This window comes from Lysobacter sp. CFH 32150 (genome assembly GCF_022758295.1).
Lineage (GTDB): Bacteria > Pseudomonadota > Gammaproteobacteria > Xanthomonadales > Xanthomonadaceae > CFH-32150.
In genome coordinates this window covers 1-115343 of the sequence record NZ_JALDWJ010000007.1, presented here as the reverse complement: position 1 = coordinate 115343, position 115343 = coordinate 1, and the positions used below count along the sequence as shown (strand labels likewise).

The 115343-nt window shown below is 65.7% G+C and carries 100 protein-coding genes, 1 pseudogene and 1 riboswitch (1 of these 102 running past the window's edge); of the genes and pseudogenes, 45 read left to right on the top strand and 56 right to left on the bottom strand.

Translation table 11 applies throughout. The features are described from left to right. From MO486_RS10395 to MO486_RS10385, 3 genes are all read right to left on the bottom strand, one after another. A protein-coding gene (locus MO486_RS10395) for a hybrid sensor histidine kinase/response regulator (RefSeq protein WP_242907162.1) crosses the window boundary here: on the bottom strand, positions 1 to 1966 show its 5' portion. Its footprint begins 410 nt before the window's first position; only the first 1966 of its 2376 coding nucleotides appear in the window; it begins with the start codon at positions 1964 to 1966; its stop codon lies off the left edge, out of view. Continuing rightward, the gene (locus MO486_RS10390) at positions 1966 to 4092 is read right to left on the bottom strand and encodes an EAL domain-containing protein (RefSeq protein ID WP_242907160.1); all 2127 of its coding nucleotides are present in this window, start codon (positions 4090 to 4092) and stop codon (positions 1966 to 1968) included. Before MO486_RS10390 ends, MO486_RS10395 begins: the two co-directional genes overlap by 1 nt. Positions 4093 to 4169: 77 nt before the next feature. Continuing rightward, positions 4170 to 4766: a DUF4126 domain-containing protein gene (locus MO486_RS10385; RefSeq protein ID WP_242907157.1), complete on the bottom strand. Its 597-nt coding sequence runs from the start codon at positions 4764 to 4766 to the stop codon at positions 4170 to 4172. A 75-nt stretch (positions 4767 to 4841) separates the two neighbouring features. On the opposite strand from MO486_RS10385, the gene MO486_RS10380 reads away from it, so the two are divergent. From MO486_RS10380 to ampE, 5 genes and pseudogenes are all read left to right on the top strand, one after another. After that, on the top strand, positions 4842 to 5567 hold the full coding sequence (locus MO486_RS10380; protein ID WP_242907155.1) for a DUF6776 family protein: 726 nt from the start codon (positions 4842 to 4844) through the stop codon (positions 5565 to 5567). Further along, positions 5567 to 5920: pseudogene (locus MO486_RS10375) on the top strand (polymer-forming cytoskeletal protein); the annotation flags it as partial. The gene MO486_RS10380 and the pseudogene MO486_RS10375, both read left to right, overlap by 1 nt. A gap of 108 nt (positions 5921 to 6028) precedes the next feature. Further along, positions 6029 to 6385, top strand: a complete 357-nt coding sequence (gene erpA / locus MO486_RS10370) for an iron-sulfur cluster insertion protein ErpA (RefSeq protein WP_242907153.1) — start codon at positions 6029 to 6031, stop codon at positions 6383 to 6385. After that, a complete protein-coding gene (nudC, locus tag MO486_RS10365) occupies positions 6382 to 7293 on the top strand; it encodes an NAD(+) diphosphatase (protein ID WP_242907151.1) in 912 nt (303 codons plus the stop codon). The genes erpA and nudC overlap by 4 nt, the downstream gene beginning before the upstream one ends. Positions 7294 to 7332: 39 nt before the next feature. Further along, entirely contained in the window at positions 7333 to 8253 is a 921-nt protein-coding gene (gene ampE / locus MO486_RS10360) for a regulatory signaling modulator protein AmpE (RefSeq protein WP_242907148.1), read from the top strand. A 15-nt stretch (positions 8254 to 8268) separates the two neighbouring features. Here the strand turns inward: ampE and MO486_RS10355 are convergent, their stop codons facing one another. The 14 genes from MO486_RS10355 to MO486_RS10290 all read right to left on the bottom strand — a co-directional run bounded on the left by MO486_RS10355 (position 8269) and on the right by MO486_RS10290 (position 23157). Continuing rightward, positions 8269 to 10155: an MFS transporter gene (locus MO486_RS10355; protein ID WP_242907146.1), complete on the bottom strand. Its 1887-nt coding sequence runs from the start codon at positions 10153 to 10155 to the stop codon at positions 8269 to 8271. Between the two features lie 127 nt (positions 10156 to 10282). Further along, the gene (gene purD / locus MO486_RS10350; protein ID WP_242907144.1) at positions 10283 to 11569 is read right to left on the bottom strand and encodes a phosphoribosylamine--glycine ligase; all 1287 of its coding nucleotides are present in this window, start codon (positions 11567 to 11569) and stop codon (positions 10283 to 10285) included. A gap of 12 nt (positions 11570 to 11581) precedes the next feature. After that, positions 11582 to 13168 carry a bifunctional phosphoribosylaminoimidazolecarboxamide formyltransferase/IMP cyclohydrolase gene (gene purH, locus MO486_RS10345; protein ID WP_242907142.1) on the bottom strand — a complete coding sequence of 529 codons (1587 nt, stop codon included), beginning with the start codon at positions 13166 to 13168 and terminating at the stop codon, positions 11582 to 11584. 146 nt (positions 13169 to 13314) lie between these two features. Beyond that, positions 13315 to 13590: a DNA-binding transcriptional regulator Fis gene (gene fis / locus MO486_RS10340; RefSeq protein WP_242907140.1), complete on the bottom strand. Its 276-nt coding sequence runs from the start codon at positions 13588 to 13590 to the stop codon at positions 13315 to 13317. 101 nt (positions 13591 to 13691) lie between these two features. Then, positions 13692 to 15113: a DUF3426 domain-containing protein gene (locus MO486_RS10335; protein WP_242907137.1), complete on the bottom strand. Its 1422-nt coding sequence runs from the start codon at positions 15111 to 15113 to the stop codon at positions 13692 to 13694. 90 nt (positions 15114 to 15203) lie between these two features. Next, entirely contained in the window at positions 15204 to 16121 is a 918-nt protein-coding gene (gene prmA / locus MO486_RS10330) for a 50S ribosomal protein L11 methyltransferase (RefSeq protein ID WP_242907130.1), read from the bottom strand. Beyond that, entirely contained in the window at positions 16121 to 16813 is a 693-nt protein-coding gene (locus MO486_RS10325; RefSeq protein ID WP_242907128.1) for a hypothetical protein, read from the bottom strand. Before MO486_RS10325 ends, prmA begins: the two co-directional genes overlap by 1 nt. A gap of 61 nt (positions 16814 to 16874) precedes the next feature. Then, entirely contained in the window at positions 16875 to 18242 is a 1368-nt protein-coding gene (accC, locus tag MO486_RS10320) for an acetyl-CoA carboxylase biotin carboxylase subunit (RefSeq protein ID WP_242907126.1), read from the bottom strand. A gap of 10 nt (positions 18243 to 18252) precedes the next feature. Next, positions 18253 to 18732, bottom strand: a complete 480-nt coding sequence (gene accB / locus MO486_RS10315; protein ID WP_242907124.1) for an acetyl-CoA carboxylase biotin carboxyl carrier protein — start codon at positions 18730 to 18732, stop codon at positions 18253 to 18255. Between the two features lie 49 nt (positions 18733 to 18781). After that, entirely contained in the window at positions 18782 to 19228 is a 447-nt protein-coding gene (aroQ, locus tag MO486_RS10310) for a type II 3-dehydroquinate dehydratase (RefSeq protein WP_242907121.1), read from the bottom strand. A gap of 103 nt (positions 19229 to 19331) precedes the next feature. Continuing rightward, the gene (locus MO486_RS10305; protein WP_242907119.1) at positions 19332 to 19925 is read right to left on the bottom strand and encodes a TlpA disulfide reductase family protein; all 594 of its coding nucleotides are present in this window, start codon (positions 19923 to 19925) and stop codon (positions 19332 to 19334) included. A gap of 3 nt (positions 19926 to 19928) precedes the next feature. After that, positions 19929 to 22286 (bottom strand): protein-disulfide reductase DsbD, encoded by a 2358-nt coding sequence (gene dsbD / locus MO486_RS10300; protein ID WP_242907117.1) that lies wholly within the window; start codon positions 22284 to 22286, stop codon positions 19929 to 19931. 27 nt (positions 22287 to 22313) lie between these two features. Then, positions 22314 to 22646, bottom strand: coding sequence for a divalent-cation tolerance protein CutA (gene cutA, locus MO486_RS10295; protein ID WP_242907115.1), 333 nt, complete (start codon positions 22644 to 22646; stop codon positions 22314 to 22316). A gap of 79 nt (positions 22647 to 22725) precedes the next feature. Beyond that, positions 22726 to 23157, bottom strand: coding sequence for a helix-turn-helix transcriptional regulator (locus MO486_RS10290; RefSeq protein ID WP_255746670.1), 432 nt, complete (start codon positions 23155 to 23157; stop codon positions 22726 to 22728). A 498-nt stretch (positions 23158 to 23655) separates the two neighbouring features. Here MO486_RS10290 and groES point away from each other — a divergent pair, with 498 nt between their 5' ends. Next, the gene (groES, locus tag MO486_RS10285) at positions 23656 to 23943 is read left to right on the top strand and encodes a co-chaperone GroES (protein WP_242907110.1); all 288 of its coding nucleotides are present in this window, start codon (positions 23656 to 23658) and stop codon (positions 23941 to 23943) included. Between the two features lie 52 nt (positions 23944 to 23995). Beyond that, on the top strand, positions 23996 to 25636 hold the full coding sequence (gene groL / locus MO486_RS10280; RefSeq protein WP_242907108.1) for a chaperonin GroEL: 1641 nt from the start codon (positions 23996 to 23998) through the stop codon (positions 25634 to 25636). A 149-nt stretch (positions 25637 to 25785) separates the two neighbouring features. Here the strand turns inward: groL and MO486_RS10275 are convergent, their stop codons facing one another. After that, complete coding sequence (locus tag MO486_RS10275; RefSeq protein WP_242907106.1) at positions 25786 to 26085, bottom strand: TIGR03118 family protein; 300 nt, start codon at positions 26083 to 26085, stop codon at positions 25786 to 25788. A gap of 298 nt (positions 26086 to 26383) precedes the next feature. On the opposite strand from MO486_RS10275, the gene MO486_RS10270 reads away from it, so the two are divergent. The 11 genes from MO486_RS10270 (at position 26384) to MO486_RS10220 (ending at position 44374) form a co-directional block, all read left to right on the top strand. Continuing rightward, on the top strand, positions 26384 to 26983 hold the full coding sequence (locus tag MO486_RS10270) for an RNA polymerase sigma factor (protein WP_242907104.1): 600 nt from the start codon (positions 26384 to 26386) through the stop codon (positions 26981 to 26983). Continuing rightward, entirely contained in the window at positions 26980 to 27639 is a 660-nt protein-coding gene (locus MO486_RS10265) for a zf-HC2 domain-containing protein (RefSeq protein WP_242907102.1), read from the top strand. Before MO486_RS10270 ends, MO486_RS10265 begins: the two co-directional genes overlap by 4 nt. Positions 27640 to 27641: 2 nt before the next feature. Next, complete coding sequence (locus tag MO486_RS10260; RefSeq protein ID WP_242907100.1) at positions 27642 to 28883, top strand: S8 family serine peptidase; 1242 nt, start codon at positions 27642 to 27644, stop codon at positions 28881 to 28883. 9 nt (positions 28884 to 28892) lie between these two features. Continuing rightward, the gene (locus tag MO486_RS10255) at positions 28893 to 29597 is read left to right on the top strand and encodes a TorF family putative porin (RefSeq protein ID WP_242907098.1); all 705 of its coding nucleotides are present in this window, start codon (positions 28893 to 28895) and stop codon (positions 29595 to 29597) included. 60 nt (positions 29598 to 29657) lie between these two features. After that, positions 29658 to 31280: an NAD(P)/FAD-dependent oxidoreductase gene (locus tag MO486_RS10250; RefSeq protein ID WP_242907096.1), complete on the top strand. Its 1623-nt coding sequence runs from the start codon at positions 29658 to 29660 to the stop codon at positions 31278 to 31280. Between the two features lie 236 nt (positions 31281 to 31516). Further along, positions 31517 to 34294 (top strand): bifunctional [glutamate--ammonia ligase]-adenylyl-L-tyrosine phosphorylase/[glutamate--ammonia-ligase] adenylyltransferase, encoded by a 2778-nt coding sequence (glnE, locus tag MO486_RS10245; protein WP_242907094.1) that lies wholly within the window; start codon positions 31517 to 31519, stop codon positions 34292 to 34294. 260 nt (positions 34295 to 34554) lie between these two features. Continuing rightward, positions 34555 to 36105 carry a M4 family metallopeptidase gene (locus tag MO486_RS10240; protein ID WP_242907091.1) on the top strand — a complete coding sequence of 517 codons (1551 nt, stop codon included), beginning with the start codon at positions 34555 to 34557 and terminating at the stop codon, positions 36103 to 36105. A 98-nt stretch (positions 36106 to 36203) separates the two neighbouring features. After that, on the top strand, positions 36204 to 42062 hold the full coding sequence (locus tag MO486_RS10235) for a hypothetical protein (RefSeq protein WP_242907089.1): 5859 nt from the start codon (positions 36204 to 36206) through the stop codon (positions 42060 to 42062). A gap of 67 nt (positions 42063 to 42129) precedes the next feature. Beyond that, positions 42130 to 43338: a TIGR03032 family protein gene (locus MO486_RS10230; RefSeq protein ID WP_242907087.1), complete on the top strand. Its 1209-nt coding sequence runs from the start codon at positions 42130 to 42132 to the stop codon at positions 43336 to 43338. Further along, the gene (locus MO486_RS10225) at positions 43335 to 43796 is read left to right on the top strand and encodes a hypothetical protein (protein ID WP_242907085.1); all 462 of its coding nucleotides are present in this window, start codon (positions 43335 to 43337) and stop codon (positions 43794 to 43796) included. The genes MO486_RS10230 and MO486_RS10225 overlap by 4 nt, the downstream gene beginning before the upstream one ends. 41 nt (positions 43797 to 43837) lie before the next feature. Next, positions 43838 to 44374, top strand: coding sequence for a hypothetical protein (locus tag MO486_RS10220; RefSeq protein WP_242907083.1), 537 nt, complete (start codon positions 43838 to 43840; stop codon positions 44372 to 44374). Positions 44375 to 44418: 44 nt separating this feature from the next. Here the strand turns inward: MO486_RS10220 and MO486_RS10215 are convergent, their stop codons facing one another. Continuing rightward, positions 44419 to 45405, bottom strand: a complete 987-nt coding sequence (locus MO486_RS10215; protein ID WP_242907081.1) for a mitochondrial fission ELM1 family protein — start codon at positions 45403 to 45405, stop codon at positions 44419 to 44421. A gap of 109 nt (positions 45406 to 45514) precedes the next feature. On the opposite strand from MO486_RS10215, the gene MO486_RS10210 reads away from it, so the two are divergent. From MO486_RS10210 to MO486_RS10180, 7 genes are all read left to right on the top strand, one after another. Beyond that, positions 45515 to 46120, top strand: a complete 606-nt coding sequence (locus tag MO486_RS10210) for a malonic semialdehyde reductase (RefSeq protein WP_242907079.1) — start codon at positions 45515 to 45517, stop codon at positions 46118 to 46120. 68 nt (positions 46121 to 46188) lie between these two features. Next, positions 46189 to 46809, top strand: coding sequence for a YceI family protein (locus MO486_RS10205; RefSeq protein ID WP_242907077.1), 621 nt, complete (start codon positions 46189 to 46191; stop codon positions 46807 to 46809). Between the two features lie 18 nt (positions 46810 to 46827). After that, on the top strand, positions 46828 to 47535 hold the full coding sequence (locus tag MO486_RS16490) for a pirin family protein (protein WP_242907075.1): 708 nt from the start codon (positions 46828 to 46830) through the stop codon (positions 47533 to 47535). 72 nt (positions 47536 to 47607) lie between these two features. Beyond that, entirely contained in the window at positions 47608 to 47814 is a 207-nt protein-coding gene (locus MO486_RS10195) for a zinc-finger domain-containing protein (RefSeq protein ID WP_242907073.1), read from the top strand. Between the two features lie 34 nt (positions 47815 to 47848). Continuing rightward, on the top strand, positions 47849 to 48970 hold the full coding sequence (locus tag MO486_RS10190; protein ID WP_242907071.1) for a glycosyltransferase: 1122 nt from the start codon (positions 47849 to 47851) through the stop codon (positions 48968 to 48970). Beyond that, positions 48960 to 50249 carry an O-antigen ligase gene (locus MO486_RS10185; RefSeq protein ID WP_242907069.1) on the top strand — a complete coding sequence of 430 codons (1290 nt, stop codon included), beginning with the start codon at positions 48960 to 48962 and terminating at the stop codon, positions 50247 to 50249. The genes MO486_RS10190 and MO486_RS10185 overlap by 11 nt, the downstream gene beginning before the upstream one ends. Positions 50250 to 50262: 13 nt before the next feature. After that, complete coding sequence (locus MO486_RS10180; RefSeq protein ID WP_242907067.1) at positions 50263 to 51021, top strand: glycosyltransferase family 2 protein; 759 nt, start codon at positions 50263 to 50265, stop codon at positions 51019 to 51021. A gap of 76 nt (positions 51022 to 51097) precedes the next feature. On the opposite strand, the gene lpxL is transcribed toward MO486_RS10180, so the two are convergent. Further along, positions 51098 to 52021 (bottom strand): LpxL/LpxP family Kdo(2)-lipid IV(A) lauroyl/palmitoleoyl acyltransferase, encoded by a 924-nt coding sequence (gene lpxL, locus MO486_RS10175; RefSeq protein WP_242907065.1) that lies wholly within the window; start codon positions 52019 to 52021, stop codon positions 51098 to 51100. Positions 52022 to 52097: 76 nt separating this feature from the next. Between lpxL and waaA the strand changes: the two genes are divergently transcribed. Then, positions 52098 to 53393, top strand: a complete 1296-nt coding sequence (waaA, locus tag MO486_RS10170) for a lipid IV(A) 3-deoxy-D-manno-octulosonic acid transferase (RefSeq protein WP_242907063.1) — start codon at positions 52098 to 52100, stop codon at positions 53391 to 53393. 3 nt (positions 53394 to 53396) lie between these two features. Here the strand turns inward: waaA and MO486_RS10165 are convergent, their stop codons facing one another. From MO486_RS10165 to MO486_RS10155, 3 genes are all read right to left on the bottom strand, one after another. After that, entirely contained in the window at positions 53397 to 54824 is a 1428-nt protein-coding gene (locus tag MO486_RS10165; protein ID WP_242907057.1) for a TolC family outer membrane protein, read from the bottom strand. A 16-nt stretch (positions 54825 to 54840) separates the two neighbouring features. Beyond that, positions 54841 to 55536, bottom strand: coding sequence for a protein-L-isoaspartate O-methyltransferase (locus MO486_RS10160; RefSeq protein WP_242907055.1), 696 nt, complete (start codon positions 55534 to 55536; stop codon positions 54841 to 54843). A 120-nt stretch (positions 55537 to 55656) separates the two neighbouring features. Further along, positions 55657 to 56331, bottom strand: a complete 675-nt coding sequence (locus MO486_RS10155) for a TetR/AcrR family transcriptional regulator (RefSeq protein ID WP_242907053.1) — start codon at positions 56329 to 56331, stop codon at positions 55657 to 55659. Between the two features lie 81 nt (positions 56332 to 56412). Between MO486_RS10155 and MO486_RS10150 the strand changes: the two genes are divergently transcribed. The 5 genes from MO486_RS10150 to MO486_RS10130 all read left to right on the top strand — a co-directional run bounded on the left by MO486_RS10150 (position 56413) and on the right by MO486_RS10130 (position 65858). Continuing rightward, a complete protein-coding gene (locus MO486_RS10150) occupies positions 56413 to 57543 on the top strand; it encodes an efflux RND transporter periplasmic adaptor subunit (protein WP_242907051.1) in 1131 nt (376 codons plus the stop codon). Between the two features lie 6 nt (positions 57544 to 57549). Then, complete coding sequence (locus tag MO486_RS10145; protein ID WP_242907048.1) at positions 57550 to 60759, top strand: efflux RND transporter permease subunit; 3210 nt, start codon at positions 57550 to 57552, stop codon at positions 60757 to 60759. A 208-nt stretch (positions 60760 to 60967) separates the two neighbouring features. After that, positions 60968 to 62806: an FAD-dependent oxidoreductase gene (locus tag MO486_RS10140; RefSeq protein ID WP_242907046.1), complete on the top strand. Its 1839-nt coding sequence runs from the start codon at positions 60968 to 60970 to the stop codon at positions 62804 to 62806. Between the two features lie 154 nt (positions 62807 to 62960). Further along, on the top strand, positions 62961 to 64799 hold the full coding sequence (locus MO486_RS10135) for a 2-oxoacid:acceptor oxidoreductase subunit alpha (RefSeq protein WP_242907044.1): 1839 nt from the start codon (positions 62961 to 62963) through the stop codon (positions 64797 to 64799). Positions 64800 to 64802: 3 nt separating this feature from the next. Next, complete coding sequence (locus MO486_RS10130) at positions 64803 to 65858, top strand: 2-oxoacid:ferredoxin oxidoreductase subunit beta (protein ID WP_242907042.1); 1056 nt, start codon at positions 64803 to 64805, stop codon at positions 65856 to 65858. Between the two features lie 348 nt (positions 65859 to 66206). Here the strand turns inward: MO486_RS10130 and leuB are convergent, their stop codons facing one another. The 18 genes from leuB to MO486_RS10040 all read right to left on the bottom strand — a co-directional run bounded on the left by leuB (position 66207) and on the right by MO486_RS10040 (position 88052). Next, positions 66207 to 67295: a 3-isopropylmalate dehydrogenase gene (leuB, locus tag MO486_RS10125; protein WP_242907040.1), complete on the bottom strand. Its 1089-nt coding sequence runs from the start codon at positions 67293 to 67295 to the stop codon at positions 66207 to 66209. Beyond that, positions 67285 to 67866, bottom strand: a complete 582-nt coding sequence (gene leuD, locus MO486_RS10120) for a 3-isopropylmalate dehydratase small subunit (RefSeq protein WP_242907038.1) — start codon at positions 67864 to 67866, stop codon at positions 67285 to 67287. Before leuD ends, leuB begins: the two co-directional genes overlap by 11 nt. A gap of 142 nt (positions 67867 to 68008) precedes the next feature. Beyond that, on the bottom strand, positions 68009 to 69421 hold the full coding sequence (gene leuC / locus MO486_RS10115) for a 3-isopropylmalate dehydratase large subunit (protein WP_242907036.1): 1413 nt from the start codon (positions 69419 to 69421) through the stop codon (positions 68009 to 68011). 42 nt (positions 69422 to 69463) lie between these two features. Beyond that, positions 69464 to 71014: a 2-isopropylmalate synthase gene (locus MO486_RS10110; RefSeq protein WP_242907671.1), complete on the bottom strand. Its 1551-nt coding sequence runs from the start codon at positions 71012 to 71014 to the stop codon at positions 69464 to 69466. A gap of 11 nt (positions 71015 to 71025) precedes the next feature. Then, a complete protein-coding gene (locus MO486_RS10105) occupies positions 71026 to 72147 on the bottom strand; it encodes a threonine dehydratase (RefSeq protein WP_242907034.1) in 1122 nt (373 codons plus the stop codon). A 1-nt stretch (position 72148) separates the two neighbouring features. Continuing rightward, positions 72149 to 73072 carry an aminotransferase class IV gene (locus MO486_RS10100; RefSeq protein WP_242907031.1) on the bottom strand — a complete coding sequence of 308 codons (924 nt, stop codon included), beginning with the start codon at positions 73070 to 73072 and terminating at the stop codon, positions 72149 to 72151. Continuing rightward, a complete protein-coding gene (locus tag MO486_RS10095) occupies positions 73069 to 73305 on the bottom strand; it encodes an ACT domain-containing protein (RefSeq protein WP_242907029.1) in 237 nt (78 codons plus the stop codon). Before MO486_RS10095 ends, MO486_RS10100 begins: the two co-directional genes overlap by 4 nt. Further along, positions 73289 to 75019: an acetolactate synthase 2 catalytic subunit gene (gene ilvG / locus MO486_RS10090; RefSeq protein WP_242907027.1), complete on the bottom strand. Its 1731-nt coding sequence runs from the start codon at positions 75017 to 75019 to the stop codon at positions 73289 to 73291. The genes MO486_RS10095 and ilvG overlap by 17 nt, the downstream gene beginning before the upstream one ends. Then, entirely contained in the window at positions 75016 to 76029 is a 1014-nt protein-coding gene (gene ilvC / locus MO486_RS10085; RefSeq protein WP_242907023.1) for a ketol-acid reductoisomerase, read from the bottom strand. Before ilvC ends, ilvG begins: the two co-directional genes overlap by 4 nt. 116 nt (positions 76030 to 76145) lie before the next feature. Further along, positions 76146 to 77894: a dihydroxy-acid dehydratase gene (locus tag MO486_RS10080; protein WP_345779207.1), complete on the bottom strand. Its 1749-nt coding sequence runs from the start codon at positions 77892 to 77894 to the stop codon at positions 76146 to 76148. Between the two features lie 102 nt (positions 77895 to 77996). Next, entirely contained in the window at positions 77997 to 78134 is a 138-nt protein-coding gene (locus MO486_RS10075) for a hypothetical protein (protein WP_242907019.1), read from the bottom strand. Between the two features lie 77 nt (positions 78135 to 78211). After that, positions 78212 to 79498, bottom strand: coding sequence for a threonine synthase (gene thrC, locus MO486_RS10070; protein WP_242907017.1), 1287 nt, complete (start codon positions 79496 to 79498; stop codon positions 78212 to 78214). Between the two features lie 138 nt (positions 79499 to 79636). Further along, positions 79637 to 80575 (bottom strand): homoserine kinase, encoded by a 939-nt coding sequence (locus MO486_RS10065; protein WP_242907015.1) that lies wholly within the window; start codon positions 80573 to 80575, stop codon positions 79637 to 79639. After that, entirely contained in the window at positions 80572 to 83061 is a 2490-nt protein-coding gene (gene thrA / locus MO486_RS10060; RefSeq protein WP_242907013.1) for a bifunctional aspartate kinase/homoserine dehydrogenase I, read from the bottom strand. The genes MO486_RS10065 and thrA overlap by 4 nt, the downstream gene beginning before the upstream one ends. A 307-nt stretch (positions 83062 to 83368) precedes the next feature. Further along, positions 83369 to 84376, bottom strand: coding sequence for an alpha/beta fold hydrolase (locus MO486_RS10055; RefSeq protein WP_242907011.1), 1008 nt, complete (start codon positions 84374 to 84376; stop codon positions 83369 to 83371). Next, positions 84360 to 85406 (bottom strand): hypothetical protein, encoded by a 1047-nt coding sequence (locus MO486_RS10050; protein WP_242907009.1) that lies wholly within the window; start codon positions 85404 to 85406, stop codon positions 84360 to 84362. The genes MO486_RS10055 and MO486_RS10050 overlap by 17 nt, the downstream gene beginning before the upstream one ends. After that, a complete protein-coding gene (locus tag MO486_RS10045) occupies positions 85403 to 87646 on the bottom strand; it encodes an FAD-binding protein (protein ID WP_242906986.1) in 2244 nt (747 codons plus the stop codon). Before MO486_RS10045 ends, MO486_RS10050 begins: the two co-directional genes overlap by 4 nt. Continuing rightward, positions 87633 to 88052: a DUF805 domain-containing protein gene (locus tag MO486_RS10040; protein ID WP_255746646.1), complete on the bottom strand. Its 420-nt coding sequence runs from the start codon at positions 88050 to 88052 to the stop codon at positions 87633 to 87635. The genes MO486_RS10045 and MO486_RS10040 overlap by 14 nt, the downstream gene beginning before the upstream one ends. A 38-nt stretch (positions 88053 to 88090) precedes the next feature. Then, positions 88091 to 88204, top strand: a riboswitch (TPP riboswitch). 67 nt (positions 88205 to 88271) lie between these two features. On the opposite strand from MO486_RS10040, the gene thiC reads away from it, so the two are divergent. The 3 genes from thiC to MO486_RS10025 are packed head-to-tail and all read left to right on the top strand — an operon-like array spanning position 88272 to position 91445. Continuing rightward, positions 88272 to 90149: a phosphomethylpyrimidine synthase ThiC gene (gene thiC / locus MO486_RS10035; protein ID WP_242906982.1), complete on the top strand. Its 1878-nt coding sequence runs from the start codon at positions 88272 to 88274 to the stop codon at positions 90147 to 90149. Positions 90150 to 90157: 8 nt separating this feature from the next. Further along, the gene (locus tag MO486_RS10030; protein ID WP_242906980.1) at positions 90158 to 91270 is read left to right on the top strand and encodes a sensor domain-containing diguanylate cyclase; all 1113 of its coding nucleotides are present in this window, start codon (positions 90158 to 90160) and stop codon (positions 91268 to 91270) included. A gap of 1 nt (position 91271) precedes the next feature. Next, entirely contained in the window at positions 91272 to 91445 is a 174-nt protein-coding gene (locus MO486_RS10025) for a hypothetical protein (protein WP_242906978.1), read from the top strand. A 140-nt stretch (positions 91446 to 91585) separates the two neighbouring features. Here MO486_RS10025 and ppa read toward each other — a convergent pair whose 3' ends face one another. Both ppa and MO486_RS10015 read right to left on the bottom strand, forming a co-directional pair. Further along, positions 91586 to 92134: an inorganic diphosphatase gene (gene ppa / locus MO486_RS10020; RefSeq protein ID WP_242906976.1), complete on the bottom strand. Its 549-nt coding sequence runs from the start codon at positions 92132 to 92134 to the stop codon at positions 91586 to 91588. A gap of 272 nt (positions 92135 to 92406) precedes the next feature. After that, the gene (locus tag MO486_RS10015; protein WP_242906974.1) at positions 92407 to 94437 is read right to left on the bottom strand and encodes a sodium-translocating pyrophosphatase; all 2031 of its coding nucleotides are present in this window, start codon (positions 94435 to 94437) and stop codon (positions 92407 to 92409) included. Between the two features lie 220 nt (positions 94438 to 94657). Between MO486_RS10015 and MO486_RS10010 the strand changes: the two genes are divergently transcribed. Further along, complete coding sequence (locus tag MO486_RS10010) at positions 94658 to 95176, top strand: hypothetical protein (protein WP_242906972.1); 519 nt, start codon at positions 94658 to 94660, stop codon at positions 95174 to 95176. 14 nt (positions 95177 to 95190) lie between these two features. On the opposite strand, the gene MO486_RS10005 is transcribed toward MO486_RS10010, so the two are convergent. From MO486_RS10005 to MO486_RS09970, 8 genes are all read right to left on the bottom strand, one after another. Continuing rightward, positions 95191 to 95643, bottom strand: a complete 453-nt coding sequence (locus MO486_RS10005) for a DUF2846 domain-containing protein (RefSeq protein WP_242906970.1) — start codon at positions 95641 to 95643, stop codon at positions 95191 to 95193. 119 nt (positions 95644 to 95762) lie between these two features. After that, on the bottom strand, positions 95763 to 96248 hold the full coding sequence (locus MO486_RS10000) for a hypothetical protein (RefSeq protein ID WP_242906968.1): 486 nt from the start codon (positions 96246 to 96248) through the stop codon (positions 95763 to 95765). Positions 96249 to 96535: 287 nt separating this feature from the next. Then, positions 96536 to 97330 carry a hypothetical protein gene (locus MO486_RS09995; protein ID WP_242906966.1) on the bottom strand — a complete coding sequence of 265 codons (795 nt, stop codon included), beginning with the start codon at positions 97328 to 97330 and terminating at the stop codon, positions 96536 to 96538. Positions 97331 to 97385: 55 nt separating this feature from the next. Next, positions 97386 to 97946, bottom strand: coding sequence for a DUF2846 domain-containing protein (locus MO486_RS09990; RefSeq protein ID WP_242906964.1), 561 nt, complete (start codon positions 97944 to 97946; stop codon positions 97386 to 97388). 3 nt (positions 97947 to 97949) lie between these two features. Next, positions 97950 to 98588, bottom strand: coding sequence for a hypothetical protein (locus tag MO486_RS09985; protein WP_242906961.1), 639 nt, complete (start codon positions 98586 to 98588; stop codon positions 97950 to 97952). Positions 98589 to 98746: 158 nt separating this feature from the next. Further along, entirely contained in the window at positions 98747 to 99190 is a 444-nt protein-coding gene (locus tag MO486_RS09980; RefSeq protein ID WP_242906959.1) for a VOC family protein, read from the bottom strand. A gap of 77 nt (positions 99191 to 99267) precedes the next feature. Continuing rightward, positions 99268 to 100101: a helix-turn-helix domain-containing protein gene (locus tag MO486_RS09975; RefSeq protein WP_242906957.1), complete on the bottom strand. Its 834-nt coding sequence runs from the start codon at positions 100099 to 100101 to the stop codon at positions 99268 to 99270. Between the two features lie 37 nt (positions 100102 to 100138). Further along, positions 100139 to 101395 (bottom strand): 6-phosphofructokinase, encoded by a 1257-nt coding sequence (locus MO486_RS09970; protein WP_242906954.1) that lies wholly within the window; start codon positions 101393 to 101395, stop codon positions 100139 to 100141. A gap of 121 nt (positions 101396 to 101516) precedes the next feature. Here MO486_RS09970 and MO486_RS09965 point away from each other — a divergent pair, with 121 nt between their 5' ends. From MO486_RS09965 to MO486_RS09955, 3 genes are read left to right on the top strand one after another with little or no spacing between them, the layout of a single operon-like run. Next, positions 101517 to 102095, top strand: a complete 579-nt coding sequence (locus MO486_RS09965) for an adenylate kinase (protein ID WP_242906952.1) — start codon at positions 101517 to 101519, stop codon at positions 102093 to 102095. 10 nt (positions 102096 to 102105) lie between these two features. Beyond that, positions 102106 to 103539: a UDP-N-acetylmuramate:L-alanyl-gamma-D-glutamyl-meso-diaminopimelate ligase gene (mpl, locus tag MO486_RS09960; RefSeq protein WP_242906950.1), complete on the top strand. Its 1434-nt coding sequence runs from the start codon at positions 102106 to 102108 to the stop codon at positions 103537 to 103539. A gap of 19 nt (positions 103540 to 103558) precedes the next feature. Next, on the top strand, positions 103559 to 104149 hold the full coding sequence (locus tag MO486_RS09955; protein ID WP_242906936.1) for an LON peptidase substrate-binding domain-containing protein: 591 nt from the start codon (positions 103559 to 103561) through the stop codon (positions 104147 to 104149). Position 104150: 1 nt separating this feature from the next. Here the strand turns inward: MO486_RS09955 and MO486_RS09950 are convergent, their stop codons facing one another. Continuing rightward, positions 104151 to 106148, bottom strand: a complete 1998-nt coding sequence (locus MO486_RS09950) for a bifunctional DedA family/phosphatase PAP2 family protein (protein WP_242906934.1) — start codon at positions 106146 to 106148, stop codon at positions 104151 to 104153. A gap of 139 nt (positions 106149 to 106287) precedes the next feature. Here MO486_RS09950 and MO486_RS09945 point away from each other — a divergent pair, with 139 nt between their 5' ends. The 6 genes from MO486_RS09945 (at position 106288) to MO486_RS09920 (ending at position 111352) form a co-directional block, all read left to right on the top strand. Then, positions 106288 to 107133, top strand: a complete 846-nt coding sequence (locus MO486_RS09945; protein WP_242906932.1) for an NAD(P)-dependent oxidoreductase — start codon at positions 106288 to 106290, stop codon at positions 107131 to 107133. A gap of 11 nt (positions 107134 to 107144) precedes the next feature. Beyond that, positions 107145 to 107579 carry a VOC family protein gene (locus MO486_RS09940; RefSeq protein ID WP_242906930.1) on the top strand — a complete coding sequence of 145 codons (435 nt, stop codon included), beginning with the start codon at positions 107145 to 107147 and terminating at the stop codon, positions 107577 to 107579. 53 nt (positions 107580 to 107632) lie between these two features. Next, complete coding sequence (locus MO486_RS09935; RefSeq protein ID WP_242906928.1) at positions 107633 to 108859, top strand: acetylornithine/succinyldiaminopimelate transaminase; 1227 nt, start codon at positions 107633 to 107635, stop codon at positions 108857 to 108859. Positions 108860 to 108940: 81 nt separating this feature from the next. Beyond that, positions 108941 to 109480, top strand: a complete 540-nt coding sequence (locus tag MO486_RS09930) for a sigma-70 family RNA polymerase sigma factor (protein ID WP_242906926.1) — start codon at positions 108941 to 108943, stop codon at positions 109478 to 109480. After that, the gene (locus MO486_RS09925; protein ID WP_242906924.1) at positions 109477 to 110565 is read left to right on the top strand and encodes a hypothetical protein; all 1089 of its coding nucleotides are present in this window, start codon (positions 109477 to 109479) and stop codon (positions 110563 to 110565) included. Before MO486_RS09930 ends, MO486_RS09925 begins: the two co-directional genes overlap by 4 nt. Before the next feature lie 115 nt (positions 110566 to 110680). Next, positions 110681 to 111352 (top strand): hypothetical protein, encoded by a 672-nt coding sequence (locus MO486_RS09920; protein ID WP_242906921.1) that lies wholly within the window; start codon positions 110681 to 110683, stop codon positions 111350 to 111352. 50 nt (positions 111353 to 111402) lie between these two features. Here MO486_RS09920 and hemL read toward each other — a convergent pair whose 3' ends face one another. Further along, the gene (gene hemL / locus MO486_RS09915; protein ID WP_242906919.1) at positions 111403 to 112692 is read right to left on the bottom strand and encodes a glutamate-1-semialdehyde 2,1-aminomutase; all 1290 of its coding nucleotides are present in this window, start codon (positions 112690 to 112692) and stop codon (positions 111403 to 111405) included. Between the two features lie 19 nt (positions 112693 to 112711). Further along, a complete protein-coding gene (gene thiE, locus MO486_RS09910; protein ID WP_242906913.1) occupies positions 112712 to 113329 on the bottom strand; it encodes a thiamine phosphate synthase in 618 nt (205 codons plus the stop codon). Between the two features lie 81 nt (positions 113330 to 113410). On the opposite strand from thiE, the gene MO486_RS09905 reads away from it, so the two are divergent. Next, positions 113411 to 113602: a rubredoxin gene (locus MO486_RS09905; protein ID WP_242906911.1), complete on the top strand. Its 192-nt coding sequence runs from the start codon at positions 113411 to 113413 to the stop codon at positions 113600 to 113602. A gap of 3 nt (positions 113603 to 113605) precedes the next feature. Here the strand turns inward: MO486_RS09905 and MO486_RS09900 are convergent, their stop codons facing one another. Then, on the bottom strand, positions 113606 to 114451 hold the full coding sequence (locus MO486_RS09900; RefSeq protein WP_242906909.1) for a SirB1 family protein: 846 nt from the start codon (positions 114449 to 114451) through the stop codon (positions 113606 to 113608). Positions 114452 to 114491: 40 nt separating this feature from the next. Then, positions 114492 to 114938: a DUF192 domain-containing protein gene (locus tag MO486_RS09895; protein WP_242906907.1), complete on the bottom strand. Its 447-nt coding sequence runs from the start codon at positions 114936 to 114938 to the stop codon at positions 114492 to 114494. Positions 114939 to 115343: the final 405 nt, after the last annotated feature.

Sequence of the window (115343 nt, the reverse complement as noted above, 5' to 3'; positions counted from 1 at the left end):
TTGAGACGGCCGGCGTCATCATGGCCGGAGTGGTGGTGATCGGCTCCGGGGTACCTGGAATCTCGCGACTGAGCGGCGTGGTGCGCGCGTGCATACGCTCGCCTGGTTTCGGCAGCCAGCGGTTGAGGCACTGTTCGAGCTGGCCACGGGTGACCGGCTTGGCCAGATAATCGTCCATGCCGGCATCGAGGCAGCGTTGGCGATCGCCCGCCATGGCGTTGGCCGTCATGGCGACGATCGGCAGGCGTGGGCCTGTCGGGTCGGCCGATTCGTGGTCGCGCCAGCGACGCGTGGCGCTGTAGCCGTCGAGCACCGGCATCTGGCAGTCCATCAACACCAGATCGTAATTGCCATCACGTATGCGCAGCAGCGCGGCCTCGCCGTTGGTAGCAGTGTCGCAATCCAGTCCGAGCACGCCGAGCAGGCGCTGCGCCACCAGCAGGTTGACCGGGTTGTCTTCGACCAGCAGCACCCGCGCCTGCCAATGTGCCGGACTGCTGCCCGTGCCCGTTGCTGGCGAGGGAGTAACGGGTGCGGTGCGGGGCGAAGGCCGGGTCAGTGCGATCCGCAAATCTGCGTCCGGCGGCTGTCGCGGCAGCACAGTCGCGCCGTTGAAAAGCTCCTGCGGAACCTCGTCGTCGCCGCTGAGGTACACCAATCGCACGTCGCCGAAGGCCGCCTGCCGACCGACATTGCGATGCAGTGCCAGCGCCGTGTTGCGCATGCCGGAGAGATCGGCGAGTACCGCGCCGTAACGCCACGGTGGTCCTTGCGTCGCCGCCGCGCGCAGGCGATCGAGTGCTTCCTGCGTGGTTTCGACTGCGGTCACCCGCAGGCCCCAGTTAGGCAACAGCATGCTCAGTCGGCTGCGCAGGCGCGCATCGGCGGTGAGCAGCAGCAAGCGGCTGCCGCTGACATCGGCTTCGCGCGTGGGCATGTCGCCGTGAACTTTCAGGAGCGGCACTTCGAAGTGGAAGATGGCGCCGTGGCCTGGTTCGGATTCCACGCCGATGCGTCCGCCCATCAAGTCCACGATGCGCTTGCAGATCGCCAGACCCAGGCCAGTGCCGCCGTACAGCCGGGTGGTCGATGCGTCGGCTTGAGAAAACGCACGGAACAGCCGTGCCTGCGCATCCGACGAGATGCCGATACCGGTGTCGCGGACTTCGAAGCGCAACTGGTGCTGGGTCGCGGTTTCGCCGATACGCCGCACGTTCAGCGCGATCGAGCCGCGTTCGGTGAATTTGACCGCATTGCTGATCAGGTTGGTCAACACCTGGCGCAAGCGCACCGGGTCGCCGCGTACCGGCAGGCGCACGGCGGGGTCCAGGTGCAGGTGCAGGCGCAAGCCCTTGGCCTCGGCCGGGCGCTCCATCAGTTGCATCACCGCTTCCAGCAACTCGCGCAGGTTGTAGCTGGTGGTTTCCAGTTCGAGTTTGTCGGCTTCGAGCTTGGAGTAGTCGAGGATATCGTCGACGATGCGCAGCAACTGCTGCGATGAAGTAAACGCGGTGCGCACCAGTTCGTGTTGGTCGGGCAGCAGGCGCGCGTGCATCAACAGGTCGAGCATCGGCACGATGCCGTTGAGCGGGGTGCGGATCTCATGGCTCATCGTGGCGAGGAATTCGCCCTTGGCCAGCACCGCCGATTCCGCTGCCTGCTTTGCCTGGGTGAGTTGCTGTTCCAACTCATGGTGGCGGTGGATTTCCTTCTGCAGCGCGTCGACCTCAGCCTGGCCGCGCTGCGCGCGCTCGGCGACAACGTCGAACTGTGCTTCGCGCCGGCGCATCACCACCATCACCACGACCATTGCGAGCAGTGCCATCAGGACCAGCAGCAGCGCGGCGCTCTGCCACGGACCACGCAGGCCGAGGCCCTCCAGCGCCAAGGCCAGCGCGGCACCGCCGGCAGTGCCCAGGGCCAGCCAGCGCACCATCAGCCAACGGCTAGCGCTACGTTCGGTCACTACAGCACCGCGTGATGGAAGTCGAAGTCGAGTTCGCTGACCGCCTGCTGCACCAGGTTGCCCTGGATGAAGTCGATGCCACCCATCCACAAGGTCGCGGCCGCCTGCGGGTCTTCGACGCGATGGCCGATGACCTGCAGGCCGAGGCGATGCGCGCGTTCGATCGCCACCCGCATTTCATCGCGCAGTGGACCGTCGCTCTGACCATTGGCGTAGCGCGCCGACAACCGCACGTAACCCAGCGGCAATTGCGTGAGCAATGCGTCGGCATCAGCGCCATGCTCGTACTGGCTGAGGCAGAACTGCACGCCTACCGGCACCATCTGTTCGCAGAACTGGCGCAGCGTGACCGAATGGATCAATGCGTCGGCGAGGCGCAGATCGATCACAAGCGACGGGCCTTCGAGTTCACGTGCCGTCATCGCCTGCGTCAGCCAGTCCGCATAGCCATCGCGTGCGAGCGTACGCGGCGATTGCGGTACGAACAGCCGTACCGGCCGGCTTTGCGCGCGGCGTTGATGCAACACGCCGAGCGCGTGTTCGAGCACCCAGCGGTCGATGTCGGGAATCAGCCCAGCGGCTTCCGCAGCGGGAACGAAATCGGCAGCGTTGTGCAGTACGCCGTCGCTGTCGCGCAGGCGTAACAGGGTCTGGTATTGCGCCTCATCGCCGCCTGCGACAGCGACGATGGGCTGGAAGATCATTTCGAACCGGTTTTCGGCGAGGGCGCTGTTGAGCTGGTCGGACAGATCGCGATCGGCGGCGCCGTCGCGCTGCGGCGGCATGTAGGCGACCAGCCCGATCGGGGTATTGCGCGCTTGGCGCGCGGCTTGTTCGGCCGCTTCCAGCGCGTCGCCGGCATCGGTGAAACCGTGCCGCAATGCAGTGAACCCAACTGAAGTGCGCAGCCGCAACGCGTCGCCGCCATCGACGGTGAACGGATGATGGCCAAGGCCGTCGCGCAAGGCGCGCGCCTGCGCTTCCAGTTGTGCTTCAGCCGCATCCGGGGCGAATACCAGGAAGGCGTTGTCGTTGAGGCGGGTCGCAGGGTTCGTCCCGGCGAGCGTGCCGATCTGGCGCCCGGCTTCGGTCATCAGCCGCTCCAGCGTGGCATAGCCGTAACGCTCGCGCAGGCTGGCGGTGTGTGCGATTTCCAGGAAGAACACGCCACCGCGGGTGTTCGGCAGATGAGCGCTGAGCTGTTGCAGCAGGATCGGACGAGTCAGCAGTCCGGTTGCCGGGTGCCGGCTGCCGTCGCCACTGCGTTGCTTTCCGAGTGCGCGTGCGCGCTTGACGCGGCTTTCCACCGCCGCGACCAGGTGCCGGGGACGGATGGGCTTTTGCAGGAAATCGTCAGCGCCGCATTCGAGCACTTCAAATTGCTTTTCCGGATCGGGATCACCGGTGAGGAACACGATCGGGGTATGCAGGAAAGCCTCGTGCTGGCGGATCAGCGAGGTCAGCTCGGTACCGCTGAGCCCCGGCATATGCAGGTCCATCAGCACCAGGTCGGGCCGTACGCGCGCCATGGTTTCCAGCACGTCATGCGGCTCGGACGCAACCAGGGCTTCGATACCGGCGCCGTTGAGCACGCCTTCGGCGAACAGCGCTTGGGCGCGGTCGTCTTCGACGATCAATACCCTGTATGGCGGTTCGCCGCCATCGCCGGCAACGGTGTGCGTCGTGGCGGTTGCAATCGTCGTTGTCACAGGCGGTGGTGCGTCGCCGCTCCAACGCTGCCAATACTGCGGCGGTGGGGTTTCGGCGCGGCTGATCGACTCGGGCTGCGTTGCTTCGGACAGTGGCAATTGCAGCAACAGGTTTTCAACAATGGCGATCAGGTTGGCGGTCGCGGCCGCATCGGGCAGGCGCTGTGCCTGGCGGGCGGCCGAGAGCGGTCCGCGCAGCTGCGCCAGCGAACTTGTCCACAGCGGGTCAAGCGTGCCGGCCGTGCTGTAGAGGCGTTCGACTTCATGTGCGACTTGTTCCAGTGCACTGATGTCCCAGCTCTGTCCGCGGCGGCTGCGCAACTGCGCAGCAAGCCCCTCGACGCTGGCGCGGAACTGCGACGAAGGATCGCCCGCTTTCGCTTTCTTGTTGCGACTGTTGGATTTGGTGGCGGACATCGGCCCTCCCGGCGGCTGCCGCCAATATTACGTGGTCATCAATATTTCACGGAATTTCCGCGCTGGACCGGCCAGCACTACGAACGCTGCACTTGGCCGGTTGGCACTTGCGGCGCGCGTCGGAACAGCTTGCGCCACAACCACCACACGCCCAGCGCAAACAGCACGCTGACTGCGATCACCAGCGTCAGCGCGATCCACGGGTGCGCGAACGCCAGCGCCAACCCGCCGACCACGGCGACATCCTCGGTGACCGAAGCGGTCCAATTGCTGACCGGTTCCGGCGAAGTGTTGAGCAGGGCGCGCGAGCCCGACTTCAATAGATGACTGGTCAGCGCCACACCGGCGCCGGTGGCGAGCATGCCGGCGCCGAGTTCGCCGTTAGGCGACAGCGTCGCGGCCGCGAGGAAGGCCCCTGCCGGCACCCGCAGCAAGGTGTGCAGCAGGTCCCAACCAGAATCGACCCCCGGGATCTTATCGGCGAAGAACTCGGCCACGGCCAGCGTACCGGCGGTGCCTATGACCCATGGTGACTGGGTGACCTGCAGTGCTTCCGGCAGGTCCAGCCAGCCGAAGGCACCGGCCACGCCGACGCCGAACACGGTGAGATACACGCGGATCCCGGCCAGCCACGCCAGCAACACACCAATCGCGAACAGATGGGCTTCGGACATGACGACCCCCGGTAGACTAGCGGCGCCGCGAGTATAGGCACAGCAAACTGTCCCCCGAGTGAGCGTCCTGCGCCGATGAGTGTCCCGCCGCCCCCGCGTTTCGAAATCGTCCCCCAAGACCAGTCGCGGTTCCCGCGCTGGTTGCTGGCATTGCTGGTGTTCCTGCTCGGCCTCGCCATCGGCGGCGGAACGCTGTGGTGGTGGCACAAGCCCGAGCCAGGCTCGCCGACCGCGCGCCTGGCCGCCAGCGAACAGCGCGTCCGCGAGCAGGCGGAGGAAATAGCTGAATTGCGGCAGCGCGAGGCAACCCTGTCGCGCTCGGAACAGATCAGTCGCGACGCCAACCGCGATGTGGAGGACACGCTGGCGGAAAAGGACGAGGAAATCGCCAGTCTGCGCGCAGATGTCGCCTTCTACGAACGCTTCGTCGGCAGCAGTGGCCCGCGCAAGGGCCTGAGCGTCCATTCGGCCGAATTCGCTCCGGAGGCCGGCGGCAGCTGGCGCTACGAGGTGGTCCTGACCCAGAGCATCAACCGTGGCGGCCTGACCCAGGGGGAGCTGCGTTTTGCCGTTGAAGGCGTGCGCGACGGCAAGCTGACCACCGTAAATTGGGACGAACTGCAACAAAAACCGGACGCGCCCGCGCAACACTATTCATTCCGCTATTTCCAGCGGCTGGGCGGCAGCGTGATCCTGCCGCCGGGGTTTACCGCGCAGAGGGTGAAACTGTCACTGCGCGGCAGCGGCGCGAACGTCGACCAGGCGCTCGCGTGGACACTGAAGTCATCCGGGGAAAACTGATGCTGAAGAAGAAACCGACGCCGCATGACGGCAACGTCGACACGTTGATCGGGGCGCAAGTCGTGATCCGCGGCGATATCCAGTTCAGCGGGGGGCTGTACGTCGAAGGCCGCATCATCGGCAAGGTCCAGGCCGACGAGGGCGAGCGCGCCGTACTGATCCTGGCCGAGAGTGGCAGCATCGAGGGCGAGGTGCGGGTACCGGTGGTGATACTCAACGGCCAGCTCAACGGCGACGTCCATGCCGCCGAGCGGGTCGAGCTGGCGTCGAAGGCGCGCGTATACGGCAACGTCCACTACAAGGTGGTCGAGATGAATGCCGGCGCGCAGCTCACCGGGCGCCTGGTCCACGCCGACTCAGTGGTGACTGCGCTGCCGCTGGAAGGCCTGCGCGCGGTCGAAGCGGCCTGAATGGTCCGCTTTTGACTTGATCTGGACGCCGCGCGGCCGCACATTGGCAGGATGGATACCGTCACCTACCAACAACTCGACAGCCCGCTGCAGTTCAGCCATGCCGCCGCCGCCAAGGTCAGCGAACTGATCGCAGAGGAAGGCAATGCCGGGCTGAAGCTGCGTGTCTACATCCAGGGCGGTGGCTGTTCCGGCTTCCAGTACGGCTTCGAATTCGACGAACAGCAAGGCGAGGACGACGTCGCGGTGCAGACCGACGGTGTCACACTGCTGGTCGATCCGCTCAGCCTGCAGTACCTGATGGGCGCCGAAGTCGACTACAGCGAGAGCCTGCACGGTGCGCAGTTCGTGATCCGCAATCCGAACGCGAAGACCACCTGCGGTTGCGGCTCGTCGTTCACGGTGTGAATTCACCGAGCGCGCCATTCGCGTTCGTCGAGGGCGCGCTCGACCGCGCCGACCACCTGCGTGATGATCCGGATGCGCTGGCGGCGCTGTGGATGCGGGCGCACATCGTGCTGCTCGACGACGACGGTCGTGCGTTCGCCGATGATTCCAAACGCTTGTTCGCCCCCACTGGCGCCGAACTCGGCGGCGGCCCCGGTGCCGCAATCTTCCTCGGCCTGCATGACGACGTGGCCTGGTTCGCGCAACGCTCCGCCACTGTCGAACTCAACGCGCCACAACGCGTCGACCTGCGCGCAGCCGGGACCCATTGGACGGCATTCGACGCCACTGTGTTCGCGCAGGCGCGCGCGGTGCTGCACTGGCACGCGCGCCATCGCTATTGCGGTGCATGCGGCGGTGAACTCGACTTCGTCCGCGCCGGCTGGCTCGGCCGTTGTCGCCAATGCGGCAGCGAGCACTACCCGCGCACCGACCAGGCCATCATCGTCGCGGTCAGCGATGGTGAACGCCTCCTGCTAGGTCGCCAGACAGGATGGCCGGCGCGGCGTTGGTCGGTGATCGCCGGCTTCGTCGAACCCGGCGAATCGCTGGAGCAGACGGTCGCGCGCGAAGTACTGGAAGAAACCGGCGTCCGCGTGCGCAGCAGCCGCTACGCCGGCTCGCAGCCGTGGCCGTTCCCGGGCTCGCTGATGCTTGGCTTCCTCGCTGACGCTGAACCCGATGCGCCTACCGCCGGCGAAGAGCTCGAAGACGTACGCTGGTTCGACGCCGCCACGATCCGCGCCGGTCTGGCCCGCGACTGGAAGGAAACGCCAGCCGAGGATGAAGACGGAATCGCGCTGTCGCCGCCGATCTCGATTTCGCGCTGGCTGATCGAGCAGTGGTTGCAGGCCGTCGATCGCCGCTGATTCCGTACAATCGAAGGAAGTCGTCCGCTTGAGCCGCCGATGTCCCTGACCCTGATCGCTGTCGTCATCGCCCTGATCGTCGGCCACACCATGCCGACGCTGGCTGCGTTGCGCCGCTACGACTGGTTCATCGGCTGGCTGGACTGGTTGCGCATCCAGGCCGGCGACAACGAGGCGGGGCGTACCCGCTGGGCGCTGGTGCTGGCCCTGCTTCCGCCCCTGCTGCTGGTGCTGCTGCTGCAGCTGGGCCTGCGCGACGGTCTTTACGGCCTGCCTTACTTCGTCTTCGCGCTGGTCACGCTGTTCTACGCCTGGGGCCCACGCGACCTCGACCACGATGTCGAAGCCGTCGTCGACGCGCGCGACTCCGAATCGCGCCGTACTGCGGCCACCCGCCTGTTCCCGGAGCGCGTGCAGCCGTCGCTGGAAGGTCCGGCATTGGTCGAAGCGGTCTTCCGTTGCGCGCTTTGGCGCTGGTTCGGCGTGCTGTTCTGGTTCCTGTTGCTGGGCCCGGTCGGGGCGCTGCTGTACCGTCTGGTCGCGCTGTGCGCGCAGGGCGAGGCTCGCAAGCGATTGCCGGACGATGCCGCGCAAGCCGCAAGCACGCTGCTGACCCTGCTCGACTGGCCGGTGGCGCAGTTGATGACCTTGGCGCTGGCGTTGGTTGGCAACTTCGATTCAGTGCTCAGCGCGTGGAAGGACGCCGGTGGCGCTGCGTTCAAGCGCGACACCAGCTTCCTCGGCGCCGCCGCACGCGCGAGCGTCAAGTCCGAACTCGCCGAGGAGGCGATGGATTACGTCGATACCGAAACCGAGTCGGGCATTCCGAATACGAGCGCCGTAGTGATGCAGCTGGGCGAGCTGCCGGAACTGCGCGACGCGATGAGCCTGGCCTGGCGCATCCTGCTGCTGTGGCTGGCCGTGCTGGCGTTGTTCGTGATCGCGGGCTGGGTGGCCTGACCGCGCCGCATCAAGTCACGCCGCGTCACCGCGCAGCTCGCGCACCTTCGCCTCCAGTAATTCCGCCGTCACCTCGTGGCCGTCGATAGGCGCATCGGCGACGACTTCCACGTGCGCGCGGAAGCGTCGCGGGACGCGCATGCGGCGCATGTGCCCATCGCGATGGCTCCACATGCTGGTCCACATGCCTTTCAATGCCATGGGAACCACCGGTACCGGACGGTTCTCGAGCACCCGTTCGACGCCCGATTTGAACTTGGCGATCTCGCCGTCCTTGGTCAGCGCGCCCTCGGGGAAGATGCCGACGATCTGACCGTCGGCAAGCGCGGCATCGATCTCGGCGAACGCGCGCTGCATCAATTCTGGGTTCTCCTTCGCACCAGCGATCGGGATCGCCTTGGCGGTGCGGAAGATCCAGCTCAGCACCGGGATGTTGAAGATCTTGTAATACATCACGAAGCGAACCGGGCGTGGGATGCTCGCGCTCAGGATCAGCGCATCCATGTAGCTGACGTGGTTGCACACGAGCAGCGCCGGGCCTTCGTCCGGAACGTGCCGTTCGATGCCGTGCAGGCGCAACCGGTACAGGCTGCGCACCAGCAGCCAGCTGAGGAAGCGCATCAGGAATTCGGGCACGATCGTGAAGATCCAGATCGCAACCAGCACGTTGGCGATCGCCAGCGCGAGGAACACCTGCGGGATTGACCAGCCCAGGTAGCGCTGCACCACGATGCCCAGCACCGCGGCCAGCACGATCAACGCCGCGTTCTGGATGTTCATGCCGGCGATCACGCGCGACATTTCGTGCTTCGGCGTACGGCTCTGGATCAGCGCGAACAGCGGCACGACGAAGAAACCGGCGAACAGGCCGATGCCGGTGAGGTCCATCACGATGCGCCAGCTGCCGGGCTGGCGCATGAATCCGCCAACGTCCAGGCCCATGACCGGCGCTGCCCCACTGCGCGCGAAATGCAGGTCGAGCATGAAGGCGCTGATGCCGAACGCGCCCAGCGGCACCAGGCCGATTTCGACCGTGCGCGCCGACAGCTTTTCGCACAGCATCGAGCCGATGCCGGTGCCGATCGAGAACAGCGCCAGTGCGAACACGTACAGCGTCGGCGCACCACCCAGGTTCACTTCGGCATAGGTCGGCAGCTGCGACGTCAGTACCGTGCCGATGAACCAGAACCACGACACGCCGAGCACCGCGTTGCGCACCGCGAGTTGCTTGCGCGCGAGCCGCAGCACGTTGATCGATTCGGGGATCGGATTCCAGTTGATCCTGAGTTCGGGAGCGCCGGCTTCCGCGCGCGGGATCGCGCGGCTGACCAGGTTGCCGGTGACCGCCAGCACCACGATGGCGGTCGCCGCCACCACCGGCCCGTGCGTGCCGGCGAGCGTGAAGATCATGCCGCCGAAGATCATGCCGATCAGGATCGAGATCGAAGTACCCATCTCGACCAGGCCATTGCCGCCGGTGAGTTCTTCCGGTTTCAGCACCGACGGCAGGATCGAATACTTCACCGGCCCGAACAGCGTCGACTGCACGCCGGTGCAAAACAGCGCCACCAGCAGCACGACCATGTTCTGCGTCAGGAATCCGATCGCCGCCAGCGACATGATCGCAATCTCCATCATCGTGGTGATGCGGATCAGTTTCGACTTCTCGAGTTTCTCGGCGATCTGCCCAGCGGTGGCCGAGAACAGGAAGTAGGGCAGGATGAACAACGCCGGCGCGATGTTCGTGTAAAGCGTGCGGTCCGCAGGGCTGACGCCGAGCCAGAACAGCAGCCCGATGATCGCCTGCCGATAGACGTTGTCGTTGAACGCACCCAGCGCCTGGGTCAGGAAGAACGGCAGGAAGCGCCGTTGCTTGAGTAGTTCAAACTGGTTGTGCGCCATGCGGCCCCCGCGAGTTCACGGGAGCCTAGCAGACGAGGCTGCCCCTTTTCCTTTCTGTGGGAGCGACGTCAGTCGCGATCGGAGACCCCAATCGCGACTGACGTCGCTCCCACAAGTGCGATGCGAATTAGCTGCGCTCGCGCTCGATCGCGCGCCAGCCGATGTCGTGGCGATGGAATTCGCCCGGCCAGGAAATCCCGGCGACTTCGGCATACGCGCGCTGTTGCGCCTTCGCCACCGTCTCGCCCAGCGCGCACACGCACAACACGCGGCCGCCGGAGGTGACGACATGCTCGCCTTCGACCTTGGTGCCGGCGTGGAAGACCTTGGTGTCCTCGACATCCGGCGCATCCCAGGTGTTGATGACATCACCGAGGCGCGGCGTGCCGGGATAATTCGCTGCCGCCATCACCACGCCCAACGATGGGCGCGGGTCCCACTGCGCCTGCACTTCATGCAGACGCTGGTCGAGGGCCGCCTCCACGAGCTCCAGCAGGTCCGACTGCAGCCGCAGCATCACCGGCTGCGTTTCCGGATCGCCGAAGCGCACGTTGAATTCGATGACTTTCGGCGCGCCGCTCTTGTCGATCATCAACCCGGCGTAAAGAAAACCGGTAAACGGAACGCCATCGGCGATCATGCCCTGCACGGTCGGGTTCACCACCTCGCGCATGATGCGTGCGTGCACTTCAGGCGTGACTACCGGCGCAGGCGAGTACGCACCCATGCCGCCAGTGTTGGGCCCGGTGTCGCCATCGCCGACGCGTTTGTGATCCTGCGAAGTCGCCATGGGCAGCGCGGTCTTGCCATCGACCATCGAGATGAAGCTGGCTTCCTCGCCTTCCAGGAACTCTTCGATCACCACGCGCGCGCCCGCGGCGCCGAAGGCGTAATCAGCCAACATGTCGGTGATCGCGGCTTCGGCCTCGGCCAGCGTCATCGCCACGATCACGCCCTTGCCCGCGGCGAGGCCGTCGGCCTTGATCACGATCGGCGCACCCTTCTCACGCACGTATTCGAGCGCTTCGTCGACGTGGGTATGCACCGCGTAATACGCGGTCGGGATGCCATGCCGCGCGAGAAAATCCTTGGCGAAGGCCTTGCTGCCTTCCAGCTGTGCCGCAGCGGCAGTCGGCCCGAAGATGCGATGGCCCTTGGCACGGAATGCGTCGACGACGCCCGCAACCAACGGGCCTTCTGGACCGACGACGGTCACCGCGACGCCTTCGCGTTCCACCAGCGCCAGCAGTCCTTCGATGTCGGCCGTGTTGACCGTGGCGTTGCGGCATTTGTCCTCGATCGCAGTGCCGGCATTGCCGGGTGCGACGAGGACTTCGGTGATGCGCGGCGATTGCGCGAGCTTCCACGCCAACGCATGCTCGCGACCGCCGGAACCGATGACAAGAACCTTCATCGCGGACTCTCCTTAGTGCCGGAAGTGACGGATCCCAGTAAACACCATCGCCAATCCGTGTTCATCCGCTGCGGCGATCACTTCCGCATCGCGCATGGAACCGCCCGGCTGGATCACCGCCTGGATGCCTGCAGCCGCTGCGGCATCGATGCCGTCGCGGAACGGGAAAAAGGCATCGGAGGCCATCACCGAACCCGGCACCACCAGCCCGGCTTCCTCAGCCTTGAGCGCGGCGATCTTCGCACTGATGACGCGGCTCATCTGCCCGGCGCCGATGCCGATGCTGCGGTGGTCCCTGGCGTAGACGATCGCGTTGGACTTGACGTACTTGGCGATGCGCCAGGCGAACAACAAGTCGTCGAGTTCGGCCGGTGTCGGCGCGCGCCTGGTCACGACCTTCAATTCGTCGCGCGTGACTTCGCGGATGTCGCTGGTCTGCATCAGCAGGCCGGAACCGACGCGCTTGACGTCGAAATTGTTGCGGCCTTCGCCGTGTGGAATGCGCAGCACGCGCACGTTGGCCTTCTTGGTGCAATAGTCGAGCGCACCTTGCTCGTAATCCGGCGCGATCAGCACTTCGACGAATTGCCGGTCGAGGATCGCCTTCGCAGTAGCCGCATCGAGCGTGCGGTTGAAGGCGATGATGCCGCCGAAGGCCGAAGTCGGATCGGTGGCGTAGGCGAGTTCATAAGTATCGGCGCAGGCCATCCCTTCGGCCACGCCGCAGGGATTGGCGTGCTTGACGATCACGCAGGCAGCGCGTTCGAACTGGCGCACGCATTCCCATGCAGCATCGGCATCGGCGAGGTTGTTGTAGCTCAGCTCCTTGCCCTGCAGCTGGGTGAACGTCGCCAGCGTGCCCGGCACGGGCCACAGGTCGCGATAGAACGCGCCGTGCTGGTGCGGGTTCTCGCCGTAGCGCAAGTCCATGACCTTGACGAAGTTGCTGTTCTGTTGCGCGGGGAACAGCGCACGGTTGCCGTCCTCCTGGACCGACGACAGGTAATCGCTGATGCAGGCGTCGTACTGGGCGACGCGGTTGAACGCGGCGACCGACAATGCGAATCGCGTCTTCGCCGACAACGTGCCGTCATTGGCATTCAATTCCTCGACGATGCCTGCGTACTGCGCGGGGTCGGTCGCCACCGCGACGCGGGCGAAGTTTTTCGCCGCCGAACGCAACATCGCCGGCCCGCCGATGTCGATGTTCTCGACGATGTCCTCCATCGAACTGCCCGGGTCCGCCGACACTTTCTCGAACGGATACAGGTTGAGCACCAGCAGGTCGATGGATGCAATCCCGTGCTGCGCCATCACCGCATCATCGATGCCGGCGCGGCCGAGCAGGCCGCCATGCACGATCGGATGCAGCGTCTTGACGCGGCCATCCATCATCTCGGGAAAACCGGTCACGTCGCTCACGTCTTGCACCGGCAGGCCCGCATCGCGGATCGCCTTGGCGGTGCCGCCGGTGGAAAGCAGTTCGACATCGCGCGCGGCCAGTGCCCGGGCAAGCTCGACCAGCCCGGTCTTGTCGGAAACGGAAAGTAGCGCGCGTTTGATTTTGACTGCCGGGGCGGGCAGGGAGTCAGCGGTCATGCGGGGATGGGGGTTACGGCAGGAGGCGCGAATTATACCGGTCGGCCCAGCTGGTATCCCCGCGCATGCGTGGGCCGCAATCCAGCTTCGAAAACCGGTGGCGCGCGCAGACCAAAGGCAGCGCATGCGGATGGCACAGGCCAGGCTCAGCCTATCCCGTAATCCTTCAGCTTCTTGCGCAACGTCGCCCGGTGGATCCCCAGCATCGTCGCGGCCCGGCTCTGGTTGCCATCGCAATGATTCAACACTTCCGCGAACAACGGAATCTCGAGTTCACGCAGTGCGATGTTGTACAGATCCTGCGTCTCGCAACCATCGAGATCGCGCAGGTAACGACGCACCGAATTGGCAACATGGTCGCGCAATGGGGGGCGGTTACCGGTGCGTGATGCGGCGTCTTGACGGTCGGCTGCGGCGTTCAAACGGGTCCCCTGAAACGTGTGGCGTCCGCCGATGCAGTGCCGACGGGAGGGCGAGTCTAGCGCGCACTTTACCGGCACGCCATCGAAATAAAGTGCGCGTGCTAGCGGAAGTCAAATGTGAAGGCAACGACGTTCGGTGCTGGTTCCACGACCGCCAATGTAACGGCGGCACTCTGGCCGGGGGCGAGTTCTTTTTGCGTTGGCGCGGCACCCAGGTATTCATGGGCGGCGAACGCGCGCGCGCCGACCATGCGGCCGTCGATGTCGGACAGTGTCAACTGCAGGCTTGGCCACGGCTGCGGCCAGCGCGCGTCGTTGCGGAAACTGGCGTTGATCAGCAAGGTCCCAGGCGTACCCGGATGCGGGCGCACATCACGACTGAGCATCGTGAATGCGGCCGGCTCGCGCCATGGCGGCAAACTGCAACGCAACACGCCGCACAGCGCGCCGACGAGCGGACGCCAGCGCGGATTGGCCGCTAATTCGTTGCGCTGCGCCAGCAGCAGTTGCAGCGTCAGTAGCAACACCAGCGCCGACACAGCGGCGATCGCGCGCAGGTTGGTGCGCGTGCCGATGGGTGCGCGTTCGCGACGATGGAAACTGGGCGCGGCACCATCGCTGCGGCGACGCATCGGGGTGGGCGCGGGCGGCAGGATTTCGGCGACCGCTGCGGTGAAGGCGTCCGGTGCATCCGGATCGTCGTCGTCGTCGGCGATGACGCGGGGCTGCGTCTGTGCCTGCGTTTCGTCGATCGTACTCGCGACTTCAACAGTCGCTGCGATCGTCGCGGCTTCCGTCGCGACTTCTGCAGTGGCGTCGCCCGGAGCGACATCGCCGATGGCTTCGACGACGGCTTCCAAGGGTGCTTCGGCCTCGGCGATGCCGATAGCGACGGCGGATTCGGCCACTTCTTCGCTGGCCGCGTCGATCGATGCCTCGATCGGCGCCGCAACGACATCTGCGGCCAGCACCGCGGGCGGCAATGTATCGACCTCGACTTCGACCGGTTCGATGATCGTCGCGGGTTCGACCGGCAAGGGCGGTGGCGCGACAGCTTTCTTCTTCGTCGCCGGCTTCCGCCTCATCAGTGCGGCGATCATCGCGTCGGCGCGGTGCGTGGTCGGCTCGGCGGTTGCCTGGGGCGGCGTCTCGGCGATCGGCGCTGGCGTGGCCTCCTGCGCGTCCTTGCGCTTGAACCAGGTACGCGGCTTCCGTACTGGCTTGGCGGGCTTTGGCGCAGGTACTGGCGTGGCTTCGGGTTCGAGTGCGGCTGGTTCCGGTGCGGCTTCAGGTTCGGATGCGACTTCCGGTTCCGGCAATGGCAACGCAGTCTGCGCGAGCGATGGCAGTTCGATCTGTGCGAACGGGTCGAGCGGCGTCGCGATTGGCGACGCAGCGTCCTCGCTCGGCTCCGGCACCGGTTCGATGACGACTTCGCCGCACTTGGGACAATGCGCCGGCGGCTTGCCGGTGCGCGGGTCGACGCCGACCAGGAAGTGACAGTGCGGGCAGAGGACGAACATGCGTCCTATTCAAACATGTCGCGCAGGACTTTCGCCTGCGGCAAACGTGACCGCTTTCAAAGCGCCGGACCTTCTCCGCACGCCCCGGCCCTAGGCCCGGATGCCATCGATGCGCACCCAGTCGCCTTCCTGCGCGACGGCGAGCGCGTCGAACCAGGCGCCGTAACGTTCCAGCAAGGCGTCTTCCTGCCCGGCGAGGATGCCGGACAGAGCGATGCGGCCACCCGGTGCGACGCGCGCGGCCAACGTCTCGGCCAGTGCGTCGAGCGCGGAGGCGAGGATGTTGGCGACGACGATGGGATAGGTGGCGACCGGTTCGTCCTGGGGTAGGAACACATCGAGCTTGTCGGCGACACCGTTGCGCTCGGCGTTGTCGTGCGTGGCGATAACGGCCTGCGGATCGTTATCGACGCCGACCGCATGCGCAGCGCCGAGCTTGAGCGCGCCCAATGCGAGGATGCCGCTACCGCAGCCGAAGTCGAGCACGGTCACGCCCTGCAATACGCCTTCCGTCGCCAGCGCATCGAGCCATTGCAGGCACAGCGAGGTGGTCGGATGCGTGCCGGAGCCGAAGGCGAGGCCTGGGTCGAGCCTCACCACCGCCGCCTCGGGCGTATCCGCTTCCGCGGGCAAGTCGTGATTCCACGGCACGATCCAGGTGCGTGCGCCGAAGCGCAGCGGTTCGTACTGGTCCATCCACGCGCGTTCCCAGTCCTGGTCCTCGACCTTGCGGAACGCCGCGTTCGACCAGTCCAGGCCCGGGTCGAAACTTTCAAGCGCTGCCAGCAGCACCAGGGCGTCTGCGTCGAACGGGAACAGCGCCGTCAACGCGATCTCGCCCCACAGCGGCGTCTCGCCGACGCCGGGTTCGAGGATGGCGTGTTCGTTCGGGGTGTCGACGTCGGCGTCGAGCAGCGTCACCGCCAGGGCGCCGACGTCTTCGAGCGCGTTTTCGTAACGCGGTTGCTCGGATTCGCGGCAGCGGAGGGTCAGTTCGAGGTAGGGCATCAGGACTCCGCGCGCTCCTGCGCATTGCGTTCCACGATCCAGTCGCGTCGGCGACGCAGGAGGCGCACGCCGTCGTACAGGTAATTCAGGCTCAGCAACAACGAGAGCAGGATCGGCAGGAGGTGCCACTGCCGTTGCAGCATGAGGTCAGGATACGCGTGGATCAGCCACCACACGCCGGCTTGCAGCGCGATGGTCGCGGGCATCAGGACGCGGATGTTCGCCTGCTGGTCACGGAGGATGTCCGCAAACAGCGCCTGCTCGCCTGCAGTGCGGAAGTCATCGGCATGGCGCCGCACCACTTGGAGGTCGTAGGCGTACAACCCCCACACTGCGACGGCATACAGCGCATTCAACGCGAACCACCGTTCCGGATGCGCGACCTGGCTCAGCGCCACCGCCTCGATCAGCGTCGCGCCGAAGTAGATGAAGGTGTGGCCGAATTCCAATGGCCAACCGATGAATGACAACGTGTGGATCAGCGAGCGCGACCAGAAGATCAGGATCGCGACCAGGCCGGTCGCGATGTACGGCCAGACCTGCCATTGCCATTCGACCAGCGGTTGCACCGAACTCGCCGCGAGCACGCCCAGCGCCAGGCCCTGGATGATGCTGATCAGTGTCAGCTCGATCCCAACGACGGTATGGTCGAGCTGCAGCTTGGCTTCGCGGCGGCGGTGCGGGTCGGTCATGTCACGTCGCTGGATCGAGATGATGATCTCAAGCCTGTCAGTCCTGCCGAAGCAAGCATCGTCAAACGATCGACAGCGCCTTTTCCTTCCGCTCCGCCAACCGCTTCTCGAGATAGTGGATGTTCTGCCCGCCCTGCTGGAAGCCGCCGTCGGCGAGGATGCGCTGCTGCAGCGGGATGTTGGTCTTGATGCCGTCGACGACCATCTCGCTCAGGGCCACGCGCATGCGCGCGATCGCGGTGGCGCGGTCGGGACCATGGACGATCAGCTTGCCGATCATCGAGTCGTAGTTGGCCGGGACGCGATAGCCTTCGTAGATGTGCGAATCCACGCGCACGCCGGGGCCGCCGGGGGCGTGGAAGTGCTGGATCAGGCCGGGGCACGGCATGAAGGTGTCCGGATCCTCGGCGTTGATGCGGCACTCGATCGCGTGGCCATCCAGCACGATGTCGCTCTGCTTGAGCGACAGCTTGTGGCCCGCGGCGATCATCAGCTGCTCGCGCACCAGGTCGATGCCGGTGACCATTTCGGTCACGGGATGTTCGACCTGGATGCGGGTGTTCATTTCGATGAAGTAGAAGCGGCCGTCTTCGTACAGGAACTCGAAGGTGCCGGCGCCGCGATAGCCGATGCGGATGCAGGCTTCGACGCAGACCTTGCCGATCTCGGCGCGCTTCTCCGGGGTGATGCCGGGCGCGGGCGCTTCCTCGACGACCTTCTGGTGACGACGCTGCATCGAGCAGTCGCGCTCGCCGAGGTGGATGGCGTTGCCCTGGCCGTCGGCGAGGACCTGGATCTCGACGTGGCGCGGGTTCTCGAGGAACTTCTCCATGTACACCATGTCGTTGCCGAACGCGGCCTTGGCTTCCGACTTGGTGGTGGCGATGGCATTGCCCAGCGCCGCCTCAGTGTGCACCACGCGCATGCCGCGGCCGCCGCCGCCGCCCGCCGCCTTGACGATCACCGGGTAACCGATCTCGCGCGCGATCTTGAGGTTGACCGCATTGTCGTCGCCGAGCGGCCCACCGCTGCCGGGGACGCAGGGCACGCCCGCGGCCTTCATCGCCTTGATCGCTTCGACCTTGTCGCCCATCAGGCGGATGGTGTCGGCCTTGGGTCCGATGAAGATGAAGCCGGATTGCTCGACGCGTTCGGCGAAGTCGGCGTTCTCGCTGAGGAAGCCATAGCCGGGGTGGATCGCCTGTGCGTCGGTGACTTCCGCTGCGGCAATCAGCGACGCCATGTTGAGGTAGCTCTCGCTCGATGGCGCCGGGCCGATGCACACCGACTCGTCGGCCATCGCCACGTGCTTGAGGTTGCGGTCGACGGTGGAGTGCACGGCGACCGTGCGGATGCCGAGTGCATGGCAGGCACGCAATATCCGGAGCGCGATCTCGCCGCGGTTGGCGATGACGACTTTATCCAGCATCACGCCCGCCTCAGCCGATCACGAACAGCGGTTCATCGAACTCGATCGGCTGGCCGCTCTCGACCATCACCTTGAGCACGGTGCCGGAGACGTCGGCTTCGATCGGGTTGAACATCTTCATCGCCTCGATGATGCCGAGGGTGTCGCCGGCCTTGACGGCCTGGCCGATGGTGACGAAGGCCGGTTTGTCAGGCGAGGGCGAGGCGTAGAAGGTGCCGACCATCGGTGCGCGGACGACGTGGCCTTCCGGCAGGTCGGAATGCGGCTTGGCATGGCCACCGGTGGCGGCCTCGGTCGGCGACTGCATCGGCATCGGGGCGGGGGCGCGGTGCTCGACGTGCAGCGGCGCGTGTGCTGGCGCGGCGACAGCGACGCCGCCGCGTGGCATGCGCGCCAAGCGCACGGATTCCTCGCCTTCCTTGATTTCGATTTCAGCCAGGTTCGACTCTTCCAGCAGGTCGATCAGCTTCTTGATTTTGCGCAGGTCCATGGCGGGCCTCTGGGTCGGGCCTTCGGTTAAGAAGGCGGGTCAATTGGAATCAGGTTTTGGCGTCGAGCCGGTGCACCGCCGCGGCCAGGGCGAGGCCGTAGCTGAGCGGGCCGAAGCCCGCGACCACGCCCACGGCGAGGTCGCTGAAATAGCTGTGGTGGCGGAACGGTTCGCGCGCGTGCGGGTTGGACAGGTGCACTTCGATGAAGGGCAATGCCACCGCCGCCAGCGCATCGCGCAGCGCCACCGAGGTATGGGTGAAGGCAGCGGGATTGATCAGGATGAAGGCGGTGCCGTCGCTGCGGGCGGCCTGCACGCGTTCGACCAGCTCATGCTCGGCGTTGCTCTGGAAGCTTTCCAGCGTATGGCCGGCGGTTTCGGCGCGGCGGGCGAGATCGGCGTCGATCTGGACCAGGGTCGCGTGGCCATAGATCTCCGGCTCGCGCGTGCCGAGCAGGTTGAGGTTGGGGCCATGCAGGACCAGCAGCTTCGCCATGCGCGAACAGGACCGGGAGCGGAGGCGCAGTCTGCGCGAACCTGTGGATGGTGTCCAGTTCGCAGAAGTTCGCTGGATTTAAGGAGTTGTTTGAGTGAGCGCTCTAATTCCTTGCCCAGCCTGCGATTTCGCCCGTGGCGAACGGCCCGATCCGTTGCTTGAGCAGCCGACCATCGGCCGAAACCAGGACCGAATAAGGCAGCACGCCCTTTGGGTTGCCAAGACGCACTCCGGCATCGCCTGCACCGGGCGTGTCGAGCAGGATCGGATAGGTGACTGTGGTCTGCCCCAGGAAGGCCCTCACGGCATCGACGTCATCCAAGGCGATGCCGACCACTTGCATGCTGTTCCCGGATTGTTCGGCGAAGTGCTGCAATTCGGGCATTTCCTTCAGGCAGGGCCCACACCAAGTCGCCCAGACGTTGATCAGCAATGGTCGACCAGCGTATGCGCCGGGGATCTGGACGACGTCCCGCGCCAGATTGCGGAGCCCGAAGGCGGGAATCGGCTCGCCGCGCCTGGCGACCGCAAGGCCGGTCGGTGGCTCCGGAGCCGAGCGCGATAGCCACGCGTTGAGAGCACGTTGGCCGAACTCAGTGCGCAACAGTGGCCCGGGGCCGGTCGTGGCGAGGCCCGCGACAGCCCCCAGCGCTCCGGCTGCCAGCGCGACTAGGACGACCTTGGTGATCCCGCGCATCGATCAATCCTGTGCGCGTTGTGTGCGCGCGACGAACTCGTCCGTCTTTTCGAAGCCGATCAGCCGCAGTTCGCGGCGTTCGGCGCCATCGACGAAGAACAAGGTTGCGGGCGGGCCGATGATGCCGAAGCGCTGCATCAACGCCTGGTCGACGGCATCGTTGGCGGTCACATCGGCTTTCAGCAGCACGAAGCCGGCGAGCGCGGCATGCACGCTGGCTTCGGTGAAGGTGTATTTCTCCATTTCCTTGCAGGCCACGCACCAGTCGGCATAGAAGTCGAACAGCAATGGCTTGCCCGCTGCGCGCGCGGCGTCGATCTCGCGGTCGAGGTCGGCGCTGGACTTGATCAGTTTGAACTCGAGTTCGCGCGCGGGTTGCGCGCCGAGCACCCCGGCCAGCGGCTGCAATGGATCGCGTCCGCCGGCAAGCGCGCCGACCAATTGCGCCGCGCCGATGACACCCAGCACCACGGCGGCGAAACGCGCTGCCATCCGCGTACGTGGCGTGGTGGCGGCGGAGTTGGTGCTATTTGAGAGCAGCCACGTCGCCATCGCCAATGCCAGCAGCCCCCATAGCGCCAGCACCCACGACGCTGGCAGGATCCGCGACAACATCCAGATCGCCAGCCCGATGAAGACGAAGCCGAACACGCGCTGCACCGCGATCATCCACGGCCCGCTGGTCGGCAGCCCGCGGCCGGCCGCGACGCCGAACGCCAACAGTGGCGCACCCATGCCCATCGCCAACAGGAACAGCGCCGCGCCGCCGAGGACCGGATCCTGGGTCTTGCTGATGTAGAGGACCGCGGCCGCCAGTGGCGGTGCCACGCATGGGCCGACGATCAATGCCGACAACGCGCCCATGGTGGCCACGCCCGCCCACGAGCCGCCACGCTGATGGTCGCTGAGCTCGCCGAGTCGTGCGCGCCAGCTCGCCGGCAGTTGCAGCTCGTAGAGGCCGAACATCGATAGCGACAGCGCAACGAACAACCCGGCGAAGGCGACCAGCACCCATGGTGTCTGGAAGGCAGCTTGCAGATTCGCGCCCACCAGGCCGGCGACAACACCGGCGACGGTGAACACCAGCGCATTCGCCAGCACGTAGACGAACGACAGCGTGAACGCACGCTGCGCGCCGATGCGTTCGCCGCGGCCGGCGATGAGGCCGGAGAGGATCGGGATCATCGGATACACGCAGGGCGTAAACGAAAGCAGCAAGCCGCCGCCAAAGAAGAGGAGCAGGGCCCATAGCTTGTTTGGGCCAGCCAAGGCAGCAGCAAGGCGGGAGTCTTCCGCTTGGGTCGGCAAGGCATCGCTGCCGCCAGCGACAAACGGCGAGTTGGCAACATCGGCTTCGCCAGCATCGGCCGCGGCGATCTCGGTCACCGTACCGGCAGGCATTTCGCCGGGTTTTGGTTTTGGCGTGACCGTGCCAGCCGGCAGCGACAACGCCAGCGTGCGCGTCATCGGCGGATAGCAGATGCCGTCGGTCTGGCAGCCCTGGAAGCCGACGGTCAGCGTGGCTTCGGCCGCGTCGGCATGTTCGCGGCGCAGCGGCACCGGGACTTCGACCTGGTCGAAATAGACGATGACGTTGCCGAAGTGCTCATCGCGGTGCGACACGCCCTTGGGCCAGCGCGGGCGATCGAGCGAGATCCCGGCAAGCGCGCTTCCGTCATTGGCGTCGAGCTTCAGTCGCGTCTTGTCGCGATACAGGTAATACCCCGGCGCCGGCGTGAAGCGCAGCAGCACGGTGTTGCCGTCGAAGGCGATCGCTTCGACCCCGAACGCCTGTTCCGGTGGTAACGGCAGTGCATCGGTGCCACCCGTTGGCGCGGTGCCGAGCAGCGGTGCGGCGCTGCCGCCAGCAAGGCTGCGTCCGAGCGCGGAGAGGCCGTCATCGCCGCTTGCAACGTTGGCGTCGGCCGGCAATGCGACTGTCAGCGTCCGCGTCTGCGGCGGATAGCACACGCCGGCCTCTGCGCAGCCCTGGTATTTCACTTTCAACGTGATCGCGTCGACGCCGGTCGCGGATGCTCCGGTCAGTACCGCCGTCAACGCGCCGTGATAAGTCTCGACGTCGCCGAAGAATTCGTCGTGCTTCGGCTTGCCGGCAGGCAGCTGCAGTGGATTGAACTTGAAACTCGAATCGGTCGGTTGCGCGCCGATGCGGTGCTTGTACAAGTAATAACCGTCGGCGATCTTCCAGCTGATCTCGATGCGCTCGCGCGACGGCGCGGTCGCGCTGAGCACGAAGGCTTGGTCGACCGGCAGCAAGTCGTCCTCGTCGACCGCATGCGCGGGTACGATGGCGAGCAGCAGGGCAGTGGCCGCCAGGGTGCAGCGCAGTAATCGGGTCATCAATCGCATCAGTCAGGATCGCATCGTTCAGGGCTGGGGGTGATCCGGACGAGTCTGTTCGACGACCCAGTCGAGGTAGGTGGATAGGCCGCCGGCGACTTCGACCGCGACCACCTCCGGCAGTTCATAGGGATGCAGGTCGCGCACCCGCGCGGTGAGCGTCTCGAGGCGATCGCGGCTGGTCTTGATCAGCAGCAGGCTCTCGTCGCTGCGCTCGATCGCGCCCTGCCAGCGATACACCGACCGCAATCCGGGCACGACGCTGACGCAAGCGGCCAGACGCTCCCCGACCAGCGCATCGGCGAGGCGGGCGGCGGAATCGGCGTCGGGACAGGTGCAGAAGCAGACCAGAACAGTCACAGCGTGGCGTCAGACCGCGGAACGAGGCGCATAGCGTAACCGCAGCGGCTTGGGGCACGCTCCGTATGCGCTGACGGACTCAGCTCAAAGAGTCGTATTCCCGTCCGACCCGGGGCGCGCCGGTACGTATGCGGCTGCGTCCGGTGCGTTGTGCCGCCAGCTCTTCCACCACTTCCACCAAGGCCAGCCGCGCCCGGGTCGGCGCCTCGCGGAAGGCCAGTAGCAGGCGTTGCTCGAGCGGGTCGTCGATCAGTAGCGCGTCTACCGCAGCGACCGAGTCCAGCACCGCATCACGCGACGGTGTCATCTCGCCGCGGCCAGTCACCAGCCATTCGAACTGCACGCCGGTGACCAGCGCGACTTCGCGCAGGTGTTTGACGCTGGGGTTCTTGCCCTGCGGCGCTTCCCAATGGCTGACCGCACTGCGCTGCACGCCCACGGCTTGCGCCAACTGAGTCTGGGACATGTTGGCGTGGCGGCGGGCGAGGCGGATCCTGTGTTGAGAGGTCATGGAGGTACCGAGACGGGCAGGTGGTACGACGTTACACAGGGTTTTCACCTAGCAATAGCGAAAAAGTTACCAATAGTCACAGAGTGAATGATAATCGCATGAGGATGTCCGCTTTTGGTGCCTAATTGGAGCCCCCTACAAGGTGCAGGCTTGGCTGTACGCCGTTCGCCTACCAATGCTGGCGTTATTTTCCGTCCAGACCCCCTTCACAGTTTTATAGGACGTGCGCAAGCTGGGGCCGTCGACAAGAAGTCGGCTCTGCAGGGGAGCCGCGGAAGGATCCGCAGCCAGGATGGCCCTCCCCCTTTTTCCCGAGCGCGCACAGCAATGTGCGCGCTTTTTTTATTCCCGGTCGCTTGAAAGCGCGTCCCCAGGCCGCATCTCTGCACAGTCCCGGTTTGCCGGGCTTTTTCTGCGCCGGGGTTTGGCAGTCGTCACGGGCGACTGCTAGAATCGCCGACCGTTTCCCAGACCAATCAACCACTTAAGAGGGTTGCAATGAATATCAAGCCGCTCTACGACCGCGTGGTCATCAAGCGCATGGAAGAAGAAAAGGTGTCCGCCGGCGGCATCGTCATCCCGGATTCCGCTACCGAGAAGCCGATCAAGGGCGAAGTCGTCGCCGTCGGCGAAGGCAAGGCCTTCGACAACGGCACCATCCGCGCACCAAAGGTGAAGGTTGGCGACAAAGTGTTGTTCGGCAAGTACAGCGGCACCGAAGTGAAGCTCGACGGCACCGACTACCTGGTGGTGAAGGAAGACGACATTTTCGCCGTGCTCGGCTGATCGTCGCTTCCACCAAATTTTCTATTTCGAAATTCTCTTGAGGTAATCCGCAATGGCTGCCAAGGAAATCCGTTTCGGTGAGGACGCGCGCGCGAAGATGGTGCGCGGCGTCAACATTCTCGCCAATGCCGTCAAGGCAACGCTCGGCCCGAAGGGCCGCAATGTCGTGCTCGAGAAGAGCTACGGCGCGCCGACGATCACCAAGGACGGCGTGTCCGTCGCCAAGGAAATCGAGCTGGCTGACAAGTTCGAGAACATGGGCGCGCAGATGGTGAAGGAAGTCGCTTCCAAGACTTCCGACAATGCCGGCGACGGCACCACCACCGCGACCGTGCTGGCGCAGGCGCTGATCCGCGAAGGCATGAAGGCGGTCGCCGCCGGCATGAACCCGATGGACCTCAAGCGCGGCATCGACAAGGCGGTGCACGCCGCCGTCGCCGAGCTGAAGAACATCAGCAAGCCGACCGCCGACGACAAGGCGATCGCCCAGGTCGGCACGATCTCGGCGAACAGCGATGAGTCGATCGGCAACATCATCGCCGACGCGATGAAGAAGGTCGGCAAGGAAGGCGTGATCACGGTTGAAGAAGGCTCCGGTCTCGAGAACGAACTCGACGTCGTCGAGGGCATGCAGTTCGACCGCGGCTACCTGTCGCCGTACTTCATCAACAACCAGCAGTCGATGTCGGCCGAACTGGAAGATCCGTTCGTGCTGCTGTACGACAAGAAGATCTCCAACGTGCGCGACCTGCTGCCCGTCCTCGAAGGCGTGGCCAAGGCCGGCAAGCCGCTGCTGATCGTCGCCGAGGAAGTCGAAGGCGAAGCGCTGGCGACCCTCGTCGTCAACACCATCCGCGGCATCGTCAAGGTCTGCGCAGTGAAGGCCCCGGGCTTCGGCGATCGTCGCAAGGCGATGCTGGAAGACATGGCCACCCTCACCGGCGGCACCGTGATCTCCGAGGAAGTCGGCCTGTCGCTGGAGAAGGCCACGATCAAGGACCTCGGCCGTGCCAAGAAGGTGCAGGTCACCAAGGAAAACACCACCATCATCGACGGCGCCGGCGAAACCTCCGCCATCGAAGGCCGCATCAAGCAGATCAAGGCGCAGATCGAGGAGACCTCCTCCGACTACGACCGCGAGAAGCTGCAGGAACGCGTGGCCAAGCTGGCCGGCGGCGTGGCGGTGATCAAGGTCGGTGCTTCGACCGAGATCGAGATGAAGGAAAAGAAGGCGCGCGTCGAAGATGCCCTGCACGCCACCCGCGCGGCAGTGGAAGAGGGCGTGGTCCCGGGCGGCGGCGTCGCCCTGATCCGCGCGCTGGCGACCATCGGCGGCCTGAAGGGCGTCAACGAAGACCAGAACCACGGCATCCAGATCGCGTTGCGTGCGATGGAAGCGCCGCTGCGCGAGATCGTTGCCAACGCCGGCGAAGAGCCGTCGGTCGTGCTCAACAAGGTCAAGGACGGTAGCGGCAACTTCGGCTACAACGCCCAGACCGGCGAGTACGGCGACATGGTTGCGTTCGGCATCCTCGATCCGACCAAGGTCACCCGCACCGCGCTGCAGAACGCCGCGTCGATTGCCGGACTGATGATCACCACCGAAGCGATGGTGGCCGAAGCGCCGAAGAAGGACGAACCGGCGATGCCGGGCGGCGGTGGCATGGGTGGCATGGGCGGCATGGATTTCTAAGTACCCGTTATCCGGGCGCCTACGACGCCGGATAACTCGCCGTGTTCGAACGGCCTTTGGCCGCTCAACACGGCGGACGTCCAAGGCACACGAAAAACCCCGCCGCGAGGCGGGGTTTTTCTTTGGGCAAGCAGCGAACCTTCCAAGCCTCAGTTCGTAATCAGACCCAGGCGTCCGTACAGTCCATGCTCCTCGTGATCCGGCCCCGCGGCAAAGAACAGCGTGTTGACCGGTTGATTCTGGAACCCGTTGCCGAATGCGATCCCCCATAGGCCATCGATCTGGATCGGGCGGAAATGGCGATCGCGCAGCGGACCCATCGGGATATTGAACACAGGCTCGTAGGCGTTGATGCGGCCGTCGCCGAAGTTGCCGATCAGCAACGCATTGCTGAACACACCGAATCCCGCCGGCGCCTGCGCCACGCCCCACGGTGCGTTGAGCCCCACGCGATGATGCGATGCGCCGGGGCATAGGTGACGTAGATGTTGCCGTTGAGGGCCTGGATGCCGAACGGGGCGAAGCCCGCGGGAATCGCCGGATCGGTGAATGCACCTGCCGGCAAGGCGACCGGAGCGGGGGAAGGGCCGCGGCGTCACTGCATGGGAGCTGCGGCACCTTGTGTATGCCCGAGCGGCGGAGCCAGTTCACCCTCACGCTGTCGCAACATTTCGAGATGGATGCACGCCCAGAATTGAACCGCAGCGGCTTGTTCTGGCATTCACCGGTAAACGAGGATCAAGGTGCATGGCGCGACCGTCGGGCCGGGGGGATGGACGCGGTGCAACGGATAACGTTGCGCCGGTGGATGAAGTCGGCCTGATGGGCCGGATTGCTGCCGAAGACATGGGCTCTTTCGAAACGTTGTATCGCTTGTATCACCCGCGACTGATGCGTTTCCTCGCGGGCATGACTCGGCGCCCGGCGCTGGCCGAGGAGATTCTCGACGACACGATGCTGGTGGTGTGGCGCAAAGCGCACACCTACTACCCGAACGCGAAAGTCTCGACCTGGATCTTCGCGATCGCATACCGCCAGGCGCTGCAGGCCTTGCGCAAGGTCGATGATGCCGTCGAAGCGGAGGCCGAACCGCACACCGAATCCATGCAGGCCGGACCCGATATCGAGTTGCAGCAGCACGAAGTGCGTGCACGCCTGGTCCAGGCGCTGATGGCGCTGTCGGCCGAGCAACGGGCCGTGATCGAACTGACCTATTACCTCGGTTACGCCTGTCGTGAGATCGCGCAGATCATGGATTGCCCGGTCGACACGGTGAAGACGCGGATGTTCTACGCACGTCGACGACTCAAGACCCTGCTCGGCACGAATCTCGAGGAGGCGATATGAGCGGGCATGTGCTGCGGTTCGAAGGTTCGGCGCACAGCGAAACGGAGCGGTTGCTGCCGTGGTTCGTCAACGGCACGCTGGAGCAGGACGAACGCGTGTTGGTGGAGGGCCACCTGGCTGAGTGCGCGCACTGTCGCGGCGAAATCGCCGTGCTGCAACAACTGCAGGACCTGCATGCGGATGCCGCGCCTGCGGTCGATGCCAGCGCGTCGTTCCAACGCCTGCGTGGCCGCTTGTCGGTGCATGGCACGACGCCGCGCGCATCGCGTTGGCAGTCGCTGCGCCGCGGCTGGATGCTGACGCCCCAATGGCTGCGCGGCACTGTCGCGGTGCAGGCGTTGGTCGTGCTGGTACTGACGGTGGTGCTGATCGGTCCGGATCGTCCCGGCGCGCGCTATCGCACGCTGGGTGATGCGGCCCCTGCTGCCGCGTCGCAAGAAGACGTGCGCCAGCTGGTCGTTGTGTTCGATCCACACATCAGCCAGGCGCAGATGCGCCAACTGCTCCGCGCGAGCCAGGCGCGCATCATCGACGGTCCGAGCGATGCCGGTGCGTACGTGCTTGCCGTGCCCGCCACGCGTGCGTCGAGCGTCCGCGATGCGTTGCGCGCCGCGCCTGGCGTGACGATGGTCGAACGCCTGGACCCGGTCGAGTGACCATGCGTGCGCTCTTCGCCTTCGTGTTGCTGGTCCTGTTTGCAGCGACAAGCGCCGCGGCAGACCAGCCCATGGAAGATCGCCAACTGCTGCTGATGCTCCGCGTGCCGCCGTCGCATTTCCGTCCCGATGCCTATGCCGCCGGCAACTACGAGTCCGCGCCCGGTCGCGAAGCCCGTCGGCGCATCGCGCGCACACTTGCCAGTACCCATGGCCTGCGCTTGGTCGACGACTGGCCGATGCCGGCGCTGGGGCTGGATTGTTTCGTGCTCGAGGCCGCGACCGGCGATACCAGCAGGCGCGCCGTGGAGTTGCTCGCAGCCGACCCGCGCGTGGAATCCGTGCAGCCTATGCAACGCTTCCACACGCTCGGCGCGGGCGATCCGCTATCCGCGGCGCAGCCTGCCATCGCCAACTGGAATTTGCGCGAACTGCACAGGTTGGCAACCGGCCGCAGTGTCACCGTGGCCGTGCTGGACACCGGGGTGGACACGGCGCATCCGGATCTGCGCGGACAAGTGGCGTTGACGCGCAACTTCGTCGATGCCGGTGCCATGCCGGCGGAAACCCATGGCACCCAAATCGCGGGCATCCTGGTAGCGCGTGCCGACAATGGCATCGGCATCGCCGGCATCGCGCCGAGGGCACGTTTATTGGCGCTGCGCGCGTGCTGGCAGCCTGCGCGCGGAGACAACGCCGCCATCTGCAGCAGTTTCACTCTGGCCAAGGCCCTGCAATTCGCACTGACGCAACGCGCGGACGTGTTCAACCTGAGCTTGACCGGCCCGCCGGATCGCCTGCTTGCACGTTTGCTCGACGCGGCGTTGCGGCAAGGCGTGATCGTGATCGGCGCCGTCGATGCGCACGCGGCGGATGGTGGCTTTCCGGCCGCACACCCCGGCGTGTTCGCCGTCGCCGATGCGCGCGATGGCCACCACCGGACGGATGCGCTGCTGGCGCCCGCGCATGGCATCCCGACCACCACCTCCGGCGGTGGCTGGACATTGGTGTCGGGTGCCTCCTTCGCTGCCGCGCAGGTCAGCGGCCTCGCCGCACTGCTGCGCCAGCTCTCGCCGCGGTTGCACGCCGCCGGCCTGCGCAGCGCCCTCGCAACGGATGCAGTAGGCTCCGCGCCAAGGCGGCCTGCGTTGATCGACGCCTGTGCCGCAGTCGAAAGCGTGGCCCAGCGTTGCGCTTGCGACTGCGCTGCAGGACAGACAGCGAATTCGATGCCGCGCCGATGAGGCGTTCCCGTGTTCTATCGCGCGGTTGTGTTGTGCGCATGGTTGTTCGTATGCGATGCCCGCGCCCAGGTCTCGGGCAGCGTTGCGCTGGTTTCGGACTACCGGCTCCGTGGCGTGTCGCTCAGTGATCGTGGTCCCGCCGTGCAGTTCGGCCTGGCCTACGACCGCAGCAATGGCTGGTATGCCGGTGCGTTCGCTTCGAGCCTGAAGTTCGGACGCGCTCAGCAGCTGCGTGCGCAATTGCTGTCCTACGCCGGATATGCATGGCGTCTGCGCGACGGTCTCGATGCGGAAGCAGGCGTCAGTTATTCGGCCTTCTTCGGTGGTACCTCTGGCTATGACTATCCCGAGCTGTATGTCGGCCTGAGCGCGGAACGACTCAGTGGCAGGCTCTATTACGCGCCGCGTTATTTCCGCGAAGAAACCCCCGTCGTCTATGCCGAACTCAACTTCGCGCAGCCGTTGTCCGAGCATGTCCGCCTGCTGGCGCACCTGGGCCGCCTGCAGCGTGGCAGATCGGAAGAAACCGACTACGGCCTGGAACGCCATCGCCTCGATGCCCGCCTCGGCCTCGGTACGACGCTGCACGACTTCGACCTGCAGCTGGCATGGGTCCACAGCGAAGGCGAGCGTGGGCACTACCCGTCCTACCCCGTCTGTCGCGACTGCGTCCATCGCGGTACTTGGGTCTTGAGCGTGTCGCGCAGCTGGTAGCCGTTGGCCGTGCGGCTGCCGGGATCACGTTTGCTGGAAGACCAACCGTAGGGACACGACATGGCACGCACGCCACTCTTCACCTTGCTGCAACGTGCCGCGCGCATCGCGCGTGCAAGCACGCACACACACGAATCTTTGGACGAATTCTACGAGCGCGGACGCGCATTGCGTGTCGACACAACGCGTCGACGTTTTCTGCAGGGTGCAGGCGCTGGCTTGCTGCTCACGGGTTGCGCACCGGTATCGAAACTCATGCCAGCAGCCGCCGGCGACGAGGTCGTCATCGTCGGTGCCGGCATCGCGGGGCTGACTGCGGCGTGGCGCTTGCGCCAGGGCGGCGTGCCGGTGCGCGTGTTCGAAGCGCAGAACCGCATCGGTGGACGCATGTTGAGCCTGCGCGACCATTTCCCGGACGGACAGGTGATCGAACTCGGCGGTGAACTGATCGACAGTAACCATGTCCGCATCCGCGCGCTCGCGACGGAACTCGGCCTGCAGCTCGATGACCTGCTCGACGGAGAAACCGCAGCCGACGCCTGGTTTTTCGACGGCCGCAACATCGGCGAGCGCGAGATCGTCGAGGCCTTCGTCCCGGTCGCCGCGGCGATCGAACGCGACCTGGCCACGCTCGGCGACGGCGACATCCTCTACAACGACCCACCTGGTGCCTATCGACAGCAGGCCCAAGCACTGGATGCGATGTCGATCGCGCAATGGCTGGATCGCAATGGCGTGTCCGGCTGGCTACGCAAGTTGATCGACGTGGCTTACACCACCGAGATGGGACTGGAAATCGGCGAGCAGTCGGCGCTGAACCTGTTGACCTTCATCGGCACCGAAGACGAAGACACATTCAAGTTATTCGGCGAAAGCGACGAGCGCTTCCATGTGCGCGGCGGCAACGACCTGATCCCGCAGCGGTTAGGCGAAAAGCTCGGCGGTGCTGTCGAAACCGGAAACGTGCTCGAAGCCATCCGCGCGCGCGGCGAGGGCTATGCCCTGTCGTTCCGGCGCGGCGCCGCTTCGCAGGACGTGATCGCGCGCCAAGTGATCTTGGCGTTGCCGTTCACGCTGCTGCGCAAGGTGGCGATCGAGGTCGAACTGCCTGCAGCGAAACGTCGTGCGATCGACACGCTCACCTACGGCACCAACGCGAAGTTGATGATCGGCTACGACCACCGGGTCTGGCGCGAACACAAGGCCAATGGCGCATCGATGAGCGACCTGCCGTACCAGACCACTTGGGAAACCACGCGCAAGCAAGCCGGCGCCGGCGGCGTGCTCACGAATTTCACCGGCGGCCGTCATGGTGTCGAACTCGGACAAGGCACGCCGAAGCACCAAGCCGACGCCGCCACCGTTGCACTCGATCGCGTCTTTCCCGGCCTTGCGGCGGCGCGCACAGGCGCACGCGAAACACGCTTCCACTGGCCGTCACACCCGTGGACGCTGGGCAGCTACGCCTGCTTCCGCCCCGGCGACTGGACCGGCCTGCGCGGCGCGATGGGCGAAACCGTGGGCGGCCTGTACTTTGCCGGCGAGCACTGCGCGCTCGACACCCAGGGCTTCATGGAAGGCGGCTGCGAGTCCGGCGAAACCGCGGCGCGGGCGGTGCTGCAGGAGCGCGGGATCCCTGATCTGGCCCACGCCAGAACTCGGTTGCGGGCCGTGGCTTCCTAAACCGGGCAGTATTATTTTGCAGTGCAGCGTGCAAACCGAATAACGATTCCTTCACGATCGCTCCGCATCCCGACGTGGGGGAGGGAGCAGGCCCGCAACCGGTTCGACCGGGGCGGGCTTTTTTATTGCCCTGTGGTAGCGACGTCAGTCGCGACGATCGAACGATGGGCCTCCAATCGCGACTGACGTCGCTTCCACTAAAGAGTGCGGCGGACACCGCATGCCAGAATCTCGAAATGGATCCAGTCGCCTACACCGATCGCGCACTGGCGCGCTTGCGCGCCGTCAACGCGGACCTGGGGGAGCACGGCAACCTGGAGAAGTTGCGCCGTGTCGCGCTCGCCAGCGATTTCGCCATCGAAACGCTGGTTCGGCAGCCGGAGCTGCTCGCTGCGCTCATCGCAGACGATGGCGCCAGCGCAACGCCTGCGCCGCAACTCACCGTTGAAAATCGCAGCGAATGGCCTGCGCTGTTGCGCCGTTGTCGCACCGCCGAATCGACGCGGCTGATCTGGCGCGACGTATGCGGGTTCGACGACGTCGACGCCACCCTGGCCGGCAGCACCCAGTTGGCCGAAACCTGTCTCCGGGTCGCGCTCGCTGCAGTCGAGGCCGAGTTCGCGCAACGCTTTGGCACCGTACGCGACAGCGACGGGAATGCGCAGCAGCTGGTCGTGTTCGGGCTCGGCAAGCTCGGCGGCGGAGAACTGAATTTTTCTTCCGACATCGATCTGGTCTACGCCTATCCGCAGGACGGCGAGAGCGATGGAGCGCGTGCACTCGCGGCCGAGGACTACTTCGCGCGGCTCGGCCAGCAACTGGCGAAACTGCTCGACGAAGTCACCGCCGACGGCTTCAGCCATCGCGTCGACCTGCGCCTGCGCCCGTTCGGCAACGCCGGCCGCGTCGCGTTGCCGTTCGCGGCGATGGAGTCGTACTTCCAGCGCGATGGCCGCGACTGGGAACGCTATGCATGGCAGAAGGCACGACCGGTTGCCGGCGATGTTGCGGCGGGCGAGCGCTTCCTCGAAACGCTACGGCCGTTCGTGTATCGGCGCTATCTCGATTACGGCGCGCTCGACGGCTTGCGCGAGATGAAGGCGGCGATCGCGGCCGAAGTCGCGCGCAAGGAACTCGCCGACGACATCAAGCGCGGCCCGGGCGGCATCCGCGAAATCGAATTCTTGGTGCAGGCACTGCAGTTGATCCGCGGTGGCCGCGAACCGACCCTGCGCGAACGCCGCCTGTTGCCGGCGCTGCAGGCCCTGGTCGCAGCCGGACATATCGCGGCCGACACCGGTGATGCCCTCGCGCTGGCGTATCGCTTCCTGCGCCGACTCGAAAACCGATTGCAGATGCTTCGCGATGCGCAAACGCATGCGTTGCCGGAGGAGGCGCGGGATCGCACCCGCATTGCCCACGGCCTTGGTTATCCCGACTGGGGGCGGTTGCGCGTCGCGCTGGATGTGCAACGTGAGCGCGTTGCCGCCGAGTTCGCGGCGTTGCTGGCACCGCGCCGCCGTGCACGCGAGACCAGCGAGCTTGCCGCCTATTGGCGCGCGCTGCCGGACGCAGGCGATGTGGATGTGCTCAACGCGGCCGGCTTCGACGACAGCGACAACCTCGATGGCAGCCTCCGTGACTTCGCTCGTGCGCCGGGAGTGCGCGATCTGTCGGATGCGGCCCGTGCGCGCCTGGATCGCGTGCTGCCGGCGCTGCTCGAAGCGGCCGCGCGTTCGTCGCAACCCGATGCCGCGCTGCGTCGCCTGTTGCCGCTGCTGCACACGCTGCTGCGGCGCGCCAGCTATCTCGCCCTGCTCGATGAACAACCGGCGGCCCTGGCGCGGCTGGTCGACGTGGTCTCACGTAGCGCGTTGCTGGCCGAACGCCTCGCTGCGCATCCGCTCCTGCTCGACGAACTGCTCGACCTGCGCATCGCCGGCCCGTTGCCAGACCGTGCCGCGCTCGCCGGCGAATGCGTGCAGGTGTTGCTGGAGGACGACGCCGAAGCCGCATTGATGGCGCTCAACGAGAAACGCCAGGCACTGAGTTTCCGCATCGCCGTGGCGACGCTGGACGCACGCCAGCCGGCGCAGGACAGCGCGCGGCAACTGGCATGGCTGGCCGACGCGGTGATCCATGTCGTGTTGCACCTGGCGCAGCGCGAACTGCGAGCCGCGCATGGCGTCCTGGCGGATGCGCGCTTCGCCGTGCTCGGCTACGGTAGCCTCGGCGGCGAGGAACTCGGTTTCGGTTCCGACCTCGATCTTGTGTTTCTGTATGACGCGCCGATCGAAGCCCACTCCGATGGTGCGCGGCCGCTCGAAGCGTCGCGCTGGATCGCGCGGCTGGCGCAGAAGATCGTTGCCTTGCTCGGTACCGTGACGGGCGCGGGCCGCCTGTACGAAGTCGATGTCCGCCTGCGCCCCGACGGCGCGAAAGGCTTGCTGGTTTCAACCCTCGCCAGCTTTGCCGATTACCAGCGTGAACGCGCCTGGACCTGGGAGCACCAGGCACTGGTGCGCGCACGCGGCATCGCCGGCGATGCAACGTTGCTTGCCGAATTCGAGAACGTTCGCGGCGGGACCCTGGCGAGGGCGCGCGATGACGATGCTCTGCGCAACGACATCGTCGCGATGCGTCGCAAGATGCGCGCCGAACTTGATCGCAGCGATGCCGCGCGCTTCGACCTCAAGCAAGGCGAGGGTGGTCTGGTCGACCTCGAATTCCTGCTGCAATACCTGGTGCTGCGCAATGCCGACGCGCATCCGCACCTGCTGGCGCCACGCGACACTCCGGGCCTGCTGCGCGCGGCCTGCGATGCGACGCTATTCAACACTGGCACTTGCGAGCAACTCACCGCCGCACACGCGGTCCTGCTCGATTCCGGATTGCGCTGCACACTGGATCGGCGTTCGCGCATCACGGCAGAAACCGAAGCGATCGGCACCGCGCGAGCGGCGATTCGCAGCGCAACGCAGACCTGCGGACTCGATTTCGAATCTGCTTCATGAGCCTGGTGGAGCGGCGACAGGTTTCGAGCCGCGGACATTGCAGATAGCGCAACCGCGACGTTTGCGCGGTCGCCGCATCCAGCCCCTGTGTACCGCGCTCCGCCTACGGCTTAAGAAAGCGGGCCGCCAACCCGAGCGACATCCCCCCCATCTTGGGGGGTGGGGGTCTTGGCCCACGCATGGCTACCTTGCGGTTCTGCGAACGGCCCGTGAACGCCACGGACCACACAAGTTCGGCAGCCACGGGAGGGGAGTCCTTGATGTCTTTGAAGCTCACACTGCTATCGCTGGCAACCATGATGGCGCTCGGTGCCGGCGAAGCTGTCGCCGCCAATGCCGGCCACCCGGCCATCGATCGCGCGCTTGATCAGATCCGCAGCCACGGCGGCGCGGCCCACGCCTCGGTTGGCGACCGGTTCCACGCCCGCGACGTGGTCGTCGATGCCGACGGCACCGAGCATGTCCGCTTCGAGCGCACCTACGCCGGACTGCCGGTGATCGGCGGCGATCTGGTCGTGCATTCGCGCGACGGTCGCTACAAGTCCATTTCCGTTTCCCTGGGCTATGACCTAGACCTATCCACCCGTCCCACGCTGAAGGCGGCGGATGCCATCGTCCTTGCCGGTGCGGAGTTCGGCTCCGATTTCGTCGGCATGCCGGCGAGCACGCTGGTGGTCTACGCCCGCGGTCGCGGCGCCGCCCGGCTCGCCTGGCAGGTGCGCGTTCTCAACGAGCGGGCCGACATGACCTACATGGTCGACGCCCGGAACGGCAGGATTCTCGAGCGCTGGAGCAACCTCGAGACGGCCGTCGTCACCGGCACCGCCCGCACCCTGTATTCGGGTGACGTCGCCCTGACCACCAACGCCATCACCGGCGGTTACGAGATGCGTGACCTGACGCGCGGCGGCGGCTACACCATCGACGCCTCCAACAGCCGCACCTCGGGCCAGGTCTACAAGGACAGCGACAACGTCTGGGGCAACTACACCGTCTCCGACAAGGCCACGATGGCTGCCGATGCCCAGTACGGCGCTTCGGTCACCTGGGACTACTACAAGAACGTGCACGGTCGCAGCGGCATCGCCAACAACGGCAAAGCCGCCTACAGCCGCGCGAACTACGGTTTCCGCTACAGCAACGCCTTCTGGTCCAACGCCTGCTTCTGCATGACCTACGGCAACGGCGACGGCGTCAACATCGGTCCGTTGGTCGCGCTCGACATCGCCGGTCACGAGATGAGCCATGGCGTCAACGCCAGCACCGCCAACCTCATCTATTCCGGTGAATCCGGCGGCCTGAACGAAGCCAACTCGGACATTCTCGGCACGATGGTGGAGTTCTATGCCAACAACAGCAACGACACCCCGGACTACATGATTGGCGAGGAGATCTACCTGGCCAACGTGCCCGGCAGCGCCAATCAGTGGGCGCTGCGCAAGATGTACAACCCGGCCGCCGACGGTCGCTCGCCCAATTGCTACGTCAACACCATTGGCAACCTGGATGTGCACTATTCCTCGGGGGTCGCCAACTTCTTCTACTACCTGCTGGCCGAAGGCACCGGCGCCAAGACCTACAGCGGCGTCAACCACACCCCGACGACCTGCAACGGATCGCAGTTCGCGGGCATCGGACGCGCCAAGGCCCAGAAGATCTGGTACCGCGCGCTGACCGTGTACTTCACCTCCAGCACCAACTACGCCGGTGCGCGCGCGGCCACGATCAACGCCGCGAAGGACCTGTACGGCGTCACCTCGGCGGAGGCGATTGCGGTTGCCACCGCTTGGTCCGCGGTCAAGGTCAACTGAATCAGATAGTCGCGATCGGAGCACCCGCATGAGCGGGTGCTTCGCTATTGCAATGCAAACCATCTAGCTCCGATACATACATGTTCCCAGGGGAAGCAATGAACGGATCTGCCCAGAATGTCGGCCCGTGCAAGAAGCGCAACCAAGCGACCCCCGCGGTCGCTCCCATTACCCGGGCCATCCGCGCCGCACTGGCTGTGTCGGCCACGGCACTGGCGCTGTCCTCCCCTGTCGTCAGCCTGGCCGCCGGCACGGGCCGCTACGATGTGACCAATACGTACACCTGCCATGGCGCTTTCAGTCAGGCCCTCCCGGACGCGAGCCTCGTACCTCCAGTCGACTTGACGGTGGTGCCTGGCGACCAGTCGCCTACCAGCGTTAATTCGGCGGCTGCGCTCGCCGGCATCGATGCGGTATGCGCCGGCGACGTTTCGGCCATCGCTTACGTCGGAACCAGCATCGACACTAGCGGTGTTGTCGACGCATTGGATGTCGGCAGCGTCGATGACGTGACGCTCGTGGGCGGTGGTGATGCGTTCGCCGATGTCATCGACGCCAACGCGTTCTCGCTCAGCAGCGACATCAGCATGGGCAACCGGACGGACGGCACGTTCGAGATCGGCTTCGACGGCGTGATCAATGCCGATTCGTTCATCGACGGCTTCAACGGCATCGCCGCGGCAGCCGCCACCAGCCTAGCGGTCGACAACAACGTCGACATCAGCGTCTCCGGTTACGGCAACGTGGTCGGCCTCGATGTCTTCGACGCATACAGCGCCCGCCTCTACAACAACGCAGATATCACCGCCGAGGCCGCCCTCGATGCTTACGGCCTTGCGTTCGCGACGGGGGCGCGGGTCAGCTCCGTTGACGCCGCTGTCTTCAACCATGGCGACATCAGCGCGACGGCCTACGGCGATGGCTACTCTGCCTGGGCCCGAGGGATCGACTCCTTCGGCTACTCGGTCGGTTCGACCGTCCACAACGACGGTGACATCCAGGCCATTGCCCTGGCGAACGACGGGACGGCGCGTGCCTTCGGCGTCTACTCCTTCGGCTATGCCGGTTCGTCGACTGTCGACAACAGCGGCAACATCCAAGCGGTTGCCCAGGCGGCCGGCGGTCGGGCGTATGCCACCGCCATCAATTCGATCGGCTACGGTCTCGATGCCGACGTCACCAATACAGGATCGATCTTCGCCGGCGCCGCCGCGGACTATGCCTACGCGCTCAGCATCGTCAATTTTGCGACCCGGCAATCCGGAAGCGCGCACGTCGCCAACGACGGCACAATCAGCGCCGACGCCCATGGCAATTTCGCCACCGCCACGGGCGTCATCAACGCGGCGTTCCGCTACGGGAGTGCGATCACCACCAATGCTGACAGCATCGACGCGACAGCTTATGGCGCGTCGGGGGCATCGGCGACGGGCATCTACAACTATGCCTATGCGTACGACGCCATCGTGGACAACAGCGGCTCGATCTCCGCAATGGCCACGGCAACCACCGGTGCTGCATTCGCCACCGGCGTCTACAACGAGTCCATCAACTACGCGAATACCCGCAACGCCGGCAGCATCAGCGCAAGCGCTGATGGCGTGACCGGCATGTCCGCCGCTCGCGGCGTGGTGGCCAAGTCCGACCACTTTGCCGATGTCGCCAACGAAGCTGATAGCTACATCGACGTTGTCGCCACTTCACAGGACGGCTATGCGCTTGCCATTGGCGCTTACGCCATCGGCGGCAACACCACCACGCTGACCAACTACGGTTCCATTTCCGCGCGGAGCAGTAGTGTCAACGGGGATGCGACTGCGTACGCGGCCGTGGTCAATGGTGGCTACGCAGGCATCGGTCTGCTGATCAACGGTGGCGATCTCAGCGCCGACGCGTCGGTCGCTGCCGGCGGCGATGCGTATGCCACCGGCGCGTTCGTGTACGCGGACGTGGCCACCATCTTCAACGACGGCAGCACCAGCGCCTCCGCTACCACCGTCGACGGCCAGGCTGTTGCGACGGGCTTGGGGACCTACGGCAACTATTCGGCCATCTCCAACTACGGTGACCTCACCGCCAGCGCCGCCGCCGACGGCGGCACCGCCACGGCCGTTGGTGCCGACTCGTTCGGCTACCTGGGCTCGTCCTTCTACAACGCCGGAACCATCCACGCCACCGCCAGTGCCGTCGACGGTGAGGCGAACGCGATCGGCGCCAGTTCGATCGGCTACATCTTCAGCGCCTACGCCACCAACGTGGCGGGGATCACCGCCGAGGCCACCGGATACGACGCCACTGCGACCGGCCTGCTCAATGCGTCCGCCTACATCGGAGATGCGATCACCACCAACACTGGCGACATCAGCGCGGTCGCCAACGGTGTGATGTCGGCCACGGCGGTCGGTGCCTACAACTTCGCCTACGTGTACGACTCGATCGTGGACAACAGTGGTTCGATCCAGGCCACCGCCGTCACCAGCTATTACCAGGCTACGGCCGTCGGCGCTCACGCCAGGGGCGTGTATGGGTATGGCGACGCGTCGGTCATCAATTCCGGCAGCATCGCTGCTTCTGCCAGCGCCATCGACGTCCCCGGCTTCGCGAGCGCCAGCGCCTGGGGCGCGGTCAGCCAGAACGGCCCGTATGCCCTGTCCGAGGTTCGCAACGAAGCGGGTGGCTCGATCTCGGCCAGCGCCTTCGCCACGGCCGATTTCAGCTTCACCTATGCCACCGGCGCGTATGCCCAGAGCGTCGCGGGCCAGGCTTCGATCGTCAATTACGGCGACATCGGGGCGAGCAGCGTCATCGGCGACGGCCGAGGCTATGCCTATGCGACCGGTGCGCAGGCGCTCGCCGTCTACATGTACAGCGAAGCCGCGATCGCCAACCACGGCGCCATCGAATCGTTCGCGCAGGCGTACAGCGGTTTCGCGGTTGCCACCGGCGTGGCGAACTATGGCTACCACTCGACCACCACCAATGCCGCCGACGCGACCATCACTGCCGTCGCGTACACCGAGTTGTTCGGCAGCGCCGCCGCGACCGGCATCGAGGCCGGCGCCAAGTACGGCGCCTCGGTCGTCAACGACGGCAGCATCGTCGCCTACGCCAAGGCCAGCCACGGCTTCCATGACCCTGCCACCGGCTATAACCACTTCGGTGTCGCCGGGGCGACCGGAATCCAGGTCTACGGCGGCACCTTCTTCACCGCCGGCGACGGGTCGGTGGTGAACAACGGCGACATCACCGCGATCGCGATCGCCGAGGACGGCATCACCTTCTTCAACGCCGGCGCCGGCGCCAGCGGCATCCGCGTCAACACCACGCACGACGCCTTCATCGAGAACGCGGGCAACATCACCGCCATCGCCGACAGCGAGCTCGGCGTCGCCGGTGCCTACGGCGTGGCCGCGAACGGCCGGAGCTACAGCCAGATCATCAACCACGCGGGCGCCACGATCTCCGCGTCGGCCACGGTAGGCACGGTGGTCAGCGATTACTACGCCGGCCGGGCCGCCGCGATGGGTGCCGAGGTCTTCGGCGCGTTTGATGGCTACATCTACAACGCCGGCAGCATCGTCGCCTACGCCGCGGTCACGCCGGACGGCGGCCAGAATCCGAGCCACAGCATCGCCAGCGCCTTCGGCGTCGAAATGCGCACGCACAACACCGGCGAGCTGGTCAATGTCGGCGACATCCACGCCGCAGCCAGTGCCGATTTCGGCTATGCGTCGGCCTACGGCGTCCGCATGCCGGGCAACCAGCTCAGCAGCTACAGCAACAACCTCGCGGTCACCATCGACAACGCCGGCATCATCACGGCCCACGCCGATGCCGACTACGGCAACGCCTTCGCGGTCGGCGCTTACGCGTATGCATCACACCAGGAGTACCTGGGTTGTGGTTCCGGCGGTTGCTATTACGCCGTGACCGGCGGCGATGCGAAGCTCGACAATCACGGCGACATCAGCGCTGTCGCAAGCGCCCACGGCGGCGTGGGCTACAGCTACGGCGCGATCGCGCTTGGCGCGTACGCGGCTGGCATCACCAACGCCGGACACATCACCGCCATTACCGAGGCCGATGACGCCCTTGCTGTTGGCAGTCTTGCCAACAGCTTCTACGGCGATGCACTGCTGCAGAACAGCGGCATCATCAGTGCCGTGGCCACCGGCGACATCGCCAACGCCAGCGGCGCCGTCGTCCTCGGTGCCTACGGCGCCCAGGTCAACAACGACGGCACGATCGCCGCGGCCGCCTACGGTGCGGATGCGACGGCCACCGCGGTCTCGATGGAATCCAACGGCAACAACGTGCTGACCAATACCGGCACCATCGCAGCGTTCGGCGACGGTACGCGGATCGCCATTTCGTCGGGCAGCGGCGCGACCGCCAGCATTGCCAACAGCGGCTCGATCACCGGTGCGATCCTCACCGGCGACTTGGACGACAACCTGGACAATGCCGCTGGTTCCATTTGGCATGCGGTCGGCGAGTCGGACTTCGGCGCCGGCGACGATCACATCGTCAATCACGGCACGATCCTCATGGACGACGCCGTGATCCGTCTGGGCGGCTACGTCACCGGCAACACGTTCGACAATTTCGGCACGCTCGCCGTGTCGGGCGCCGCCAACGTGCTCGATATGGACAACCCGTTCCCGGTCAACAACAACGGCGTGATCACCTTCGTGGACGGTGCAGCCGACGACGTGCTGACCATCGTCGGCGACTTCGCCGGCCAAGGTGACATCCAGGTCGACGTCAGCGGGTTGAACCAGACGAGCGACCAGCTGTACGTCGAAGGCGGCGTGATCGCGCCGACGACGCAGACGCTGAACGTGAACCTGTTGGACATGCCGACCACGGCCAGCATGTATGTGCCGCTGGTCTACGTGAATGGCGAATCGACGGCCGATGACTTCGTGCTGGGCAATGTCGGATACGGCGGCGGCTTCCTTTCCCTGGACTTCAGCCTCAACGCGAACATCGATGCCAGCAACGCGACGGCCGATGTCTTCTCCCTTGGCGTGGCGGTCACCGGCTTGAGCGACATGGGCTCGCTCGCGGCGACCATCGCGCCGGGTGTGCAGAGCCTGGTCAATGCGCAGGTCGGTACATGGCGCCAGCGCATGGGCGTGGTGCCGGAAGCAGGCGATGTCGGGCTGGCGCCGTGGGTGCGCATGTTCACCGACAGCGGCGATGTGAATCCCCAGCACAGCAGCAACTTCGGTCCGGGCGGCAACTTCGGTTTCAAGCAGTCGAACCACGGCTGGGAGCTGGGCCTCGATGCCCGTCCGACCGAAAACTTCGCCGTGGGCGTGCTGTTCGCCGATTTGGAAGGCAGCCAGCATCTACGCACGGGCGCCGGCTCCGACCGCTTCGACGGCAAGACCTTCGGCCTGTACGGCACGTTGCTGGCCAAGGGCTTCTACGTCGACGTGTCCCAGCGCTGGACCGGCCTCGATGCACGCCTGCAATCGGCGGTAGGGACACAGACGACGGAAGTCTCGGCCAATGCGTTCAACGTCGAAGCGGGCTACACCGCCTGGACGGTGGCGGACATCCATGTCGTGCCGCAAGCGCAATACACCCGAACCGAGGTGAGCGACATCTCGACGTTGCAGAGCGGCCAGTCGACCTTCGTCGTCGACGGGGGCGTGTCCTCGCGGGCTCGCCTGGGCGTGGCCCTCGACAAGACGTTCGAGCGTGCGGGCTACACCTGGACGCCGTACGGCTCGCTCAACGCGGTGCGCGAGTTCGACGGCGAGTACGACTATTCGGTCAACGGCGGCCTCGTCGGTGCGACCAGCACCGAAGGCACCAGCGCGATGGTCGAAATGGGCCTGGGCATGCGCAAGGGCAAGTTGTCGATCACCGGCGGCGTGAACTGGATCGATGGTGGTGCGGTACAGAGCTTCATGGGCGGTCAGCTGGCGATGCGCTACAGCTGGTAAGTGCAGTAACGGGTGGTCCGGCGGACACATTCCGCCGGGCCACCGGAATTTGAGGAGTGGCTAGCAAGTGGCAAGAAAGAACACCGCCGGTGGGAATATCCGGGAAGTCAACGACAAGGACGCAACCGAACAATCCCTGCAGACGGTGAGTGTGGATCCATCCGCCACTGCCCCCGGCGCGACCCAGGCACAAGCTGCCAAGCCACCGGTGGATCTGACCAGACTGAAAGTCGAGAAGACCTGCTCGCGCGGCCTTGCCGGCTGGCTTGCCGCCAACCGGATCTCGCTCGCCATTTCGTCGTATCAGACGGGACGCTTGTACCTGGTGGGAAGCGACCCGCAGGGCAGGGTGTCCTTCTTCGAGCGCATCTTCGAGCGCGCGATGGGCATCGTCGGCAACGCCCAACGCATGTACCTCGGCGGTCTGTACCAGTTGTGGCGTTTCGAGAACGTGTTGCGCCCCAACGAGGTGATCCACAAGCAGTTCGACAAGTGCTACGTGCCGCGCAACGCGCAGACCATTGGCGACCTCGACATCCACGAGTTGGGCATTCGCAGGAACGGCAAGGTCGTGTTCGTCAACACCAAGTATTCGTGCCTTGCCGAGCTCAGCCAGACCCACAGCTTCAAGGCGATCTGGAAGCCCGACTTCATCAGCAAGCTGGCGCCCGAGGACCGCTGCCATCTCAATGGCCTGGCCATGGTCGACGGCGAGCCGCGCTACGTGACTGCGGTCTGCAAGAGCGACAGCGTCGACGGCTGGCGCGACCGGCGCCACGACGGTGGCGTGGTGATCGACATCACCACCGACGAGATCGTGTGCGAAGGCTTGTCGATGCCGCATTCGCCGCGTTGGGCGAACGGCAAACTGTGGGTGCTCAATGCGGGAACCGGTCACCTGGGGTACGTGGATTTCGCGAACAGGAAGTTCGTGCCGCTGGCGTTCTTCCCAGGCTTCCTGCGCGGCTTGTCGATCATCGGCAACGTGGCCGCAGTCGGCCTGTCCAAGCCGCGCAACCAGCGCTTCGAGGGCCTGCAGCTCGACGAGGAGCTGCGCAAGCGCGATGCCGAACCGTGGTGCGGCGTACAGATCGTGTCGCTGGCCAACGGCGACGTGATGAACTGGATCCGTTTCGAGGGCGACATCAGCGAGATCTTCGACATCAGTTTCCTGCCCAACGTGCGCAACCCGATGATGGTCGGCCTGCGTACACCGGAAATCCGCGAACTCATCACCTTCGAGTCCGAGTTGGAAGCGGAGGCGATGACCGCATGAACACCGGCACGTTCTACTCAGCAACTGCGTTCTGTCTGCTCCTCGTGGCAGGCGCATTGCCTGCCGCCGCGCAGACCGCTCCAACATCGGGCCAGCAACCCGCCAACGTCCAGGCGCAGATGCCAGCCCGCACCGAGGTGCTCTTCGGCGCGCTGGATACCAACAAGGACAAGGCGCTGTCGCTGCAGGAATTCCAGGCCGGCTACGCCGGGCTGCAGCGCGCGATTGCGCTCGAAGTCCGCCTGCGGGAGCAGTTCCGGACGGTCGATGCCGACCGCAGCGGTGCGATCGAAGCCGGTGAGTACGCCAATCTCGTGCTGGTCAAGCAGGCGGGCGCGGCGGCACCGGGGCTCGCCGCTTTCGACGCCAACAAGAACCAGAAGCTGGAATTTGTCGAATACCTGACTGTCGTGCACCGGCTGGCGGCATCGCAGCCGGCTACCCCGGTGAAGAAGTAAGCATGCAAACCGCATCGCCGCCGTTGCGCGAGGAGTCTCGATTGAACACCGAAATGCCGTTCGAAATCATACCGGTCTGGAAGGACGTCACTCCCGAACTCTCCGCCGAGCTGATCGACCTCTGGAGTCTGACCAACGCCATTCCAGATCCAGACAAGGCGGTGGTACGTGCCCGCCAGGCCGTGTGCATCGCCCGCAACGCCAGCGGCGCGATCTGCGGTGTCGGGACGGCGCTCGTGCGGGTTCTGCCGCGCCTGCGCCAGCCGATGTACTACTACCGCCAGTTCTTCGCTCCGGAATTCCGCGGCCAGAAGCAGGCAATCCCGTTTTTCAACCGCGCCCGGCAGGTGCTGCAGGATTACAACGCCGGACTCGCCGAGCCGGAAAGCCTGGGTGTGCTGTTGGAACTGGAGAGCAAGCTGTTGGCGACGCACTACACCCGTGCCTACGAGCCTGCGGCCGACTCGACCTTCATCGGGTATTCGCCCCGGGGGCTGCAGCTGCGCGTGTCCTACTTCGACGACACCCGGCTGCTCCCACCCGTGTCGCCGAGGCGTCGGAAGCGGATCGAGCCCTGACTACACCGCATCAGTGGTGTCCTGTGAAGTCGTTGGCGCGTTGATCAAAGCCCCAACCGAGCCCGCACTTCCGCCGCCACCCGCGCCGTCTCGCGCAGCGGTTCCACTGCGAACGACGCCAACGTATCGTCGAGCGCCCGCGTGCGCCCAAGTGCGAGCAGGCTGTCGTTGAAACTGCGCAGGCGGCCGCGGGTGCGCGTCGGATCGAGCACATACACCGGTGCGTGCGTGGCGCAGGCTTCGCTGAGCATGTTGACCGAATCCGGGGTGCAGACGATGCGGTCGGCCCAGGCGAGCATGCCGGGGTAGGGGTTGTCGTCGTCGGTCGTGTTTCCGTTTGCGCCGAACCAGCGCACACCCGGCACGGTTGCGAAGCGTTGCCGCACCTGTTCGCGCCAGGCGACGGGCGTGCGACGCGAGGTGGTCAGCATCAGGCTACCGCCTTCGCGCAGCAGCGCGGCCTCGAGTCGCGCCAGCTGCTTGGCGAACGTCGTCGCATCAAGATCGACGTGCTTGCTGGGCCCACCCAGCAGCAGCGCGGTGCGTGGCTGCGGGAGCGGTGAAAGCACTGAGAAATCTTCGCGCGCCTGCGCCAGCCAGGCGTCGTCGACCGGATGCAGGCTGCCGAGCAAAGTGATGACGTTGTCGCCGCGCAGGTCGTCGTGCTCCGGCGCGATGATCAGGTCCCAGTGTTTGGGATCGAGGCGTGGGTCGAGGATCTGCACCGCCCGGCTGCCGCGTTCGCGCAACAGCCGTGTCGCCAGGGCGGCCTGGCGGCCGCAGCCTATCGCCAGTGCAGGAGGCGCGTGCAGGGCGGCTGCGAAGTCGCGGCCGAATGCATAGGTACAGCCCCACAGCTTGCGTGGCGCAGTCCAGCGCCAGGGCGCGCGCGGCCGCAGTGACCAGTCTTGCGCAGCGGTGTAGCCCAGTGCGACGGCCAGCGCCGTGGCCTGGCGGACGTTGCCGGCGTGGCCGTCGCTCAACGTCCAGGCATCAGGGGAAGCGGTGGCCGTGTGCGCGGTTCGTTCCATCGATGCAGTCAATCCGTTCCGGGCCTGTAGCCTGCTTTTGACGCGCCACACTCTACACTGCGCGCCTTCGCCGCAATCCGTTCCTGCGGCCCCATGTGCTGGAACCACGATGACCGACACACTGCCCGCCGCTTCGCTCGACCAATTGGCCCTTGATCAGCTTTTTCGCCAGGCCCGCACCTACAACTGGTTCACGGGCGAGGTTAGCGAGGACACCCTGCACCAGCTTTACGATCTGCTGAAGTGGGGCCCCACCACGGCCAACACCTGTCCGGCGCGCTTCGTGTTCGTGCGTTCGGCGGAAGCCAAGGCCAAGCTCGGTCCGACGCTGGACGAGGGCAACTACAAGAAGACCATGGCCGCGCCGGTGACGGTGATCGTCGCCTACGACATCGCCTTCTACGAGAAGTCGCCGGTGCTGTTCCCCCATACCGATGCGAAATCGTGGTTCGACACCAAGCCCGAGGCGGCGCTGACGACCATCGCGCTGCGCAACGGCAGCCTGCAGGGCGCGTACCTGCTGCTGGCTGCACGCTCGCTGGGCCTCGACTGCGGGCCGATGTCGGGTTTCGACAACGCCAAGCTCGATGCGGCGTTCTTCGCCGGCACCACGTGGCGTTCCAACTTCCTCGTCAACCTCGGCCATGGCGATCGCTCGACCATCTTCCAGCGTTCGCCGCGGCTCTCGTTCGACGAGGCATGCCGGGTCGAGTGAATCCTTGCCGTACTTTGCCCCGTAACTGATCAGTGCCGCGCTGCGGCCCCCACGATAGGACACCCATCATGTTCAAGCGCTTCATCCTCGCCGCCGCGATCGCCGCTGCCACCTTCTCCGTCGCCGCCAAGTCGGTGCCGTACCGGATCGATCCCAACCACACCCAGGTCGAATTCAGCTGGAATCATTTTGGTTTCAGCCACATCACCGGCCGCTTCGACAAGGTCGAAGGCACGTTCCTGTTCGATCCGGCCGATCCGACCCAGTCTTCGGTCGAAGTGACCATTCCGATCTCCAGCATCGATACCGGCGTCGACGATCTCGACGAGCACCTGCGCAGCGCTGATTTCTTCGACGAGGAAAAATTCCCGACCGCGACCTTCAAGAGCACCAAGGTCGAACGCGTCGACGAGGACCAACTCAAGGTCAACGGCGATCTCACCATCCACGGCGTGACCAAGCCGGTCGTGCTGGACGTGACCATCAACCGCGTCGGCGACCACCCGATCGCCAAGCGCGCTGCGGCCGGCTTCGATGCGAAGCTCACGATCAAGCGCAGCGACTTCGGTGTCGCCAAGTTCGTGCCGAACGTCAGCGACGAGATCGCGATCGAAATCACTACCGAGACCATGGTGCCGAAGCCGGAAAGCAAGCAGCCAGAAGGCACGCAGCCGGCGGACAAGAAGTAATTCGTCGGAGCCCGTCCCGTGATCGTCGAACGCCGCTCCGCCACGCGTGGACACGTGGAAGCCGGCTGGCTCGACAGCCGGCACACGTTCTCGTTCGGCCATCACTACGACCCGCAGTGGATGGGCTTCGGCGCGCTGCGGGTGATCAATGAGGACCGGGTTGCGCCGGGTGCAGGCTTCCCGCCGCATCGCCACGCCAACATGGAAATCCTCAGCTACGTGTTGTCCGGCGCACTGGCGCATCGCGACGACGCCGGGGGCGGAGGCGTGCTGCGCCCTGGCGAATTGCAGTGGATGAGCGCCGGCCACGGCATCGAGCACAGCGAGTACAACGCTTCCGACAGTGAGCCGGTGCATTTCCTGCAGATCTGGATCCAGCCAGACCGGCTCAACGCGCAGCCGGCGTATGCACAACGCGCATTCGACCCAGCGCTGCGGCGTGGGCGCTGGGCGACGCTGGTGTCGCCGGATGGCGCCGGGGATTCGTTGGCGATCCGTCAGCAGGCCTCGTTGCGCGGCGTGTTGCTCGCCGATGGGGAGCGGGTCGAAGCGACGCTCGACCCGGCCCGCCGGTACTGGCTGCATGTGGCGCAGGGTGATGTTGGGGTCGACGGCCGGTTGCTGTCAGCCGGTGATGCGCTCGGCTTCGCGGACGAGGGGGCACTGCGCATCGAAGGTCGCGGCAACGGCACGGCCGACGTACTGCTGTTCGACCTGCCGGCCTGAGCGGTCCTGTGTCCGCGGCTGGTAAACTGCGCTTAGCGTCGAACCCAGCCTCGCCCAGGAAACTTCCGCGTCATGGCCGAATCCACCCATCCCACCGCCACCGCGCCCGCCAACGCGCAGAAGCGCTACGAAGTCCGTCGCGCCGACCTGCCACTGAGCTGCCCGCTGCCGTCGATGGCGCTGTGGAATTCGCATCCGCGCGTCTACCTGGCGATCGAGGCCGAGGGCGGCGAAAGCCAGTGCCCGTACTGCGGCGCGCATTACGTCCTGATTGACTGAAGTCAGCGGCCATGCGCGGCGTCAAACCAGCGCTATGAGCCGTCCACTCACCGTCGTGCAACTGCTGCCTGCGCTGGAATCGGGCGGGGTCGAACGTTCGACACTGGAAATTACCGAGGCCTTGGTGCGTGCCGGGCATCGCGCGATCGTGGTATCCGCCGGGGGCCGTCTGGTGCCGCAGCTGGCCGCGACGGGTGCCGAACACGTCACGCTGGAGATCGGCCGCAAGTCGCTGTGGACGTTGCGGCATGTGCGCGCGTTGCGGCGCCTGTTCGCCGAACGACGCGTCGACATCGTGCATGCCCGTTCGCGCCTGCCGGCATGGCTGTCCTGGTGGGCATTGCGCGGGATGTCAGGAGCACAGCGTCCGCGTTTCGCCACCACGGTGCATGGCTTGAACTCGCCATCGCGCTACAGCGCGATCATGACGCGCGGCGAACGCGTGATCTGCGTATCGAATACCGTGCGCGATTACGTGCTGCGGCATTACCCGCAGACAGATGCGAACAAGTTGCGGGTGATTCCGCGCGGGATCGATCCCGCTGCCTTCCCGCAAGCTCCGTCGCCCGATCGCGCAGCGCGGGCACGCGTGGCCGCCTTGCATCCGCAGCTCGGTGGCGATGGGCCGTTGTTGCTGTTGCCCGGCCGTGGCACGCGCCTCAAGGGGCATGCCGATGCGTTGGCCGTGGTGGCGGCCTTGCGCGGCGACGGGCGCGATGCGCGGTTATGGCTGCCTGGCGCGCGTGCGGCCGGTCGCGAGGGATATCTCGCCGAACTCGAAGCCGAGGCGTCGCGTCTCGGCATCGCCGATGCGATTGCATTGACACCGCCCACCGCTGAGATCGCCACCGCCTACGCCGCCGCCGACCTGGTGTTGCAGCTGTCGCGCAAACCCGAGGCTTTCGGACGCACCGTGCTGGAAGCGCTGGCAGTCGGTCGTCCGGTGTTGGGCTGGGCGCATGGTGGTGTCGGCGAACTGCTGCGCGAATTGCAGCCGCAGGGCGCGGTGGTGCCGTTCGATATCGCGGCGCTGGTGCACATCGCGCGCCGGCTGCTCGCGCAGCCGCCTGCGCCACCAGTTACGATGCCGCACACCTTGCGTGCCATGCAGGAGTCGACGCTCGCGGTCTATGCAGAACTCTTCGATGAACATTGATTCCACGCCAGGTTGGCGATGGGCGCCGGCCTGGGTACTGGCCTTCGTCGCGCTGTGGCCAGCACCTGGCTACGCCGAAGCGGTGATGGTGCTGGGCGCTTTCGTGGCGATCATCAAGCTGCTGCTGGCGCGCTTCCGCGGCGGCGCCGCTTTGTTGAGCGCCCCGGCCTGGGCATTGACCAGCGTGTTGTTCTTCGCCTACTGGTTGCCGGAGGCAGTGTCCGCGCTGGATGCGGTCGATCGCGGGCGCGCATTGCGTGAAGCAGCGGTCGACCTGCGTTATCTGCCGTTCCTGTGGCTGGCCGCGATGGCGGTTGCCGACGAACGCGGTCGTCGCATCACGTTCGGTGGGCTCGCGATCATCCTCGCGGTCTGGACCATCGACGCGCTGCTGCAGGCGGTCACCGGCACCAGCCCGCTGTTCTTCGGCATCGATACGATCAAGCACGCGATCAGCGGCCATGGCATGTGCAGTGCGGAAGCGGCCGCCAGTGCCGATCGCCTCAGCGGTGTGCTTGGGCCGTGCAACCTCAAGCTGGGCCAGGTGATCGCGAGCCTGTCACCGTTCGCACTGTATGCGGTCGGCAAGCGTTATGGCGTTCTCGGCTGGTGCGTGGCCGCCGCGGCGATCGGTAGCGTGATCCTGCTCGCCGGGACGCGTGCGTCGTGGATCACCTATGCATTGGTGTTGCTGTGGTCCGGGTGGCGCCTGCTGGGCTGGAAGAAACTGCTGGCGGTATTCGCGTTCGGTGCGATCGCGCTCGCGGTATTGAGCGTGGCTTCACCGCAGGTGCGCGAGCGCATCGAGCGCACGACCCATGTCCTGACGGCCGGACAGGCCGGCGTCGACAATGCGCTATCGGGACGTAGCCGGATCTGGTCGGCGGCGTGGTGCATGTTCCGCGAACATCCGGTCAACGGCGTCGGCGCGCGCGGATTCCGCGAGGCGTTCCCTGCGTGCGATCAGCAGGCGGGCGAGATTGCGGCCTGGGGTACGGGTCCGGCATTGCATGCGCATCAACTGCTGCTGGAAGTGTTGAGCGAAACCGGCGCCTTCGGCCTGTTGCTGTGGTTGGCCGGTGCGGCGCTGGCCTGGCGCGCGTGGCGTTACGCGACGGTGGACGCGCGCGAACGCGCGCGCCCGGCGATGCTGGCGCTGGCGGTGACGGTCTTCCCGTTCAACACCCACCTCGCGTTCTATTCCACGTTCTGGGGCGGGCTGACCTTGCTGCTCGCGGCGCTGTACGCCGGCAGCCTGCTGGCGCGTCAGCCGCAATGAGGCGGCTGCAGAAATGAGCGCGCGCGCGCCGCTGTCGGGCGTGGTGACCACGTTCAACAACGCAGCGACGCTGGAGGCTTGCCTCGCCAGCCTGTCGTTCTGCGACGAGCTGGTGGTCCTGGATTCCGACTCTACAGACACCACGCGCGAGATCGCTGCGCGATACGACGCGCGCGTCGCGGTGCAGCCGTTCCAGGGTTATGGCCCGCAGAAGCAAAGCGCGATCGACCGCGCCAGCCACGACTGGATCCTGTTGCTGGATGCCGACGAGCACCTCACCGAGGCTGGGCGCGCCGCGATCGAACGCGAACTCGCGGCACCACGCGCCGATGGTTATCGCCTGCCACGCCAGGAATGGCTGTTCTGGCGCTGGCCGCATCCAGCGACACGACCGAACTGGCAATTGCGCTTGTTCCGCAAATCGCGCGGACGCATGAACGCAGTACCAGTGCATGCGGCACCGGAAGTGGAGGGCACGGCCATCGACCTGGATGCGCCGTTCCGGCATTACGGCGAACCGCGGCTGGCCGATCGCGTCGACAAGATCAATCGTTATTCCAGCGGGCTGGTCGAGCAAAAACGCAGCAAGCGTCCTGCAATGCTCGGTTTGCGCCTGCTGCTGTACCCGTCGTTCGCCTTCGCCAAGCTCTACTTCGGCAAGCGTTATTTCCTCAACGGCTGGGCTGGATTCTTCGCGGCGAAGACGCAGGCGTTCTATGCCTTCCTCAAGTATGCCAAGTTGCTGGAAGCGCAACGTGGGCGAGAGGATTGAGGCTCTCGTGGGAGCGACGTAAGTCGCGATTCTTGCTGCCGGCATCGCAATTTACGTCGCTCCCACTCCCACTCACTCACACACCCTCGTAAGGCGAGCCGCCGTCAGGCTGGCGCTTGAAGCGGCGGTGGATCCACAGATATTGCGCAGGCGCAGTGCGCGCCATGGTTTCGATCGCGGACATCACTCGCGCGGTGTCGACGGTTGCATCGCGCGATGGAAAATCCTCGAACGCCGGCATCAGCCGCAGGGTGTAGCCGCCGTCGTCGCGGCGCAGGTGCTGGAACGCCACCACGGCCGCGCCTGACAGGCGTGCGAGTTGATGCGTGGAGGTGAGGCTGTGCGCAGGCCGGCCGAAGAACGGCACGTAGACGCTGTCGCCGCGGCTCGGATCCTGGTCGGGCGCGTACCACAGCAGGCCGCCTTGCTTGAGGTGTTTCACCGCCGGGCGCAGCTCCTGCTTGCTGAACATCGCCGCGGCGTAACGCAGGCGGCCGCGCTTCACGGCCCATTCCATCGCCGGCTCGGCGTGCGGGCGATACATGCCGGCCAAGGGCACGTGGTCGCAGAGCAGACGCCCGCACACTTCCAGCGTGGTGAAATGGCCGGACACCACGATCACGCCGCGACCATTCGCGCGCGCGGCCTGCATGTGCTCCAGGCCTTCGATGTTCAACCCATCGCGCAACGGCGCGATCGAACCCCACCACGCGCGTCCGAATTCGAACAGGCCGATGCCGAGTGCGGCGAAATGCTCGTGAAGCAAGGCCGTGCGTGCGCTGGCATCGAGTTCGGGGAAACACAGCTCGAGATTGCGTGCAGCAATTGCGCGGCGTTTGCTCATGGCAAGTCTGAGCAAGGCGCCAAGCCCTCGTCCGAGCATGCGTTGCAGCGACCACGGCAGCCGTGCCAGCAAGGCCATGGTGCCGATGCCCAGCCAGGTCGGCCAATGGCGCGGGCCCAGTGGTGGTCGGGCGAGGGCATCGGGCGTTGTGCTCATGGGTACGATTCTACTGGCGCTGCTTCATCGGCACCGCTCCTATCGGCCCGGATGCGGCTTCCCGTATTCTTCCGCGATGCGGACGGACCCCATCGAACAGATACTGCGCGGCCTCTACTCGGCCGCGCTGTACCTGTTGCTGCCGATCACGGTCTATCACCTGATCTGGCGCGGCTTCCGCCAGCGCGAGTACTTCCAGCGCTGGGACGAGCGCTACGCGGTCTATCGTTCGCCGCCGCAGGCAGCATCGCTGTGGTTGCATGCGGTGTCCGTCGGCGAAGTCAACGCCGCCGCGCCGCTGGTCAACGCCTTGCGTCGCGAACGCCCCGATCTGCGGCTGCTCGTCACCACCATCACGCCAACCGGCTCGGCGCGGGTGCGCGCGTTGTGGGGCGACGCCGTCGAGCACGTCTACCTGCCCTATGACCTGCCCGGCGCAGTGGGGCGTTTCATCGAACACTTCCGCCCGAGTGCGGCCTTGATCCTGGAAACCGAGTTATGGCCGAACCTGTTGTTCGGCTGCCGCGAGCGCGGCATTCCTAGTTACATCATCAACGCACGCTTGTCGGCGCGTTCATTGCGCGGCTATCGCGTGCTGGCGCCGTTGATCGGGCGCGCGTTGCGCACGGTGCGTACCGTGGCGGCGCAGTCGCACGCCGATGCGCGGCGTTTCGTTCGCCTGGGGGCGCGCGCGGAACAAGTGCTGGAAACCGGCAACCTGAAATACGACATGGCCGTGCCGGAAGGCCTGGCGACGTTCGTGGAAAAATTCCACTCGCAATCGGGTGCGCGCCCGGTATGGATTGCTGCCAGTACGCACGAAGGCGAGGAAGCTGCAGTCGTGGCGATCCACCGACGCTTGCGTGGACGCTGGCCCGATCTGCTGCTGTTATGGGCGCCGCGGCATCCGGAACGTTTCCGTGCCGTGGTTGATCATGCCCACGCTGCCGGTTGGCAGGTGGCTACGCGCAAACTGACGCGTTGGGCTGGCGCGAGCGATGCCGTGTTCGTGATCGATACGCTCGGTGAACTGATGAACTTCTATGCTTGCAGCGAAGTCGCCTTCGTCGGCGGCAGCCTGCAGGACATCGGCGGGCACAACTTGCTGGAACCAGCGGCGGTCGGTACCGCGATCGTCACTGGTCCGCATCTGCATAATTTTGCCGAGATCGCGCGCAAGCTCGACGAGGCAGGCGCGTTGCGCATCGGCGCGGATGCCGATGCGGTTGCCGATGCCCTGGAGCAATTGCTTGCCGATGCTTCGCTGCGACAAGACATGGTTGCCGCAGGACAGGCCTTGGTGGAGCAGGGGCGCGGCGCGTTGGCGCAGACGCTGCAACTGATTGCGCCGGTGTTGCCACCGGCGCAATGAGGCTTACTGCTTCAGCTGTGCCTCGGCATCGACCGTCAGCAGGCGATTGACGTCCTGCACGTCGTCGGCGTCGAGCGTGCCGGCGGACTGCTCCAGCGATAGCCGGGTCTGCAGGAAGTTGTACTTGGCGCGCGCGTATTCACGCTGGGCGTTGAACAACGTGTTCTGGTTGTTCAGCACGTCGAGCACGGTGCGGGTACCGACTTCCAGGCCGACTTGCGATGCGTCGTAGGCGGCCTTCGCCGACACCAATGCCAAACGCCGCGCTTCGACTTCGCTGATGCCGGCAAGCAGCGACTGGTAGGCGTTGCGGGTGGTCCGCACGACCGCGCGCTTCTGCTGCTCGAGCTGGTCGGCGCTCACGTCGCGCTGCGCCAACGCCTGGCGCACGCGCGACTGGGTGGCGCCGCCGGAGAAGATCGGCACGCTCAGGGTGACGCCGACCGCCGGGCCGCGGCTTTCGCTACCGGTCGGGAACGTGCTCGAGAAGGCGCCGCTGGTGAAGGTGTTGTCTCCCCAGGTGGCGCCCTTGCTGTAGCTGCCATTGAGGTACAGCGTCGGCAGGTGACCGGCGCGCGCGGTGTTGACGTCGGCCTCGGCCGAAGCGACCTGTTCCTTCAACCCCTGCAGGCTCGGATTGCTGGCCAGCGCAGTATTGACCCACGCTTCGGCGTCCTGCTCGTTCGGCAGCGCCGGCTGGAAGTCGTCCGGCAGGGCTTTGAGGTTGCGGACCGGCTGGCCGGTGATTTCCGCCAACGCCTGATAAGCATCCTCAAGCGCGTTGCGGGTGACGATGGTGTTGGCGCGGGCGCTGTCGTACTGGGCGCGCGCTTCATGCACGTCGGTGATCGGCGCCAGGCCGACTTCCAGGCGCTTGTCGGCGAAGTCGAACTGCTTCTTCAACGCCGCTTCCTGCGCTTCGGCGGCAGCCAGGGTCTCGACCGCGATCAGCACGTTGAAGTAGGCGGCCGAGGTGCGGGTGATCAGGGTGTCGCCGGCGGCCTCGAGGGTGAAGTCGCTGGCGCGGCTGAGCGCGTTCTGGCTGCGGACCCGGGAAAAGGCGCCGAAGTCGAACAGCACCTGGCTGCCGTTGACGCTGTAGTTGCGGCTGTTGGTCTCGCTTTCCGACTCGCCCGTGAAGCGGATAGGCTGGCCGGTCGCCGGATCGAACTGGGTCTGCGACGACGGGCCGGTGCTGCGCGAACGCCGGTAGGTGGCGGTGCCGTCGATCTGCGGCAGCAGTGCCGCGCGCGCCTGCACCGCGCCTTCCTTGGTGGCATCGCGGTTGGACTCGGCAGCGGAGAACTGCGGATCGCCGGCGCGGGCCAGCTCGTAGGTCTGCATCAGGTCTTCGGCGCTGGCGGCGACCGGCAGCAGGGCAGACGTAGTGATGACAGCGGCTAGGGCGAGAACGAGGGGGCGACGGCGCATACAGGATCCTTTGTCTTTACAACTCGAAAGTGGGCGCCGGGGCTGCGCCGACGAGATAGGGCAAATCGGTTTCGAACAACGATTCGATACGTTGTCCGTTGACATCGTTGCGTACAAGCACCGCATCCATCACCGGCGAGCGACCTTGCACCACGAACAGGCGGCCGCCTGGACGCAGCCATTCGAGGAAACGCGATGGAATGCGGTCGACGGCGCCGGTCACGCAGATCGCATCGAAGCGGCGTTCCGTCGTCCACGCCAGTGCGTCGGCGGTCTCGATGCGGATGTTGCCGGCGAGGTTCTGCGCGGTCAGACGGGCGCGGGCGGCATCGGCGAGGTCGGCGTGCAATTCGAGGCTGACCACGTCGCGCGCGAGATGGCCGAGGCAGGCGGAGATGAAACCGCTGCCGGTGCCGATCTCGAGGACCTCATCGCTGGGCGTCAGCGCGAGCGCCTGCAACATGCGGCCTTCGACTACCGGCTTCATCGTGACTTCGCCGTGGGCCAGCGGCAGCGCGACGTCGACATAGGCCAGCGCGCGATGCGCTGCCGGCACGAACGCATCGCGCGGAATGGAGGAAAGCGCGTCGAGCACGCGCGCGTCGAGCACGTCCCACGGTCGAACCTGCTGTTCGACCATCAATTCGCGGGCCTTGGTGTAATCGAGCTGGCTCGGCGTGTTCGTTGGAGTCGTTGCTTGGGTCGGGCTCATGCTCTGTGTCGTCCGCTGCGGTAAACCGCCAATTTTAGCCGGCCGGGACCGCTTCCGTTAGGCACAGGATCGCTGTGCTAGCACACCGATACTGAGTGCCAGAAGTAACCGGGACTGCCGTCATCGCGCGAGCCGCGGCGAATGTGGCGCCAGGTAGGCGCGCAGGAACATGTCGACCGAGGCCTGCAGGTGCGCTTCGACTTCGTCGCTGCTGAAGCCGCCGCAACCGCATAGCAGGCGCGCGTGCAGTTCGCCCTTGAGCAGGCAGAAAAACTGCGAAGCGGCGCGGTGCACGTCGGGCACCGCAAGTTGTCCGGTAGCAATCTCGTCACGCAGGAAGGCCTCGAAGGCTTCCTGCACGCGGCGCGGGCCGGCTTCCCAGAACAGCTGGCCGAGCTTGGCCGGCGGCGGCTGGGTGGTCACCACGCGATGGATCGCCAGCGCTTCCTCGCTGGTGATCAAGGTGAAAAAGGCACGGGCGATGCCCAGCAATTGATCGCGCAGTGGAACGGCTGGATCGATCGCGAACAGGCCGTTCGACAATTGCTCTTCGCACTTGGCGGTGATCGCGGCGGAGAACAGCGTCTCCTTGTCGCCGAAATGGCTGTAGACGGTGAGCTTGGAGACCCCGGCCTCGGCCGCGATCTGGTCCATGCTCACGCCTTCGAATCCGTGCAGGGTGAACATGCGCTTGGCCGCATCGAGGATCGCGGCGCGCTTGCCGAGATCTTTCGGGCGTCCCGGGCCCGCCGGTTTGGCAGCACGGGACTTGGCGATGGCGAAGGGATCGGTCATGGGGCAATACTAGACTATCGGGTTCGCTAAATATACTATACCCACAAGTCCATTAAATGGCCGTATGGCCGGAGTGTTGGCATGGCAGGCGTCGCCAAGGTATTGGCAGTGGTGGTGGCAGCGGTCGCATTGACGGCCTGTGGCGCCGGCGAAAAGCCGGCGGAAACGGCGAAGCCGGTCCTGGTGGTGCATCCGGGCGGTGGCCCGGAAGCGGCGCTGACCGCCTATGCCGGCGAGATCCGCGCGCGCGAGGAAAGCCCGCTGTCGTTCCGTGTCGGCGGCAACCTGGTGCGCCGCGACGTCGATGCCGGCGACCAGGTCAAGCGCGGCGACGTGCTGGCCGAGCTCGATCCCGGCGACCTCCGCCTGCAAGCGCAGGCCGCGCAAGCGCAACTCGCCGCCGCCGAAGCCGAACTGGCTCGCGCCAGCGCCGATCGCGCCCGCTACGCCAAGCTCGCGCAGCAGCAACTGGTCAGTCGTTCGGCGCTGGATGCACAGAACGCCGCCTACACCGCCGCCGGCGGCCAGGCGCGTGCGGCGCGCGCGCAAATGGATGTCGCCCGCAATCAAGCCGCCTACACGCAACTCCGTGCACCGCGCGACGGCGTGATCGCCACCCGCAACGCCGAAGCCGGACAGACCGTCACCGCCGGCCAGACCATCTTCACCCTCGCCGGCGCCGCCGGGCGCGAAGTCGCAATCGCATTGCCGGAGTCGCGCATCCGCGACTTCCGCGTCGGCCAGCCGGTGCTGGTGGAACTGTGGAATGCACCAGGCCAGCACTTTCCCGGCACGATCCGCGAAATCGCACCAGCCGCCGACCCGCAGGCGCGCACGTATGCCACGCGCGTGGACCTCATCGGTGACGCGGCGAACGCAGTCGAGCTCGGCCAGAGCGCGCGCGTCTACGTGCAGGACAACGGCAACCGCGCCGCACTGACGGTGCCCCTGTCGGCCGTGCAACGTAACAACGGTGATCCGCCGTCGCTCTGGGTGGTCGATCCGGCCACGCGCAAGCTGCATCTGACGCCAGTGAAGCTGGGTCCGTATGGCGAAAACGTCGTGCCGGTGCTGGGCGGCGTGGCGGCCGACGCCTGGATCGTAGCCGCGGGTGGCCATCTGCTGCGCCAAGGGCAACTCGTGGCGCCGGTCGATCGCGAAAACCGACCGGCGATGGAGCCGGCGGTCGCACACGCGGCGACGGCGAAGTAAGCCGCCATGCAGGATTCCAACCCGCAACCTTCCGGCACGCACCGCTTCAACCTGTCGGAATGGGCGCTGCGCAACCGTTCCCTGGTGCTCTACGCCATCCTCATGCTGGGCTTGCTCGGTGCCTGGTCGTATCGCCATCTCGGCCAGTCCGAGGATCCGCCGTTCACCTTCAAGGCGATGGTGGTGCGCACCATCTGGCCGGGCGCGACCGCGGAAGAAGTCTCGAAGCAGATCACCGAACGCATCGAGAAGAAGCTGCTGGAAACCGGCCAGTACGAATTCATCCGTGCGTATTCGCGCCCGGGCGAGTCGCAGATCATCTTCATCGCCAAGGACTCGCTGCGGAACCAGGACATCCCGCCGCTGTGGTACCAGGTCCGCAAAAAAGTCGGCGATATCCGTTCGACGTTGCCGCGCGATGCGATCGGGCCATTCTTCAACGACGAATTCGGCGACACCTTCGGCAACATCTACGCGCTGACCGGCACCGGCTTCGATTACGCGACGCTGAAGGACTACGCCGAGCGCGTGGAACTGGAACTGCAGCGCGTGCCCGACGTCGCCAAGGTCGATCTGATCGGCCTGCAGGACGAGAAGATCTTCATCGAACTATCGAACACCAAGCTGGCCTCGCTCGGCATTCCTCTGCCGACTGTGCAGCAGGCGCTGGACGAACAGAACGCGGTCGTGCCCACCGGCTTCTTCGAAACCGACAGCGAGCGCGTGCAACTGCGCGTGACCGGTCGCTTCGATTCGGTCGAGGAAATCCGCGATTTCCCGATCCGTGCCGGCGACCGCACCTTCCGCCTTGGCGAGATCGCGAAAGTCACGCGCGGCTTCTCCGATCCGCCGGCGCCGCGCATGCGTTTCCTCGGCGAGGACGCGATCGGCCTGGCGGTCTCGATGAAGAGCGGCGGCGACATCCTGAAATTGGGCAAGTCGCTGGAAACAGAATTTTCGCGCTTGCAGAAGACGCTGCCCGCGGGCATGCAGTTGCGCAAGGTGTCGGACCAGCCGCTGGCGGTGACGCGCTCGGTCGATGAATTCGTGAAGGTGCTCACCGAGGCTGTCGCGATCGTGCTGCTGGTGAGCTTCCTCTCGCTGGGCCTGCGCACCGGCACCGTGGTGGCGTTGTCTATCCCGCTGGTGCTGGCGATGACGTTCGCGGTGATGCAGTACTTCGGCATCGGCCTGCACAAGATTTCGCTCGGTGCGTTGGTGCTGGCGCTGGGTCTGCTGGTGGACGACGCCATCATCGCTGTCGAGATGATGGTCGTGAAAATGGAACAAGGTTTCGATCGCATCCGGGCCGCAGCGTTCGCATGGGACAGCACAGCGTTCCCAATGCTGACCGGCACCCTGGTCACGGCGGCGGGCTTCCTGCCGATCGCGACCGCAGCGTCGAGCACCGGCGAATACACGCGCTCGATCTTCCAGGTGGTGACGATCGCGCTACTGATCTCGTGGATCGCTGCTGTCGTGTTCATTCCCTATCTCGGCTATCAGTTGCTGACCGAGCAGGGCGCGGAAGAGGCTCCGAAAGGCCCGGTTACGCGCGCATTCCGACGCTTGCGCGATGCATTCGCAGCGCGTGTGCGCACGTTGCCGCGCGTGGGCGAGGCGATGTCCGACCATATCACCGCCAAGCATCACCACGAAGCCGCGCACGATCCGTACCAGACCCGCTTCTACCAACGCTTCCGCAAGCTGGTGGCGTGGTGCGTCGAGTACCGCAAGACGGTGATCGCGATCACCGTGGCCATCTTCGTCGCCTCGATCATGTTATTCCGCTTCGTGCCGCAGCAGTTCTTCCCGGCGTCGACGCGCCTGGAACTGATGGTCGACATGGAACTGGCCGAAGGCGCCTCGCTCAAAGCCACCGGCGCGCAGGCGAAGAAACTCGAAGCGATGCTGAAGCGGCAGGAGGGCGTCGAAAGCTATGTCGCCTACGTCGGCACCGGCTCGCCGCGCTTCTACCTGCCGCTGGACCAGCAATTGCCGGCGGCGAACTTCGCCCAGTTCGTATTGCTGACCAAGGACATCGAATCGCGCGAGGCTGTGCGTTCCTGGCTGATCGAAAAGGCGATACCGGCGTTTCCTGATCTGCAATTGCGCGTGACGCGATTGGAGAATGGCCCGCCGGTCGGCTATCCGGTGCAGTTCCGTATCTCCGGCGAGCACATCGATCGCGTGCAGGCGATCGCCCGCCAGATCGCGGACAAGGTGCGCGCCAATCCGCACGTGGTGAACGTCAACCTCGACTGGAGCGAACCGAGCAAGGTCGTGCGCATGCAGATCGACCAGGACCGTGCACGTGCCTTAGGCGTGAGCTCGGCGCAGCTGGCGAAATTCCTGCAAGGCTCGCTTTCTGGCACATCGGTCAGCACGTATCGCGAAGGCAACGAGCTGATCGAGATCCTGCTGCGCGGCCCAGGCGATGAACGCGAGCGGCTGAGCATGCTCGGCTCGCTCGCTGTCCCTACGGCCAGCGGCAAGTCGGTGTCGCTGAGCCAGATCGCCACGCTCGAATACAGTTTCGAGGACGGCATCATCTGGCACCGCAACCGCCTGCCGACGGTGACGGTGCGTGCCGATATCTACGGCAAGGAGCTGCCAGCGTCGGTGGTCGCGCAGATCGAGCCGACACTGGAGCCGATCCGCACCGCGTTGCCGTCGGGCTACCTGCTCCAGACCGGCGGCACGGTCGAGGATTCTGCGCGCGGGCAGAACTCGGTCAATGCCGGCATCCCGCTGTTCGTGCTCGTCGTCACCACGCTGCTGATGCTGCAGCTGCGCAGCTTTTCGCGCGTGCTGCTGGTATGGCTGACCGCGCCGCTGGGCCTGATCGGCGTGACATTGTTCCTGCTGGTGTTGCGCGTGCCGTTCGGCTTCGTCGCGATGCTCGGCACGATCGCGTTGTTCGGCATGATCATGCGCAACTCGGTGATCCTGGTCGACCAGATCGAACAGGATATCGCCGCCGGCAGCGCGCAGTGGCAGGCGATCATCGACGCCACCGTGCGCCGCTTCCGTCCCATCGTGTTGACTGCGCTTGCGGCGGTCTTGGCGATGATCCCGTTGTCGCGCTCGGTGTTCTTCGGGCCGATGGCGGTGGCGATCATGGGCGGTTTGATCGTGGCGACGGCGCTGACGCTGCTGTTCCTGCCGGCGCTGTACGCGGCCTGGTTCAGGGTCAAACCGGCGGCTAGCGCCTGACGACTTTCGCGGTCGGGTCGCTTCGCTCCCTCCCTCGACGGGGCGGCCCGGTTTGCGAATCTTCTGCGGCTGCGTCAATGCTGAACGCCGGACTCAGCCGGGATAGCCGGAATGGAAGCCACCCCATGACGCACAGCCGCGGACAGGACTAGACTCGGGCTGCAAGCGATGACCGGCGCGTCCGGTTTTGCCAGCAGCGAGGGTCGCAGTGAAGCCGACCGATATTCGCAATCCCGACGTCTTCCACAAAGTCGTCGACTGTCAGTGGGCCTGCCCGGCGCACACCCCGGTACCCGAGTACATCCGCCTGATCGCCGCCGGCCGCTATGCCGACGCGTACATGGTCAACTGGCACAGCAACGTCTTCCCGGGAATCCTCGGCCGCACCTGCGACCGCCCGTGCGAACCGGCGTGTCGACGCGGGCGCGTGGAAGAGAACAACGGTCCGCCTTCCATGAGCGAAAAGCCCGAGCCGGTGGCGATCTGCCGGCTCAAGCGCGTCGCCGCCGACCACAAGGGCGACGTGCGCGCGCGCATGCCGCAGCCGGCGACGCAGAAGAACGGCAAGCGCATCGCCTGCGTCGGTGCCGGGCCGTCGTCGCTGACCGTCGCGCGTGACCTTGCGCCCCTCGGCTATCACGTCACCGTGTTCGAGGCCGATCCCAAGGCAGGTGGCTTCATGCGCACGCAGGTGCCGCGCTTCCGCCTGCCGGAAGAAGTCATCGACGAGGAGACCGGCTACATCCTCGATCTCGGCGTCGAGTTCGTCGGCAACCACCGCATCGACTCCATGCGCGAGATGCTCGCGAAGCAATACGACGCGGTCTTCGTCGGCAGTGGCGCGCCGCGCGGCCGCGACCTCGACCTTCCCGGACGAAAGGAAGCCGCAGGCCAGATCCACGTCGGTCTCGACTGGCTGGCCTCGGTGTACTTCGGCCATGTCACCAAGGTTGGCAAGCGCGTGCTGGTGCTCGGCGGCGGCAACACCGCGATGGATTGCTGCCGCAGTGCGCGCCGGCTCGGCGGCAGCGACGTCAAGGTGCTGGTGCGTTCCGGCTTCGACGAAATGAAGGCGAGTCCGTGGGAGAAAGAGGATGCGCAGCACGAAGGCATCCCGATCCTCGACTACCGCGTGCCCAAGACCTTCGTGCACGCCAGCGGTCGCCTGACCGGCATGACCTTCGAACGCGTGCGCGCCGAGTACGACGACAAGGGACGCCGCAAGCTGGTTCCGACCGGCGAGCCCGACGAATTCCATGCCTGCGACGAAGTGCTGATCGCGGTCGGCCAGGAGAATGCGTTCCCCTGGATCGAGCGCGACCTCGGCATCGACTTCGACGAATGGGGCATGCCGGTGGTCGACAAGGTCACGCACCAGTCGACGTTGCCGCATGTGCTGTTCGGCGGCGATGCCGCGTTCGGACCGAAGAACATCATCTGGGCGGTGGCCCATGGACATGCCGCCGCGATTTCGATCGACAAGCTGCTGCATGGAGAGGACACGCGCCAGCGCCCGGATCCGGTCGTGCACCTCGACTCGCAGAAGATGGGCATCCACGAGTGGAGTTACGACAACGCGGTGTCGCCCGACGAGCGCTACGTGGTGCCGTGGTCGGAGGCGGCGAAGAAGCTCGACAGCATCCAGGTCGAAGTCGAGGTGGGATTCGACGTGCAGACCGCGTGGAAGGAAACCCAGCGCTGCCTCAACTGCGATGTGCAGACCGTATTCACCCGCGACAAGTGCATCGAGTGCGATGCCTGCGTCGATATCTGCCCGACTGACTGCATCACTTTCACCGCCAATGATGAAGAAGACGAACTCCGCACGCGCCTGACCGCGCCGGCGCTCAACAAGGAACAGGATCTCTACGTCTCCGAACCGCTGAAGACGATGCGGGTGATGGTCAAGGACGAGGACGTCTGCCTGCACTGCAGTCTGTGCGCCGAGCGCTGCCCGACTGGCGCCTGGGACATGCAGAAGTTCCTGTTGCTGGAGACGTATGCGGGGTCTGGATGCCGCAACAAGCATGCACGGGAGGCGGCGTGATGACGCCTTGCCCTCGCTCGTCATCCCCGCGGAGGCGGGGATCCGGTGACTTGGCGCATTGCTCGCGCAATCGACGCCACTGGATGCCCGCCTGCGTAATGACTACAGATCGTGTTGCCAAGTGCGATGAAGTGACAACCGGGGAGGAGATCGCATGACGCCCTCCCACGCCCCCATCGCGTCGATCAACGACTTCGTCGTCAAGTTCGCCAACGTCAACGGTTCCGGTTCGGCTTCGGCTAACGAGCTGTTCGCCAAGGCGATCCTGCGCATGGGCGTCCCGGTCAGTCCGCGCAACATCTTCCCGTCCAACATCCAGGGCCTGCCGACCTGGTACGAGGTGCGCGTCAGCGAGCAGGGCTGGCTCGGGCGCCGCGGCGGCGTCGACCTGATGGTGGCGATGAATCCGCAGACCTGGGACGACGATGTCGCCGAAATCGAATCCGGCGGTTATCTGTTCTACGACAGCAGCAAGCCGATGCCGAAGTCGAAGTTCCGCGACGACGTCCAGATCATCGGCGTGCCGCTGACGGAGATCTGCAACGCAACCTACAGCGATCCGCGCCAGCGCCAGCTGTTCAAGAACATCATGTATGTCGGCGCGCTGAGCGCGTTGCTCGACGTCGATCCCGAAGTCATCGAAACCCTGATCGGCGAGCAGTACAAGGGCAAGGAAAAGCTGTTCAAGCCAAATGTGGAAGCGCTGCACCTAGGCCGCAACTGGGTCAAGGAACACCTGCCGCACCCGATTGGGCTGCAGGTACGAAAGGCCGACGCCGTCGGTGACAGGATCTTCGTCGAAGGCAATGCTGCGGCCGCGCTCGGCTGCGTCTACGGCGGTGCGACCGTCTGCGCCTGGTATCCGATCACCCCGTCGTCGTCGCTGGCCGAGGCCTTCACCAAGTATTGCCAGAAGTATCGCGTCGACAGCGATGGCAAGGCCCGCTACGCCATCATCCAGGCCGAGGACGAGATCGCCTCGATCGGCATGATCGTCGGCGCCGGCTGGAACGGCGCGCGCGCGTTCACCACCACGTCCGGACCTGGCGTGTCGCTGATGAACGAATTCATCGGTCTGGCGTACTTCGCCGAAATCCCGGTGACGATCATCGACGTGCAGCGCGGGGGCCCTTCGACGGGCATGCCCACACGTACGCAGCAGTCCGACATCCTCGCCGCCGCCTATGCGTCGCACGGCGACACCAAGCACGTGCTCCTGTTTCCGGAAGATCCGCATGAGTGTTTCGCGTTCGCGGCCGTCGCGCTCGACCTGGCCGACCGCTTGCAGACACCGATCTTCCTGATGACTGACCTCGACATCGGCATGAACCAGCGCCTGTGCGCGCCGTTCGCCTGGGACGACGCGCGTGCCTACGACCGCGGCAAGGTGATGACAGCCGAAGAGCTGGAGGCGGGCAGAGAGTTCGCGCGCTACAAGGATCTCGATGGCGACGGCATCCCGTACCGCACCTACCCGGGCACGCATCCGGAAAAGGGCGCCTATTTCACCCGCGGCACCTCGCGCAATCCGCAAGCGCAGTACTCGGAGCGGGGCAAGGATTACGTCTACAACATGCAGCGCCTGCTGCAGAAGTTCGACAGCGCCAAGGCGCTGGTGCCGCAACCGGTGCTGCGGCATTCCGATGTGCCGGCGCGACACGGCGCGATCTATTTCGGTTCAACCAGTCCTGCGATGCAGGAGGCGATCGAACGGCTGCGCGGCGAGGGCATCGCGCTGGATACGTTGCGGATCCTCGCCTTCCCGTTCCCGGACTCGGTGCGTGCCTTCATCGAGGCGCACGAATCGGTGTTCGTGATCGAGCAGAACCGCGACGCCCAGCTGCGCTCCTTGCTGGTCAACGAGTTCGGCATCGATCCGGCGCGGCTGGTCGCGGTGCTGCACTACGACGGCACGCCGATCACCGCGAGGTTCATCGCAGGTGCGATCTCGGCTCGATTGGAGTCGGCAATGAAACACGAGAAGGTGGCCTGAGACATGACTTACCTGGCCAAACCCAAGCTCCACCATCCCACGCTCGCCTGCAACGCAGCCGGTTTTACCCGCCGCGACTACGAAGGCAAGATCAGCACGCTGTGCGCGGGCTGTGGCCACGATTCAATCTCAGCGGCGATCATCCAGGCCTGCTGGGAGCTCGATATCCAGCCGCATCGCGTCGCGAAGCTGTCGGGCATCGGTTGCAGCAGCAAGACACCGGACTACTTCCTCGGCCAGTCGCATGGTTTCAACACCGTGCACGGGCGCATGCCGTCGGTGCTGACCGGCGCCAACCTCGCCAACCGCGAGTTGATCTACCTCGGCGTATCCGGCGACGGCGATTCCGCCTCGATCGGCATCGGTCAGTTCGTGCACGCGATCCGGCGCGGGGTGAACATGGTCTACATCGTCGAGAACAACGGCGTGTACGGCCTGACCAAGGGCCAGTTTTCGGCGACCGCGGACCAGGGCTCGATGTCGAAGAAGGGCGTGGCCAACACCGACAGCCCGATCGACATGGTGATGATGGCGCTGCAACTGGGCGCCAGCTACGTCGCGCGCAGTTTCTCCGGCGACAAGCAGCAGCTGGTGCCGTTGATCAAAGGGGCGCTGATGCACCGCGGTGCGGCGTTCCTCGATGTGATCAGTCCGTGCGTCGCCTTCAACAACCACGCCGGCAGCACCAAGAGCTACGACTATGTGCGCGAGCACAACGACGCGGTCAATCAGCTCGACGTGATGCTGCCGCGTGCCGAGATCGCGGTGGACTATCCGGCCGGAGATACGGTTACGGTCGAGCAGCACAACGGTTCCGTGTTGCGCCTGCGCAAGCTCGATGACGCCTACGATCCGCGCGATCGTCTCACGGCGATGAACCTGATCCAGCAGCGGCATTCGGAAGGAGAGGTGGTGACTGGTCTGCTGTTCGTCGACGCGGAAGCGAACGATCTGCACGAGCACCTGAATACGGTTGCTGTGCCGTTGAACACATTGGGCGCCGCCGAGTTGAGTCCGGGTGCGGCGACGCTTGCCAAGATCAACGCGTCGTTGCGTTGAGCCGTCATCCCCGCGAAAGCGGGGATCCAGTGACTTTGCTCTGCTTCTGCCCTTGCTCGTCATCCCGGCGGAAGCCGGGTCCATTTTGATTTTGTCTTTCTGTTTTTTAAGGCAAGAGCATTCCACTGCTGCGCAGCGGGTCACTTTTCTTTGCTGGCCCAAAGAAAAGTAACCAAAAGAAATGGCCTCCTTGGCAAGAGCACAGCTCGCGGCATGGAGCTTGCGGAGATTTTTCGACTCGGCATCCATGCCTCGATCGAAAAACGGCGCGCATCCGTGCGCGCCGCCCTTCGGGTTATGGCGTTGATCGCCGCTTCAGGTTTTTCAGGGGCTGAAGAGCGAAGCGCATCAGTCGCGTAGCTCGGCGACGTAACAGTGCGCCTGCAGCTGTTCCAGTACCGCAGCCGTTGCGGCAGCAGTGTTCGCCGCGCGGCCAGCGGAAGCGATGTCAGCGGTGTGCACGCCGGCATCGAGTGCCTTGTCGACGGCCAGCTCGATGCAGGCGGCTTCGACTTCCAGGCCCAGTGAATGGCGTAGCAGCATCGCGGCGCTGAGGATGGTCGCGTAGGGGTTGGCGATGCCTTTGCCGGCGATATCCGGGGCGGAGCCGTGGATCGGTTCGTACAGGCCGACACGGCCTTCGCCGAGCGATGCCGAGGGCAACAAGCCCAATGAACCTGCCAGCATCGAGGCTTCGTCGGTGAGGATGTCGCCGAACATGTTCTCGGTGACGATCACGTCGTACTCGCGCGGCTTGGCCAACAGGTGCATCGCCATCGAATCGACCAGTTGGTGTTCGAGGGTGATGTCCGGGAACTCTTCCGCGACCACGCGGGTAGCGACTTCGCGCCACAGGCGCGAGGTCTCGAGCACGTTGGCCTTGTCGACCGAAGTGACTTTGCCGCGCCGCGTACGCGCGAGTTCGCAGGCACGACGCACGACGCGTTCGATCTCGCCGACGCTGTAGGTGCACAGGTCGCTGGCGCTGTCGGCGCTGCGGGTCTTGTCGCCGAAGTAAATCCCGCCGGTGAGTTCGCGCACGACGATCAGGTCGACGCCCTGTAGCAGGTGCGGCTTGATCGGCGATGCGCCGAGCGCGACCGAATGCGGCTTCACCGGCCGCAGGTTGGCGTACAGACCCAATGCCTTGCGGATCGCCAGCAGGCCTTGTTCTGGCCGCACCTTCGCTTTCGGATCGGACCACTGTGGTCCACCGACGGCACCAAGCAGCACCGCATCGGCTTTCCGCGCGGCGTCCAGCGTGGCTGAGGGCAATGGTTCGCCGGTGGCATCGATCGCGGCGCCACCGATCAGGTGCTCGGTGAAACGAAATTCATGACCATGGCGTTTGCCGACGGCCTTCAGCACAGCAACCGCGGCGGTAGTAACTTCAGGACCGATGCCGTCGCCGGGCAGGACAACGATGTCAGCGCGCATGGGTGACCTCTTCGTAACGTTCGATGGCGGGTTGTTGTTTGAGCAGGTAGCCGAGCTGGTCGACACCTTCGAGCAGGCACGTCTGCGCGAAGGCGTCCAGCGGGAACTGGAACGTGCGGCCGTCGGGCAAGGTCAGCGTGCGCGTGGCGATGTCGATCTGCAGTTCGATGCCGGGTTGCGCCAGCAGTTCGTCGACCACGGAGGCGTCGAGCACGATCGGCAGCAGGCCGTTCTTCAGCGCGTTGCTGCGGAAGATGTCGGCGATCTCGGCGCTGATCACCGCGCGCAGGCCCAGGTCGAGCAAGGCCCACGGTGCGTGTTCCCGCGAGGAGCCGCAGCCGAAGTTGCGGCCGGCGACGAGGATCTGCGCACCCGCGTTTTCGGCCCGATTGAACGGGAAGTCGGGATTGCTCGAACCGTCGGGCAGCGTGCGCCAGTCGTTGAACGCGTGCTTGCCCAGACCCTTGCGCTCGGTGGTGGTGAGGAAACGCGCCGGAATGATCTGGTCGGTATCGATATTGCGCTCGCGCAGGACGATGGTGCGCGCGGTGAGTTGTCTAAAAGGTTGCATCAGCAAATCTCCTGAATGCTGGCGTCGGCAAACTTGTCATTCCTGGGAAAGCAGGAATCCAGCGCCTTGACCGCAGCCGTCCCGCTGAAGAGCAAAGCCGCTGGATCCCTGCTTTCGCAGGGATGACGATCAAGAGCACCCATCACGCGGCCTCCCGGGTCAGGAAGTCGCGCGGATCGGTCACGACGCCAGTGATGGCGCAGACCGCCGCAGTCAGTGGCGAGGCCAGCACGGTGCGTGCGCCCTTGCCCTGCCGGCCTTCGAAATTGCGGTTGCTCGTCGACACTGCGAGTTGCCCAGGGCCGACGAGATCGCCGTTCATGGCGATGCACATTGAGCATCCGGGTTCGCGCCATTCCGCACCGGCGGCACGCACGATCTTGTCGATGCCTTCGGCTTCGGCATCGCGCTTGACCTGTTCAGAACCCGGCACCACCAGCATGCGCACGCGTGGATGCACGTGGCGGCCGCGCAACACTTCGGCTGCCTGGCGCAGATCGCTTAGTCGCGAGTTGGTGCAGCTGCCGATGAAGACCACGTCGACCGGGCGTCCGGCCAAGGCTGCTTGCGCGCTCCAGCCCATGTAGTCGCGCGCCTTGGCGTCGTCGCTGCTGTGATCGGCGGGGATATGCGCGTTGATCGCGGCGACCTGACCGGGGTGCGTGCCCCAGGTGATGGTCGGGGCGATGTCGCGTGCATCGATGTGGACTTCACGATCGAATTTCGCGCCGTCGTCGGTGTGGAACTCGCGCCAGCGCACGATCGAGCGGGCGAAGTCATCGCCTTGAGGTGCGCGTGGCGTGTGCGCCAGGTAATCGAAGGTGACTTCGTCCGGCGCGATCAGGCCCGCGCGCGCGCCGGCCTCGATCGACATGTTGCACACGGTCATGCGCTCGTCCATCGACAACGCGCGGATGGTCGACCCGCGGTATTCGATGACATGGCCGGTGCCGCCGTTGACGCCGATCACCCCGATCACGTGCAGGATCAGGTCCTTGGCGGTGACACCGGGACCGAGCTCGCCGTCGATGGTGATCGCCAATGTCTTAGGTTTGCGTTGCAGCAGGCACTGCGTGGCCAGCACGTGGCCGACTTCGCTGGTGCCGATGCCGAAGGCAAGCGCGCCGAACGCGCCGTGGGTGGCGGTGTGGCTGTCGCCGCAGACGATGGTCATGCCGGGCTGCGTCAGGCCCAGTTCCGGCCCGATCACATGGACGATGCCGCGATACTCGCTGTCGAAGTCGAACAGTTCGACGCCGTGCTTCGCGGCGTTATCGCGCAGGCGTTCGACCTGGGCGCGGGCTTCGGCGTTGTAATAGGGCAGCACGCCGTCGGCGTCGACGGGAAGCGTCGGCGTGGAATGGTCGAGTGTGCCCTTGGTGCGCCCGGGGCGATGCACCTTGAGGCCGCGCGCATCGAGTTCGGCAAAGGCCTGCGGCGTGGTGACTTCATGGATCAGGTGCAGGTCGATGTAGAGCACCGCCGGCGCGATGTCGCTTTCCGGCGTGACCACATGGGCGTCCCACAGTTTGTCGAAGAGGGTTTTGGCTGTCATTGCGATGCTTTGGTGGTTGGTCTTGTGGATTCGTTGTCGGGATCAGCCGTTGACCGCTGCCAGCCGCGGCAACACCTTGCGGTCGCGCAGCAGGCGGTTGGCGATGTCCAGCCAGGCGATGGCGCTCGCTTCCAGCACGTCGCGGCTGGTGCCCTGGCCGGCGAGCACTTCGTCATCGATCCGCGCACTCAGGTTGGCTTCGCCACGCGCATCGCGGCCGACGCCCATGCTGTGCACTTCGTAACTTTCGAGCTCGAAATCCACGCCCGTCGCCTGCGCCAATGCCGCGAACAACGCCGCTACCGGGCCATCGCCTTCGGCGCTTTGGATGACATGGCGACCGTCGGGGTCGGACAGATCGACATGCGCACGCGTGCGATGGCCGTAATCGGTGAGGCTGAGTGCAGCGATGCGCCAGCCGGGACCGAAACTTTCGCCTTCCACCAGCCTTTGCAGGTCGCGATCGCTAACCACGTGCTGCGTCTGCGTCAGTGCCTTCGCCTCGGCGATGACCTGGTCGAGCTGGGCGTCTTCCAACACGTATCCGAGTTGCCGCAGGCGATCGGCTACCGCGGCGCGACCACTGTGGCGGCCCAGTACCAGTTGCGAATCGGACCAGCCCACGTCCTGTGGATGCATGATTTCGTAGGTGTCGCGGTTCTTCAGCATGCCGTGCTGGTGGATGCCGGACTCGTGCGCGAAGGCATTCGCGCCGACGATGGCCTTGTTGCGCTGCACCTGGATGCCGGTGATGCGCGAGAGCAGGCGCGAAGTGGCGAGCAGCTTGGGCGTATCGATGCCGGTGTCGACGTTGTAGTAGGCGCCGCGCACCTTCATCGCCATCACCAGTTCTTCCAGCGCGGCGTTGCCGGCGCGTTCGCCGATGCCGTTGATGGTGCATTCGACCTGGCGCGCACCGCCTTCAATCGCGGCCAGCGAGTTGGCGACGGCCAGGCCCAGGTCGTTGTGGCAGTGCGCGCTGAACACGACATCGTTGCCGCCCCGGACATTCGCACGCAGGTATTCGAACAGCGCGCGGATTTCGGCCGGCGTGGTGTAACCGACGGTGTCCGGGACGTTGAGCGTGCGTGCGCCGGCTTCGACCGCGGCGTTGAAGACTTCGACCAGGAATTCGCGCTCGGTGCGCAGCGCGTCTTCGGCGGAGAACTCCACGTCGTCGACGTGCCTGCGCGCCAGCTCGACGCCCATGATGGTGTGTTCGATCACCTGTGCCTTGCTCATCCCGAGCTTGTGCTCGCGATGCAACGGGCTGGTCGAGATGAAGGTATGGATGCGCGGTGCGGCGGCGTTCTGCAGTGAGCGCGCGCAGGCTTCGATATCAGCGGGATGGCAGCGGGCCAGGGTGGCGATGGTGGTGGTGCGCACTTCGCGCGCAATGGTCTGTACCGCATTGAAATCTGCGGGCGAACTGTTGGGAAAGCCTGCTTCGATCACGTCGACGCCGAGATCCGCCAGCGCATGCGCAAACAGGACTTTCTGTGCGCCGCTCATGGTGAAGCCGGGCGACTGCTCGCCGTCACGCAGGCTGGTGTCGAAGATACGTACTCGTGCGGGGGTTGCGGCGTTGGTAATTGCGTCTGAAGTCACGTCAAACATTCCTCTTTTGGCGTGGTGCTGAAGATTGGAACGACGGGGGTAAGGAGCGCATCGGCTGCCGCGGGGGCGACAGCCTGCGTAAGTCGCGCAGCCATCGCGAAGGTCGGTGGCGATGACGTGAGCGCAGCAACCGGCTCCTGCGTACGCCGCCGCGGTTTGCGCGGCGCACGTGGGCGCACGTCGCACAGCAATTGCGCCAGCACAGAGGCATCGATGTTGCCGCCGGAGACGACTGCGCACTTGCGCTTGCCGGCCACGCGACGACCGGCGGCCAGCGCCAGCGCACCCGCGCCTTCGGCGATCACGTGTTCTTCCAGCGCGAGTCGCACCAGGGTTTCGCGCAGTTCGGCTTCGCGCACGATCACGATGTCGTCCAGCAAGTCGCGCAACAGCGCCCGGGTAAGCTTGCCGGGATCTTTCACCCTGACGCCGTCGGCCAATGTGGCGACGGGTTCGATCAACCGGTGGTCGTCCTTGAGCGCGCGCGCCATCGAGTCGACGCCTTCCACTTGCGCACCGACGATACGCACGCCCTGTGACTTCAATGCCAGTGCGACACCCGAAGCGAGTCCGCCACCGCCGATCGGCACCAGCACCACATCCGGGACTAGCGAAGCGAGTTCGATGCCGACGGTGCCCTGGCCTGCGATCACATCGCGATCGTCGAAGGCCGACAACAGGCGGTAATCGTTCTGCGCGGCAAGTTCGGCGGCGAAGGCCTTGGCTTCGTCGTAGCTGTCGCCATGCAGGCGCACCGTCGCGCCCCAGTGGGCCACGCCGGCGATCTTGGTTTCAGGTGCGCAACGCGGCATCACCGTGATCACCGGCATGCGCAGGCGATAGCCGGCCCACGCCAGTCCTTGTGCATGGTTGCCGGCGGATGCCGCGATTACGGTGCGGGTGTCGCCACGCTCGCGCGCTGCCAGTAGCGCATTCAACGCGCCACGCACCTTGTAGGAACCGGTGCGCTGCAGGTTCTCCAGCTTCAGCCAGCAGCCGAAACGTTCGGCGTAATGCAGCGGGGTGATGCTCAGATATGGACGCAGCCGGGCCTGTGCCGCCAATACGTCGGCGACGCTTACTTCAGGCTCGGCTACGCGCGGTTCCATGTCAGGTCGCCGTCAGCCAGTGCGTGTATTGCGGGACTTCGCCGCGCACCACGCGCGCGTACAGCGCCGCCAGTTCGCGGGTGATCGGGTTGTCGCCGTACTCGCGCTGATCCAGCGCGGCAATCGCGCTGACTTCCGCCGCGGTACCGCAGACGAACACCTCGTCGGCATCGAGCAATTCCGCGCGCGTCGCCGGGCGCGACCGCGCGCCGGTGAGCGCGATCAGGGTGTTGCGGGTGATGCCGGGCAGGGCGTCGCGGTGATCGACCGCGATCAGCTGGCCGTTCTTGGCGAAGAACACGTTCGCGCCCGTGCACTCGACCACGAGGCCGTTCTCATCGACGAACAACGCCTCGTCGAAGCCGCGACCCTTGGCTTCGCGCTTGGCGAGGATCGAATTGACGTACGCGCCGCACAGCTTCAGCGGCGGCAGCGAAGTCGCCGGATTGCGGCGCCATTTCGACACGGTCAGGCGCGCGCGGTTGCCACCGAGATGCACATTGGTCGCGGTGGAGGCGACCATCAGGTGGTGCGGTTGCGCACCGATATCCAGGCCGAACGAACCGCCGCCCACCCAGGCCAGGGGCCGGATGTAAGCGTCGCGATGACCATTGCTGCGCAGCACCTGCAGTGTCGCCGCAGCGGCTTGTTGCACATCGAAGCGGATGCCAAGCACTTCGGCGCCTTTGCGCATGCGCTCGAGATGCTCCGGCAAACGGAACACCGCAGCGCCATCGCGCGTGGCATAACTGCGCATGCCTTCGAATACGCCGCTGCCGTAATGCATCGCGTGCGTGGTCAGTGGCGCGTGCAGGGCTTCGCTGCTGGTGATTTCACCGTCGAACCAGAGCTGCAAAGGACGCTCGCCGGTGGCTGGTTCGGTGCCGGGAGACACCGCCGGTTGCGACGCGGATGTCGTAGTCAAGGACACGATGCCACCTCGACGGCCAGGCAGTCGTACAACTTGGCGAGCTGCGACTGCAACGCTTCGGCGGGACGATCGCCTTCGACGGTCATGCGCAGGTACCAGCGCTCGCCGTCGGCATGGGTTTCGCCATCGACGCTGATCGGGCGGAAGCCACGGCGTTCGGCGGTGCCGATCACGCGCGCCAGCGCGCCTTCAGCGCGACGCAGGGTCAGGTCAAGCTGGTATTGCATGGCGGGTCTCCGTCGGGCTGTGTTCTGGCGTGCTTTCGTGGGGGGCGTACATCATTTGCGCGTTGTTGCGGTTGGGCGGGACCAGCGGCCAGACGTTGGCGGCCTGGTCGATCGCGACGTGCAGCAGTGCCGGGCCGCGGATCGCGAGCAGTTCGGCTAACGCGTCCTCGACATCGGCCTGCGCATCCACGTGCAACGCAGGCACGCCGAACGCCGCGGCGAGCGCGCCGAAGTCGGGGTTGTCGGAGAGGTCGACCTCGGAATAGCGGCGCTCGAAGAACAACTCCTGCCACTGCCGCACCATGCCCAAGGCCTGGTTGTCGAGCAGCACGATCTTGATCGGCAGGCGGTAGCGCGCGACCGTCGCCAGCTCCTGCACGTTCATCAGGAACGACCCGTCACCGCTGACGCAGATCACGTCCGCATCGGGCAACGACAGTTGCGCGCCGATCGCGCCGGGCAGGCCGAAGCCCATGGTGCCGAGACCGCCGCTGGTCAGGTGCGCGCGCGGATCGTTGAAGCGCCAGTGCTGCGCGACCCACATCTGATGCTGGCCGACATCGCAGGAAACGATCGCGTCCGGCGCCAGTTCGGACAGCCGCTTCAACAGCTTCGGTGCGTACACGGTCTCGGTCGGCGCGTCGTAGCGTGCGGCGTACTCGCGGGCGCGTTGCCGGCACAGGTCGCGCCAACCGCGGCGCGCATTGCCGTTGCGGCCGTGCAGGTGCGCGGCACAGGCTGCGGTCAGCTCCGACAGCGCGGTGGCAATGTCGCCTTTGACCGCGGCATCGGCATAGCGCAGCTTGCCGATCTCGGCCGCGTCCAGGTCCATGTGCACGACGCGTGCATGCGGTGCGAACTCCGCCAACTTGCCGGTGGCGCGATCATCGAAGCGCGCGCCGACCACGATCAGCAGATCGCTTTCCTGCACCGCCAGGTTGGCGGCGCGGGTGCCGTGCATGCCAAGCATGCCGAGGTTGAGGGGATGCGCGGCCGGCAACGCGCCCAGGCCTTTCAGCGTGAGCACGGTAGGGATCTGCGCGCCTTCGACGAAGGCACGGAACGCGTCCATCGCTTCGCCGAGCGCGATCCCGCCACCGCCGTAGACCACCGGCTTCTGCGCCTGCGCGATCAGCGCGAGCGCGGCATGCAGCGCAGGCTTGGACGGCGCGGGCGTGGTGTCGACCGGCGCCGGCACGTGCTCCGGCAGATGCGCGGCATCGCCGATCTGCACATCTTTCGGCAGATCGATCAGCACCGGGCCGGGACGGCCGGAACGCGCGATGCGGAACGCTTCGCGCACCATCTCCGGCAACTCATCGACCGTGCGCGGCAGGAAGCTGTGCTTGACGATCGGCATGGTCATGCCGAACACGTCCAGTTCCTGGAACGCATCGGTGCCCATCAATGCCGTCGACACCTGCCCGGTGATGCACACCATCGGCACCGAATCGAGGAACGCATCGGCGATGCCGGTGACGAGATTGGAAGCGCCCGGACCGGACGTGGCTACGCAGACACCGACTCGCCCGCTGGCACGGGCATAGCCGTTCGCTGCCAGGGCCGCGCCCTGCTCGTGACGGACCAGGATGTGCTTCAGGTCCGCCCCATGCAGGGCATCGTAGAAGGGCATGATCGCGCCGCCGGGATAACCGAACAGCGTATCCACGCCCTCCGCGGCCAGCGCTTGCACCAGCCAGCGGGCGCCGTTCATGCAGTGGCCTCTTCCCGTTGTTTCGCCGCGGTGGCGGCGGGCTTGGTGGCCGGCTGCTGCAACCACGGCATCGCCGCCCGCAGCTTTTTGCCGGTGGTTTCGATCGGATGGTCGAGGTCGCCCTGCTTCAGCGCCTTGTAGTTGGCGTTGCCGGCCGCGTATTCGGCGATCCATTGCTTGGCGAACGTGCCGTCCTGGATTTCGGCCAGCACCTTCTTCATCTGCGCCTTGGTGTGCTCGTCGACGATGTAGGTGCCGCGGGTCAGCGCGCCGTACTGCGCGGTCTCGCTGATGAACTCGTGCATGCGGGTGATGCCGCCTTCGTAGAACAGGTCGACGATCAGCTTCAGTTCGTGCAGGCATTCGTAGTACGCGACTTCCGGTTGATAGCCGGCTTCGACCAGTGTTTCCCAGCCGGCCTGCACCAGCTTCGTCGCGCCGCCGCAGAGTACGGCCTGTTCGCCGAACAGATCGGTTTCGGTTTCTTCCTTGAACGTGGTCCTGATCGCGTTCTGGCGCGCGCCGCCGATGCCCGCGCAGTACGTCAGCGCGGTCTGCTCGGCCTTGCCGCTGCAGTCCTGGTGCACGGCATAGATCGCCGGCACGCCACGGCCGATTTCGTATTCGCGGCGCACCAGCGCACCCGGACCCTTCGGTGCGACGAGGACGACGTCGAGATCCGCGCGTGGCGTGATCTGTCCGTAATGCACGTTGAAACCGTGCGCGAACAGCAGCGTCGCGCCCTGCGGGATGTTCGCTTCGATCACGTCGCGGTACAGCTGCGGCTGGACCATGTCTGGCGTCAGGACTGCGACCAGTTCCGCGCCCTTGACCGCATCGGCCGGCGTCTTGACGGTGAAGCCGTCGGCCTTGGCCTTGAGTTCGGTCGGACCGCCCGGACGCAGGCCGATGGTGACGTCGAAGCCGGAGTCGCGCAGGTTGAGCGCATGCGCGCGACCCTGGCTGCCGTAGCCGACGATGGTGATGCGGGGCTTGGTGTTGGTGGTCATGGCGCTAGGTCCTGTGAGTGATCGAAAGGTGTTGTGCTTGTGGGTTTGCGGCTTTGTGGTTTTGTGGCTTTTGTGGGAGCGACGTGAGTCGCGATTCGGGGGCTGCAGATCGCGACTCACGTCGCTCCCACAAGATCAAGATCAAGGTCGGCAGCAGGGTGTTCGTGGAGCAACGTGGCGGCGATCGCGCGCGTGGGCACTGCATCGAGCGGCCCGGGCGCCGTGACCGCGCCGCGCGAAGCGGAACCGACGCTGCGTGCGTACTTCGCGAGCACACCGGTAGTGACGCGTGGTGCGATGCGAACGGGTTCGCGGGCGTCGAAGTTGGCATCGACGTCGAGCCGCCGTGTCGCGACATCGATGCGCACGCGATCGCCGTCGCGCAGCTTGGCGATCGGGCCGCCATGCGCGGCTTCCGGCGCGATGTGGCCGACCATGAAACCGTGCGTCGCGCCGCTGAAGCGGCCATCGGTGATCAGCGCGACATCGTTGCCGAGGCCTTGGCCGACGAGCGCGGCAGTGACCGCAAGCATCTCGCGCATGCCTGGGCCGCCGGCCGGGCCTTCGAAGCGGATGACGACGACGTCGCCGGCCTGGATCCTGCGCGCCTGCACCGCGGCGAAGGCGGATTCCTCGGAATCGAACACGCGCGCAGGGCCTTCGAAATGCTCGCGCCCGTGGCCGGCGAGCTTGACGATGCAGCCTTCCGGTGCGAGATCGCCGTACAGGATCGAATAACCGCCGCGCGGCTTGATCGGATCCGCGATCGGACGCACCACGTCCTGCGCAGCGGCGGCGGGTAACGCGTCGAGTTCGGCGAAGAACGAACGACCGGTGACGGTCGCGATGTCGTCGATCAGTCCCGCCTTGCGCAGTTCGTGTGCGACCAGCGCCGCGCCGCCCATGTCGAACATTTCCGCGGCGGTGTAACGGCCACCGGGTTTGAGGTCGGCGATCACCGGCGTCTTTGCAGCGGCCTCGAATTCCTCGAGCCCGAACTCGATGCCGGCTTCGTGCGCGATCGCCAGCAGGTGCAACGCGGCGTTGGTCGAACCGGCGGTGGCCGAGACGGCCCGCGCGGCATTGCGGAAGGACGCCGGCGACAGGATCGAGCGCGGCAGCGGGCCGTCGTCGTGCAGGCGCTGCATCACCAGTTCGCCACAGCGCTTCGCGGCGGCAGCCTTGTCGGGATGCGTCGCGGGGATGTCGTTGAGCTGCAGCGGCGACAGGCCGAGGAAGGTCAGCACCATCGCCATGGTGTTGGCGGTGAACTGGCCACCGCAGGCGCCTGCGCCGGGGCAGGCATGGGATTCGATGTCGTGCAGTTCGGCGTCGTCGATGCTGCCGGCGGCATGCGCGCCGACCGCTTCAAACACGTCCTGCACGGTCAATGGCTTGTCTTTCTGCTTGTTCTTGCAATGTCCCGGCAGGATCGTGCCGCCATAGAGGATCACGGTCGGGATATCGAGCCGCGCTGCAGCCATCGCTGCAGCGGGGATGGTCTTGTCGCAACCGACCAGCAGCACCATCGCGTCGAGGCAGTGGCCGCTGACCACGAGTTCGATCGAATCGGCGATGGTCTCGCGCGACGCCAGCGAGGCGCGCATGCCGTCGCTGCCCATCGCGATGCCATCGGTCACGGCGATCGTGTTGAACTCGATCGGCGTGCCGCCGCCGGCCTGCACGCCGGTGCGCACGTGCTGGGCCAGGTCGCGCAGGGTCAGGTTGCATGGCGAGACGTCCGTCCACGTATGCACCACTGCGACCAGCGGCTTGGCGATGGCAGCGTCGTCCAGGCCCGTGGCGCGCAGCATGGCGCGGGCGGGAGCGCGGGCGGGACCGGTTTTGATGGCGTCGCTTTTCACAGCTCTTGGTTTCCTCTGAAACCAAGGCCCTTAAAAGAAAACCCCCGCACCTTTTTCGAGGTGCGGGGGTCGTTTTAAGAACCCTGGGTTTGTCTGGTTGCTTTACGCGAACCCGAACCCCGCACCTGGTTGGACGGTAATAAGGACTACGAGTACGAGTACGAGCGCGAGGCCCAGCGCGACCTGCACGCCGGGAGGCGTGGCCTGGAGGGTCTGCGGCAGGGCGGTGCGTTGCGTCATGTGTACGATATAAACACGGTCTTTTCGTGGGCGTCAACAGTTACAGCAGCAACCGAGGGACTAAATGCGGACGGCGGTCACGGGCTGAGTTCCTTATATAGCGCCCGATAATCGTTTGCGAGCGGTTGCGATGCCGCTGGTCGCGCCAATGCAGCCGCCAGGGCCGGCGGCGGTTCGACCGCATGGCCCACCAGCGGCTCGACGATGCCTTCGAACTTGGCCGGGTGCGCGGTGGCGACTACCGCCCATGGCCGTGCGTCGCCACGCTCGTGCAGGCTCTCGAGCACATGCAGGCCAGTCGCGGTGTGCGGGCAGGGCACGACCCCATGTCGCTGGGGGGCCTGGCGGATCGTCTGCTGGATGGTGGCGTCGTCGACGGCATAGGCACGCAATGCCGCACGGAGTTCGGCATCGTCGCGATGCCAATAACGCAGGCGCTCGAAATTGCTCGGCGCACCCACATCCATCGCATTCGCCAGCGTCGCGCGACCGGCTTGCGGCGTGTAATCCGCGCCGTCGAAATAGCGCGGCAAGACGTCGTTGGCATTGGTGGCGAGCACGATCTCGCCAATCGGCAAGCCCATGCGCTTGGCCACCAACGCCGCGCTGGCGTTGCCGAGGTTGCCGGTCGGCACGATGAAGTTCAGTGTGGTGCCGTGTTCGGCATGGAAACGGGCTGACGCCTGCGCGTAGTACGCCGCCTGCGGTAACAACCGACCGAGGCTGATGCTGTTGGCGGTGGTCAGCGCAACTTGCGCGCGCAGTTCCGAGTCGCTGAGTGCCTGTTTCGCCAGCCGCTGGCAATCGTCGAACGTGCCGGCGACGCGATACGTGCGCACGTTGTCGCCCCAGCACTCCAGCCCGTGCGCCTGCCGCGGCGACACGCGGCCGTCGGGATAGAGGATGACGACATTGAAGCCGGGCCGACGATGGAATGCCGCCGCGACCGCAGCACCGGTGTCACCGGATGTGGCGACGAGGATGGTCGTCGGGGGCGAATCCGGTTGGCGCAGGCGCGACAGCACTTCGGCGAGGAAACGCGCGGCGTAATCCTTGAACGCGGCGGTTGGGCCGTGGAACAGCTCGAGCAGCCAGGCGTCGGATGAAGTCAGTGCGCGCAGCGGCGCGGGGAAATTGAAGGCGTGCGTGCAGATGTCGCGGAGCTGATCGCGCAAAGCAGAGTCGACGAAGTACGGCGCAAGTACTGCATGCGCGGTCGCCGCCAAGTCGTCGTATGCAAGTTGCTCCGACGGTGATGGCAAGCGCTCCGGCACGTACAGGCCGCCGTCGGGCGCGAGGCCGGCGACGAGTGCGGTGTCGATGGACGTTGGCGATGTGCCGCCGCGGGTGCTGATGAACTTCATTGGCTGCCCTGTGCTGTTGGCTCCTCCCCCTGCGAATGCAGGGGGAGGTTGGGAGGGGGTGAAGCGGCGTGCGATGAGGTTTCATCGAATCCGACTGCACCCCTCCACAGCCCTCCCCTCCATTCGGAGGGGAGGGAGTTAGATGACTTCCGCTCGCGGTCCAGCCACCGGTGATACATAAGCGCGCGCACCGTAACCAGCGTCGGCGAACGCGGTCTGCATCGCCTCGGCCGCGGCCTGTGCCCGCTCGCGTGAATCGAACCATGCGAACACGCTGGGGCCTGCTCCGGAAATACTGGCACCGAGCGCACCGTGGTCGAGCGCCGCGGCCTTCACTTGTGCGAAGCCCGGAATCAGCGGCGCACGTCGCGGCTCCACCAGCACGTCGTTCAAGCCATCGCGGATCAGTCCGGCGTCGCCGCGTTGCAGGCCGGTAAGGAACTGCGCCAGGTGCGTGCTTTGTTCCACCACCTGCGACAGCGGATACGGTTCGGCGAGCGCGGCGCGAGCGCGGCGCGTTTCCAGCACTTGGTCCGGATGCACCACCGCGCAAAACAGCCACGCCGGCGCGGGCAGCGCGACCATCCGCGTCGCTGTCGCCATCACCACGCCACCGAGCAGCATCGGCGCGACATTGTCGCCGTGCAGGCTGCCGCTGGAGACCGCTTCGCCCTGCAGCGCAAACGGATACAGCGCTTCGCGCGTCAACGGCGCATCGAGCAACGCATTCGCCGCGACCAGTGCCGCCACGCACGAAGCCGCTGAACCTCCCAGACCGGAGCCGAGCGCGATGCCCTTGTGGATTTCGAGTTCGAAACCGTCGGCCATGCCCACGGCGTCGCGCAAAGTCTGCAACGCGCGCCCGGCCGTGTTGCGCTCGGCTTGCAGTGGCAATGTTTCGATGCCGACGATGTCGCCGGTAATCGCCGTGATGCGTACGACCGGTTCGGCGATGCGACGCACGAAGGCCACGTCGCGCGGACCATCGATCGAATGACCAAGCAGATCGAAACCCACGCCGATATTGCCGACGCTGGCGGGCGCGAATGCACGCGCTTCACGAATCGACGTGCTCACAGCCGCGCCCCCAGCGCCTGTGCCACCGCGAGCAAATCGCCGAACACGCCGGCTGCAGTCACGACCGCGCCTGCGCCCGGGCCTTGCACCACCAACGGGTTGTCGGCGTAGCGGCGCGTGCGGAACTGGATCAGGTTGTCGGTGAGTTGCGTATGCAAGCTGGCGTGCTCCTGCGGCAGTGCGACCAGGCCGACACGGGCCTGGCCATTACGGGTCAGCTGCGCAAGGTAGCGCAGGCCGCGGCCTTCGCGGTGCGCAGCTTCGAGCCGCGCCTGCATCGGCGCGTCCATTTCCTGCAGGCGGGCGAAGAATTCGTCCTTCGATACGCCTTGCAAGGCCTCCGGCACCAGGCTTTCGACGACAACATCCGATAGCGACAGCGAACGCCCGGCCTCACGCGCCAGGATCACCAGCTTGCGCGCGACATCGGTGCCCGAGAGGTCATCGCGCGCGTCGGGCTCGGTGTAGCCGAGGCGCTGCGCTTCCAGCACCAGTTGCGAGAACGGCACGCTGCCATCGAACTTGTTGAACAGCCAGGCCAGCGTGCCGGAGAGCACGCCTTCGATTTCGGTCAGCTCGTCTCCGGTGTCGAGCAGCGAGCGCAGCGTCTGGATCACCGGCAATCCGGCACCGACCGTGGCTTCGTAACGGAAGTGACCGCCGCTGCGCGAAGCGGCGCGGATCGCTTCGTAGCGCGCGAGCGGTCCGCTGCCGGCCTGCTTGTTCGGCGTGACCACGTGGATACCGGCGGCGAGCCAGTCCGGGTAATGCGCAGCGACGTCGTTGCTGCCGCTGCAGTCGACGATCACCGCATGCGGCAGGTGTTCGGCGCGCACGTGCGCCGCGAAACGCTCGAGGTCCAGCGGCTGCGTGTACTCGCTGCCGAGGAGGGCAACCGCGGCGTCGGCTTCCATGCGGCGTTCGGCGAAGGCCATTTGCCTGCTGTTGGCGATCGCCCGCAATCGCAGGTCCAGGCGTGATTCCCGTGAGAAACGCGGGATTGCATCGGCCAGCTGCGCCAGCAGCGCACGGCCGACATTGCCCGGGCCGATCACGCCCACCGACAGTGTCGCCGGCGACAACCAGAATGCGGTGTGCGCGGCGCGCAAGCCGCGCGTGGCATCGCCCGCGGCGATGGCAACGGAGATATTGCGCTCGCTTGCGCCTTGCGCGATCGCGCGGATGTTGACGCGCGCCTGCGCCAGGCCCGCGAACAGCCGCGCCGACACGCCCGGCGTGCCGACCATGCCGTCGCCGACTGCGGCGAGCACCGCGATGTCGCTGGTGACATTGACGCCTTCGACCTGGCCATCGGCGATCGCCTCGGCGAACGCGGCTTGCACCGCCTCGCGCCCGCGTTGCGCCTGGTCGGCGCGCAGCACGCAGCAGATCGAATGTTCCGACGAACCCTGCGTGATCATCGTCACCGACACGCCGGCCGCATGCAGGGCGGCGAACAGGCGCTCGGCGGTACCGGGCACGCCGATCAAACCGGCGCCGGTGAGTTCGAGTATGGCGAGGTCCTCGACCAGGCTCAGGCCTTTCACCGGCGATGCGGCCGGCTGCGATTCCTGCGCGATCACCGTGCCCGGCGAGGCGGGGTTGAGCGTGTTGCGGATGCGGATCGGCAGTCCGCGCTGCATCGCCGGCGCCAGCGTCTGCGGGTGCAGCACCTTGGCGCCGAAATAGGCGAGTTCGCAGGCTTCCGCATACGACATCGAGGGCAGGCACACCGCATCCGGCACGCGTCGCGGATCGGCGGAGAGCACGCCGTCAACATCGGTCCAGATGGTCAATGCATCGGCTTCGAACAGGTTGGAGAAGATCGCCGCGGAAAAGTCGCTGCCGTTGCGCCCCAGCGTGGTCGCGCGGCCCTGCGCGTCGCGCGCGACGAAACCGGTGACGACGACGTTGCCGGTGGTGTCCACGCCAAGCCAGGCGGCCAGATGCTGTCGGCTCGCATCCCAGTCCACCGCCATCCCCAGCTCGCCCGGATGCGCGACCAGTACTTCGCGCGCGTCGAGCCGGCGCCAGCCCGCGTGGTCGCCACCGAGCGTGGCGTGCAGCAGGTATGAGGACAGCACTTCGCCAAGCCCGGGTACGCGTTGCGCGATCGCGTCGGCATCGCCGTCGCCACTGGCGAGCGCTGCGAGGTCGTCGCGCAATGCGCTGAATTCGGCATCGATCACGTTTTGCAGCCCGTGGCGATGATCGCCATCGAGCGCCGCCGCTGTGTCGAGATGGCGCGTGCGCAGCGCGGCCCATTGCGGCTGCCAGTCGCCGCCGTCCCACGCTGCGGTGAGCAACGCGATCAGCCCATCGGTCACGCCCTGCATCGCCGAGACCACGACCACGCGCGTGGTGGCACCGTCGTCGATCAACTTGCCGACGGCGCGATAACGCTCGGCGCTGGCCAGGCTGCTGCCGCCGAACTTGTGCACGTGCAAGCGTGCGGCGGCGGGTTGGAAGGGTGGCTCGGACGACATGGGTAGGGCTCCTGGTGGTGCCCCGCGTCCGACTCAGGTGCGCTCGCTCTGCACCCGGGTCGGGTGCGGAGCGGCAAGTTCGATCAGATCGACACGCCCGTCCGCACCCGTGATGGAGTGGTGGTCGTGGTCGTAATGACGGTCATTACCGCCGCAATCGTGCGCGCAACCGCGCCCCGGCCTTGCGGCGCGGTACGGAGGGTGTGCGGCTGGATGCGGCGGTGCGTCATGGCAGCTCGAGAAGACCATGCGGCTCGCGAACCTGTCAACAGTTTCCTTGGAAACAGCTGCCCATTTGTGGGCCTCCTCAGCGGGTGGCGAGCACCTCGAGCAGTGTGCGTTGGAACCGCGCTGGGTCCTCGATATGCGGGATGTGCCCGGCATGATCGATCACATGCACTGACGCCTGCGGCAGGAGAGACTGCAGGTGGCGCGCCTGCGACAACGGCGTGACCGTGTCGCGGGCACCCCAGATCAGTGTCAGCGGTGGGCGCAGGTCGCGGATTCGGTTGGCGTCGGTGCTGTCGCCGCGTTCCGGCAGGCAGGCGAAGTGAAACGCCCATGCGCCCAGCGCCGAGGTCGCGCCCTTGAGTGTGGCCGGGCGCCGGTACTCGCGGAGTCGCGCATCGGTGACAGACTCCTTGCGGGCGACGAAGCTACGCAGCAGGGCCTTGCTCCAGAGCGGATTGGCGGCGCTGGCTGCCAGCAACGGCCAGCGAAGCGACTCCTGCGCGAGCACGCGACACGCCGGCGAATCGACGTCCGGCGCGGTGCTTTCGAGCCCGAGCGCGGCATCGACCAGTACCACCCGCTCCACCCGCTCTGGCATGTGCAGGGCGAGTTCCAACGCCGGCCCGGCACCGAACGAATGACCGACGACAATGGCACGGCGCACGCCGTAGGCATCGAGCACCGTTGCCAATCGTTCGGCTTGTGCACTGCGCGAAAAATCGATGTGCGTCGACTTGCCCGAATAGCCAAACGGCGGCAAGTCGACCGCAATCACGGGATAACCTGCCGAGCGCAAGGCCGGGATCAGCGAAAACCAGGTGCCGCTCCACGCGGCCGTGCCGTGCACGAGCAGGATCGGCGTTGCATCGCTAACCGGTCCATGCGCCTGGGAGAACACTTCGACACCCGCCGCTTTCGTGAATCGCCCGCCAGCGGGCGCGGCCGCGCGCAGCGAGTCGTGCTCGTGCGCATAGACGTAAAGTGCACTGGCAGCGACATACAACGAGACGGCGACGACAAGGCCTACGATCGTCCGCAGGATCAGCCGCAGCGGGCGGAACGCCGGCCTAGTAATCGAAGACATGTTCGACGTGGACAGCGTTGGTCGCGTAGTCATTCAGGACCGCCGCCAGTCTTGCCACCGGCACTTCGAGCACGCGTCGCTCCAGTCCGTTGCGCGTGAGGATGGGTTGCCGGATCAACACGCGCGTGCCCGGAGGCAACGGAGCGGCGGCAGGCGTCACGGCGCTGACCAGGACCATGCCGCGGTTGCCGGCGATCTCGACGAAACGCGCGCCCCCCTGCGAGAGCGCGATCGCGTAGTCGGTGAACGCCTGGTACCGCGGAACGGTGACCAGCGTCTGCGTGCCATCGCGCTGCAGTCGCTGCAACTCCGGCAGGTCAGACTCGATGCCATCCGATAGTCCTTCGACCACAACCGCGGTCGTCGTGCTCGGTACCTCGAAGGTCGAATGGGTCGCCTTCTCCAGCAACGCCGCATAGCCCGCCTTGACCAGCCATTCGCTGGTCAACAGATAGCGACGTTCCCATTTGCGTAGCGGCTGTGGACCCCATAACGGCGTTTCTGTCCACAGTTGCTTGAGCGGGGTAACGAAATCGAATTCGTACCATGGGCGGACGCGGATGAAGTCCACGTAAGCCTGCGCCTGTTGTGTTGCCAGCCGATCTTCCGGCGTCGCATTCGGTTGGGAAACCAGTTCGGTGAGCCGGCCGACCAGGGTTTCGTAGGCGCCCTTGATCGCATACTCGACCGTGGTGCTGACGCCGATCACCACGATCATCGTGTGGTATTCGCCGTTGAACGGATAACGGCCGGACGTGGCGCCGATCACCTGCCGATACGCACCCCAGAACTGGCCGACATGGGCGAAGAACGGGAACGCGCTGGCCGGCTGCGCAGCGCGTAGCAGGTCGGCATATTCGGCTGGGCTGAACACCAGGAACCATTCCGGGAAGGTCAGGTAGGTCTGGTCTTCGGTCCGGCGATGTTCCTGCGGCGTCTGCAACCGCGGTGCGCAGACCGCGACTCCGCCCGCCAGCAGCAGCGCGGCGAATGCCGCCACGATGGTCCGATGCAAGCGCTGCATGGTCATGCGCGTCGGAAGCACAACAACGTGTTGATGGTCGGATCGTGCGCCTGCAGCAGGCGTGGGCCTTCTGCGATGAAGCCGTGCCGCTGCAGGATCTCCACCCATGCATCGATGGTGCGGAAGTGACGGAGTTCGCGCGCATTCGTTTCCCACGGCGTGCCGAGGCCGGCGTTGAACACGATGTGCGCCAGCGCCACCAGCGCGCGCATGTACTCGTCGGTGACGTCGTGGTCGCGTAGGATCAGCAGCCCGCCGGGCTTGACGACCCGATGCAACGAAGCGATGAAGGTGTCGATCCGGTCCAGCGGGATGTGGTGCAGGCCGATGTAGCAGGTCGCGAGTTCGATGCTGGCATCGGCGATGGCGGCAGGCGCGATCGGCGCGTAGTCGTCCATCGGGACGTAGCGGCCGATCTTCCGCAACCCGCCGCGTTCGACGATGTCGACTGGCGAGTTCGTCGGCGCGATGTCATTGAGCAGCACGACATCGCCACGCAGGGTCAGGTGCTTGCGCAGGTCGCTGACGTAGCGGCCCGTGCTGCCGATCTCGAGGTAGCCGTCGAAGGTTCGACGGTCGCCGAGCAACTGCAGCGTCTGCCGCGACATCTCACGCTTCTGCTTGCCTAGCGAGGGCAAGGCATAGGTCAGTTCCGACAGGAACGGTTTGATCCCCGGCACCTTGGCCTGCAGGGCGCGGTAGATCGCCTCGTCGCCGTGGTGCGTGCGCACCGTATCCTGGATCAGCGCATGGAAGCGGTCTTCCGGATAGAGCCGGTAAACGTTCTGCAGGAAGCGGTAGAAGTCGTCGTTGCCGCGGGTGGTCGCGTAAATCGCCTTGAAATCGGCGTCGGGACCGAGCGGTGCGGTGGTTGCGTCTTGGGTCATGGGCTCGAGGGTCGGTGCGTAGTAGGTGTCCCACAGTACGTTGCGCCAGCGGAAGTCCGGATCGAGCTTCCGCTTGAGTTCGAACAGCTCCCGCGCTCGCGGATAGGCGCGGTGGAACTGTTCCGGCGTGGCGTGCGGCTGGTAGGGCAGATAGTAGGTGCCGCCGCAGTCGAGCGCGGCGTCGATGAGTTCGCGCGTCCACACCGCCACGCGGGCTTTTGCGTTGTCGCGGGTGCGCTGCTTGTAATAAAGGACGAAGGCGAAGACTTCCTCGCGTGCCCACGCCAATAGCGAGCCGGGATCGGCGAATGCATGTCGCACCGAGACGTTCACCGCATTGACGCGATGGCGGCTGAGGATTTCCGCCATCTTCGGCACGAACTCGTCGAAACGCGCCACCGGGATGAAGTACTCCTGCAGCACGTAAGTGCGGTGCCGGCGCGTCGCCGGCTCGAGTTCGGCAACGTCGTACCCGGCCTCGTAGTTGCGCCAATGCACCGGTCGCGCGAGGTACAGCAGGCGGTCGATGATGTGTTGCCGCCGCCATTTGCCGCCGGGCGTTTCGGTGAACGCCCAGAAGAAATAGCGTTGCAGCGGGAAATGCCGGCGCACCGGTTGCAAGCGATGCGGCACGGTCACCGCGTTGTTCGTTTCGCGCCAGCTGACGGCCCGCGCTTGTCGGTATTGCGGCGGATACAGGTCGGCGTTGTGGAAGACCGCGGTTGCATCGCTGCGCACGTGCTCGCGGAACCAGCGCGCGTACGCGCGCGTTGGCATGCATGCATGGTCGCGCTGCACACGCAGGTTCGGAGCGAGCTGCAGCTCGGCCTCGACGATGACGCCAAGGCCGCCGTAGCCGCCGACGACACCATGGAACAACTCGCTATTGCGCGTCGGCGTCGCTTCCACCAGCTCACCGTCGGCAAGTACCACGCGGATTGCGTTGACCGACAGGATCAACGGTCCGAGGCCGACGTAGCGGCCGTGCACGTTCACGCTCAGCGAACCGCCTACGGTGAAGTTGGCGTAGGTCTGCATGATCCGCACCGACAGGTCGTGCGGGTCGATGAAGCGCTGGATGTCGCACCAGCGGATCCCCGCCTGCACGCGGATCGTGCGCTGCTGCGGATGAAAGGCGAGCACCTGGTTCAAGCGACGCATGTCCAGGTGCAGGCTGCCCGGACTGGCGGTCTGCCCGCCCATGCTGAAATGGCCGCCACCGATCGAGACCGGCCCTTCGGCGCGACGTACCGCGTCCTGCACGTCCTCGACGCTGGTCGGTACCGCGACCGCCCACACCCGCACCGGGTTGAGGCGGGTGACGTCGTTGACGATGGTCCCGTCGTCAGGCGGGTTCATGGATCGCGACCCGCAGGTAATCGCGTCCGACGCGGCGCGGATCGTCCCCATACTGGTTGCTGCCGTCGGTGCCGCGCTTGAACAGGAACAGGAATGCGAGCAGCAGCGGGCCAAGGATCGGCACGATCACCGCCAGCAGCCACCACGCCGAGCGCGCCTGGTCGTGAAGGCGCCGGACGAACAGCGACAGCAGCACGGCGAAGAACGGCGGATACAACAGCAGCGTGCTGGCATGGCCCAGGGCACGTTCCATGAAGACGAACAGCACCACGAAGGCGAACGCCGCGACGAGAAGCTTCCACAGGAATGTGCGTCGCCGCATGCGTCCCTGCCAGCGAGTCCACGCCAGAATCGTTTGTGCGACCAAGCTTGATCCCCTGCCGAGTAGTGACGCCTCGTATGGCATTCATACTAGCCGAGGCCTCTTTACCGTGGTCAAATGCCGACTTGAAGCGGGGGTACCGGCCCGGCCTTCCCAGGGAAAGCATGCCGGTTGAGACAGACCCTTCGAACCTGATCCGGTTGAGACCGGCGTAGGGAAGCTTCGTGACACCGCCCAGCCTCGGACCAGGCCTGGCGCGGTGCGCGCCGCCGCTTCGTCCCGCCCAGCCCCCGGACGAATGCCATGAATGCCGTGCCCTCTGAACTGATCCGCCAGACCGAACAACTCTCGGAGGCGGTCACCCGCCCGATCCCTGGTTCGAACAAGATCCACGTGCCCGGTTCGCGTGCGGATCTGCGCGTGCCGATGCGCGAGATCATGCAGACGCGCACGCCGACCGCATTCGGCGGCGAGGACAATCCGGCGATCACGGTCTACGACACCTCCGGGCCGTATTCCGATCCCGATGCGCACATCGATCTCGCTGCAGGTTTGGCGCCGCTACGCGCGCGCTGGATCGCCGAGCGCGGCGACAGCGAGCCGCTGGTCGGTTTGACCTCTGCGTTCGGTCGTGCGCGCGAGACCGATGCACGCCTCGACAGCGTGCGTTTCCCGGCCCGCATCCAGCCGCGCCGCGCCATCGCCGGCGCCAATGTCTCGCAGATGCATTACGCCAAGCGTGGCATCGTCACCCCGGAGATGGAGTTCGTCGCGATCCGCGAGAACCAGCGCCTCGACGCGGTGCGCGATGCCGGCCTGTTGATGCAACACGCGGGCGAAAGTTTCGGTGCCAATATCCAGAAGCTGATCACGCCGGAATTCGTGCGTGACGAGATCGCGCGCGGCCGCGCGATCCTGCCCAACAACATCAACCACCCGGAAAGCGAGCCGATGATCATCGGTCGCAACTTCCTGACCAAGATCAACGCCAACATCGGCAACAGCGCGGTGTCGTCGGGGATCGCGGAGGAAGTCGAGAAGCTGGTGTGGGCGATTCGCTGGGGCGCCGACACCGTCATGGACCTGTCGACGGGCAAGCACATCCATGAAACGCGCGAGTGGATCGTGCGCAACTCGCCGGTGCCGATCGGGACCGTGCCGATCTACCAGGCGCTGGAGAAGGTCGACGGTCGCGCCGAGGAACTCACCTGGGAAATCTTCCGCGACACGTTGGTCGAACAGGCCGAGCAGGGCGTGGACTACTTCACCATCCACGCCGGCGTGCTGCTGCGTTACGTGCCGCTGACGGCCAAGCGCGTCACCGGCATCGTCTCGCGCGGCGGTTCGATCCTCGCCAAGTGGTGCCTGTCGCACCACAAGGAAAATTTCCTCTACACACATTTCGAGGACATCTGCGACATCATGAAGGCCTACGACGTGGCCTTCTCGCTGGGTGATGGCCTGCGCCCGGGTTGCATCGCCGATGCCAACGATGCCGCGCAGTTCGGCGAACTCGAGACCCTGGGCGAACTGACCAAGATCGCGTGGAAGCACGACGTCCAGACCATGATCGAAGGCCCCGGCCACGTGCCGATGCAGTTGATCAAGGAAAACATGGACAAGCAGCTGCGCGAGTGCGGCGAAGCGCCGTTCTATACGCTCGGGCCGCTGACCACCGACATCGCGCCGGGCTACGACCACATCACCAGCGCGATCGGCGCGGCGATGATCGGTTGGTACGGCACTGCGATGCTCTGCTACGTCACGCCGAAGGAACACCTTGGCCTGCCCAATCGCGAAGACGTGCGCGACGGCATCATGGCCTACAAGATCGCCGCGCATGCGTCGGATCTGGCCAAGGGCCATCCCGGCGCACAGGTCCGCGACAACGCGTTGTCGAAGGCGCGGTTCGAGTTCCGCTGGCAGGACCAGTTCAATCTCGGCCTCGATCCGGAAAAGGCCAAGGAATTCCACGACGAGACCTTGCCGAAGGATGCGCACAAGCTCGCCCACTTCTGCTCGATGTGCGGGCCACATTTCTGTTCGATGAAGATCACGCAGGACGTGCGTGATTACGCCGCCGAGCACGGTGTCGATGAAGTCGCTGCGATCGATGCGGGCATGGCGGAGAAGTCGGCGGAGTTCCGTGCTGCCGGCGCCGAGGTGTATCGCCCCGAATAGGGGCAACCATGGCGCAGCGGATCGACAGTGGGCCCGACGCGATGCGCCAACTGGCGATTCTCAACCGGATCGCCAGGATCGCCGTCGAGGACATGGCGCTGCGGCCGATGCTGCAGCGCGTGGTCGACACGCTGGCCGAGGAATTCCAGTGGGAATTCATCGCCTGCGCCGGGATCGACGCGGCAAACTGTGAGTTCGTCTGCGAAGCGGTGTACAGCGCGCTGGAAACCGATGTCACGGTGGGCTATCGGCGCGCGCTCGGGTCGGGTGTCGTCGGTGAATGCGCGATCACCGGGCGGACGATCGCCATCGACGATATCGACGACATCCGCGATCACCCCAACTTCGTCGATACGCTGCATGGCACGCGCTCCGAACTGTGCGTGCCTGTCATGCACAAGGGCGAAGTACTCGCGGTGCTGAACGCCGAAAGCCGCCGCGTTGATGCTTTCCGCGGCCAGCGCGCTTTGCTTGAGACGGTTGCCGACCAGATCGCCGGCGTGATCCGTGCAGCGCGGCTGCTCGAAGCGCTGCAGCAAGCGAACGCCCAGCTGCAGGATGCCTACCAGGCAATGGAAAGCCTGTCGCAGCTGGACGGCCTGACAGGGCTGGCGAACCGGCGTTGTTTCGATGGATGGATTGGGCAGGCCCTCGAGCTGGCTTCCGCTTCGCGCCGATCACTCGCGCTGCTGCTGGTGGATGTCGACCACTTCAAGGCTTACAACGATGGATACGGGCACTTGGCCGGCGACAGTTGCCTGAAGCAGGTGGCGTCCCTGCTTGCCTACATGCTGGAGGGGACGACGATGCGACTGGCGCGTTATGGCGGAGAGGAATTCGTCATCCTGGTTCCCGATGCCGATGTGGCGGCCGCCCTCGTCCAGGCCGAGCGGCTTCGCCTGGCCATGGAAACCCGCAGTTTCGTACACCGCTATTGCGATGCCGGGAAGGTGACGATCAGCGTGGGCGCTGCGGCCTGCATTCCGGATCCGGGTGCGCGGGCCGATGCGCTTCTGGTGCCTGCCGATGCGGCGCTCTACGATGCCAAGCGATCCGGGCGGAACTGTGTGCGTGCAGCGACGAGCAGGGCCCGAGTGGAACGCCAAGATGCGGGGGTATGAGATGGGCAGTGGTCGTGCGGTGGTCAAGGCCGGAATCAGCTTCGGCAGCGCGCTTGCGATGGTGATTTCCTGGACGGCGAACAAGTCGCTGCTATGGGTCATCGTGCATGGCTTGTTGTCGTGGCTTTATGTCATCTATTACGCGCTCCGTTACCACTTCCGGCTGATCGGATGAACGTCTCGCCGTCGGCGAATGCGTGGCGAGTATTGCGTCGATTGACCATGCGCAGGGTCGATCGACGGTAGTCATTCAACCAATCGACTGAAAAACGCGGAAGGCCGCCCCGAGGCGGCCTTCTTGTCTGTGCCGACCACTCAGAAGCGCGGCTTGTCCGGCGTTGCGTTGTAGCGGGTGATCGAGTCGACGAGTACCTGCCTGGCGACGTCCACGCCGCCCCAGCCGTCGAGCTTGACCCACTTGCCTTCCTCGAGGTCCTTGTAGTGCTCGAAGAAGTAGCCGATGCGGTCGCGCCAGTGCTTCGGCACGTCATCCAGGTCAGCGATGTGCGCGTAACCCGGATAGACCTTGGTGATCGGCACGGCAAGGATCTTCTCGTCGCTGCCGGCCTCGTCGCTCATCTTCAAAACGCCAACCGGGCGCACGCGGATCACCGAGCCCGGGATCAGCGCCAACGGCATCAGGACCAGCACGTCGGCCGGATCGCCGTCGCCGCACAACGTGTGCGGGACGTAACCGTAGTTGCACGGATAGCGCATCGGCGTCGACAGCACACGGTCGACGAAGATCGCGCCGGAGGCTTTGTCGACCTCGTACTTGACCGGTTCGGCGTCCTTGGGGATTTCGATGATGACGTTGATTTCGTCCGGCGGGTTCTTGCCGGTGGGGACGAGGTCCAGGCCCATGGTGTTGCTCCGACGTTGTGCTCCCTCTCCCCGCTTGCGGGAGAGGGTTGGGGTGAGGGGAGGGCGCGCATTCTACCGGCGATCTTCCCGCTGCGCGGAAAGATCCCCAGGATTTGCCACGCAAATCCTGGGCCCCGGCCGCTGTACCTCCAGAATCCCCGCGGCTGTCGCCGCGCCCCCTTTGACTCAAAGGGGGCTATTCCGCCTCTGAGTCCGGGCAGAAAAAAGCCCCGCCGAAGCGGGGCTTTCGAGCCTGCATGAGGGAACTGCTGTTACAGCAGCGGCACCAGCAACAGCGCGACGATGTTGATGATCTTGATCAGCGGGTTGATCGCCGGGCCGGCCGTGTCCTTGTACGGGTCGCCGACGGTGTCGCCGGTGACCGCGGCCTTGTGCGCCTCGGAACCCTTGCCGCCGTGGTGGCCGTCCTCGATGTACTTCTTGGCGTTGTCCCAGGCGCCGCCACCGGTGGTCATCGAGATCGCGACGAACAGGCCCGTCACGATCGTGCCGATCAGCAAACCGCCCAGCGCCTTCGGGCCGAGCAACAGGCCGACCAGCACCGGCACCGCGACCGGCAGCAGCGACGGGATGATCATTTCCTTGATCGCCGACTTGGTCAGCATGTCGACCGCACGCGAGTAATCCGGCTTGCCCGTGCCTTCCATGATCCCAGGGATATCGCGGAACTGGCGGCGCACTTCTTCCACCACCGCACCCGCAGCGCGGCCGACGGCTTCCATCGCCATCGCACCGAACAGGTAGGGAATCAGGCCGCCGATCAGCAGGCCGATGATCACCATGTGGTCGGACAGGTCGAAGGCGAGCGTGGCGCCGTTGTTGTTGGCCGAGAGGTTGTGCGTGTAGTCGGCAAACAGGACCAGTGCCGCCAGCGCCGCCGAACCGATCGCGTAGCCCTTGGTGACGGCCTTCGTGGTGTTGCCGACGGCGTCGAGCGGATCGGTGATGGCGCGCACTTCCTTCGGCAGCTCCGCCATCTCGGCGATGCCGCCGGCGTTGTCGGTGATCGGGCCGTAGGCGTCGAGCGCGACGATCATGCCGGCCATCGACAACATCGCGGTAGCAGCGATGGCGATGCCGTACAGACCACCGAGCGCGTGCGCGGCCCAGATCGCCACACACACTGCAATCACCGGCAGCGCGGTCGACTTCATCGATACGCCGAGGCCCGCAATGATGTTGGTGCCGTGGCCCGTGGTCGATGCCGCCGCGATGTGCCGCACCGGCTTGAATTGCGTGCCGGTGTAGTACTCGGTGATCCACACGATCGCGCCAGTGAGCACCAGGCCGATCAGCGAGCACCAGTACAGGTTCATCGCGCCGTAGCTCGAATCGTCCATCAGTTGCGTGGTGATCGGATAGAACGCGACCGCCGCCAGCACTGCCGACACGATCACACCTTTGTACAGCGCGCCCATGATCGAGCCGCCTTCCTTCACCTTGACGAAGAAGGCACCGATGATCGAGGCGATGATCGACACGCCGCCCAGCACCAGCGGGTACAGCACCGCATTGGCACCGGCTTCGGCGACCATCAATCCGCCGAGCAGCATGGTGGCGATGATGGTGACCGCGTAGGTTTCGAACAGGTCCGCGGCCATGCCGGCGCAATCGCCGACGTTGTCGCCGACGTTGTCCGCGATCACCGCCGGATTGCGCGGGTCATCTTCCGGGATGCCGGCTTCGACCTTGCCCACGAGGTCCGCGCCGACGTCCGCACCCTTGGTGAAGATGCCACCGCCGAGACGGGCGAAGATCGAGATCAGCGAAGCGCCGAACGCCAGGCCGACCAGCGCGTGCAGTGCGGCTTCACCCGTCACGCCCAGGTGATGGGTAAGCACGATGTAATAACCCGCCACGCCGAGCAGGCCGAGGCCGACGACCAGCATGCCGGTGATCGCACCGCCGCGGAACGCGACGTCCATGGCCGGGCCGATGCCCCTGCGCGCGGCTTCCGCCGTGCGCACGTTGGCGCGCACCGAAACGTTCATGCCGATGTAACCAGCAGCGCCGGACAGGACCGCACCGATCAGGAAACCGATCGCGGAATGCCAGCTGAGGAAGAAGCCGATCACCAGGAACAAGACGGCGCCGGCGATGCCGATCGTCCGGTACTGGCGATTGAGATAGGCGCGGGCGCCTTCCTGGATCGCGCCGGCGATCTGCTGCATGCGTTCGTTGCCGGCGGGTTGCGCGTTGATCCAACGCGCCGAAATGATTCCGTAAAGAATCGCGATGACGGCGCAAGCCAGCGCCAAGGGTAAACCGTACTGCTCCAACATGAACCCTCCCCCGAGTGGACAATAGGACTAACGGGTCGATGCGCTCCGAACCAACACGCATGGATGTTTTTTGCTGCGCCGCGGCACAACCGAAGGCGGACAACAGCCCGACTATGGCACAGCCCCGTGGCCTGTGAAACCTCGATTCCGCCCGTGAAACGAGGGTTCAGCCCGACCGTGCCAGCCTGCGACCCGGATCACGAAACCTGGAGTCATCCGCATGCGCGCGTTAGTCCTGTTCGCCGCCTTGGCCTTGCCGGTCGCGGCGGCCGATACGAAGCCGGAGATCACCCGCGCTGCGGCCAAGCCGCAGGCCGTCGGCGCCGTGCACACATTGCGCACCATTCCCGAGGCCTGCGCCCGCATCGAAGGTTTGTTCACCGGGCAGGCCGCCGAGCCGTACAAGTTCGCGGTGGTCCGCACCAGCCCCAATTGCCAGCCGCGCGCGCGCTTCGTCGATGCGGCGAAAACGAAGCCATCGGAGCAATCAGGTTGGAAATTCAACGATCTGATCCGCGTGCCGAACGCGACCTGTGCTTCACAGCAGGCAGTCGTGCGCGTGTGGCGTAAACCCGCCGATGCCGCGCCGCCGAAGCTGGACGCGCAGGGACGCTCGCGCATCTATCTGAAGGAGGCCACCGACGCGGCGAAGAAGGGCGACCTCGGCGCTGTGCCGATGTACGCCGCGGCGATGAGCATCGAAGGCAAAGCCTGCGGCGGCTCAGGGTCGGTACCGTAAGCCGCCGCAGCGGATCAGTGCTCTGTGGCGCGCTGGAACCTGGTCGCAGTCGAACGCAAGAACTGCGGGCGCCCGGCACGGTTGCGGATGACCTGCACGTAGTAAGTGCTGCCAGCGGCGACATTCATCGACAGCGAACCGGCATCACCCGAAGTGTAGGCGTGCGTGCCAGCCGATGCAGGCACGGCAAAGTACATGCCGGCGGGGAGCTCGCCCAGCGCCTCGCCATCGGCGTCGACTTCCACCGCTGCGCCCGGAGACTTGGATGCGCGGAAGAACACGATCTGGCCCTTGCCTGCGGCCGGCAGACCGACAGCCTTGGACATGGCCACGGCGATGATGCGGTCATTTTCCGCATCGACGGCAGCCTGGCCCTGGGATTCGACCTTCAGGGTTTGCGAAGTGGCAGGCAGCCACATGGTCAACAACGCGCACGACAACACACTGCGGAACAGGACGGTTTTCATGGCGACTCCGGATGACTGACTGGAAGACACAGCGGCGGCAGGGTATGCCCTGGACGCCGCTATGGCGTGTGATGAAGATCAGTCTTTCGTCGACGACTTCCGAACCGTCCCCAATCGGATTACAGGATCGACAGGCGCCTGCCGCCAATCGCGCCAAGGAAAGTCATGGCATCCGCACGTGACAAATACGGACGCTCTCCCTCGGCACGCCTGTTGCTTGCTTTCACAAAGTGGGTCCTGCCGGGCTTGACCTCCACGGTCAACACTTCGCCGGCTTCGGCATCCACGGTAAACGAGTACGTGCCCGGTTGGGCTGCCACGATGAAGTAGCTGCCGCTGGGTAGCGTGGCGAGCTCGGCCCCATTTTCACGCACCTCGAAAGCAGCGCTCGTGGACTTCTGGGATCGGAAAAACACGATCTGCCCTTTGCCGCTCTGTGGCGCACCGAACACATGCCGAACCAGCGCCGTCTCGATCATGGCCTTGTCTTCAGCCGCGATGAAGGCTTCGCCTTGCGATTCGAACCTCGTCCTCTGCGCGATGGCAGGCAAGCAGAACAGCAACAGCGCGAGCAAAGTCGCGCCGCGGAACAGTATGGCGTTCATCATCAGCTCCTCCCTAGTGGCCCGGACGGAAGTAAGCAGATGGCTGGAGGATACGCCTTTGGCAGGACGTTGGAAGGGCCGCGGCGGGCCGTAAATCAGGGGCCAATTTTGCCGCCGAGCGGTGCTTGGGGGCCGTATTCAGCTTCAGGATCGGATGGCTGCGGAGGTGCGCCGGTGTCGTCGAGCGTGGCGTTGAGTAAGCCTGAGCCACTGCGGGGTAGTGGCACCCAAAAATGCGGCATGGGCGCTTTCCGCGCCCATGCCGGTGGTCGGAACACCAGGTTGAATCACGTCGCCTTTCGGCAATCCTTCACCCAGAAAATGTCCGCGATCTGGTCGAACTTGTCGAATGTTCCGACCAGCGTGACCTTTTCACTGCCGCGCAGGCTCAGGGCGTAGGCGGTCTGGTCTGAGGCCATCCTGCAAGTGATGGCAACCCTGCTCAGGGAGTCGTCCAGAAGCTGGAAACCAGCCCGGTATTCCCCATCGAATTCCATCACGCCGGCACTGTTCAACCGGCCGGTGATCCGGAACGTCTTGCCCTTGTAGCGTGCGCCGATTGCAGCCTGGTTGTCGGCGGCCTGATGCTTGATCTGCAATGAAAGCCGGCTGGCATCCATCTGGATTTCACTGCCGCCGCCCGACCCTGCCTTGCGTGCACTCGCGGCGATGGCCGCGCCTTCCTTGCCGGGTTTGATCTCACCCAGCATGTCGCACATGTACTTCTTCATCGCGTCGGCGCCGGCGAACGCAACGCGGCCGAGCTTGACGGTCATGTCGACTTGGCCGGCGCTTGCGGTGAACGTGATCGGGACAGGCTTGTGCGCCATGGTTTCAGGCTCTTCGGCGAGCATGGTGCCGCCGGCATCCTCGGCAAGGATGTCCAGCTTGTTGTTGGCGGCGACCGCACGCAGCTGGCCCATCGCGCTATCCACACTCAGGCCCGGTACGTCGACCGAGACCGTGTACGCAGTGCCAGTGAGGGGATTGCCTTTCTTCTGGAAGCTGTCCTCGCAAGTTCCTGCGAGGACAGTGGCGGCAGGCAGCAATAGCAGGGCGGACAGCAGGTATTTCTGGTTCATGTCGAGACTCCTTCTCGTTGAACGAAATGTTCAATGTTCCTGGCGCATGAACCGTTTACTGCACGCGCTTCAGCTTGCTCGCCATACCGTCGAACGTCGCCTGGTCGGACGGCGACAGGTTCGGTCGACCGACCATGAAGCCCATGCTGATCGTGCCCTGCACGTAATAGGTTTCGCCGGCTTCGACTTCCAGCGTCAAGATGTCCTTGGCTTCGGAGTGCACGGTGTATTCGTGCGTGCCGGGCTCGACAGCGGCGACGAAATAGTTGCCGCTGCGCAGCTTGCCGAGTTCGGTCGTCCCTTCGCGCACCTTGAAGCCAATCGCGGCGCCAGCGAATTTGGACGGGCGGAAGAATACGACCTGCCCTTTGCCCGCCGGCGGCGCGCCGATTGCTCCGTTGCTCGGGGCTTCGGTGGTCGCGGCGGCTTCTGCATTCCCCTCTGCTTTCGTCTCGTCATTGGCTTCGGCCGTAGCTTCAACCTTTGCTTCGACCTGTTTCCCGGCGGCGACGGTCGCTTCGCCTTGCGACTCGACTTTCACTTCCTGTGCGGATACGGACAGGCACAGGCACAACAACACGCACGACATTGCACTGCGGAACAGAACAGAACGCATGAATTACTCCTGGGTGGGTGACGGGGAAAGCGGTTCAGTAGGTGGAACGGGACTTGGCGCCGTCGGTAAGGCGACATCTGCAGCCAGCTTGGCGTTGGCCTTGGTACCGACAGGGATTTCGATTTCCTGGCCGTGAATGAAATGCGCGAAGGGCCCGAGTGCGAACGATGTGCCCAAGGCGAGTGCGGTGTTGTCCTTGCCGGCGGCGCCGAGCTTGAAGCCGCGCAACGGGATTCGTTGTCCAGGCAGCTCCAGGTAACGTGCAGCCAGCAGCAGCTCGCCTGGTTTGCCGCCACCGCGTGAACGCTCGGCGTGCACGATCTCACCGGTTCCGGACGTGCCTGCAGGCAGCACGAGTTGGCCGTTCAAGACGACCGGTGCTGCCAATTTCAGCTGGAACTTGTCGCCGCGCTTGTTCAATCTGGAACTGAGCGGCTCGGCGATTTCGATTTCGACCACTGTGCCGTTCGGCAGCTGCAGTGTGCCGGGAATGGCGGCCGCAGCATCCGCGGATGACGATGCGACCGCGGGCCCCATCGTAGTCGGCGCTACCGGAGCGGGTGTTGTGGAGTCGGTGGTTTGCGCTTGCGCGCCAGCAGCCGTTGCCGCAAGACCTGCGGCCAGTATCCATGCAAACTTCATCGGCTCCCCCTGCCGTCGTGTCGGAAAACTAATGGATACGGCGGCGGTTTGCCAAGGGGGAGGCTTTGATAGCGTGCAACTTCGTCCACTGCGACGGCCTGCAGCGCGACATATTCCGGCAATCCGCCGCTGCTACGCGGCGGTGGTGCAACTGCCGATCAGCAGGGCTCGTCGATGCCGTCGTAGCGCCGCTGCATCTCCTCCGTGGTCACTTCCTCGATGCTGTGGCCGACGTTCCAGCGGTGGCCGAACGGATCGCGGAACACCCCGGAACGCTCGCCATAGAACTGGTCCTTGGCCGGCATCAGCAGGGTGCCGCCGGCGGCGAGCGCGCGTTCGATGATGGCGTCGGCGTTGTCGACATGGACGTGCAGGGTGACGCTGGTGCCTGCCGCAGGGTCGGGCTGGCGGATGTCGTACTCGGGGTATTCGTCGCATAGCATCAGCGTCATCGGGCCGAACTGGAGTTCGGCATGGCCGATGCGGCCGCCAGGTTCGTTGAGGCGGAATTTCTCTGTGGCGCCGAACACGTCGCAATAGAACGCGATCGCCTGCGCGGTGTCGCGCACGCACAGGTAGGGGAATAGCTCATGCACGGTCATGGCAAGCTCCTGGTTGGATGGTGAGTCCACCGTAGCCGGGCACGGCATGCCCGTCTTGCACGAAATTGACCGGTCGCTCAGCGCGGCCCAGCAACAGGTAGGTGCATTGATGCTGCGCCCGCAGTCCGTCGGTAGGCTTGCGGCGTGACGCCGGCGAACTCGCGGAATTCGCGGATGCAATGTGACTGATCGCTATAGCCCGCCGCTAGGGCGAGCTCGATCCACGGCAGCGACGGGTTGGCGGCGAATGACCGGAGCAGTCGGCGGAAGCGCAGCACGCGCGCGTAACGTTTCGGCGGCAGCCCGGTGGCGTCGCGAAACCGGGCGATGAAGTGACGATGGCTGGTGTCGGCGGCCTTGACCAGGCTGCCGATGTCGATGCTGTCGATGACGGTGCCCGCCTCCATATGCGCCAGCGCCTGCGCCACCGCCGGATGCAGGGCGCGGATCACGCGCAGCCGCGCCAGCAGCATCGCTTGTAGTACATCGAGTTGCGCGTGCGCGTCGCATGCTTCGTGCAGGCGCTCGCGCAGTCGATCGGCATCGGTGCCCCAGAGCAAGTCCAGCGGCACATGCCGGCCCTGCAACGCCGCTGCCGATACGCCGAACAGCGCCGTGGCCGCGCCCGGACGCAGCTGCACGCCGACCGATCGCGTCGGCATCGACATGTCCTTGATGTAGTAACTCGCGCGCGCTCCGGCGACCACGGCGTCTCCAACGGTTTCGCCCACGGTGTCATCTTCATCGGCATACAACCGCACGGTAGAACCGTCGAGCCGCAGCGCCAGGTGCATCTGACCCGTTGGCAGCGCGTGCTCGCGACCATCGGGCGCGGCCCCGGCACGATCGCTCACCCATACGCTCTCCACATAGGGGCGCAGCGCAGGCAGCGGCGGCCGGACCAGGGTCATGGCGGCACCATAGCGCGGAGCGCGTTCACACAGCGAATCAGGCTGCGAAATCGGGCAGCTTGCGGCGCACGGCGACATTCTTCAGCGCCACATATTTCGGCAGGCCATCGCTGCCGTACGGCGGTGGTGCCTCGCCGCGGATCAGCGGCTCGAGGTAGCGGCGCGCTGCAGGCGTGATCCCGTAGCCGTCCTTGCGGATGAAGTTCGCCGGCATCTTCTTTTCGTGGTTGGCGACTTTCGTCAGCGGCGCGGCTTCGATCTTCCAGCGATACGGTTGGTCGGACGTGCGGACGATGACCGGCATTACCGCGTTCATGCCCTTCAATGCGAATTCAACCGCCGCCTTGCCGACGGCCTGCGCCTGGGCGACGTCGGCTTTCGAGGCCAGGTGCCGCGCGGAACGCTGCAGGTAGTCGGGCAGGGTCCAGTGCACCTTGTAGCCGAGTGTGTCCTTCACGCGCGCGGCGAGGTGCGAAGCGACGCCGCCCAGTTGCGTGTGCCCGAACGAGTCCTTGCCGCCGCCAGCATCGGCAACGAATTTCCCGTCCGCAGTCTGGATCCCTTCGCTCGCCACGACGACGCAATAGCCGACGCGTTCGACGATTGCTTTCACCTGGGCGAAGAATTTCGCTTCGTCGAAGACGAGTTCTGGGAACAGGATGAGGTGGGGTGCTTCGTCCACACCCTGTCCCGCCAATCCGGCTGCCGCGGCTAGCCAGCCGGCGTGGCGCCCCATCGCTTCGTACACGAAGACCTTGGTCGAGGTTTCCGCCATCGCCGCGACGTCGAGCGCGGCCTCGCGCACCGACACCGCTGTGTATTTCGCCGCCGAGCCGAACCCCGGGCAGCAATCGGTGACGGCGAGGTCGTTGTCGACCGTCTTCGGCACGCCGATGCAGGTCATCGGGTAGTCGAACTGCGCCGCCAGCTGCGAGACCTTGAGTGCGGTGTCGGCCGAATCGTTGCCGCCGTTGTAGAGGAAGTAGCGGACGTCGTGGGCGCGAAACACGTCGATCAGGCGTTCGTAGCGCGCCCGGTCCTGTTCCAGCGACTTCAGCTTGACCCGGCACGAGCCGAACGCCCCGCCCGGGGTGTGCGCCAGCGCACGGATCGCGGCTGCGGACTCCTTGCTGGTGTCGATCAGCTCCTCGCGGAGCGCACCGAGGATGCCGTTGCGGGCCGCCAGCACCTTGATCTTGTGTGCTCGTGCGGTTGCGATTACTGATGCAGCGGTGGCGTTGATGACGGCGGTGACGCCGCCTGATTGCGCGTAGAGCAGGGTACCTGTGGTCATTGAGTCGGAGCTCCAACTGGGATGCGGTAAGCTGGCCGCCTTATTGCGCCCGGACGGGCCGCGGCTGCCCCGAGTGTAGCGCCGCGCCGAGGCGCCAGGATTCTGTCTTAGGAGTGATGTGATGCGATTGGTTCTTCTCGGTGCGCCGGGTTCCGGCAAGGGGACGCAGGCGGCGCGGTTGAAGGAGCACCTGCAGGTGCCGCACATTTCGACCGGCGATCTGCTTCGCGCCGAAGTCGCGGCCGGCAGCAAGCTCGGCCTGGCGGCGAAAGAGGTGATGGCGCGCGGCGAACTGGTGTCGGACGAGATCCTGCTCGGCATGCTCGAGGACCGCTTCTCGCGTCCCGATACCCGCGGCGGCTTCATCCTCGATGGTTACCCGCGCAACCTGGCCCAGGCCGATGCACTGGACAAGCTGCTGACGCGCATCGGCCAACCGTTCGATTTCGCCGTGCAGCTCGACGTGCCGACCGAATTGCTGGTCGAGCGCATCGCGGGCCGCGCTGCCGCCGAGGGCCGCGCCGACGACACCCCGGAATCCGTGCGTACCCGGCTCAAGGTCTATGACGGCCACACCGCGCCGGTGATCGACTATTACCGCCAACACGGCCATCTCACCGTGGTCGACGGCGTCGGTTCGCTGGACGAGGTATTCACGCGGATCATCGAGGCGATTTCGCCGGTCAAGGAAATCGGCTGATCCGTTACTTATGAAACTGCATATCCTCGGCATCGCCGGTACCTTCATGGGCGGCGTTGCCGCGCTGGCCCGCGAACTCGGCCACGACGTCGAAGGCAGCGACCAGGCGATCTATCCGCCGATGTCGACCCAGCTCGAGCAACTCGGGATCGAGTTGAAACAGGGCTATACGCCGGACAACCTGTCCGCCGATTGCGACGAGATCGTGATCGGCAACGCGCTGTCGCGCGGCAATGCGGCGGTCGAACACGTGCTCGATGCCGGGCTGAAGTACACCTCCGGTGCGCAGTGGCTGTGCGAGCAAGTGCTGCCTGGACGCGAGACGCTGGCGGTCGCTGGCACTCACGGCAAGACCACGACGACGACGATCCTCGCTTACCTGCTCGAAGCCGCCGGCCGTACGCCGGGATTCCTGATCGGCGGCGTGGCCGAGGATTTCGGCGTGTCGGCGCGCATCGGGGGTGGCCGCGAATTCGTGGTCGAGGCCGACGAATACGACACCGCGTTCTTCGACAAGCGTTCGAAGTTCGTGCACTACCGGCCGACGGTCGCGATCCTCAACAACCTCGAATACGACCATGCCGACATTTTTCCGGACGTGGCGGCGATCCAGCGCCAGTTCCACCACCTGGTGCGCACGGTACCCGGGCGCGGACGGCTGATCGTCAACGGCGAAGACAAATACCTGGCCGAGGTGCTGGCGATGGGTTGTTGGACGCCGGTCGAGACCTTCGGCCTCGATGCCAGCCTGGTGTCGCAGTCCGCACAACATGAATTGCATGGTGATCGGGCCGACGAACGTGCAGCCGCACGCAACACCTTCGACTGGACCGCGCGCATGCTCGCCGAAGACGGCAGCGCCTTCGTGCTGGTGCACAACGGCGTCGACGTCGGCGAAGTGCGCTGGCCGCTGCTCGGCCGTCACAACGTCATGAACGCGCTGGCCGCGCTGGCTGCCGCGCATGCCGTCGGCGTCGACACCAAGGCGGTGCTGCCGGCGCTGGCGAATTTCCGCAGCGTCAAGCGCCGGTTGGAAGTGGTCGGTCAATCCGATGGCATCACTGTCTACGACGACTTCGCCCACCACCCGACCGCGATCGCGACCACGCTTGCCGGCCTGCGCGCCAGGATCGGCGATGCCCGCATCGTGGTGGCGATGGAGCCGCGCAGCAATTCGATGCGGCTGGGTGCGCATGCCGAGGCGTTGGCACCGTCGCTGGATGGCGCCGACGTGGTGATGTTCCTGCATCGGCCGGAACTGGCGTGGGATGCCGGCAAGGTCGTATCCGCCTTGCGCGGCGAAGGCCACGCGGTGCCGGACGTCGATGCGCTGATCGCGACACTGCGCACACTGGTGCGCAAGGGCGACCACGTCGTGTTCATGTCCAACGGCGGTTTCGACGGTGCACCGCGGCGTTTCCACGCCGTTCTGCAGCAAGGCTGACGCGCTTACACTGGCGCCGATGCCAGTCGAATCGCAGCCGCCAGCGTCCATCAGCCTGTTTCCCTTGCAGACGGTGCTGCTGCCCGGTGCGGCACTGGGCTTGCGCGTGTTCGAGCGGCGCTACCTCGACCTGGTCCGCGATTGCAGCCGCGATGGCAGCGGTTTTGGCGTCTGCCTGATTCTTGAAGGCAGCGAGGCTGGGCCGCCCGCCACGTCAGCGGCGTACGGTACCGAGGCGCGGATCGAGGATTTCGGCGCCGACGATGATGGCTTGCTCACGTTGCGAGTGCGCGGCACGCGTCGCTTCCACGTACGCCGCACGCGCGTGCGCGACAGTGGCCTGGTCGTGGCGGAGATCGACTGGTGCGCACCCGATCCGGACGACGAGCTGCGCCCCGAGCACGCCCTGCTCGGCGTGCTGCTGCAGCGCATCCTCGAACAGGTCGGTGGCGAACATGCCAAGGCGCCACCGGCACGTTTCGATGACGCGGCCTGGATCGGCTGGCGCCTTGCGGAACTGCTGCCGTTGCATGCCTCGCAACGGCAGGCGTTGTTGCAGGAAGACGATCCGCATCAGCGGCTGGATCGGCTGTTGGAGCTGATCGCTTGAATCAGTGCGCCGTGGTTCCGGTTCGCAACCGCAACACCAGCTGTCCCGATTGCGGATGCGGCGCTTCCATCGAGGTGAAACCGCGAAGGTCGGTGCGCAGCTGCGCGTGCGCATGCCCGTCATTGGGCAGCGGACGCCAGATGCCAAGTACCTTCAGCGGTCGCCCGTAACGCAAGCTCTGGCTGCTGCCCAGCCATAACGGCGTGCCATCGGCGAGGCGCGCCGACGCGGGCCACAGCCGTAGCGCATGCACTTCATCGCGACTCTCACCCACGTGCAACAACAGCAGCGCTTCTGGATGGCCGTCGAGGGTGGCCGGCAGGACCGGTTGCAGCGCGGCCGATTTGTCGTCGTCGAGCAAGCCGAGCACGCCGATCCAGTCGGCCTGCGGCTGCACGCGCCAGCCTTGCGCCTGCAGCCGTCGCTGCAACGGTGCCAGCGGTCCGGCGACCTGCAGGTCCAGATGCCAACGCCGGTCCGGATCGGCTTCGTTGCGCTGCGCTGGCAGACTCGCCCATGCACCGCGCCACCAATCCTCCTGCGCCAACATCTGTGTCGGCGGTGGCGGCGCGAAACGCGCAAGGGTCGTATCCACCGAACGCGGTGCGTGCCACAGCGTGGCGACCACGAACACCCCGTAGAACGCAAGGGCCAGAGGCCGCATCGAGAACGAGCGCGCCACGTGGCGGCGATAGGCGATGCCGAGCACCAGCAGCCATACCGTGCCGAACAACACGCCGCCCACCACGTCGCTGAGCCAGTGCGCGCCCAGGTACAGTCGCGCAAAACCGAGCAGGGTCACGGCGACGCCGGCGACAAGATAGGGCCACACGCGTTGTCGTCCCGGCAATTCGCGCGCGATCAGTACAGCGAAGAAGCCGAACGTGATCGTCGCCATCGTCACTGCGATCGACGGGAAGCCAAAACCTTCCGCCGCGGTCGAGGGCCGCGGCATGTCGACTACGGCATCCAGCCCCGCGGTCAACGCCAGGCCGAATGCCAATGCCGCCAGCCAATGCGCGGCAGCGATCCAGCGCCGCCGCCACAACAGCCAGGCCAGCGCGACCGCCGCCGCCGGGCCAAGCACTGCGGCGTCACCGAGCGCCGCCAGTGCCGCCATCATCCGATCGGCGAGTGGGTTGCGCAGCGCCGACATCGTCGCCTGCACGCTGTGATCGAGCAGCAGTGGACCACCGCGTGCCCACACCGTAGCCAGCAAGCCGAACCACGCCCAGCTGATAGCGAGCAGGGAAGCGGCGAGGATCGCCAGTGCCGCCGATTCCGGCCGCTTCGGAACGATCAACGCCGCCGCATAACGCCCCAGGTGCGGATGCGCGTGCGTCCAGCGCAATGCCCGTGCGAGCAGGTTGTTGGCATGTCCGGCGAACCAGCGCCACGTGTACAGCACGGTGGCCCACATCAACGCCACCACCGCCAGCAGCGCGCCGAGCACTAGGGCCAGCCGATCGGCGACCGCCGCCACTGCGTCGTAGGACGCACCGAAAATCCATCCTGGCGCTAGGAAGGCCGCGGCCCACAACACCGCCGCGAACGCGCTGGCGGGGATGTAACGCTTCAATGGCAGGTGCAGCATGCCGGCGATCGCCGGTACGAAAGGCCGCACTGCGCCGACGAAGCGCGCGATCAGGATGCTCTTGCTGCCGTGACGGCGGAACAGGGTTTCGCCGCGGTCCAGCAATTGCGGATAGCGACGGAACGGCCAATGCCCGCGCATCGTCGGGCCCCAGCGATGGCCGATCCAGAAGCTCAGGGCATCGCCGGCGAAGGCGCCCATCGCGGCGCAGCCAACCGCATACGGACCATCGACATGGCCCAGCCCGACCAGCGCACCGACCGCGAACAACAGCGGCAAGGCGGGTACGACGATACCGACCACCGCCAGCGCGTCGCAGAACGCGACCAGGAAAATCAGCGCGCCGGCGCCGTAAGGGTGCGCACTGATCCAGGCGATGGTGCTGTCGAACCAGGCGGTAGGCATCGCCCGATTATAGGCAGCGACGATTGCAGGCTGCTGTTGTGAGGGCGGGCGACGCGGTCGCATTGACGCGCCGCTAGCGTATTCAGTGGACAATAGTGTCAAGGCTGCATCCCGCAGCCATCAGCGACAGGAGTACGCCATGAGTACGCTCGCCGGCAAAACCCTGTTTATCACCGGTGCCTCCCGTGGCATCGGCCTGGCCATCGCCAAGCGCGCCGCGGCCGATGGCGCCAACATCGCGATCGCCGCCAAGACCTCGGCGCCGAATCCGAAACTGCCCGGCACCATCCACACCGCCGCCGCGGAAGTCGAAGCCGCCGGCGGCCACGCGCTGGCGCTGCAATGCGACATCCGCGAAGAGGAGCAGGTGTACGCCGCGGTCGCGGCCACCGTCGATGCCTTCGGCGGGATCGACATCCTGGTCAACAACGCCAGCGCCATCTGGCTCAAGGGCACGATCGACACGCCGATGAAGCGCTTCGACCTGATGCAACAGGTCAACGCGCGCGGCACGTTCCTCTGCTCGCAGGCGTGCCTGCCGCATCTTCTCAAGGCGGCGAATCCGCACATCCTGTCGCTGTCGCCGCCGCTGAACCTGGAACCAAAATGGTGGGGGCCGCACACCGGCTACACCCTGGCGAAGATGGGGATGAGTCTGGTCACGCTGGGCCTGGCCGAGGAATTCGGTTCTCAGGGCGTCGCGATCAATGCACTGTGGCCACGCACCGTCATCGCCACGGACGCGATCAACATGATCCCGGGCGTCACTCCGGAGCAGTGCCGGAAACCCGAGATCGTCGCCGATGCGGCGCACGCGATCCTGGTGCGGCCATCGGACGGCTTCTCCGGTCACTTCCTGATCGACGACGACGTGCTGTTCGCCGCCGGCGTTACCAATTTCGAACAGTACGCGGTGAAACCGGGCGAGCACCTCCTGCCCGACCTGTTCCTCACCGAATCACAGCTGGCCCGGCATCCACGATAAGAGCATCCACGATGAGGTACCTGCACGCGATGGTGCGCGTCCGCGACCTGGACGCTTCGCTGAAGTTCTACTGTGACGGCCTTGGCCTGGTCGAAACCCGGCGCAAGGATTACCCCGATGGCAAGTACACCCTGGTGTTCGTGGCCGCGCCGCAGAATCCGGAAGTCGAGATCGAGCTGACCCACAATTGGCCGCCTGCAGACGGTTCGCCGACCGAGGAATACGGTGGCGCGCGCAATTTCGGCCACCTCGCGTTCCGCGTCGACGACATCTACGCCACCTGCGCGCGCTTGCAGGCGATGGGCGTGACCATCAATCGTCCGCCGCGCGACGGCCACATGGCGTTCGTGCGTTCGCCCGACGCGATCTCGATCGAACTGCTGCAGGAAGGGCGCCTGCCCCCGGCCGAACCGTGGGTGTCGATGCCCAACACCGGTAGTTGGTGAGCGTGGGCGGCCGGCAACAGCGATAATTCGCCGCTTTCCACACCGTTGCCGCCATGACCACCTCCACCGCCGATCTGTACGCCCTGTCCGAACGCTACTACCTGCCGGTGTACCGGCCGCGTCGGATCGTGCTCGACCACGGCCGTGGCGCGCGCATCTGGGATCGCGACGGTCGCGAATACATCGATTTCGGTGCCGGCATTGCGGTCAACGCGCTCGGTCATGCACATCCGGCGCTGATCGCCGCACTCACCGAGCAAGCCGGCAAGCTCTGGCATACCAGCAACGTCTTCGTCAGCGAACCGCCGCTGCGGCTGGCCGAGCAACTCGTCGGTGCCTCGCGGTTCGCGGAGAAAGTGTTCTTCTGCAACTCGGGTGCGGAGGCCAACGAGGCCGCGATCAAGCTGGCGCGCAAATGGGCGACGGCGCAGGGGCGCGAACCGGAACGCCGCGTGATCCTCAGTTTCCGCGGCAGTTTCCACGGCCGCACGCTCGCGGCGGTCACCGCCACCGCGCAGCCGAAGTACCACGAAGGTTTCGAACCGTTGCCGCCAGGCTTCCGCTACAGCGATTTCAACGATCTCGCCGCGGCCGAAAGCGCGATGGCCGCGGGCGATGTCTGCGCCGTGCTGGTCGAACCGGTGCAGGGCGAAGGCGGGGTGACGCCGGCCACCGGCGACTTCCTGCATGGCTTGCGCGCGTTGTGCGATCGCCATGGCGCGCTGCTGATCCTCGACGAGATCCAATGCGGCATGGGCCGAACGGGCCACCTGTTCGCCTGCCACGGCTACGGCGTCACGCCCGACGTGGTGACGCTGGCGAAGGCACTCGGCAGCGGCTTCCCGATCGGCGCGATGCTGGTCGGCGCGAAGGCCGCGGATGCGATGCAATTCGGCGCACACGGCACCACGTTCGGCGGCAACCCGCTCGCGGCTGCAGTGGCCGGCGCCGCATTGCGCGAACTGTCGTCGCCGGCGTTGCTGGCGAATGTCGAACGACAAGCGCAGACGATCCGCACGGAACTGGCCGCACTCGATGCCGAACTCGGTTTGTTCGCCGACATCCGCGGCCGCGGCCTGATGCTCGGCGCGCAACTGCGCGAGGCCCACGCCGGCAAGGCCGGCGAGATACTCGATCGCTGCGTCGAGCACGGCCTGCTGACGCTGCAGGCCGGTCCCGACGTGCTGCGCTTCGTTCCTGCCCTGAACATCAACGATGTCGATGTCGCCGAAGGCCTGGCACGGCTACGTGCCGCGCTGACAGCGTTCGTACGCGGCTGACGCCGGGTCTGTTAACACTCGGTCCCTGCGCAGCGTCCCTGCTTCAGGACAGCAAGCAATGACCCGCAAGCCGAGAGTGATGTGAGCGACACGGAAGCGATCCCGGTGCTGGTGGAGGCCGCGCGCGTCGGCAACGGTGCGGCGATGGATCGGCTGTACCGCCGTTTCGCACCGGTGGTGCACGGCGTACTGCTGGCTTACGTACAGCCAGCCGACGCCGACGACCTGACCCAGGATGTGTTCGAGACCGCGATCCGCCGCCTGCATGAGTTGCGCGAAGCGGCGGCATTCCCGGGCTGGATCGTCAGCATCGCCAGGCATGCCGCGCTGGACGCCAAGCGACGCCCGGTCGCCTTGACTGGAAGCACCGCACTTGACCGCGCGGTCGCGCCGGACACGTCGCAACAACGGCTCGACGCCGAGCACTCCATGCGCGCGATCCTCGCCTTGCCCGAGGCGTATCGCGAAACCTTGTTGTTGCGGCTGGTGGAGGGTTTGACCGGCCCGGAGATCGCCGACTGCACCGGACTCACGCCGGGCAGCGTGCGGGTCAATCTGCATCGTGGCATGGCGATGCTGCGCGCCGCGCTGGCGCCCGCAGAGGCAGGAGTCACGTCATGAGCATCGATACCGAGATGATCCGAGACGACTATCTGTGGGACCGCAGTCCGCCGGTCGACGACGAGGTCGTGCGCCTGGAGCGGCTGCTGTCGCCGTATGCGTACAAGCCCGTGCCGGTTGTTTCGACATCGGCGCCGGTGCCGTCGGTCCGCGTGCCGCATGCGCGCCGTCGTTGGCGGACGGCCTTGGCCGCCGCCGCAGTCCTGGCCACGCTCTCGTTCGGCGTCCGCACCTGGTACCAGCAGCGCCTGCAATGGCCGGAGGCGCAGGCGTGGCAGGTCGCGTCGGTCCGTGGCGACGTGCTGATCGATGGCCACGATGCCACCGGTGCAACTGCGTTGGCACCCGGCAAGGTATTGGAAACGGGCGATGGCGTGGTTCGCCTCCATGCTGCACGCATTGGTGAAGTCGCGATCGGCAAGGGCTCGCGTTTCACGCTGGTCGAAACGCGCAGCGGCCGCCATCGGGTGCAACTGCAGCAAGGTCGCATGTGGGCTCGGGTGTGGGCTCCACCGGGCACGTTCGGCGTCGGCACACCCACTGCCGGCATTTGGGACATGGGTTGCGAGTTCGTGCTGACGGTGAATGCCGAAGGTGACGGCTTGCTCACCGTGCGCAGCGGTTGGGTTCAGGTCGACAATGGCTGGTCGGAAGCCATGGTGCCGCAAGGCGCGAGGGTGGAAATGGACGCGCGCGGCGTGCCCGGAACGCCTTACGACCTGGGTGCGAGCCAGCCCTTCATCGCGGCGTTGCGGGACATCGACGCGCAGGCAGGCACGGTCGACGAGGAGGCCGTTCGCCGCCTGATCGCGGCATCGCGGCCGCGCGATGCGATCAGTCTCCTGTCGTTGCTCACGCGGCGTCCGCAGCTCGCCGAGGGACCGTTGTTCGATCGGGTGGCACAGCTCATGCCTGCCGATGTCGTCGTCACGCGCGAAGCCATCCGTGTCCAGGGGGCGCATGCGCTGAGTCCCTGGTGGAACACGTTGCCCTACCCGCGCGTGAAACGTTGGTGGGTGCAGTGGCCGGATGCGTTCGCCACACGCACCGACGTGGAGAAATTGCTGCGCATCTCCGGGCATTGACGGTTAACACCTTGGCCGCCGCCAACGTCCTTTGATCGCACACACCGTGCTGCGATCCGCGCTCCAGCCCCTGACGGCTTACGCGCCGGTCCCTGTTGCCAATCGGAGAGATCCCATGAACGGCAAGTCCAATAAAACCCTGCTTTGTGGCCTCGCGTTGTCGGCCGCGATGCTGTTCGCCCCGGCGGCCTTCGCCGGCCCACCGTTGCTCTGCCACCCGTTTGATATCGGCAACGCACATACCTTGGCCTGGGGTGGTCCCGGCTGGAACCAGCCAAGCCCGGATTACGATCTGGCACGGCTTTCGAGCGAAACCGAGTCATTGCTGGCGCCGCAGACGCCGGTCATCGTGCGCATGGAAACCTTGCGCCGCGCGGCCATCTACGCCAGCCGCAACGGTGCTGTCGCCCGCAATCTGAACACGCGGCTGCTGGCGCGTGCCGGCAAGGCGACAACACCAACGGCCAGGGCCTTGGCCTTGTTCGACGCTGGTTACTTTGCCGAAACACTGCAGGAAATCGTCCGCCTGCAGGGTTATGACATGCCTGGCGTAGGCAAGGTCGACACCGCGGCATTGCGTGCGATCGTCGCCGCCGGCGATGGCAGTGTTCGCATCGACCAAGCCTTGGCATTGCGCCCGAACGATGCCGCCATGCGCTTCGCCGCCGCCCTGGTTGCGAGCGCCGATCGACGCAACGCCGACGCCGCGACGCACAAGCGCATTGCCCGCCTCGGTGCCGGCAACGATCGCCTGCTCGCGCGCAACCTGGGCCAGATTGCAAACTAACCCACGCTGTTTATCCCTTTCGCTGCACGTCGGCGAAAGGGGAGGTGGTGCTAATTCGTAAGCGTCTGGAACGCCTCGCGCGCCGCGGTGATCGTCGTCGCGATGACAGCGTCGTCGTGCGCACTCGACATGAACCCTGCTTCGAACGCCGACGGCGCCAGGTACACGCCGCGCTCCAGCATCGCGTGGAAGAAGCGGTTGAACGCGGCGGTGTCGCAAGCCACCGCCTGCGCGTAGGTTTCCACTTTCACGTCGGTGAAGAACAGGCCGAACATCGCGCCGACGCGGTTCGTCGTCAGCGGTACGCCGGCATCGCGCGCAGCCGCTTCGAGGCCCTCGCACAAGACCTGCGTACGGCGTTCGAGTTCGGCATGGAAGCCGGGCGCCTGGACCAGATCGAGCATCGCCAGCCCCGCGGCCATCGCCACCGGATTCCCGCTGAGCGTGCCAGCCTGGTAGATCGGACCGCTTGGTGCGATCTGCTGCATCAAGTCGCGACGCCCGCCATAAGCGCCGACCGGCATGCCGCCGCCGATGACCTTGCCGAAGGTGCTGAGATCCGGTGTCACGCCATAGCGCTCCTGCGCGCCACCAAGGGCGACGCGGAAGCCGGTCATTACTTCATCGAAGATCAGCAACGCGCCATGGCGCGTGCACAACTCGCGCAGATGCTGCAGATAGCCGTCGCGTGGTGGCAGGCAGTTGGCGTTGCCGACGACCGGTTCGATGATGAGGCCGGCGATGTCATCACCGGTTTCGTCGAATAGCGCGGTCGCGGCGTCGAAATCGTTGTAGGGCAGGGTGAGCGTCAAGTCGGCCAGCGCTTTCGGCACGCCTGGTGACGTCGGGACGCCGAACGTGAGTGCGCCGCTGCCGGCTTTCACCAGGAACGAATCGCCGTGGCCGTGGTAGCAGCCTTCGAATTTGACGATGCGCGCCCGCCCGGTCGCGCCACGCGCCAGGCGGATCGCCGACAGCGTTGCCTCGGTACCGGAATTGACCATGCGCACCATTTCGCACGAAGGCACCAATCGCGCGATGGTTTCGGCCATCGTCACTTCCAGTGGATTCGGCGTGCCGAAACTGAGGCCGTCGCGCGCGGTGGAGATCACCGCGTCGAGCACACTGGGATGGTTGTGGCCGACGATCATCGGCCCCCATGAACCGACGTAGTCGATATAGCGATTGCCATCGACGTCGATCAAATACGCGCCTTCTGCGCGTTGCACGAAGAATGGCTCGCCCCCCACCGACTTGAACGCGCGTACCGGCGAATTCACGCCGCCTGGCATCAGTTGCTGGGCGCGGGTGAACAGAGCGTGCGAACGGTTGGTTTCCATCGGAATCTCGTGTGTGGGATCAATCAAACAGGGCGCGATAGGCGCGTGCAGCGTGGATCGGATCAGGTGCGTCGAACACACCGCTGATGACTGCGATCAGGTCGGCGCCGGCGGCGATCAACGGACGCGCATTGTCCGGCGTTATCCCGCCGATCGCTACTCGTGGCAGGTTGAAGCGTGCAGAGTCCCGCAACAGGTCGAGCGCGGCGCGGCGCGCATTCGGTTTCGTCGACGAGGGAAAGAACGCGCCGAAGGCGATGTAATCCGCGCCCATGGCGGCCGCATGTTCGGCACGGGCCAGATCGTCGTAACAGGACACGCCGATGATCGCGTCGCCAACCGACGCCCGTGCAGCGGCGATGTCGCCATCGTGTTCGCCCAGATGCACACCGTCGGCGCCGACCGCGGCCGCGAGTGCGGCATCGTCGTTGACGACAAGCGGCACGCCTGCCTCGGCACATAGCGCCCGCAGCACGCCAGCCTGGCGTGCCCGAAGCGCTGCGTCCGCGACCTTGTTGCGATACTGCAGGCAGGCCGCGAAGGGCAGCAGCAGCTCCACGCGCGCCAGTAGGCGTGCGCTGTCGGCTTCGTCGGGTGTGATCAGGTACAAACCTTTGGACAGCAGGCCGCGGCGCATGCTCGACTTCCGATGACGGGCTGAGGGTGGGACAATATGGACCCTCGCAAGCTATGCCTGCTCTTGAATAATACGATTCCGATGAACGAAGCCGTCGCCACTGCCTATCGCACCTGGATGTGCGTCGTCTGCGGGTTCATCTATGACGAGGCCCAGGGGCTGCCGGAAGAAGGCATCGCGCCGGGGACGCGCTGGGAAGACGTGCCGGACACCTGGACGTGCCCGGATTGCGGCGTCACCAAGGACGATTTCGAGATGATGCCGCTGGGCTAAGCCCTAGTTCGGCTTCGCCGGGCCGCTGCTCAGCTCGACCAGGCGTTCGTGCAAGGGCCCGCCATCGGCCGCATCCGGATTCAGCTGCAAATAACGCGCCAGGTCATGGCGGGCGCCGTGGCGGTGCCCCATCTTCAGATAGGCCAGCCCGCGATCGCGCAACGCGTCGCCATTGTCCGGTGTCAGCCGCAGGATGCGGTCGGCGCTGCGCGCAGCACGTTCCCAGTCGTCGCGCTCGGCATAGACGCCGTGCAGGTTGCGCAGCATCCGCATCAGGATTGCGCGATGCGAGGCGGGATTGAGGATCTGGAACAGCGCGTGATCGTCCGGCATTTCGCCGCCGAGGTGCGGGCGCGCGCGTTGGCGCAGTTCGTTCTCGTCCAGTGGTCGACCGCGATTGAACGGATCCATCACCAGCACGCCATCGTCAACCGGCAACCGCACCAGAAAATGCCCTGGGAATGACACTCCGTCCAATGGCACACCCAATCGGCGTGCGACTTCCATCTGCACGAGTGCCAGCGAGATCGGATTGCCGAGCCGGCGTTCGAACACTTCATTGAGATAACTGTTGCGTGGGTCGTAGTACTCCTCGCTGTCGCCGGAGTAGCCGACTTCTTCGAACAGATGGCGGTTGATTGCCGCCATTTTCTGCGGCCAGGCATCGATCGCATCGACCTGGTGGCGCAGGTGCTCGGCATGGCTCTGCAACAGGGTGTCGTAGAGGTCGGCGTCGAGTTGCGGATACTCGTCGCGCGCGATCAGTAGAGCCGTGGCGAGCAGCGGCAAGGTGTCGTCGTCCAGCGCGGCGAGCGTGTTCCAGTCGGGCAATGCGAAATGTTCGCGCATGTCGCAAGCCTGCGACGGCTGCGGCGTGCTTTCAAGTCCTTCAGGGCGCCGGCGCGATATCCGGTCCGAGGCGTAGTTCAGCCCCGTCCTGCAAATGCAGGCGCGCGGCCTCGCCGGCGTTGAGTTCGAGCACGTAGCGCGCCGGTGCATTGCTTGGATACGGTGGGCAGCGATCACCCAGGGAGCATGGTGGTACGTCTCGCTGTTGTGCCACCAGCTTGCGTTCGTTGTCGAAGAACAGGATGTCGAGCGCGATGCGCGTGTTCTTCATCCAGTACGCCTGCGGTTCCTCGCGGTCGTGGATGAACAGCATGCCGTGGTCGATCGCCATCTCGTCGCGGAACATCAAGCCGCTTGCGCGCTCGGCATCGTCGTCGGCGATCTCCACCTTGTAGCGCTCGCCGCCGAGCTCGACCCATGGCGCGCCGGCGCTCGCGCAACCGCTCAACAGCAGGAGAGAGGCGAGCAGGCTTCCGGTGTGATGCATTTGTGATTCTCCAGGTGGGCGATGACCATCGACGACACGCGAGCACGCCGTCAAGTTGTCGCTCCCCCTTCACAAACCGATGGCCGCCCGGCACAATGCGCGCCCTCATCACCGGCAGCGTCCTTGCAGGTGGTGGGGAAGGAAAAAACGCCCGATCAGGGTGTTGACCTTCCCGGAAAGGGCTGTATGATGTGCGGCTCGGTTCAGCACTTAGGTGCGGGCCACGGGGGTAGGCGCTGAGGCCTCTCTCACGATCTTTGACAGTGTGCGCAGGTGACTTGTGCGGGCGTCTGGCGGGTGGATGGTTGTGCATCTTGCAGACGTTCGTAACAGAGCAACAAGTCAATTCAAATGGCGAACCTGAAAGGGTTCAGCCAGCGAGTGATTTCAAGCCTGGGGCGAAGT

Coding starts and splice junctions, on each gene's coding strand:
- MO486_RS10105 (WP_242907034.1), bottom strand. CDS start 72,147: ATGGAACCGCGCGTAGCCGAGCCTGAAGTAAGCGTCGCCGACGTATTG.
- MO486_RS10030 (WP_242906980.1), top strand. CDS start 90,158: ATGGCGCAGCGGATCGACAGTGGGCCCGACGCGATGCGCCAACTGGCG.
- accB (WP_242907124.1), bottom strand. CDS start 18,732: ATGGACCTGCGCAAAATCAAGAAGCTGATCGACCTGCTGGAAGAGTCG.
- MO486_RS09945 (WP_242906932.1), top strand. CDS start 106,288: ATGAGTACGCTCGCCGGCAAAACCCTGTTTATCACCGGTGCCTCCCGT.
- MO486_RS10045 (WP_242906986.1), bottom strand. CDS start 87,646: ATGAACCCGCCTGACGACGGGACCATCGTCAACGACGTCACCCGCCTC.
- MO486_RS10210 (WP_242907079.1), top strand. CDS start 45,515: ATGACCGACACACTGCCCGCCGCTTCGCTCGACCAATTGGCCCTTGAT.
- MO486_RS10160 (WP_242907055.1), bottom strand. CDS start 55,536: ATGAGCCCGACCCAAGCAACGACTCCAACGAACACGCCGAGCCAGCTC.
- MO486_RS10290 (WP_255746670.1), bottom strand. CDS start 23,157: ATGACCTCTCAACACAGGATCCGCCTCGCCCGCCGCCACGCCAACATG.
- leuD (WP_242907038.1), bottom strand. CDS start 67,866: ATGCAACCTTTTAGACAACTCACCGCGCGCACCATCGTCCTGCGCGAG.
- MO486_RS10180 (WP_242907067.1), top strand. CDS start 50,263: ATGAGCGCGCGCGCGCCGCTGTCGGGCGTGGTGACCACGTTCAACAAC.
- purH (WP_242907142.1), bottom strand. CDS start 13,168: ATGACCGCTGACTCCCTGCCCGCCCCGGCAGTCAAAATCAAACGCGCG.
- MO486_RS10000 (WP_242906968.1), bottom strand. CDS start 96,248: ATGAACGCCATACTGTTCCGCGGCGCGACTTTGCTCGCGCTGTTGCTG.
- MO486_RS10135 (WP_242907044.1), top strand. CDS start 62,961: ATGACGCCCTCCCACGCCCCCATCGCGTCGATCAACGACTTCGTCGTC.
- MO486_RS09970 (WP_242906954.1), bottom strand. CDS start 101,395: ATGACCACAGGTACCCTGCTCTACGCGCAATCAGGCGGCGTCACCGCC.
- thrA (WP_242907013.1), bottom strand. CDS start 83,061: ATGTCGTCCGAGCCACCCTTCCAACCCGCCGCCGCACGCTTGCACGTG.
- MO486_RS10205 (WP_242907077.1), top strand. CDS start 46,189: ATGTTCAAGCGCTTCATCCTCGCCGCCGCGATCGCCGCTGCCACCTTC.
- MO486_RS10385 (WP_242907157.1), bottom strand. CDS start 4,766: ATGTCCGAAGCCCATCTGTTCGCGATTGGTGTGTTGCTGGCGTGGCTG.
- ampE (WP_242907148.1), top strand. CDS start 7,333: ATGTCCCTGACCCTGATCGCTGTCGTCATCGCCCTGATCGTCGGCCAC.
- MO486_RS09950 (WP_242906934.1), bottom strand. CDS start 106,148: ATGCCTACCGCCTGGTTCGACAGCACCATCGCCTGGATCAGTGCGCAC.
- MO486_RS10270 (WP_242907104.1), top strand. CDS start 26,384: ATGGCGCGACCGTCGGGCCGGGGGGATGGACGCGGTGCAACGGATAAC.
- MO486_RS09900 (WP_242906909.1), bottom strand. CDS start 114,451: ATGCGCGAACATTTCGCATTGCCCGACTGGAACACGCTCGCCGCGCTG.
- thiE (WP_242906913.1), bottom strand. CDS start 113,329: ATGCGCCGCGGCCTGCTGTCCAAAGGTTTGTACCTGATCACACCCGAC.
- MO486_RS10355 (WP_242907146.1), bottom strand. CDS start 10,155: ATGGCGCACAACCAGTTTGAACTACTCAAGCAACGGCGCTTCCTGCCG.
- MO486_RS09985 (WP_242906961.1), bottom strand. CDS start 98,588: ATGAAGTTTGCATGGATACTGGCCGCAGGTCTTGCGGCAACGGCTGCT.
- ppa (WP_242906976.1), bottom strand. CDS start 92,134: ATGGGCCTGGACCTCGTCCCCACCGGCAAGAACCCGCCGGACGAAATC.
- groES (WP_242907110.1), top strand. CDS start 23,656: ATGAATATCAAGCCGCTCTACGACCGCGTGGTCATCAAGCGCATGGAA.
- MO486_RS09995 (WP_242906966.1), bottom strand. CDS start 97,330: ATGAACCAGAAATACCTGCTGTCCGCCCTGCTATTGCTGCCTGCCGCC.
- MO486_RS10075 (WP_242907019.1), bottom strand. CDS start 78,134: ATGACGCAACGCACCGCCCTGCCGCAGACCCTCCAGGCCACGCCTCCC.
- leuB (WP_242907040.1), bottom strand. CDS start 67,295: ATGCGCGCTGACATCGTTGTCCTGCCCGGCGACGGCATCGGTCCTGAA.
- MO486_RS09940 (WP_242906930.1), top strand. CDS start 107,145: ATGAGGTACCTGCACGCGATGGTGCGCGTCCGCGACCTGGACGCTTCG.
- MO486_RS10055 (WP_242907011.1), bottom strand. CDS start 84,376: ATGTCTTCGATTACTAGGCCGGCGTTCCGCCCGCTGCGGCTGATCCTG.
- ilvG (WP_242907027.1), bottom strand. CDS start 75,019: ATGAACGGCGCCCGCTGGCTGGTGCAAGCGCTGGCCGCGGAGGGCGTG.
- MO486_RS10150 (WP_242907051.1), top strand. CDS start 56,413: ATGGCAGGCGTCGCCAAGGTATTGGCAGTGGTGGTGGCAGCGGTCGCA.
- MO486_RS09920 (WP_242906921.1), top strand. CDS start 110,681: ATGAACGGCAAGTCCAATAAAACCCTGCTTTGTGGCCTCGCGTTGTCG.
- MO486_RS10325 (WP_242907128.1), bottom strand. CDS start 16,813: ATGACCGACCCGCACCGCCGCCGCGAAGCCAAGCTGCAGCTCGACCAT.
- mpl (WP_242906950.1), top strand. CDS start 102,106: ATGAAACTGCATATCCTCGGCATCGCCGGTACCTTCATGGGCGGCGTT.
- MO486_RS09955 (WP_242906936.1), top strand. CDS start 103,559: ATGCCAGTCGAATCGCAGCCGCCAGCGTCCATCAGCCTGTTTCCCTTG.
- accC (WP_242907126.1), bottom strand. CDS start 18,242: ATGCTGGATAAAGTCGTCATCGCCAACCGCGGCGAGATCGCGCTCCGG.
- MO486_RS10050 (WP_242907009.1), bottom strand. CDS start 85,406: ATGACCATGCAGCGCTTGCATCGGACCATCGTGGCGGCATTCGCCGCG.
- thiC (WP_242906982.1), top strand. CDS start 88,272: ATGAATGCCGTGCCCTCTGAACTGATCCGCCAGACCGAACAACTCTCG.
- prmA (WP_242907130.1), bottom strand. CDS start 16,121: ATGCCCTACCTCGAACTGACCCTCCGCTGCCGCGAATCCGAGCAACCG.
- thrC (WP_242907017.1), bottom strand. CDS start 79,498: ATGAAGTTCATCAGCACCCGCGGCGGCACATCGCCAACGTCCATCGAC.
- MO486_RS09965 (WP_242906952.1), top strand. CDS start 101,517: ATGCGATTGGTTCTTCTCGGTGCGCCGGGTTCCGGCAAGGGGACGCAG.
- MO486_RS10250 (WP_242907096.1), top strand. CDS start 29,658: ATGGCACGCACGCCACTCTTCACCTTGCTGCAACGTGCCGCGCGCATC.
- MO486_RS10095 (WP_242907029.1), bottom strand. CDS start 73,305: ATGCAATACCAGCTTGACCTGACCCTGCGTCGCGCTGAAGGCGCGCTG.
- MO486_RS10190 (WP_242907071.1), top strand. CDS start 47,849: ATGAGCCGTCCACTCACCGTCGTGCAACTGCTGCCTGCGCTGGAATCG.
- MO486_RS10145 (WP_242907048.1), top strand. CDS start 57,550: ATGCAGGATTCCAACCCGCAACCTTCCGGCACGCACCGCTTCAACCTG.
- MO486_RS10305 (WP_242907119.1), bottom strand. CDS start 19,925: ATGCGCGGGATCACCAAGGTCGTCCTAGTCGCGCTGGCAGCCGGAGCG.
- purD (WP_242907144.1), bottom strand. CDS start 11,569: ATGAAGGTTCTTGTCATCGGTTCCGGCGGTCGCGAGCATGCGTTGGCG.
- MO486_RS10165 (WP_242907057.1), bottom strand. CDS start 54,824: ATGCGCCGTCGCCCCCTCGTTCTCGCCCTAGCCGCTGTCATCACTACG.
- waaA (WP_242907063.1), top strand. CDS start 52,098: ATGCGGACGGACCCCATCGAACAGATACTGCGCGGCCTCTACTCGGCC.
- MO486_RS09905 (WP_242906911.1), top strand. CDS start 113,411: ATGAACGAAGCCGTCGCCACTGCCTATCGCACCTGGATGTGCGTCGTC.
- MO486_RS09990 (WP_242906964.1), bottom strand. CDS start 97,946: ATGCGTTCTGTTCTGTTCCGCAGTGCAATGTCGTGCGTGTTGTTGTGC.
- lpxL (WP_242907065.1), bottom strand. CDS start 52,021: ATGAGCACAACGCCCGATGCCCTCGCCCGACCACCACTGGGCCCGCGC.
- erpA (WP_242907153.1), top strand. CDS start 6,029: ATGGATACCGTCACCTACCAACAACTCGACAGCCCGCTGCAGTTCAGC.
- MO486_RS10215 (WP_242907081.1), bottom strand. CDS start 45,405: ATGGAACGAACCGCGCACACGGCCACCGCTTCCCCTGATGCCTGGACG.
- MO486_RS10185 (WP_242907069.1), top strand. CDS start 48,960: ATGAACATTGATTCCACGCCAGGTTGGCGATGGGCGCCGGCCTGGGTA.
- MO486_RS10225 (WP_242907085.1), top strand. CDS start 43,335: ATGAACACCGGCACGTTCTACTCAGCAACTGCGTTCTGTCTGCTCCTC.
- MO486_RS10130 (WP_242907042.1), top strand. CDS start 64,803: ATGACTTACCTGGCCAAACCCAAGCTCCACCATCCCACGCTCGCCTGC.
- MO486_RS10155 (WP_242907053.1), bottom strand. CDS start 56,331: ATGACCGATCCCTTCGCCATCGCCAAGTCCCGTGCTGCCAAACCGGCG.
- MO486_RS10235 (WP_242907089.1), top strand. CDS start 36,204: ATGAACGGATCTGCCCAGAATGTCGGCCCGTGCAAGAAGCGCAACCAA.
- MO486_RS10015 (WP_242906974.1), bottom strand. CDS start 94,437: ATGTTGGAGCAGTACGGTTTACCCTTGGCGCTGGCTTGCGCCGTCATC.
- aroQ (WP_242907121.1), bottom strand. CDS start 19,228: ATGGCGAAGCTGCTGGTCCTGCATGGCCCCAACCTCAACCTGCTCGGC.
- MO486_RS10010 (WP_242906972.1), top strand. CDS start 94,658: ATGCGCGCGTTAGTCCTGTTCGCCGCCTTGGCCTTGCCGGTCGCGGCG.
- dsbD (WP_242907117.1), bottom strand. CDS start 22,286: ATGACCCGATTACTGCGCTGCACCCTGGCGGCCACTGCCCTGCTGCTC.
- glnE (WP_242907094.1), top strand. CDS start 31,517: ATGGATCCAGTCGCCTACACCGATCGCGCACTGGCGCGCTTGCGCGCC.
- MO486_RS10195 (WP_242907073.1), top strand. CDS start 47,608: ATGGCCGAATCCACCCATCCCACCGCCACCGCGCCCGCCAACGCGCAG.
- MO486_RS09925 (WP_242906924.1), top strand. CDS start 109,477: ATGAGCATCGATACCGAGATGATCCGAGACGACTATCTGTGGGACCGC.
- hemL (WP_242906919.1), bottom strand. CDS start 112,692: ATGGAAACCAACCGTTCGCACGCTCTGTTCACCCGCGCCCAGCAACTG.
- ilvC (WP_242907023.1), bottom strand. CDS start 76,029: ATGACCACCAACACCAAGCCCCGCATCACCATCGTCGGCTACGGCAGC.
- MO486_RS10335 (WP_242907137.1), bottom strand. CDS start 15,113: ATGTTCGTCCTCTGCCCGCACTGTCACTTCCTGGTCGGCGTCGACCCG.
- MO486_RS10040 (WP_255746646.1), bottom strand. CDS start 88,052: ATGCCATACGAGGCGTCACTACTCGGCAGGGGATCAAGCTTGGTCGCA.
- MO486_RS10380 (WP_242907155.1), top strand. CDS start 4,842: ATGAGTGTCCCGCCGCCCCCGCGTTTCGAAATCGTCCCCCAAGACCAG.
- MO486_RS09895 (WP_242906907.1), bottom strand. CDS start 114,938: ATGCATCACACCGGAAGCCTGCTCGCCTCTCTCCTGCTGTTGAGCGGT.
- groL (WP_242907108.1), top strand. CDS start 23,996: ATGGCTGCCAAGGAAATCCGTTTCGGTGAGGACGCGCGCGCGAAGATG.
- MO486_RS09935 (WP_242906928.1), top strand. CDS start 107,633: ATGACCACCTCCACCGCCGATCTGTACGCCCTGTCCGAACGCTACTAC.
- MO486_RS10025 (WP_242906978.1), top strand. CDS start 91,272: ATGGGCAGTGGTCGTGCGGTGGTCAAGGCCGGAATCAGCTTCGGCAGC.
- leuC (WP_242907036.1), bottom strand. CDS start 69,421: ATGACAGCCAAAACCCTCTTCGACAAACTGTGGGACGCCCATGTGGTC.
- MO486_RS10260 (WP_242907100.1), top strand. CDS start 27,642: ATGCGTGCGCTCTTCGCCTTCGTGTTGCTGGTCCTGTTTGCAGCGACA.
- MO486_RS10265 (WP_242907102.1), top strand. CDS start 26,980: ATGAGCGGGCATGTGCTGCGGTTCGAAGGTTCGGCGCACAGCGAAACG.
- MO486_RS10240 (WP_242907091.1), top strand. CDS start 34,555: ATGTCTTTGAAGCTCACACTGCTATCGCTGGCAACCATGATGGCGCTC.
- MO486_RS10005 (WP_242906970.1), bottom strand. CDS start 95,643: ATGAAAACCGTCCTGTTCCGCAGTGTGTTGTCGTGCGCGTTGTTGACC.
- MO486_RS09975 (WP_242906957.1), bottom strand. CDS start 100,101: ATGACCCTGGTCCGGCCGCCGCTGCCTGCGCTGCGCCCCTATGTGGAG.
- MO486_RS10390 (WP_242907160.1), bottom strand. CDS start 4,092: ATGTCCGCCACCAAATCCAACAGTCGCAACAAGAAAGCGAAAGCGGGC.
- MO486_RS09980 (WP_242906959.1), bottom strand. CDS start 99,190: ATGACCGTGCATGAGCTATTCCCCTACCTGTGCGTGCGCGACACCGCG.